At 70.9% G+C, this 114,474-nt stretch carries 96 protein-coding genes, 1 tRNA gene, 3 pseudogenes and 1 riboswitch (2 of these 101 running past the window's edge); of the genes and pseudogenes, 48 read left to right on the top strand and 52 right to left on the bottom strand.

The window, feature by feature from the left end; translation table 11 throughout:
* Positions 1–363: the 3' portion of an FG-GAP repeat domain-containing protein gene (locus OG746_RS04770; protein WP_266711842.1), read on the top strand. Its footprint begins 1,179 nt before the window's first position; the window shows 363 of its 1,542 coding nt (coding positions 1,180–1,542); the start codon falls outside the window, past its left edge; the stop codon is at positions 361–363.
* Between the two features lie 43 nt (positions 364–406).
* Here the strand turns inward: OG746_RS04770 and OG746_RS04765 are convergent, their stop codons facing one another.
* Both OG746_RS04765 and OG746_RS04760 read right to left on the bottom strand, forming a co-directional pair.
* Complete coding sequence (locus OG746_RS04765; RefSeq protein WP_266711840.1) at positions 407–1,264, bottom strand: YhjD/YihY/BrkB family envelope integrity protein; 858 nt, start codon at positions 1,262–1,264, stop codon at positions 407–409.
* A 61-nt stretch (positions 1,265–1,325) separates the two neighbouring features.
* A pseudogene (locus OG746_RS04760) lies at positions 1,326–2,338 on the bottom strand (GlxA family transcriptional regulator).
* Positions 2,339–2,390: 52 nt separating this feature from the next.
* Here OG746_RS04760 and OG746_RS04755 point away from each other — a divergent pair.
* The 3 genes from OG746_RS04755 (at position 2,391) to OG746_RS04745 (ending at position 5,968) form a co-directional block, all read left to right on the top strand.
* The gene (locus tag OG746_RS04755) at positions 2,391–2,795 is read left to right on the top strand and encodes a cupin domain-containing protein (RefSeq protein ID WP_266711839.1); all 405 of its coding nucleotides are present in this window, start codon (positions 2,391–2,393) and stop codon (positions 2,793–2,795) included.
* Between the two features lie 66 nt (positions 2,796–2,861).
* Positions 2,862–4,121: a recombinase family protein gene (locus OG746_RS04750; protein WP_266711837.1), complete on the top strand. Its 1,260-nt coding sequence runs from the start codon at positions 2,862–2,864 to the stop codon at positions 4,119–4,121.
* 29 nt (positions 4,122–4,150) lie between these two features.
* Complete coding sequence (locus OG746_RS04745) at positions 4,151–5,968, top strand: NHL domain-containing thioredoxin family protein (RefSeq protein WP_266711835.1); 1,818 nt, start codon at positions 4,151–4,153, stop codon at positions 5,966–5,968.
* A 4-nt stretch (positions 5,969–5,972) separates the two neighbouring features.
* On the opposite strand, the gene OG746_RS04740 is transcribed toward OG746_RS04745, so the two are convergent.
* The 3 genes from OG746_RS04740 to OG746_RS04730 all read right to left on the bottom strand — a co-directional run bounded on the left by OG746_RS04740 (position 5,973) and on the right by OG746_RS04730 (position 9,634).
* Complete coding sequence (locus OG746_RS04740) at positions 5,973–6,197, bottom strand: DUF6458 family protein (RefSeq protein WP_266711833.1); 225 nt, start codon at positions 6,195–6,197, stop codon at positions 5,973–5,975.
* A gap of 97 nt (positions 6,198–6,294) precedes the next feature.
* Positions 6,295–7,593 carry a M18 family aminopeptidase gene (locus OG746_RS04735; RefSeq protein WP_266711831.1) on the bottom strand — a complete coding sequence of 433 codons (1,299 nt, stop codon included), beginning with the start codon at positions 7,591–7,593 and terminating at the stop codon, positions 6,295–6,297.
* Positions 7,594–7,795: 202 nt separating this feature from the next.
* Positions 7,796–9,634 (bottom strand): acyl-CoA dehydrogenase, encoded by a 1,839-nt coding sequence (locus tag OG746_RS04730; protein WP_266711829.1) that lies wholly within the window; start codon positions 9,632–9,634, stop codon positions 7,796–7,798.
* A gap of 196 nt (positions 9,635–9,830) precedes the next feature.
* On the opposite strand from OG746_RS04730, the gene OG746_RS04725 reads away from it, so the two are divergent.
* From OG746_RS04725 to OG746_RS04715, 3 genes are all read left to right on the top strand, one after another.
* Positions 9,831–10,289 carry an SseB family protein gene (locus tag OG746_RS04725; protein ID WP_266711827.1) on the top strand — a complete coding sequence of 153 codons (459 nt, stop codon included), beginning with the start codon at positions 9,831–9,833 and terminating at the stop codon, positions 10,287–10,289.
* A gap of 153 nt (positions 10,290–10,442) precedes the next feature.
* The gene (locus OG746_RS04720; protein WP_266711825.1) at positions 10,443–11,408 is read left to right on the top strand and encodes a pirin family protein; all 966 of its coding nucleotides are present in this window, start codon (positions 10,443–10,445) and stop codon (positions 11,406–11,408) included.
* Positions 11,409–11,502: 94 nt separating this feature from the next.
* Complete coding sequence (locus tag OG746_RS04715) at positions 11,503–12,681, top strand: AI-2E family transporter (protein ID WP_266711823.1); 1,179 nt, start codon at positions 11,503–11,505, stop codon at positions 12,679–12,681.
* On the opposite strand, the pseudogene OG746_RS04710 reads toward OG746_RS04715, so the two are convergent.
* Positions 12,654–14,771 (bottom strand): annotated as a pseudogene (locus tag OG746_RS04710) (ATP-binding SpoIIE family protein phosphatase); the annotation flags it as partial. The gene OG746_RS04715 and the pseudogene OG746_RS04710 overlap by 28 nt on opposite strands.
* A 302-nt stretch (positions 14,772–15,073) precedes the next feature.
* On the opposite strand from OG746_RS04710, the gene aspS reads away from it, so the two are divergent.
* The gene (gene aspS / locus OG746_RS04705) at positions 15,074–16,840 is read left to right on the top strand and encodes an aspartate--tRNA ligase (protein WP_266711821.1); all 1,767 of its coding nucleotides are present in this window, start codon (positions 15,074–15,076) and stop codon (positions 16,838–16,840) included.
* A 162-nt stretch (positions 16,841–17,002) separates the two neighbouring features.
* Positions 17,003–17,956: an intradiol ring-cleavage dioxygenase gene (locus OG746_RS04700; protein WP_266711819.1), complete on the top strand. Its 954-nt coding sequence runs from the start codon at positions 17,003–17,005 to the stop codon at positions 17,954–17,956.
* A 3-nt stretch (positions 17,957–17,959) separates the two neighbouring features.
* Here OG746_RS04700 and OG746_RS04695 read toward each other — a convergent pair whose 3' ends face one another.
* Both OG746_RS04695 and OG746_RS04690 read right to left on the bottom strand, forming a co-directional pair.
* Positions 17,960–18,664, bottom strand: a complete 705-nt coding sequence (locus OG746_RS04695; RefSeq protein WP_266711817.1) for a response regulator — start codon at positions 18,662–18,664, stop codon at positions 17,960–17,962.
* Positions 18,661–19,821: a sensor histidine kinase gene (locus tag OG746_RS04690; RefSeq protein ID WP_266711815.1), complete on the bottom strand. Its 1,161-nt coding sequence runs from the start codon at positions 19,819–19,821 to the stop codon at positions 18,661–18,663. The genes OG746_RS04695 and OG746_RS04690 overlap by 4 nt, the downstream gene beginning before the upstream one ends.
* Before the next feature lie 121 nt (positions 19,822–19,942).
* On the opposite strand from OG746_RS04690, the gene OG746_RS04685 reads away from it, so the two are divergent.
* The 3 genes from OG746_RS04685 to OG746_RS04675 are packed head-to-tail and all read left to right on the top strand — an operon-like array spanning position 19,943 to position 23,111.
* Complete coding sequence (locus tag OG746_RS04685; RefSeq protein WP_524540374.1) at positions 19,943–20,884, top strand: ABC transporter ATP-binding protein; 942 nt, start codon at positions 19,943–19,945, stop codon at positions 20,882–20,884.
* Entirely contained in the window at positions 20,881–22,314 is a 1,434-nt protein-coding gene (locus OG746_RS04680; protein WP_266711813.1) for an ABC-2 membrane transporter-related protein, read from the top strand. Before OG746_RS04685 ends, OG746_RS04680 begins: the two co-directional genes overlap by 4 nt.
* Complete coding sequence (locus OG746_RS04675; protein ID WP_266711811.1) at positions 22,287–23,111, top strand: hypothetical protein; 825 nt, start codon at positions 22,287–22,289, stop codon at positions 23,109–23,111. The genes OG746_RS04680 and OG746_RS04675 overlap by 28 nt, the downstream gene beginning before the upstream one ends.
* Before the next feature lie 15 nt (positions 23,112–23,126).
* Here the strand turns inward: OG746_RS04675 and metG are convergent, their stop codons facing one another.
* The 3 genes from metG to OG746_RS04660 form a co-directional block, all read right to left on the bottom strand.
* Positions 23,127–24,857 carry a methionine--tRNA ligase gene (gene metG / locus OG746_RS04670; RefSeq protein WP_266711809.1) on the bottom strand — a complete coding sequence of 577 codons (1,731 nt, stop codon included), beginning with the start codon at positions 24,855–24,857 and terminating at the stop codon, positions 23,127–23,129.
* Between the two features lie 153 nt (positions 24,858–25,010).
* Positions 25,011–27,323: a VWA domain-containing protein gene (locus tag OG746_RS04665; RefSeq protein ID WP_266711807.1), complete on the bottom strand. Its 2,313-nt coding sequence runs from the start codon at positions 27,321–27,323 to the stop codon at positions 25,011–25,013.
* 154 nt (positions 27,324–27,477) lie between these two features.
* Positions 27,478–28,410, bottom strand: a complete 933-nt coding sequence (locus OG746_RS04660; protein WP_266711805.1) for a LysR family transcriptional regulator — start codon at positions 28,408–28,410, stop codon at positions 27,478–27,480.
* 128 nt (positions 28,411–28,538) lie between these two features.
* Here OG746_RS04660 and snpA point away from each other — a divergent pair, with 128 nt between their 5' ends.
* Entirely contained in the window at positions 28,539–29,222 is a 684-nt protein-coding gene (snpA, locus tag OG746_RS04655) for a snapalysin (protein ID WP_524540373.1), read from the top strand.
* 160 nt (positions 29,223–29,382) lie between these two features.
* Here the strand turns inward: snpA and OG746_RS04650 are convergent, their stop codons facing one another.
* The 5 genes from OG746_RS04650 to OG746_RS04630 all read right to left on the bottom strand — a co-directional run bounded on the left by OG746_RS04650 (position 29,383) and on the right by OG746_RS04630 (position 33,812).
* Positions 29,383–30,381, bottom strand: a complete 999-nt coding sequence (locus OG746_RS04650) for an endonuclease/exonuclease/phosphatase family protein (RefSeq protein ID WP_524540455.1) — start codon at positions 30,379–30,381, stop codon at positions 29,383–29,385.
* Between the two features lie 86 nt (positions 30,382–30,467).
* Complete coding sequence (locus OG746_RS04645) at positions 30,468–30,962, bottom strand: DUF7144 family membrane protein (RefSeq protein ID WP_266711803.1); 495 nt, start codon at positions 30,960–30,962, stop codon at positions 30,468–30,470.
* Entirely contained in the window at positions 30,892–31,848 is a 957-nt protein-coding gene (locus tag OG746_RS04640; RefSeq protein ID WP_266711801.1) for a hypothetical protein, read from the bottom strand. The genes OG746_RS04645 and OG746_RS04640 overlap by 71 nt, the downstream gene beginning before the upstream one ends.
* 69 nt (positions 31,849–31,917) lie before the next feature.
* Entirely contained in the window at positions 31,918–32,772 is an 855-nt protein-coding gene (locus OG746_RS04635) for an ABC transporter permease (protein WP_266711799.1), read from the bottom strand.
* Positions 32,769–33,812 (bottom strand): efflux ABC transporter ATPase subunit, DrrA-related, encoded by a 1,044-nt coding sequence (locus OG746_RS04630; protein WP_266711797.1) that lies wholly within the window; start codon positions 33,810–33,812, stop codon positions 32,769–32,771. The genes OG746_RS04635 and OG746_RS04630 overlap by 4 nt, the downstream gene beginning before the upstream one ends.
* Before the next feature lie 167 nt (positions 33,813–33,979).
* Between OG746_RS04630 and OG746_RS04625 the strand changes: the two genes are divergently transcribed.
* Entirely contained in the window at positions 33,980–34,411 is a 432-nt protein-coding gene (locus tag OG746_RS04625) for an SH3 domain-containing protein (protein WP_266711795.1), read from the top strand.
* Positions 34,412–34,447: 36 nt separating this feature from the next.
* On the opposite strand, the gene OG746_RS04620 is transcribed toward OG746_RS04625, so the two are convergent.
* Positions 34,448–34,900 (bottom strand): hypothetical protein, encoded by a 453-nt coding sequence (locus OG746_RS04620; RefSeq protein ID WP_266711793.1) that lies wholly within the window; start codon positions 34,898–34,900, stop codon positions 34,448–34,450.
* A 125-nt stretch (positions 34,901–35,025) separates the two neighbouring features.
* Between OG746_RS04620 and OG746_RS04615 the strand changes: the two genes are divergently transcribed.
* A complete protein-coding gene (locus tag OG746_RS04615; protein ID WP_266711791.1) occupies positions 35,026–35,661 on the top strand; it encodes an NAD(P)-dependent oxidoreductase in 636 nt (211 codons plus the stop codon).
* Here OG746_RS04615 and OG746_RS04610 read toward each other — a convergent pair.
* The 5 genes from OG746_RS04610 to OG746_RS04590 all read right to left on the bottom strand — a co-directional run bounded on the left by OG746_RS04610 (position 35,589) and on the right by OG746_RS04590 (position 41,423).
* Positions 35,589–36,911: a PP2C family protein-serine/threonine phosphatase gene (locus OG746_RS04610; protein ID WP_266711789.1), complete on the bottom strand. Its 1,323-nt coding sequence runs from the start codon at positions 36,909–36,911 to the stop codon at positions 35,589–35,591. The two genes, OG746_RS04615 and OG746_RS04610, sit on opposite strands and share 73 nt — an antisense overlap.
* Positions 36,912–36,983: 72 nt before the next feature.
* Positions 36,984–38,390 carry an IclR family transcriptional regulator domain-containing protein gene (locus tag OG746_RS04605; protein ID WP_266711787.1) on the bottom strand — a complete coding sequence of 469 codons (1,407 nt, stop codon included), beginning with the start codon at positions 38,388–38,390 and terminating at the stop codon, positions 36,984–36,986.
* Between the two features lie 47 nt (positions 38,391–38,437).
* A complete protein-coding gene (locus OG746_RS04600) occupies positions 38,438–39,262 on the bottom strand; it encodes a ParB/RepB/Spo0J family partition protein (protein WP_266711785.1) in 825 nt (274 codons plus the stop codon).
* A complete protein-coding gene (locus OG746_RS04595) occupies positions 39,262–40,125 on the bottom strand; it encodes a nucleotide-binding protein (protein ID WP_266711783.1) in 864 nt (287 codons plus the stop codon). Before OG746_RS04595 ends, OG746_RS04600 begins: the two co-directional genes overlap by 1 nt.
* Before the next feature lie 59 nt (positions 40,126–40,184).
* Positions 40,185–41,423, bottom strand: coding sequence for an MFS transporter (locus tag OG746_RS04590; RefSeq protein WP_266711781.1), 1,239 nt, complete (start codon positions 41,421–41,423; stop codon positions 40,185–40,187).
* A 135-nt stretch (positions 41,424–41,558) separates the two neighbouring features.
* On the opposite strand from OG746_RS04590, the gene OG746_RS04585 reads away from it, so the two are divergent.
* Positions 41,559–42,497 (top strand): LysR family transcriptional regulator, encoded by a 939-nt coding sequence (locus OG746_RS04585; protein ID WP_266718713.1) that lies wholly within the window; start codon positions 41,559–41,561, stop codon positions 42,495–42,497.
* Positions 42,498–42,605: 108 nt separating this feature from the next.
* On the top strand, positions 42,606–43,568 hold the full coding sequence (locus tag OG746_RS04580; RefSeq protein ID WP_266711779.1) for a S8 family peptidase: 963 nt from the start codon (positions 42,606–42,608) through the stop codon (positions 43,566–43,568).
* 26 nt (positions 43,569–43,594) lie between these two features.
* Here OG746_RS04580 and OG746_RS04575 read toward each other — a convergent pair whose 3' ends face one another.
* Positions 43,595–45,397, bottom strand: coding sequence for a DUF6049 family protein (locus OG746_RS04575; protein WP_266711777.1), 1,803 nt, complete (start codon positions 45,395–45,397; stop codon positions 43,595–43,597).
* Between the two features lie 98 nt (positions 45,398–45,495).
* Complete coding sequence (locus tag OG746_RS04570) at positions 45,496–45,906, bottom strand: bleomycin resistance protein (protein ID WP_266711775.1); 411 nt, start codon at positions 45,904–45,906, stop codon at positions 45,496–45,498.
* A gap of 120 nt (positions 45,907–46,026) precedes the next feature.
* Between OG746_RS04570 and cbiE the strand changes: the two genes are divergently transcribed.
* Both cbiE and cobM read left to right on the top strand, forming a co-directional pair.
* Positions 46,027–47,289, top strand: coding sequence for a precorrin-6y C5,15-methyltransferase (decarboxylating) subunit CbiE (gene cbiE / locus OG746_RS04565; protein WP_524540372.1), 1,263 nt, complete (start codon positions 46,027–46,029; stop codon positions 47,287–47,289).
* Positions 47,286–48,035: a precorrin-4 C(11)-methyltransferase gene (cobM, locus tag OG746_RS04560; protein WP_266711773.1), complete on the top strand. Its 750-nt coding sequence runs from the start codon at positions 47,286–47,288 to the stop codon at positions 48,033–48,035. The genes cbiE and cobM overlap by 4 nt, the downstream gene beginning before the upstream one ends.
* Positions 48,036–48,059: 24 nt before the next feature.
* Here the strand turns inward: cobM and OG746_RS04555 are convergent, their stop codons facing one another.
* From OG746_RS04555 to OG746_RS04540, 4 genes are all read right to left on the bottom strand, one after another.
* The gene (locus OG746_RS04555; protein WP_266711771.1) at positions 48,060–48,323 is read right to left on the bottom strand and encodes a type II toxin-antitoxin system RelE family toxin; all 264 of its coding nucleotides are present in this window, start codon (positions 48,321–48,323) and stop codon (positions 48,060–48,062) included.
* A complete protein-coding gene (locus OG746_RS04550) occupies positions 48,316–48,585 on the bottom strand; it encodes a type II toxin-antitoxin system Phd/YefM family antitoxin (protein WP_266711769.1) in 270 nt (89 codons plus the stop codon). The genes OG746_RS04555 and OG746_RS04550 overlap by 8 nt, the downstream gene beginning before the upstream one ends.
* 61 nt (positions 48,586–48,646) lie before the next feature.
* Positions 48,647–50,584 (bottom strand): SMI1/KNR4 family protein, encoded by a 1,938-nt coding sequence (locus OG746_RS04545; protein ID WP_266711767.1) that lies wholly within the window; start codon positions 50,582–50,584, stop codon positions 48,647–48,649.
* A 43-nt stretch (positions 50,585–50,627) separates the two neighbouring features.
* Positions 50,628–51,764, bottom strand: a complete 1,137-nt coding sequence (locus OG746_RS04540) for a cobalt-precorrin-5B (C(1))-methyltransferase (RefSeq protein WP_266711765.1) — start codon at positions 51,762–51,764, stop codon at positions 50,628–50,630.
* Positions 51,765–51,775: 11 nt separating this feature from the next.
* Here OG746_RS04540 and OG746_RS04535 point away from each other — a divergent pair, with 11 nt between their 5' ends.
* Complete coding sequence (locus OG746_RS04535; RefSeq protein WP_266711763.1) at positions 51,776–52,549, top strand: cobalt-precorrin-6A reductase; 774 nt, start codon at positions 51,776–51,778, stop codon at positions 52,547–52,549.
* On the opposite strand, the gene cobJ is transcribed toward OG746_RS04535, so the two are convergent.
* The 3 genes from cobJ to OG746_RS04520 are packed head-to-tail and all read right to left on the bottom strand — an operon-like array spanning position 52,546 to position 55,993.
* Positions 52,546–54,060: a precorrin-3B C(17)-methyltransferase gene (cobJ, locus tag OG746_RS04530; RefSeq protein WP_266711761.1), complete on the bottom strand. Its 1,515-nt coding sequence runs from the start codon at positions 54,058–54,060 to the stop codon at positions 52,546–52,548. The two genes, OG746_RS04535 and cobJ, sit on opposite strands and share 4 nt — an antisense overlap.
* Positions 54,057–54,707: a precorrin-8X methylmutase gene (locus OG746_RS04525; protein ID WP_266711759.1), complete on the bottom strand. Its 651-nt coding sequence runs from the start codon at positions 54,705–54,707 to the stop codon at positions 54,057–54,059. Before OG746_RS04525 ends, cobJ begins: the two co-directional genes overlap by 4 nt.
* A gap of 8 nt (positions 54,708–54,715) precedes the next feature.
* The gene (locus OG746_RS04520) at positions 54,716–55,993 is read right to left on the bottom strand and encodes a ferredoxin-like domain-containing protein (RefSeq protein WP_266711757.1); all 1,278 of its coding nucleotides are present in this window, start codon (positions 55,991–55,993) and stop codon (positions 54,716–54,718) included.
* 190 nt (positions 55,994–56,183) lie between these two features.
* Positions 56,184–56,277, top strand: a riboswitch (cobalamin riboswitch).
* Positions 56,278–56,330: 53 nt separating this feature from the next.
* On the opposite strand from OG746_RS04520, the gene cobN reads away from it, so the two are divergent.
* A complete protein-coding gene (gene cobN / locus OG746_RS04515; RefSeq protein ID WP_266711755.1) occupies positions 56,331–60,080 on the top strand; it encodes a cobaltochelatase subunit CobN in 3,750 nt (1,249 codons plus the stop codon).
* Positions 60,081–60,101: 21 nt separating this feature from the next.
* On the opposite strand, the gene OG746_RS04510 is transcribed toward cobN, so the two are convergent.
* The 4 genes from OG746_RS04510 to OG746_RS04495 all read right to left on the bottom strand — a co-directional run bounded on the left by OG746_RS04510 (position 60,102) and on the right by OG746_RS04495 (position 63,596).
* Positions 60,102–62,597 (bottom strand): polysaccharide lyase family 8 super-sandwich domain-containing protein, encoded by a 2,496-nt coding sequence (locus tag OG746_RS04510; RefSeq protein WP_266711753.1) that lies wholly within the window; start codon positions 62,595–62,597, stop codon positions 60,102–60,104.
* Between the two features lie 90 nt (positions 62,598–62,687).
* On the bottom strand, positions 62,688–63,215 hold the full coding sequence (locus OG746_RS04505; protein WP_266711751.1) for a PDDEXK family nuclease: 528 nt from the start codon (positions 63,213–63,215) through the stop codon (positions 62,688–62,690).
* Positions 63,216–63,243: 28 nt separating this feature from the next.
* Positions 63,244–63,426: a hypothetical protein gene (locus OG746_RS04500; protein ID WP_266711749.1), complete on the bottom strand. Its 183-nt coding sequence runs from the start codon at positions 63,424–63,426 to the stop codon at positions 63,244–63,246.
* Positions 63,423–63,596: a hypothetical protein gene (locus OG746_RS04495; RefSeq protein ID WP_266711747.1), complete on the bottom strand. Its 174-nt coding sequence runs from the start codon at positions 63,594–63,596 to the stop codon at positions 63,423–63,425. Before OG746_RS04495 ends, OG746_RS04500 begins: the two co-directional genes overlap by 4 nt.
* A 167-nt stretch (positions 63,597–63,763) precedes the next feature.
* Between OG746_RS04495 and OG746_RS04490 the strand changes: the two genes are divergently transcribed.
* Positions 63,764–64,030, top strand: coding sequence for a GntR family transcriptional regulator (locus tag OG746_RS04490; RefSeq protein WP_266711745.1), 267 nt, complete (start codon positions 63,764–63,766; stop codon positions 64,028–64,030).
* A gap of 15 nt (positions 64,031–64,045) precedes the next feature.
* On the opposite strand, the gene OG746_RS04485 is transcribed toward OG746_RS04490, so the two are convergent.
* From OG746_RS04485 to OG746_RS04475, 3 genes are read right to left on the bottom strand one after another with little or no spacing between them, the layout of a single operon-like run.
* On the bottom strand, positions 64,046–65,101 hold the full coding sequence (locus OG746_RS04485; RefSeq protein ID WP_266718709.1) for an acyltransferase family protein: 1,056 nt from the start codon (positions 65,099–65,101) through the stop codon (positions 64,046–64,048).
* Positions 65,102–65,133: 32 nt separating this feature from the next.
* Positions 65,134–67,455, bottom strand: coding sequence for a bifunctional polysaccharide deacetylase/glycosyltransferase family 2 protein (locus OG746_RS04480; protein ID WP_266711743.1), 2,322 nt, complete (start codon positions 67,453–67,455; stop codon positions 65,134–65,136).
* Positions 67,456–67,474: 19 nt separating this feature from the next.
* Positions 67,475–67,786, bottom strand: coding sequence for a hypothetical protein (locus tag OG746_RS04475; RefSeq protein WP_266711741.1), 312 nt, complete (start codon positions 67,784–67,786; stop codon positions 67,475–67,477).
* Positions 67,787–67,974: 188 nt separating this feature from the next.
* Here OG746_RS04475 and OG746_RS04470 point away from each other — a divergent pair, with 188 nt between their 5' ends.
* Both OG746_RS04470 and OG746_RS04465 read left to right on the top strand, forming a co-directional pair.
* Positions 67,975–68,970, top strand: coding sequence for a chitinase (locus OG746_RS04470; protein WP_266711739.1), 996 nt, complete (start codon positions 67,975–67,977; stop codon positions 68,968–68,970).
* Positions 68,971–69,168: 198 nt separating this feature from the next.
* Entirely contained in the window at positions 69,169–74,217 is a 5,049-nt protein-coding gene (locus OG746_RS04465; protein ID WP_266711737.1) for a DUF5979 domain-containing protein, read from the top strand.
* A gap of 234 nt (positions 74,218–74,451) precedes the next feature.
* Here OG746_RS04465 and OG746_RS04460 read toward each other — a convergent pair.
* Positions 74,452–74,525 (bottom strand) — tRNA-Gly (locus tag OG746_RS04460).
* 509 nt (positions 74,526–75,034) lie between these two features.
* Here OG746_RS04460 and dcd point away from each other — a divergent pair.
* Together dcd and OG746_RS04450 are read left to right on the top strand one after the other, a co-directional pair.
* Positions 75,035–75,610, top strand: a complete 576-nt coding sequence (dcd, locus tag OG746_RS04455) for a dCTP deaminase (RefSeq protein WP_266711735.1) — start codon at positions 75,035–75,037, stop codon at positions 75,608–75,610.
* 11 nt (positions 75,611–75,621) lie between these two features.
* Positions 75,622–76,128, top strand: a complete 507-nt coding sequence (locus OG746_RS04450; RefSeq protein WP_266711733.1) for a phosphoribosyltransferase — start codon at positions 75,622–75,624, stop codon at positions 76,126–76,128.
* Between the two features lie 78 nt (positions 76,129–76,206).
* Here the strand turns inward: OG746_RS04450 and OG746_RS04445 are convergent, their stop codons facing one another.
* The 5 genes from OG746_RS04445 to OG746_RS04425 all read right to left on the bottom strand — a co-directional run bounded on the left by OG746_RS04445 (position 76,207) and on the right by OG746_RS04425 (position 84,094).
* Positions 76,207–77,070, bottom strand: coding sequence for a Yip1 family protein (locus OG746_RS04445; RefSeq protein ID WP_266711731.1), 864 nt, complete (start codon positions 77,068–77,070; stop codon positions 76,207–76,209).
* 160 nt (positions 77,071–77,230) lie between these two features.
* Positions 77,231–78,712 carry an autotransporter outer membrane beta-barrel domain-containing protein gene (locus OG746_RS04440; RefSeq protein WP_266711729.1) on the bottom strand — a complete coding sequence of 494 codons (1,482 nt, stop codon included), beginning with the start codon at positions 78,710–78,712 and terminating at the stop codon, positions 77,231–77,233.
* A 173-nt stretch (positions 78,713–78,885) separates the two neighbouring features.
* Positions 78,886–80,115: an FG-GAP repeat domain-containing protein gene (locus OG746_RS04435; RefSeq protein WP_266711727.1), complete on the bottom strand. Its 1,230-nt coding sequence runs from the start codon at positions 80,113–80,115 to the stop codon at positions 78,886–78,888.
* 116 nt (positions 80,116–80,231) lie between these two features.
* The gene (locus tag OG746_RS04430) at positions 80,232–81,626 is read right to left on the bottom strand and encodes an FG-GAP-like repeat-containing protein (RefSeq protein WP_266711725.1); all 1,395 of its coding nucleotides are present in this window, start codon (positions 81,624–81,626) and stop codon (positions 80,232–80,234) included.
* A gap of 185 nt (positions 81,627–81,811) precedes the next feature.
* Complete coding sequence (locus OG746_RS04425) at positions 81,812–84,094, bottom strand: (Fe-S)-binding protein (RefSeq protein WP_266711723.1); 2,283 nt, start codon at positions 84,092–84,094, stop codon at positions 81,812–81,814.
* Between the two features lie 197 nt (positions 84,095–84,291).
* Here OG746_RS04425 and OG746_RS04420 point away from each other — a divergent pair, with 197 nt between their 5' ends.
* From OG746_RS04420 to OG746_RS04385, 8 genes are all read left to right on the top strand, one after another.
* Positions 84,292–85,137: an NAD-dependent epimerase/dehydratase family protein gene (locus tag OG746_RS04420; protein WP_266711721.1), complete on the top strand. Its 846-nt coding sequence runs from the start codon at positions 84,292–84,294 to the stop codon at positions 85,135–85,137.
* Between the two features lie 2 nt (positions 85,138–85,139).
* Positions 85,140–86,177 (top strand): glycosyltransferase, encoded by a 1,038-nt coding sequence (locus tag OG746_RS04415; RefSeq protein WP_323179547.1) that lies wholly within the window; start codon positions 85,140–85,142, stop codon positions 86,175–86,177.
* 181 nt (positions 86,178–86,358) lie between these two features.
* Positions 86,359–88,218, top strand: a complete 1,860-nt coding sequence (dnaK, locus tag OG746_RS04410) for a molecular chaperone DnaK (RefSeq protein ID WP_266711717.1) — start codon at positions 86,359–86,361, stop codon at positions 88,216–88,218.
* A complete protein-coding gene (gene grpE, locus OG746_RS04405; RefSeq protein ID WP_266711715.1) occupies positions 88,215–88,889 on the top strand; it encodes a nucleotide exchange factor GrpE in 675 nt (224 codons plus the stop codon). The genes dnaK and grpE overlap by 4 nt, the downstream gene beginning before the upstream one ends.
* A gap of 48 nt (positions 88,890–88,937) precedes the next feature.
* Entirely contained in the window at positions 88,938–90,125 is a 1,188-nt protein-coding gene (dnaJ, locus tag OG746_RS04400) for a molecular chaperone DnaJ (protein WP_266711713.1), read from the top strand.
* Positions 90,126–90,130: 5 nt separating this feature from the next.
* Positions 90,131–90,592: a heat shock protein transcriptional repressor HspR gene (locus OG746_RS04395; protein ID WP_266711711.1), complete on the top strand. Its 462-nt coding sequence runs from the start codon at positions 90,131–90,133 to the stop codon at positions 90,590–90,592.
* 71 nt (positions 90,593–90,663) lie between these two features.
* Positions 90,664–91,185 (top strand): GNAT family N-acetyltransferase, encoded by a 522-nt coding sequence (locus OG746_RS04390; protein WP_266711709.1) that lies wholly within the window; start codon positions 90,664–90,666, stop codon positions 91,183–91,185.
* A gap of 237 nt (positions 91,186–91,422) precedes the next feature.
* Entirely contained in the window at positions 91,423–92,547 is a 1,125-nt protein-coding gene (locus OG746_RS04385) for a sugar ABC transporter substrate-binding protein (RefSeq protein ID WP_266711707.1), read from the top strand.
* 17 nt (positions 92,548–92,564) lie between these two features.
* Here OG746_RS04385 and OG746_RS04380 read toward each other — a convergent pair whose 3' ends face one another.
* Together OG746_RS04380 and OG746_RS04375 are read right to left on the bottom strand one after the other, a co-directional pair.
* Positions 92,565–93,542: a helix-turn-helix domain-containing protein gene (locus tag OG746_RS04380; RefSeq protein ID WP_266711705.1), complete on the bottom strand. Its 978-nt coding sequence runs from the start codon at positions 93,540–93,542 to the stop codon at positions 92,565–92,567.
* Entirely contained in the window at positions 93,539–94,510 is a 972-nt protein-coding gene (locus OG746_RS04375) for a helix-turn-helix transcriptional regulator (RefSeq protein ID WP_266711703.1), read from the bottom strand. The genes OG746_RS04380 and OG746_RS04375 overlap by 4 nt, the downstream gene beginning before the upstream one ends.
* 170 nt (positions 94,511–94,680) lie before the next feature.
* On the opposite strand from OG746_RS04375, the gene OG746_RS04370 reads away from it, so the two are divergent.
* Together OG746_RS04370 and OG746_RS04365 are read left to right on the top strand one after the other, a co-directional pair.
* Complete coding sequence (locus OG746_RS04370) at positions 94,681–94,884, top strand: hypothetical protein (protein ID WP_266711701.1); 204 nt, start codon at positions 94,681–94,683, stop codon at positions 94,882–94,884.
* Positions 94,881–95,225: a Rieske (2Fe-2S) protein gene (locus OG746_RS04365; RefSeq protein ID WP_266711699.1), complete on the top strand. Its 345-nt coding sequence runs from the start codon at positions 94,881–94,883 to the stop codon at positions 95,223–95,225. Before OG746_RS04370 ends, OG746_RS04365 begins: the two co-directional genes overlap by 4 nt.
* Before the next feature lie 125 nt (positions 95,226–95,350).
* Here the strand turns inward: OG746_RS04365 and OG746_RS04360 are convergent, their stop codons facing one another.
* A complete protein-coding gene (locus OG746_RS04360) occupies positions 95,351–95,770 on the bottom strand; it encodes a pyridoxamine 5'-phosphate oxidase family protein (RefSeq protein ID WP_266711697.1) in 420 nt (139 codons plus the stop codon).
* A gap of 127 nt (positions 95,771–95,897) precedes the next feature.
* On the opposite strand from OG746_RS04360, the gene clpB reads away from it, so the two are divergent.
* The gene (gene clpB, locus OG746_RS04355) at positions 95,898–98,495 is read left to right on the top strand and encodes an ATP-dependent chaperone ClpB (protein WP_266711695.1); all 2,598 of its coding nucleotides are present in this window, start codon (positions 95,898–95,900) and stop codon (positions 98,493–98,495) included.
* 105 nt (positions 98,496–98,600) lie between these two features.
* Complete coding sequence (locus OG746_RS04350) at positions 98,601–99,140, top strand: YbjN domain-containing protein (RefSeq protein ID WP_266711693.1); 540 nt, start codon at positions 98,601–98,603, stop codon at positions 99,138–99,140.
* Between the two features lie 89 nt (positions 99,141–99,229).
* Here the strand turns inward: OG746_RS04350 and OG746_RS04345 are convergent, their stop codons facing one another.
* From OG746_RS04345 to OG746_RS04335, 3 genes are all read right to left on the bottom strand, one after another.
* Positions 99,230–100,606, bottom strand: coding sequence for a BamB-related PQQ repeat family beta-propellar protein (locus tag OG746_RS04345; RefSeq protein WP_266711691.1), 1,377 nt, complete (start codon positions 100,604–100,606; stop codon positions 99,230–99,232).
* Positions 100,603–101,175: a SigE family RNA polymerase sigma factor gene (locus OG746_RS04340; RefSeq protein WP_266711689.1), complete on the bottom strand. Its 573-nt coding sequence runs from the start codon at positions 101,173–101,175 to the stop codon at positions 100,603–100,605. Before OG746_RS04340 ends, OG746_RS04345 begins: the two co-directional genes overlap by 4 nt.
* Positions 101,176–101,272: 97 nt before the next feature.
* Complete coding sequence (locus tag OG746_RS04335) at positions 101,273–102,466, bottom strand: pyridoxal phosphate-dependent aminotransferase (RefSeq protein WP_266711687.1); 1,194 nt, start codon at positions 102,464–102,466, stop codon at positions 101,273–101,275.
* A 125-nt stretch (positions 102,467–102,591) separates the two neighbouring features.
* Between OG746_RS04335 and OG746_RS04330 the strand changes: the two genes are divergently transcribed.
* From OG746_RS04330 to OG746_RS04295, 8 genes and pseudogenes are all read left to right on the top strand, one after another.
* A complete protein-coding gene (locus tag OG746_RS04330) occupies positions 102,592–102,897 on the top strand; it encodes a hypothetical protein (protein ID WP_266711685.1) in 306 nt (101 codons plus the stop codon).
* A 335-nt stretch (positions 102,898–103,232) separates the two neighbouring features.
* Positions 103,233–103,757 carry a DUF2617 family protein gene (locus tag OG746_RS04325; RefSeq protein WP_266711683.1) on the top strand — a complete coding sequence of 175 codons (525 nt, stop codon included), beginning with the start codon at positions 103,233–103,235 and terminating at the stop codon, positions 103,755–103,757.
* 184 nt (positions 103,758–103,941) lie between these two features.
* Positions 103,942–105,465 (top strand): polyamine aminopropyltransferase, encoded by a 1,524-nt coding sequence (locus OG746_RS04320; protein ID WP_524540371.1) that lies wholly within the window; start codon positions 103,942–103,944, stop codon positions 105,463–105,465.
* Between the two features lie 793 nt (positions 105,466–106,258).
* Entirely contained in the window at positions 106,259–107,215 is a 957-nt protein-coding gene (locus tag OG746_RS04315; RefSeq protein WP_266711681.1) for an SRPBCC family protein, read from the top strand.
* 70 nt (positions 107,216–107,285) lie between these two features.
* Complete coding sequence (locus OG746_RS04310) at positions 107,286–108,080, top strand: aldose epimerase family protein (RefSeq protein ID WP_266711679.1); 795 nt, start codon at positions 107,286–107,288, stop codon at positions 108,078–108,080.
* Between the two features lie 76 nt (positions 108,081–108,156).
* The gene (gene pyrE / locus OG746_RS04305) at positions 108,157–108,717 is read left to right on the top strand and encodes an orotate phosphoribosyltransferase (RefSeq protein WP_266711677.1); all 561 of its coding nucleotides are present in this window, start codon (positions 108,157–108,159) and stop codon (positions 108,715–108,717) included.
* Positions 108,718–108,875: 158 nt separating this feature from the next.
* Entirely contained in the window at positions 108,876–109,907 is a 1,032-nt protein-coding gene (gene fbaA, locus OG746_RS04300; protein WP_266711675.1) for a class II fructose-bisphosphate aldolase, read from the top strand.
* Between the two features lie 125 nt (positions 109,908–110,032).
* Positions 110,033–110,308 (top strand): annotated as a pseudogene (locus OG746_RS04295) (DUF3151 family protein); the annotation flags it as partial.
* A 100-nt stretch (positions 110,309–110,408) separates the two neighbouring features.
* On the opposite strand, the gene OG746_RS04290 reads toward OG746_RS04295, so the two are convergent.
* On the bottom strand, positions 110,409–110,828 hold the full coding sequence (locus OG746_RS04290; protein WP_266711673.1) for a DUF3151 domain-containing protein: 420 nt from the start codon (positions 110,826–110,828) through the stop codon (positions 110,409–110,411).
* 122 nt (positions 110,829–110,950) lie between these two features.
* Here OG746_RS04290 and OG746_RS04285 point away from each other — a divergent pair, with 122 nt between their 5' ends.
* Entirely contained in the window at positions 110,951–112,399 is a 1,449-nt protein-coding gene (locus OG746_RS04285; RefSeq protein ID WP_266711671.1) for a recombinase family protein, read from the top strand.
* A 438-nt stretch (positions 112,400–112,837) separates the two neighbouring features.
* Here OG746_RS04285 and OG746_RS04280 read toward each other — a convergent pair whose 3' ends face one another.
* Complete coding sequence (locus tag OG746_RS04280; protein ID WP_266711669.1) at positions 112,838–113,353, bottom strand: helix-turn-helix domain-containing protein; 516 nt, start codon at positions 113,351–113,353, stop codon at positions 112,838–112,840.
* 280 nt (positions 113,354–113,633) lie between these two features.
* Here OG746_RS04280 and OG746_RS04275 point away from each other — a divergent pair, with 280 nt between their 5' ends.
* Positions 113,634–114,474, top strand: partial view of a DnaB-like helicase N-terminal domain-containing protein gene (locus tag OG746_RS04275; RefSeq protein ID WP_266711667.1) — the 5' portion only. It continues 665 nt past the right edge of the window; only the first 841 of its 1,506 coding nucleotides appear in the window; the start codon lies at positions 113,634–113,636; the stop codon falls past the right edge of the window.

Genomic DNA, 114,474 nt, shown 5'->3' with positions numbered 1-114,474 from the left:
CTCGGCATCGCGGGCGAGGACTTCAGCGGCCTGACGGACGCCGGCGCCGTCGCACTGCTGCACGGCACCGCGGACGGCGTGACCGGTGAGGGCTCCCAGGTCCTCAACCAGAACACGGCGGACGTGCCCGGCGTCGCCGAGTCGGACGACGCGTTCGGCTCGGGCTGCCAGCTGCTCGACACGAACGGCGACGGCAAGCGCGACCTCGCGGTCTCCGCGACCGGCGAGAACGCGTCGGCCGGAGCGACCTGGTCCTTCCCCGGCACGGCCACCGGCATCACGGCGACCGGCTCGACCGCCATCAACCCGAAGGACCTCGGCGCCCCTGACGCCAAGGCCCTCTTCGGCAACCCGCTGCGCTGACCACGCACGGACTGACGGGCCGCACCCTCGCGGGGGTGCGGCCCTACGCCGTTTCAGGCGTCCGCAACACCCGCGCCACCGGCCGCTCCCGCGCGACGACATAGCCCACCGAGATCCCCGCGCACACCACCGTGAACAGCACGATCAGCCACGACAACAGCGTGAACACGAGCCCGAACGGGCCGAACTGGGCGAGCGAACGGTTCAGCACGCGCGGCATGTAGAGGTGCGAGGCCCACGACAGCGTGACCACGCCGACCCCGGTGAGCACGGCTCCCGGCAGCAGCGGCAGCCACGCCACCCGGCTCCCCAGCAGCAGGTGCTGCGTCCACCACCACAGCAGCACGCTCGTCACGTACGACAGCGGAATCCCCAGCCACGCGCCCACGCCGAACCCGTCGCGCAGCACGCCTTGCGCGAGGACCGCGGTCAGCCACACACCCAGCCACACCGCCCACCGCCAGGCCACGACCCGCAGCCCGGCGGGCGGCAGCTGCCACGACCGCTCGCACACCCGTTGCAGCGCCCGACTGCACGCCGTCGCGGACACCAGCGTGACCAGCACACCGACCGCGCCCGAAGTGTCGCGCGTGGTCGAGTCGTTCACGCCGTACACCTGCCGGACCTCGGCCAGCGAACCGTCGCTGAGCCCGATGGCGGTGCGCGAGGAGTCGAGCAGCTGCTCCCGCACGGCCGACGGCGCGAACGCGGCGATGACGAACAGCACCGGGATCGCCGTGAGGAACGCCTGCGCGGCGAGCCGCGTCGACGAGTCCAGCAGCCGCACGGAAACGATCTGCCGCGCCGTGCGGGTGACGAAGGGAATCCGCTCCCGCACGGACTCGACGTGCCCGGTGGCCCACTGGACGGTACGGGTGACGCGTCCGCTGCTGTCGCTCATAGCTGCCCAGCGTCGTTCACACCCCCGCCCGACGCCCACTTGCCACACCGGGTTCCGGCCCCTACCCCCCGAACCTCTTCCGGTACGCCGACGGGCTCAGCCCCGTCGTCCGCTTCAGGTGCGTCCGCAGATTGGCGGCGCTGCCCAGGCCGCTCCCGGCCGCCACGACGTCGATCCGCTGCTCGCCGCGCTCGAGGATCCGGCAGGCCAGGGCGACGCGTTCACCCAGCAGCCAGGCCAGCGGCGTCGTACCGAGTTCGGCGCGGAAGCGGCGGTGCAGGGTGGCCGGGCTGACGGCGGCGCGGGCGGCCAGGCCGGCGACGGTGAGCGGTTCGTCGAGCCGCTCCTGCGCCCAGCTGAGAACCGGCGCGAGCGAGACGTCCGGCACCACGGGCACGGGCCGCTCGATGAACGCCGCTGCCCTTCCCCAAGCTCTCGAACAAACTCGAGCAGGGGAGACCCCATGTCCCGATGGGCCGCGAAGACGAGCCGCCGGGACACCGAGGCCGCGACCTCCGCGCCGTGATCGCGCCGCACGAGGTACAGCCCCAGATCGAGCGCGGCCGCACTCCCCGCCGCGGTCAGGACGTCACCCTCGTCGACGAACAGCACGTCCGGCTCCAGGAGCACCTTCGGATGCAGCGCACGGAACTCCTCGGCCCACCGCCAGTGCGTCGTGGCCCGCCGCTCGTCGAGCAGCCCGGCCTCGGCGAGCGCGAAGGCCCCGGTGCAGAAGGCGGCGATCCTGGCACCGCGCGCGTGCGTCCGCCGGATGGCCTCCAGGACGGCCCCGGTGCGCGGCACGACGTTGTCGGGGCGCCCCGGCACGATCAGGGTGTCGGCGCGGTCGACGGCCTCGAGCCCTGCGGCCCCCGCCATCGTGAAGAACCCGTGGTTCATCCGGATGTCGGGCTCCGGCGCGCACAACGTCAGCGTGTACAGCGGGCCCCGTGCACCGAGTTCGGGCCGCGGCAGCCCGAACACCTCGGTGGCGACGCCGACTTCGAAGGGGTTGACGCCCTCGTCGACGAGGACGACCACGTGCGGGACACGGTGCGAGGATCCTTGCGCCATACGCGATTTCTAGCACTCGCCCGCCCGCGGCGGCAGGCCCAGGATGAGCCGCATGGCATCCGCACCCGTATCCCTCACCCAGGCCCTGACCACCTTCGACGAGACCTGGAGCCCCCGCATCGTCACGTCGGTCAACGACTACGACGTCCGCCTCGCGAAGGCCGAGGGCGAGCACGTCTGGCACGTCCACGAGGACACGGACGAGTTCTTCCTGGTCGTCGAGGGCGAGCTCACCATCGGCCTTCGCGAGAAGGACGGGGAGCGGGCCGTGGTCCTCCCCCGCGGCTCGGTCTTCACCGTCCCCCGCGGCACCTGGCACAAGCCGCACGCGGCCCCCGGCACCGCGATCCTCCTCCTGGAACCCACCGGCACCCCCACGACGGGCGACGCCCACGACCCCGTACCGGACCACGTCGACTCGACGACGGGACACAACTTGGGGGTGACTGGGCGCTGAACGGCCTGAGTTGGTGACCCTTGACCGTGCTGTTCGTTCATAGAGTAAGCAACTCTGGGAGGGGACATGCGGCAGGGTGACAACCAAGCGGATCTGTACTTGAGACTCTCGCTCGACCGGGACGGCAAGACCGCGATTGAGCGGCAAGAGATGGATTGCCGCCGTTGGGCCGCCGATCAAGGGCTCGCGGTCCGGATGGTTCACGTCGACAGAGGAAGGTCCGGGTACAAGGACGTTGTACGTGAAGGCTTCGACAAGGCGAGAGCAGGGGTCGTCTCGGGGGCCGTTCGCACACTGATCGTCTGGAAGCTGGACAGGCTCAGTCGCAAGGGAATCAGCGAGATCGGCCCACTGCTGGACGAGTTTGATCAGGTCGGAGGGCGCCTGATCTCGGTGATGGACGGTCTCGACTCGACTTCGCCGGGCGCTCGGCTGGCCATCTCCTCCTTGTCGGAGTGGGCGCGTCAGGAAGCGGAGACGCAAGGGCAGCGCATCCAGCACGCCAAGCAGTTTCTCCGCCGCCAGGGACGCTGGATCGGGGGACAGCCTCCCTACGGACTGCGCATCGACTCGGAGACGGGGCGACTCGCACCGGATTCCGAGACATCCGTGTATGCGCGGCTGATCGCCGACGAAGCCCTGTCCGGCACGCCATTGGTGCGGATCGCGAGGATGCTCAACGAGCACGGCGTGCCTGCTCCGAGAGGCGGTCTGTGGCAGGTTGGGACCCTGTCCCAGTTACTGAGGGCTCCTGCGTTCGCAGGGCTGTTGCCTCAGACCCAGATGGTCTGGGACGAGGCCAGAAGCCGCCTCAAGTACACGTCTGTGGTGAGGCCGTACCGCGATGCGGAGACCGGGGCTCCGGTGAACGTGGGGGAAGGCATCGTCACCGTGCAAGAGCAGGACGTGATCGTGGCTGCTTTCGCGTCGAGGACGCGTACAAGGGCGGACGGGGTGAAATTCCCGGTCCGGGAACCGGCCCATCTGCTGACCGGGCTGCTGTACTGCGCCGTCGAAGGGTGCGGTACACGGATGAGCATGAGCGGCCATTCCTACGTGTGTCACGGCGTGCGTCTCGGCCATGTGTGCCCAGGGGCGCGCGCCATGGCGACGCCGGTCGAGAGGGCTGTTGTCGATGCGTTTCTCGGCCGGGCACCGAAGGCGATCGTCAATCAGTGGGATCGCATCGATGTGCCAGGGCGCAGGAGTCTGCTCAGCACGGAGGTCGACCGGATCTGGGTGACGAAGGCGGACGGCCGCGGTCGACGGTTCGACCCCGCAAAGAGGCTTCGCATCGAATGGGCTGAGAAGTGCGGCGCGGAATGAGACACAGGGTGCCGTGGTTGTCTTGAGACATGTCGAAGCGCGCACGTGTCCGGGCCCCTGAGCTGGTGGGCAAGGGTGGATGGATCAACACTGACGGCAAGCTGAGTGGCCTGGCGGACCTGCGGGGCCGCATCGTAATTGTTGATTTCTGGACATTTTGTTGTGTGAATTGCCTGCACGTCCTCGACGAGCTGCGTGAGCTGGAGGAGAAGCACCGCGACACCGTCGTGATCATCGGGGTGCACTCGCCGAAGTTCGTGCACGAGGCCGAGCACGCGGCGGTCGTCGACGCCGTCGAGCGGTACGGAGTCGAGCACCCGGTCCTCGACGACCCGGAGCTCGCCACCTGGAAGCAGTACGCGGTCCGCGCCTGGCCCACGCTCGTCGTGATCGACCCCGAGGGGTACGTCGTCGCGCAGCACGCCGGTGAGGGGCACGCGCACGCGATCGGGACGCTGGTCGAGGAGTTGGAGGCGGAGCACGCGGCGAAGGGCACGCTGCGGCGTGGCGAGGGGCCGTACGTGGCGCCCGAACCGGTCGCGACCGACCTGCGCTTCCCCGGCAAGGCGATCGCGCTCCCCTCGGGGAACTTCCTGGTCAGCGACACGACGCGGCATCAGCTGGTGGAGCTGGAGGGCGACGGGGAGAGCGTCGTCAGGCGGCTCGGCAGCGGGGAGCGCGGCTTCGGGGCCGACTCCTTCAACGAGCCGCAGGGGCTCGCCCTCCTCGACGAGAACACCGTCGTCGTCGCCGACACCGTGAACCACGCGCTGCGCGCCCTGGACCTCGGGACCGGCTCCGTCACGACCCTCGCCGGCACCGGAAAGCAGTGGTGGCAGGGCTCACCGACCAGCGGCCCCGCCCTCGACGTCGACCTCTCCTCCCCGTGGGACGTCGCCGTTTTCGGGGGCAAGGTGTGGATCGCCATGGCGGGCGTGCACCAGCTGTGGACGTACGACCCCGAGACGCGGACGGTCGCGGTCGCGGCCGGGACCACGAACGAGGGACTGGTGGACGGCCCCGGCGACGAGGCCTGGTTCGCCCAGCCCTCGGGCCTCGCCGTCTCCCCGGACGGGGCGCGGCTGTGGGTCGCCGACTCCGAGACCAGCGCGTTGCGGTACGTGGACGGGGACGGGGCTGTGCACACCGCCGTCGGCACCGGGCTCTTCGACTTCGGGCACCGCGACGGTGACGCCGAACAGGCCCTGCTCCAGCACCCGTTGGGCGTCACCGCGCTGCCCGACGGCTCGGTCGCGGTCTCGGACACGTACAACCACGCCCTGCGGCGCTACGACCCGGCGACGGGTCAAGTCACCACGTTGGCAATGGACTTGAGGGAACCGAGCGACGCGCTCGTCGTCGACGGGGACGTGGTCGTCGTCGAGTCCGCGCGGCACCGGCTGACCCGGCTGCGCCTCCCCGAGGAGGCCGTGCGCGTCGAGTCCGTCGCGCATCGCACGCAGCGCGCGGCGACCGAAGTCGCGGGCGGGTCACTTCAGTTGGACGTCGTCTTCCAGGCGCCGGCCGGGCAGAAGCTCGACACCCGGTACGGTCCCTCCACCCGGCTGCTCGTCTCGTCGACGCCGCCCGAGCTGCTGGCGGCGGGGGCAGGCGCGGGCACGGATCTGGCCCGCGGGCTGACGCTGAACCCCGCCGTCACCGAGGGCGTGCTGCACGTATCGGCGATGGCGGCGTCCTGTGACGACGACCCGGAGAACGAGTACCCCGCCTGCCACGTCCACCAGCAGGACTGGGGCGTACCCGTCGTGGTGGTGGACGTGGGCGGGGCGGAGCGGCTGCCGCTGGTGCTGGCCGGCATGGACGACCGGGACGCCCAAGGCGCCTAGGGCGCTAGATGTGACGGTCCCGTTCGTCCTCGATCACGGTCGTGTGGCCGGCCGGTGGGACCAGGCCCCGGCGTTTGCCGATGCTGCGGAACACGAAGACCCCGATCAGGCCGACGATCATCAGGATCCATCCGACCAGGTCGAGGTTGACGCTCTCCATGTGCCAGTCGGTCGCGAACGCGAGGATCGCGCCGACGGCGATCAGGACGATGGAACCCCCAAGGTTCATCAGGCCCGCCTCCTGTTGTGTGTACGGAAATGCTTGAGGGGCCCGGGTACCCCCGAACCCCTCGTCCTCACACCGCTGTTGGCGCGGGCGGTCCCGTTCAGCCCTCCAGGAACGCCGTCAGCGCGTTCGCCAGCAGGTACGGGTCGTCGGCGCCGCACAGTTCGCGCACGCTGTGCATGGAGAGGATCGCCGCGCCGATGTCGACGGTCTTGATGCCGTGCCGGGCCGCGGTGATCGGGCCGATCGTGGTGCCGCACGGCATCGCGTTGTTGGACACGAACGACTGGAACGGCACGCCGGCCTTGTCGCACGCCGCCGCGAACACGGACCGGCCCGAACCGTCCGTCGCGTAGCGGTTGTTGACGTTCACCTTGAGGATCGGGCCGCCGTTGGCGCGCGGGTGGTGCGTGGGGTCGTGGCGCTCGCCGTAGTTGGGGTGCACGGCGTGACCGGTGTCGGAGGAGAGGCAGATCGTGCCGGCGAAGGCGCGCGCCCTGTCCTCGTACGAGCCTCCGCGCGCGAACACCGAACGCTCCAGGACGTTCCCGAGCAGCGGGCCGTCGGCGCCGGTGTCGGACTGCGAGCCGTTCTCCTCGTGGTCGAACGCGGCGAACACGGGGATGTACGGGAGGTCCTCCTGCTTGCCGACCTCGGCGAGCGCGGCGGTGCAGGCGTGCACGGACAGCAGGTTGTCCATGCGGGGGCCCGCGAGGAGTTCCTTGTCGCGGCCCAGGTAGGACGGGGCCTCGATCGCGTACGTCATGAGGTCCCAGCCGGTGATGTCGCCGCGGCCGAGCCCGTTCTCGTCCTCCAGGAAGGCCATGAGGTCGCCCTCGTGGACGTCGCCGCCGAGGCCCCAGATGGGCTGCATGTGGCGCTGCTTGTCGAGCTTCAGGCCGTCCGTCGTGACGGAGCGGTCCAGGTGCACGGCGAGCTGCGGGACGCGCAGCAGGGCGCGGTCGACGTTCACGAGGCGTTCGGTGCCGTCGCGCAGCGAGACGCGGCCCGCGAGGCCGAGGTCGCGGTCGAGCCAGGAGTTGAGCAGCGGTCCGCCGTAGATCTCCACGGCGACCTGCCGCCAGCCGTTGCTCGCCATGTCGGGCTGCGGCTTCACGCGCAGGTTCGGGGAGTCGGTGTGCGCGCCGACGATCCGGAACGGCGTGTGGGCCTGCGCCCCCTCCGGCACGTACCAGGCGATCACGGCGCCGCCGCGGGTGACGAACTTGCCTCCGCTGGTGCCGTCCCAGGCGTCGGTCTCGGCGACCTGCTGGAAGCCCGCCTTCTCCAGGCGTGCGGCCACGTTGGCCACGGCGTGGTACGGCGTGGGGCTCGCCGCGAGGAAGGACATCAGGTCGTCGGTGTGCCCGCGATCGAAGGGGCGGGAGGCGGTGTTCATGCGGCAAGGGTAGGCCAGTGCCTCTGGTCGGGCGCGGCCCCATCGGCCTGCCTCCGGCGGCCCTGAAAGGGGCGCGGGGAACTGTGCGCGCAACTACGGGTGGCCGTGGCTGCCGACGACGGCACGCTCTGTGGCCATGGGCAAGGCCCGCCGTCCGCGAAAGGGACGACGGGCCTTGGCCACATACCGGTTCAGCGGAGCGTCAGAACGCCGACTCGTCCAGGTCCATGATGTCCACGCCGGACTCGCTCGTGGTCTGGGCGAGCTTGCGCGCACCCGTCACACCCGGCAGGACGTTCGCCGCGAAGAACTTCGCAGCGGCGATCTTGCCCTGGTAGAACGGCACGTCCTTGGCGGAGGCACCCGCTGCGAGCTTCTCCGCCGCGACGGCCGCACCCTTGAGGAGCAGGTAGCCGACGACCACGTCGCCGGAGGCCATCAGCAGGCGGGTCGTGTTGAGGCCGACCTTGTAGATCGACTTCACGTCCTGCTCGGTGGCGACCAGGTCGTTGATCATGAGGCCGACGATGGCCTCCAGCTCGCCGGCGGCCTTCGCGAGCGTCTCGCGGGCCGCGGTCAGCTCCTCGCCGCCGGTCTCCACGGCGAGGAACTTCTTGATCTCCTCGGAGAGCGCGTTCAGCGCGGCACCCTGGTTGCGGACGATCTTCCGGAAGAAGAAGTCCTGGCCCTGGATCGCGGTCGTGCCCTCGTAGAGCGTGTCGATCTTCGAGTCACGGATGTACTGCTCGATCGGGTACTCCTGCAGGAAGCCGGAGCCGCCGAACGTCTGCAGCGACTGGGCCAGCTGCTCGTAGCCCTTCTCGGAGCCGTAGCCCTTCACGATCGGCAGGAGCAGGTCGTTGAGCGCGTGCTCGGCCGAAGCGTCCTCGCCCGCGGCCTCCTTGACCTGGATCGCGTCCTGCACGGAGGCCGTGTAGAGGACGAGCGTGCGCATGCCCTCCGCGTACGCCTTCTGCGTCATCAGGGCGCGGCGCACGTCCGGGTGGTGCGTGATGGTGACCTTCGGCGCGGTCTTGTCCGTGCTGCGGGCCAGGTCGGAGCCCTGGACGCGCTCCTTGGCGTACTCGAGGGCGTTGAGGTAACCCGTCGACAGCGTGGAGATCGCCTTCGTGCCGACCATCATGCGGGCGAACTCGATGATGCGGAACATCTGGCGGATGCCCTCGTGCTTGTCGCCGATCAGCCAGCCCTTGGCGGGGTGCTGGTCGCCGAAGGTCATCTCGCACGTGTTGGAGGCCTTGAGGCCCATCTTGTGCTCGACGTTGGTGGCGTAGACGCCGTTGCGCTCGCCCAGCTCGCCGGTCTCCCAGTCGAACTCGAACTTCGGGACGAGGAAGAGGGAGAGGCCCTTGGTGCCGGGGCCGTGGCCCTCGGGGCGGGCGAGGACGTAGTGGAGGATGTTCTCCGACATGTCGTGCTCACCGGACGTGATGAACCGCTTCACGCCCTCGATGTGCCAGGAGCCGTCCGCCTGCTCGACGGCCTTCGCACGGCCGGCGCCCACGTCCGAGCCGGCGTCCGGCTCGGTCAGCACCATCGTCGAGCCCCACTGCTTCTCGACGGCGATCTCGGCAGCCTTCTTCTGCTGCTCGTTGCCCTCCTCGAAGAGGATGCCGGCGAACGCGGGACCGGACGAGTACATCCAGACCGCCGGGTTGGCGCCGAGGATCAGCTCCGCGTGGGCCCAGATGAGCGAGCGCGGGGCGGTGGTGCCGCCGATCTCCTCGGGCAGGCCGAGACGCCAGTACTCGGCGTCCATGAAGGCCTGGTAGGACTTTTTGAAGGAGGCCGGGACCGGCGCCGTGTTGGTCTCCGGGTCGAAGACCGGCGGGTTGCGGTCGGCGTCCGCGAAGGACTCCGCAAGGTCGTTCTCGGAGAGGCGGGTGACCTCTTCGAGGATGCTCTTGGCGGTGTCGACGTCCATCTCCGCGAACGGTCCGGTGCCGTACAGCTTGTCGCGGTCGAGTACCTCGAAGAGGTTGAACTCGATGTCGCGGAGATTCGACTTGTAATGCCCCATGGCGACGGCTCCGTAAAGATCGGGGAGGCGGGTCGTCCGGGGTCGCCCGGACCGTCCTCGTACGCATACCAACTAGTAACCAACACAATGCTACCCGTGGGTAATAAGAATCAACCCCCAGTGGGCATCTGTGACGAACTAGGCGCCTTGGCGCTCTCGTCCCGCCGCCCCCTCGGGCGTCGGTAGTCTTTCCCTCATGTACGGCTACGACCAGAGCCCGGGCGCCGGGCAGCAGCAGTACGCGCCGCCGCAGGGCGGGTACGGGCAGCAGGCTCCGCCGCTGTATCCGGAGCCGTCGCCGCCCTCGCTCACGGACGCGGTCCGCGCGTTCACCACGGGCTCGATGTCCGCCGAGGACTTCCAGCAGATCTTCGCCTCGTCGAAGGTCTACTGCCCGCGTGGTGACAACCCGGGCTTCCTCGCGCTGCACAACACGCAGCAGCCGGTGATCCCGATGTTCAGCACGCTCAAGGAGCTGCGCAGGTACGCGGGCAAGGAGTCCAAGTACTTCGTCATCACCGGCGCGGAGGTGATCGACCTGCTGCCCACCGGATACGGCTTCGTCCTCGACATGGAGGGCGAGCACCGGATGGTCTTCGACGCGAAGGCGGTCGAGGAGATGGTCGACTTCGCGATGCGCCGCATGTACGGATAACCGCACCCCCCGCCACTTCCTACGGGCCCGGACGCTCACGCGTCCGGGTCTTTTGCGTGTCCGGACCCGGCCCCGGCGCGGCCGGGAATACCGCACGACTTGCTAGATGTTCACCGTTCAACTAAATTGAAATCAGACCTTGAGGAGGCCGCCATGCCCGCTGTGACCGTCGAGAACCCGCTGACCCTGCCCCGTGTGGCCGCGCCGGCGGACGCCGTGGCGCGCCCCGTGCTCGCTGTGACGACCGCGCCCAGCGGTTTCGAAGGGGAGGGATTCCCGGTGCGCCGCGCGTTCGCCGGGATCAACTACAAGCACCTCGACCCGTTCATCATGATGGACCAGATGGGTGAGGTGGAGTACGAGGCCGGTGAGCCCAAGGGCACGCCCTGGCACCCGCACCGCGGCTTCGAGACCGTCACGTACATCATCGACGGCACCTTCATCCACCAGGACTCGCACGGCGGTGGCGGCACCATCACCAACGGCGACACCCAGTGGATGACGGCGGGCAGCGGCCTCCTGCACATCGAGACGCCGCCCGAGTCGCTCGTCATGTCCGGCGGTCTGTTCCACGGCCTCCAGCTGTGGGTCAACCTGCCCGCCAAGGACAAGATGCAGAACCCGCGCTACCAGGACATCCGCGGTGGCCAGGTCAAGCTGCTCACCACCGAAGACGGCGGCGCGCTGCTCCGCGTCATCGCCGGTGAGCTGGACGGCAACGAGGGTCCCGGCATCACGCACACCCCGATCACGATGGTGCACGCCACCGTCCGCCCGGGCGCCGAGGCGACGCTGCCGTGGCGTGAGGACTACAACGGGCTCGTGTACGTGCTCGCGGGCCGCGGCTCCGTCGGCGCCGACCGGCGTCCCGTGCACACGGGACAGACCGCCGTGTTCGGCGCGGGCTCGTCCCTGACCGTGCGCGCCGACGAGGCCCAGGACGCGAACACCCCCGACCTCGAAGTGGTCATCCTGGGCGGGCAGCCGATCCGTGAGCCCATGGCGCACTACGGCCCGTTCGTGATGAACAACAAGGCCGAACTGCAGCAGGCCTTCGACGACTTCCAGGCCGGACGCCTGGGCGTCATCCCCAGCAAGGAGCGCCTGCCGCACACGTAAGGCATCGCGTGAGGTGATGCGTGATGTGACGCCCCGTCACTCGGCCGGACCCGGCCGGGAGGCGGGGCGTTCGCGTGCATGATCGTCTGGCGGGGTGCAGACCGGTAAGCCACTCCTCCCCGACCCCGCCCGCCGCCTCGCCGCCTGGTGCGCAGTCATGCTGCTCGTCACCGCGGTCGCGGGCGTCGGGATCGCGCTGGTCATCATCTTCCATTCGGCCGTCACGCCCGTGCTGCTCGCGCTGCTAGGCACCGCGCTCCTCGGCCCGGTCTTCGAATGGCTCACCAAGCTGAAGCTGCCGCGCGCGCTGGCCGCCATCCTCACCTGCGTCGCGCTCATCGCCGTGGTCGGCGGCGCCGGCTACATCGTGGTCACCGCGCTGATCGACACCGGGCAGCAGATCGTCGACTCGGTGCGGCAGGCCGGGGACTGGCTCAGGGACCACGTCGGCCTCACCGGCGCCGATGATCTCGGCGATGTCGCCGACAAGGCCAAGGACCAGGTCGGCAAGTGGGGCTCCAACCTGGCAGGCGGGGTGATCGCCGGGCTCTCCGCGCTGGGCTCGCTGCTCGCCACCAGCGTGCTCGCGCTGTTGCTCACCTTCTTCTTCCTGAAGGACTCCAACCGGGCCGCAGGGCTCGCGCGCGCGATCGCCCCGCACCACGGCGAGGTCCTGGAGGCCATGGGGCGGCGGGCCTTCGAGGCGATCTCGGGGTTCATGCGCGGCACCACGTTCATCGCGCTCATCGACGGCATCTGCATCACCGTCGGACTGCTGATCCTTCAGGTGCCGGGTGCGGTGGGCCTGGGCGCGCTGGTCTTCGTCGGCGCGTACATCCCCTACCTCGGCGCGACGCTTTCCGGGGCCGTCGCCGTGCTCGTCGCGCTCGCCGACCGGGGGCTGATCATCGCCCTGTGGACGCTCGGGGTGATCCTCGCCGTGCAGCAGCTGGAGGGGCACATCCTGCAGCCGATGATCCAGTCGCGCACCGTCCAGATGCACCCCGCGATGGTGATGCTGGCGATCACGGCGGGCGCGGCGGTCGCGGGCATTCTCGGGATGCTGCTCGCGGTGCCGCTGGTGGCCGCCGCGTTCGGCGTCCTCGGGGAGCTGAGGAGGCGTTACGCGCCCGATGACATGGGCGAAGGACCACCTTCTGTTTCACGTGAAACGGGTGACGGGTCCTCTGGGGCCACCGGGTCCACCGGGTCCACCGAGGCTTCCGGGACCTCCGGTGCTGCCGGGGCCGCCGGGGCCTCCGAGGGTTCGTAGAGCTCGAACCAGATGCTCTTGCCCTCGCCCCGAGGGTCCACGCCCCACCGGTCGGCCAGCAGCTCCATGAGCACCAGACCCCGCCCCGACGACGCCAGTTCACCGGGGCGGCGCTTGTGCGGCAGGTCGTCGGAGGCGTCCGCGACCTCCACGCGCAGCCGGCGCGGTTCGGCGCCGTGCCGGGTCATCTCGGCGACCAGGAGCGCGTCGCCGTCGGTGTGCACCAGGACGTTGGTGACCATCTCGGAGACGAGCAGCACCGCCGAGTCCATCTGATCCGTGTCGGCCCAGTCGTGCAGCAGCTCCCGCAGCTGCTGGCGGGCGGCCGCGATCCGCTCGGGCTCGGCCTGGGCGATGGTCATCGCGGTGCGCCGGGCCACGGTGGCACCGGCCGACTGGGTGGTGCGGCGCAGCAGCAACAGCGCGATGTCGTCCTCGCGGCGGTCCGCGAGCGGCCCCGTGGTGTGGTGCGAGGAGGGGCCGTGCACCGCCTGCACCAGGGCGTCGGCCAGCTCTTCCAGGCGCTCGTCGGGGCCGGCCTCCAGGGCCGCGCGGATCCGCGACCAGCCGGTGTCCAGGTCGTGCCCGCCCGTCTCGATCAGGCCGTCCGTGCAGATGAGCAGCGTCTCTGCGGGTTCGAGGACGAGACGGGTCGTCGGGTAGTCCGCGTCGGGGTCGACGCCGAGCGGCAGGCCGCCCGCGGTGGGGCGGACGAGGACGGTGCCGTCGGCCATCCGGATCGCGGGGTCCGGGTGCCCGGCGCGGGCGATCTCCAGGACGCCGGTTGCGGGGTCGGCCTGGACGTACAGACAGGTCGCGAACCGCGGGTCGGCCCCCGGTTCGTCGGTGTCGCCGATGCCGTGCAGGAAGCGGGAGGCGCGGGAGAGCACGGCGTCGGGCCGGTGCCCCTCGGAGGCGTACGCGCGCAGGGCGACCCGGAGCTGCCCCATCAGGCCCGCCGCGCGCACGTCGTGGCCCTGTACGTCGCCGATGACCAGGGCGATGCCACCGCCCGGCAGCGGGATCATGTCGTACCAGTCGCCGCCGACCTGGAGGCCGCCGCCGGTCGGCACATAGCGGGCGGCGACGCTCATCCCCGGGATCTCCGGGCCGAGCGTCGGCAGCATCGACTTCTGCAGGCCGTCGGTCAGCTCCCGCTCCGACTCGGCGACCCCGGCCCTGGAGAGGGCCTGCGCCAGCATCCGCGCGACCGTGGTGAGGACCGAGCGCTCGTCGGGCGTGAACGACACCGGGTAGGTGAAGCCCGCCATCCACGCGCCGAGCGTGCGGCCCGCGACGATCAGCGGCAGGAACGCCCACGACTTGCGCTCGAAGCGGGCGGCCAGCGGCCAGGCGGCCGGATAGCGGGCGCGGTACTCGTCCGGCGACGACAGGTAGACCGCGCGCCCGGTGCGGACGACCTCGGCGCCCGGGTAGTCCGTGGCCAGGTCCATGTCGGTGAACGGGGACTCGTCGCCGTCCTCCTGGCCGTGGTGCCCGATGACGGTGAGCCGGTCGCCCGCGACGCCGAACACCGCGAGGCCGTCCGGCGAGAACCCCGGCATGGAGAGCCCGGCGGCGACCCGCAGCACCTCCTCCGTGGACCCGGCCTCCGCGAGCGCCCGCCCCGCGTCCAGCAGGAAGGCCTCGCGCGAGCGCCGCCAGTCGCCGGTCACGGGGGTGCGGGAGGCGGCCCCGGGCGGCGGCTCGGTCACTTCCTGGATCGTGCCGATCAGCTCGTACGAGTCCGGGGAGTCGCCGTGCGCGACCGGCTTGGAGCGGCTGCGTACGGTGCGCAGCACCCGGCCCTGGTCGTCCATGACGCGCAGCCGGGCCTCGGCGAGGGTGCCCTCGGCGACGGCGAGCTGCACGATCCCGTCTATCTCGTTCCAGTCGACCGGGTGGAAACGGGCGCGGGCCGCGGACTCCGTCAAGGTGACCGGCTCGCCAGGGGCGGCGGTGGGCAGGCCGACGAGCCGGGCGGCCTCGGCGTCGAAGGTGACGAGCCCGGCCCGGTTGTCCCATCGCCACAGCCCGGTGGCCAGAGCGGCGAGGACGTCCTCCACGGGAGGGAGGTCACCGGTGCGCATTGCCCCACTCTAGGAAGAGGTGATCGATTACGGCCACCAGAGGCTTCGCCGGGGCGGGTGGGGGTGTTGCGGTGGGACGGGGCTGCGGTGCGGCTGCGGCGGGGCTGACGGCGGGCCGCGACGGGGTGGGGGCCGACCGGAGGCGCTGCCCGCGCCGGGGTGCCGCCTTGCCCACCCTGCCGCCCTTGGCGGCAGATTGCCCAAGGCGGCGGAGGCGGAGGGCCCAAGGCGGGGCCGGTAGGCTTGGGGGGATCCCGGTTGTCTCCCGGGGAACCCCAAGCGCAAAGGCTGGATGAACGACGATGCATCGGTACAGGTCCCACACCTGCGGCGAGCTCCGCGCCTCTGACGTCGGCTCCGACGTCCGGCTGAGCGGCTGGCTGCACAATCGCCGAGACCTGGGCGGCATCCTCTTCATCGATCTGCGCGACCACTACGGCATCACGCAGCTCGTCGCCCGTCCCGGCACCGAGGCCGCCGAGGTTCTCGACAAGCTGACCAAGGAGACCGTCGTCCGTATCGACGGCAAGGTCGTCTCCCGCGGCGCGGACAACGTCAACCCGGAGCTGCCCACCGGCGAGGTCGAGATCGAGGCCTCCACGGTCGAGGTGCTCGGCGCGGCGCAGCAGCTGCCGTTCCAGATCAACCAGGACGACGGGGTGGGCGAGGAGCGCCGCCTGGAGTACCGCTTCCTGGACCTGCGCCGCGAGCGCATGCACCGCAACATCATGCTGCGCAGCGAGGTCATCGCCTCGATCCGCTCGAAGATGGTCAACCTCGGGTTCAACGAGATGGCGACGCCGATCCTCGCCGCGACCTCCCCCGAGGGTGCCCGCGACTTCGTCGTCCCGTCCCGCCTGAACCCGGGCAAGTTCTACGCCCTCCCCCAGGCGCCGCAGCAGTTCAAGCAGCTGCTGATGATCTCGGGCTTCGACCGCTACTTCCAGATCGCGCCGTGCTTCCGCGACGAGGACGCGCGCGCGGACCGCTCGCCGGGCGAGTTCTACCAGCTCGACATCGAGATGAGCTTCGTGGAGCAGGAAGACGTCTTCCGCCCCATCGAGAAGCTCATGACGGAGATCTTCACGGAGTTCGGCGGCGGCCGCGAGGTCACGTCCCCGTTCCCGCGCATCCCGTTCCGCGAGTCGATGCTGAAGTACGGCAACGACAAGCCGGACCTGCGCGCCAAGCTCGAACTCGTCGACATCACCGACGTGTTCGAGGGCTCGGAGTTCAAGGCGTTCGCCGGCAAGCACGTCCGTGCGCTGCCCGTCCCGGACACCGCGTCGCAGTCCCGCAAGTTCTTCGACGGCCTCGGTGACTACGCGGTCGAGCAGGGCGCGAAGGGCCTCGCCTGGATCCGCGTCGGCGAGGACGGCACGTTCGCCGGTCCGATCGCCAAGTTCCTCACCGAGGAGAACGTCAAGGTCCTCACCGAGCGCCTCGGCCTCAAGGCCGGCCACGCCGTGTTCTTCGGCGCGGGCGAGTTCGACGAGGTCTCGAAGATCATGAGCGCCGTCCGCGTCGAGGCCGCCAAGCGCGCCGGCCACTTCGAGGAGGGCGTGTTCCGCTTCTGCTGGATCGTCGACTTCCCGATGTACGAGAAGGACGAGGAGACCGGCAAGATCGACTTCTCCCACAACCCGTTCTCCATGCCGCAGGGCGGTATGCAGGACCTGGAGGAGAAGGACCCGCTGGACATCCTGGCCTGGCAGTACGACATCGTCTGCAACGGCATCGAGCTGTCCTCCGGCGCCATCCGTAACCACGAGCCCGACATCATGATCAAGGCGTTCGAGATCGCGGGCTACGACGCCGAGACCGTGGAGGCCGAGTTCGCGGGCATGCTCCGCGCGTTCCGCTTCGGCGCCCCGCCGCACGGCGGGATCGCCCCGGGCGTCGACCGCATCGTCATGCTCCTCGCCGACGAGCCGAACATCCGGGAGACCATCTCCTTCCCGCTGAACGGCAACGCGCAGGACCTGATGATGGGCGCGCCCACCGAGCTGGACGAGTCGCGCCTGCGCGAGCTCAACATCCAGCTGCGCAAGCCGGTCGAGAAGAAGTAACCAAGTCACCGGCTCCGTACGGCAGTTCACGTCAGGGCCCCCGCTCCGCACACCGGAGCGGGGGCCCTGACGTTTCCGGGTGATGCGCAGTCCTGATGCGCAGTCTTGATTCACAGTCGACACCCATGTCCCTGACAGGTTCGGCCCCTAGCGTCCACGCCCATGACCGAGCCGACTGAGCAACCTGAGACCCAAGTAGCGTCACACAGACGAGAGTTGACCCGCCGTAGGGCCATCCTGGCGGGTGGCGCGGCCGTCGCGGCCGTGGGCATCGCCGGCACCCTCACGGAGGGCGGAGCGTTCGCCGACGAAACGGCGTCGGACACGGAGGCCTGCTACCAGCTCACCACGGAGACCACCGAGGGCCCGTACTACATCGACGCCGACAAGCTCCGCCGTGACATCACCGAGGACCAGGAGGGCATCCCGCTCCTGCTGAGCCTCAAGGTGATCGACGCGGACACGTGCAAGCCGCTGAAGGACGCCGCCGTCGACATCTGGCACTGCAATGCCGTCGGCATCTACTCCGGCTACGAGGACATGAGCTCCGGAGGCGGCGGCACGCCTCCCACCGGCGCCCCCACGGACATGCCCACGGGCACGCCCACCGGTGAGCCCCCGACGGGCGGCCCCGGTGGCGGCGGTGGCGGGCACCAGGAACCCACCGACGACGAGCGCTACCTGCGCGGCACATGGAAGACCGACAAGCACGGCCGCGTCGCGTTCAAGACGGTCTTCCCGGGCTGGTACCAGGGCCGCTGCGTGCACATCCACGTCAAGGTGCACGTCGACGGCGAGTGGACCGACGCGGGCTACGAGGGCGGACACACCTGCCACACCGGCCAGCTCTTCTTCTCCGAGGAATCGGTCCTCGCCTCGGCAGAGGTCGAGCCGTACTCGACGAACACCACGACCCGTACGACGCTCGACGAGGACACGATCTACCCGGACAACGGCACCGAGGGCGGCCTGCTGCACCTCAAGTACCTCAAGAAGCACATCGACAAGGGCGTCGTGGCGTCACTGACGATGGGGGTGGCGCCGGACGAGACGCACGACAGTACGGACACGATGCCGGGGGCTCCTTCGGCTTCTGCGTCGTCCACTGCCTCGTAGGTCTCAGCCCGAGCGCGGCACCACGAGTCCCGACTCGTACGCCGCCACCACCGCCTGCGCCCGGTCGCGGACGCCGAGCTTGGCGAGGACCCGGCTGACGTGGGTCTTCACGGTCTCGCCGCCGACCACGAGGCGTCCGGCGATCTCCTGGTTGGACAGGCCCTCGGCGATCAGTCGCAGCACCTCGCGCTCGCGCGGGGTCAACGCGTCGACGGCGAGGGCCTGTTCGGGCACCGCGCGCGGGCGGAGCCGGGTGAACTCGGCGATCAGGCGGCGGGTGACGGTCGGCGCGAGCAGCGCCTCGCCCGCGGCGACCACCCGCACCGCCTCGAAGAGCCGCTCGGCCTGCATGTCCTTGAGCAGGAAGCCGCTGGCCCCTGCGGCGAGCGCGTCGTACACGTACTCGTCGAGGTCGAAGGTCGTCAGCATCACGACGCGGGTCGCGGGCAGGTCGCGCGCGATGCGGCGAGTGGCCTCGATGCCGTCCATTCCGGGCATGCGGACGTCCATCAGGACCAGGTCGGGATGGACCTCGCGGCAGACGCGGACCGCTTCGACGCCGCCGGGCGCGCTGCCCACGACCGTGAAGTCGTCCTGGCTGTCGAGAAGCGCGCCGAAACCGGCCCGTACGACGTCCTGGTCGTCGGCGACGACGATCCGGATGGCGTTCAGGGGGGCGTTCAGGGGGGCGTTCAGGGGGGCGTTCATACGGCGGGGCCCTTGACCGGCAGGGACGCCTCGACCAGGAAGCCGCCTGCCGGGGCCGGGCCCGCGTGCAGGGTGCCGCCCGCCATCGCCGTGCGTTCGCGCATGCCGAGCAGGCCGTGGCCCGGCTCGCCGAGGCCCGTGCCCGGACCGCAGTCCCGTACGCGTATCGCCAACTGGCTCTCCCTGTAGTGCAGTTCGACGTCCACGGCGACGCCCGGCGCGTGCCGGCGGGCGTTGGTCAGGGCTTCCTGGACGATGCGGTACGCGGTGAGTTCCAGGCCGGGGTCGAGGGCGGTGACGTGGCCGCGGACGATGAGGCGGACGGCGGTGCCGGTCGCCGCGCGGGCCTCGTCGACGAGGGTGACGAGCTGGTCGAGGCCCGGCTGCGGCGAGCGGGGCGCGGCCTGCGCGGGTTCGGCGGGGGCGTCCTCGCGCAGGACGCCGAGCAGCCGGCGCATCTCGGTGAGGGCGAGCCGGGCGGTGTCGCCGATCGCCAGGAAACGCTCGGCGCCCTCCGGCGGCAGACCGGGCGTCGTGTATCTGGCCGTCTCCGCCTGCACCGAGATCGTCGAGATGTGGTGGGCCACGATGTCGTGCAACTCCCTTGCGATACGGGCCCGTTCACCGAGCGCCGCATGGGCGAGGGCCGTGTCCGCGTACGCCCAGTCGGCGGCGGAACGGCGGGCCGCCTCGGCCTGCGCGCGCCGGGCGCCGCCCGCGGTGAGCGCGGCCGCCGCGCCCGCGAGGAGGACGACGCCGTAGGGGCCGCTGTCGTCCGTGAGCGCGTACGCGGTGAAGGGCACGGCGAACAGGACGGCGGTGCGGCCGGGACCGCGCCGCCCCACCAGGTACAGGGCGGCGGCGAGCGCCGGGAGGCCCGCGTACAGCGTCTGGCCGTACGTGAGTGGGGCGAGCAGCGCGGCCGCGGTGAGGGCCGTGGCGGTGAGCAGGAGCTGGGAGCGGACGAAGGCGAGGGGGGCCGTCGCGCCCAGCGCCAGGGCGAGCAGGCCGGGGAGTTCGGGGGCCGGGTCGCGGCTCTGCCCGGTGACCTCGGCGAGGGCCGCGAGGGCCAGGACCGTGGCGGCGAGCAGCGGCAGGTCACGTGCGGTGGCCGCGCGCTGGGCCCGTGCCCGTGCCGTGGTCCAGGTCCCCGTCATGGCGGTCATTATCGGCGGGCCGGGCCGCGGGCGGCGTCCCCCTGCGGGGGGAGCGGGTCCCCCGGGAGACCACGCCCGGGCGGGACGCCGCCGCGCCGCCCGGTACCTAACGTCAACTGGCATGACCGATATGACGATCGAGGCCCGCGGGCTGTGCAAGCGGTACGGGTCCACCGTGGCCGTGGACGGGCTCAGCTTCACCGTCGAGGCGGGCCGGGTGACCGGGTTCGTCGGGCCCAACGGGGCCGGGAAGTCGACGACGCTGCGGATGATGCTCGGGCTCGACCGGCCCGACAGCGGGGCCGCGCTCATCGGCGGGCGGGACTACACGCGGCTCGCCGACCCGCTGTCCACCGTCGGCGCGCTGCTCGACTGCGAGGCGCTGCACCCGGGCCGCCGGGCCCGGGACCATCTGCTGTGGCTCGCCCACTACAACGGTCTTCCGAGCCGCCGCGTCGACCTCGTCCTCGACCAGGTCGGTCTCGCCTCCGCCGCGAAGAAGCGCGCGGGCGGCTTCTCTCTCGGGATGCGCCAGCGGCTCGGCATCGCGGCCGCGCTGCTGGGCGATCCGCCCGTGCTGATCCTCGACGAGCCGGTCAACGGGCTCGACCCCGAGGGCATCCAGTGGATCAGGCACTTCCTCAAGTCCCTTGCAGCGGAAGGGCGTACGGTTCTCGTCTCCTCGCACCTGATGAGCGAACTCCAGGACACCGCGGACCACGTCATCGTGATCGGCCGGGGGCGGCTGCTCGCCGACACCGACGTCGCCTCGCTGCTCGACGAGGCGTCCGGCGAACGCGTCGCCCTGCGCACCAGCAGGCGCGGCGAGGCCCTGGCGGTGCTCGCGGGCGCCGACGCCACCGTCGCCGTGACCGGGCCCGACGCGCTCACCGTCACCGGTCTGGCCGCCGAGGAGGTCGTCGCCCGACTCGGCGCGCACAACATCCCGTTCTCCGAACTGTCCCGGCACCGGGCCACGTTGGAGGAGGCGTACATGGAACTCACCGGTGCGGCAACGGAGTTCGCCGCTACCGGACTGAGCGCACAGGAGGCGTCCTCATGAGGTCGCCGATGGTCCGTGCCGTGCGCGCCGAGTGGACCAAGCTGCGCAGCGTCCGCAGCACCCCCCTCGCCCTGATCGCGCTGCTCGCCCTCAGCCTGCTGCTGACCGTCGCGTCGGCGAACGGCAGCCAGTTCGGCTACGGCGGCCCGAAGAAGTACGACGCCTCGTCCTTCGTGCACCGGACGGCCGCGGGCGACGGCACCTTCACCGTGCGCGTCGCCGCGCAGAAGAGCAGTGCCGGTTGGGCGAAGGCGGGGCTGCTCCTGAAGGACGGCACCGCGAGCGGATCCTCGTACGCCGCCCTGATGGTGACGCCGGAGCACGGCGTGCGGATGATGGCAGACGGGAAGCACGAACTGACCGGCTCGGGCGGCGCGGACGCACCGCGCTGGCTGCGGCTCGTACGGTCCGGGGACCGGGTCACTGGCTACGAGTCCGCCGACGGCCGGGCCTGGACCAAGGTCGGCACGCTCACCGTCGCCGGGCTGCCGGCCACCGCCGAGGCGGGCCTCTTCGTCACGTCGCCGATGGACGGCAAGGAGGAGCGCAGCGGCCCCGGCGACCTGCGCATGCACCCCGAGGCCACGCTCGGCAGGGCGGTCTTCGACCATGTCGCCTTCCCCGCGCAGGGCAAGGGCGACTGGCGGCAGACGGACATCAAGCAGACCGTGAAGAAGGGCGAGATGGCCGACCCCGTCGCCGACCCGAAGCCCTTCCGTGAGCAGGCCGGCACCTTCACGATCACCGGCAGCGGTGACCTGGGCGGCCTCGGCATGGGCGGCGTCGGACAGCTCGGCGGACAGCCCGACCTGGTCAAGATGGCGCTCGACGACGGCATCCAGATCGCGACGATCGCGGTGATCGCCCTCGGCGTCCTGTTCATCACGTCCGAGTACAAGACCGGGACCGTGCGCACCACGTTCACCGCGAGCCCGCGGCGCGGCCGGGTGCTCGCCGCGAAGGCGCTCGTCCTCGGCGCGACGGTCTTCGTCGTGGGCCTGGTCGCGAGCGTGGCGGAGTTCCTCGTCGCCCGCCCCGCCCTGCGCGACAACGGATTCGCCCCGCCCCTCTTCCCCGAGCTCTCCCTCACCGACCCGGCGACGATGCGGGCGATCGTCGGCAGCGCCGCGTTCCTGGCGCTGGCCGCCGTGCTGAGCCTGGGGGCCGGGGCGCTGCTGCGGCGCGCCGTCCCGGCCGTGGTCCTGATGATCGTCACGTTCGTGGTGCTGCCGATCGTCGCGCAGACCACATCCATCGGCTTCAGCGACTTCGTCGGCCGGGCCACTCCGACGGCCGGCCTCGCGGTCCAGCAGACCCACCGGCTCCTCGACACCGTCATCACACCGTGGGCGGGCTTCGGGGTGCTGTGCCTGTACGTGGTGGTGGTGCTCGGGGCGGCGCGGTGGCGGCTGACCGGGCGGGACGTATGACGGCGGCGGGCGCGGCGCGCGCCGTTCACGGGGAATGGACCAAACTCCGTACCGTTCCCGGGCAGTTGTGGACGGTGGTGTCCCTGACCGGGGCGATGATCGCGTTCACCGCGCTGATCGCGGCGAGCGCCGAGGAGGGGCAGTCGGGGGTCCTCGCGCCGACCGCGCTGTCCCTGTCCGGGGTGTACCTGGCGCAGACGGCGGCCGCGCTCGTCGCGATCGCCGTGGTCTGCGGCGAGTACCCGCGCATGATCCGTACGACCCTCGCGGCGAACCCGCGGCGCACCACGGTGTTCCTGGCGAAGGCGGCGGTGACGGCGGCGGCGGTCCTGGCGGCGGCGCTCCCCGCGGTCCTCGGCTCCCTGGCGGCGGGCCGCGCCGTCCTGTCGGGATCATCGGGACCATCGGACTCGCCGGGATCGTCAGGATTCCCCCAACTCCCGCTCTCCTCACCGGAGTTGTGGCGGGCGACGCTCGGCACGGTCGTCTATCTGCTGCTCGTCGCGCTGCTGAGCGTGGGGGTGGCGCTGGTGGTGCGGCACGCGGCGGCGGCCGTCGGCGCGGTGATGGCGCTGCTGTACGGGCCCTACCTGGCCACGCTGATCATCACGATGCCGGAGCACGTGCTGCACCGGGTCCAGAAGCTCTCCCCGATGACGGCGGGCCTCGCCGTCCAGACGACGACCGGCCCCGGCACGGCCCCACTCGCCCCCTGGAACGGCATCGCCGTCCTCGCCGCCTACGCGGGCGGGGCGCTGGTGGTGGGGTGGGCGGTGCTCAGGCGCCGGGACGCCTGAGCCCGCCGACAGGCCCTAGGCGGCGGGCTCGCCGCCGAAGCGCTCCTTGTAGGACTCCAGGTCCTCGTCGGTGATCTTCGCGAAGAGGACCGGGGGGACGGTGAAGGGGGTGCCGGCCGGGACCGAGGTCAGGGACGTGGCCTCCTCCGGGGTGACCCACGAGGCGTCGTCGCCGGGAAGGTCGAACGCCGCGCGCATGGCGGCTGCCGACGCCGGGATGAAGGGCTCGGAGACCACCGCGTAGAGGCGGATGAGGTTCATCGCCGTACGCAGGGTCAGCGCCGCCGCGTCCTTGTCGGTCTTGATCTCCAGCCAGGGGGCCTTCTCCTCCAGGTAGGAGTTGCCCGCCGACCACAGGGCGCGCAGCGCCGCCGCGGCCTTGCGGAACTGGAGGGCCTCCATCTGGGTCTCGTACTCGGCGAGGAGCGTGGAGATCTCCTGGCCGAGCCTCGTCTCCGCCTCGCCCGGCTCGCCGCCCGCCGGGACGTCGTCGCCGAAGCGCTTGCGGGAGAAGGACAGCACGCGGTTGACGAAGTTGCCGAGGGTGTCGGCCAGGTCCTTGTTCACCGTCGCCGTGAAGTGCTCCCAGGTGAAGGAGGAGTCGTCCGACTCCGGCGCGTTCGCGATGAGGAAGTAGCGCCAGTAGTCGGCCGGGAGGATCTCCAGGGCCTGGTCGGTGAAGACACCGCGCTTCTGCGACGTGGAGAACTTCCCGCCGTAGTACGTCAGCCAGTTGAAGGCCTTGAGGTAGTCGACCTTCTTCCACGGCTCACGGATGCCCATCTCCGTCGCCGGGAACATGACGCTGTGGAACGGGACGTTGTCCTTCGCCATGAACTCCGTGTACCGGACGTCGGTGGCGCCGGCCGGCTCGTACCACCACGACTTCCAGTCGCGCGTCTCACCGTCGGGGGCCTGGTCGGCCCACTCCTTCGTCGCGCCGATGTACTCGATCGGGGCGTCGAACCATACGTAGAAGACCTTGCCGTCGGCCGCAAGCTCCGGCCACGTGTCCGCCGGGACCGGGACGCCCCAGTCCAGGTCGCGGGTGATCGAGCGGTCGTTGAGACCCTCGGTCAGCCACTTGCGGGCGATGGAGGACGCGAGCTGCGGCCACTCGTCGGCGACCTCGTCGATCCACGCCTCGACCTCGACCTGCAGCTTCGACTGGAGCAGGAAGAGGTGCTTGGTCTCGCGGACCTCGAGCTCCGTGGAGCCGGAGATCGCGGAGCGCGGCTCGATCAGGTCGGTGGGGTCGAGGACGCGGGTGCAGTTCTCGCACTGGTCGCCGCGGGCCTTGTCGTAGCCGCAGTGCGGGCAGGTGCCCTCGACGTAACGGTCGGGCAGGAAGCGGCCGTCGGCGGGCGAGTACACCTGCCGGATCGAGCGCTCCTCGATGAACCCGTTCTCGTTCAGCTTGCGGGCGAAGTGCTGGGTGATCTCCGCGTTCTGCTGCGACGAGCTGCGGCCGAAGTGGTCGAAGGCGAGACCGAACCCGTCGTAGACCGCCTTCTGCGCGTCGTGCGCCTGCGCGCAGAACTCGGCGACCGGGATGCCGCGCTCCTTGGCCGCCAGCTCGGCGGGCGTGCCGTGCTCGTCCGTCGCGCAGATGTACAGCACGTCGTGGCCGCGCAGGCGCAGGTAACGGGAGTACACGTCGGCCGGGAGCATGGACCCCACCATGTTGCCCAGGTGCTTGATCCCGTTGATGTACGGAAGGGCGCTGGTGATGAGGTGTCGAGCCATCGGGGGCTGCTCCCGGGTTGTGACGTGAATGGAATTGACGTGAGTGGAATCTAGAAATCGTAGCCGACATGGGGTGGCCGCCCGCGCGGTGTTTTACTGCGCGGACGGCCATGGGGTATCGGGGCCCTGCTGAGCGGGGTTACGGGGCGGGGGTTACGGGCGCCAGGCCTCCAGGAGGCCCTTGTAGAGCTCCGCGTCCGTGAGTTCCAGCGGGGTCTCGCCCGCGTGGAAGACCGCGGCGTTCTCCGCCTTCAGCTTGCGGAGGTAGTCGAAGTTCTTCGAGTCCGGGTCGCCGAACGTCACGAACTGGAAGAAGAGGGGGCGCTCGGCCGCCTTCGCGAGGGCCTCGTTCGCCGGGCGCTGGACGTCCGGGGGGCCGTCCGTCTGGAAGATCACCAGGGCCGGGGCCTTCGGGTCGTCCGACTTCTCGTGGTGCGCGACGATCTCCTCGATGGCGCGGTGGTAGCTGGTGCGGCCCATCCGGCCCGCCTCCGCGTGCCACGCGTCGACCTTGCCCTCGTACGCGTCCAGGGTGAGGTCGCCGGAGGCGTCGATGTCCGTCGAGAAGATCACCGTGTGGACGGTGGGGGTCTCGCGGGTGTCGAGGTGGGCGGCCAGCGCGACGGTCTGCTCCGCGAGGGCGGTGGTCGAGCCGTTCTTGTAGTACGAGCGCATGGAGCCGGAGCGGTCCAGGACGAGGTAGACCGTGGCGCGGGTGCCGGTGAGGCCGCGGGTCTTGAGGGCGGTGCCGGCGGCGGTGTGGGCGGCCGCCAGGCCGGGAGCGCGGGTCTTGATTTCGGCCGGGGTGGGGTCGACGTCCTCGGTGGCTTCGGCCTGAGCCGGGGTCTTCGCCGCGACGGGGTCGACTTTTTCGGTCTTGTCGGCCTGGGCCGGGGTCTTTACCGGGGTGGGGTCGACGTCCTTGGTCTCTTCGGCCTGAGCCGGGGTCTTCGCCGCGACAGGGTCGACCTTTTCCGTCTCTTCGGCCTGGGCCGGGGTGGGCTCCTCGGTCTTGTCGGCCTGAGCCGGGGTGGGCTCCTCCGCCGTGACGGGGTCGGCCCCCTTGTCCTCTTCGGCCTGCACCGGGGGCTGTGCCCACCCGTCCCGCCCTGCGGGACGCTTGCCCACAGCGGGGGCCGCCGCATCCTCGGCCTCGACCTTGGCCTCGGCCTTGGTCTCGCTCTTGGCGGGGGCGGCAGCCTTGGCCTCGGCGGGGGCCAGGGCCTCAGTGTCGGCCTTGGACTTGCCCTTGGCGGGCTTCGCAGCCTTGGCCTTGGCGGGGGCCGCAGCCTCGGCGTCGACCTTGGTCTCGGCCTCGGCGGGGGTGGCGTCCTCGGTCTTGGCCTTGCCCACAGCGGAGGCCGCGTCTTCGGTGTCGACCTTGGTCTCGCTCGCGGCGGGAGCCGCAGCCTTGGCCTTGCCCTTGGCGGGGGCTGCCTTCTTGGCCTTGGTCTTGCTCGCGGCGGGGGCGGCGGCCTTGGTCTTGGCCTCGGCGGGGGCCGGGGCTTCGGCCTCGACCTTGGCCTCGCCCTTGGTCGCGACCTTGGCGGGGGCCGGGGCTTCGGCGTTGGCCTTGGTCTCGGCCGCGGCGACGGTCGCGCCCTCGGCGTTGTCCTTGGCCTCGGTCCCGATCTCGGGCTCCGCCGGCGCCGAGGTCGCAGCCTCTGCCTTGGCCGGAGCCGCAGCCTCTGCCTTGTCCTTGGCCGGAGCCGCCGCGTTCGCCGCCTCTGCCTTCTCCTTGGCCGCAGTCGGAGCCGCCGCCGCATCCTCAGACTTGGGCTCGGCCTTCTCCTCGGCCGCGGCCGGAGCCGCTGCCGTGACCTCGGCCGACGCCGCAGCTTCCGCCTCGGCCGCATCCTCCGACGGAGTCTCAGCAGCGGCCGTCTCGGCCTCCGCCGGTGCCGCAGCCTCCGTCTTCGGCTCGGCCGAAGGCGTCTCCTCGGCCGCAGCCTCCGTCTTCCGCTCGGTCGAAGTCGACTCCTCGGTCGGAGCCGCAGCCTCCGCCTTGGCGGGGGCCGCTGCCTCTTCCTCGGCCAGAGCCGCGGTCTTCTCCTCGGCGGGAGCCGCAGCCTCCGCCTCGGCGGGAGCCGCAGCCTCCGCCTTGGCCGGAGCCGCAGCCTCCGCCTTGGCCGGAGCCGCAGCCTCCGCCTCGGCCGGAGCCGCTGCCTCTTCCTCGGCCGGCGCCGCAGCCTCGGACTTCTCCCCGGTCGGCGCCTCCGCCTCGCCCCGCTCCGCCGCAGGCTCCCGCGGCAGCCGCTCGCCGCCCACCGGGCTCGACGGTTTCGGGACCGAGATGTTGTCGAAGGCGGCCGAGACCAGGTCGTCGGCTTCGCCCTTGGACGGAGCGGGGACCGTTGGCGCCTGGTCGGAAGCGGCAGCGGCAGGCGCTGGGTCCGCGGCGGCAGCGGTCTCGTCTTTTTTGCGCGATCGCCCGAATGCGTTCCGCAGCAGATCCAGAATGCCCATGTGCGCAACCTTCCGCATGAGTTGTCCCCGACGTCCCTGCTCCCTGGAACCCCTGGCCAGGGCGGACACGTAAGGTTAGCCGCCACGGACCGTGATCTTGGGCAGGGTCGGGTCGTTCGACCGAGCGGACAACTGCCGCCCTTTCTGTATGGATTCAGTCGATCACGCCCGACTCCGTGAGACGTGTCCGATACGCCGGTGACTGGTGTGCCGACTCCCAATAGGCCTCCCGCAGGGCCGGCAGAACCGCGTCCAGGACGGGTGCGGAGCGGGCCGCGAGGAGGAGGCGTACGGCGACCGGGTCGCCCTCAAGAGGGCGGATCGCCATGTCGGGGCGGGCGAGCGACGTCGGCTGGCAGAGCGTCACCACCTCGCCGGTCGCGACGAGGTTGGACGCGGTCAGGTAATCGCCGTGCAGGACACGGGGGTTGAGGCCCGCGGAGCGGAACGCCCGGAGCAGGCCGTCCCATTCGCCGTCCACCGTCGGGTCGATCATCCACCGGTCCTCCGCCAGGTCCGTCAGACGCACGACCGGGCTGCCGGCCGCCGGGTGGTCCGCCGGCAGGGAGACGTACTGGGGTTCGCGGGCCAGGAGGACCTTGCAGGTCAGGGACTCCGGTATGCGCAGGGGGCTGCCCTCCACCTCGTGGACGAACGCCACGTCGAGGCCGCCCTCGGCCACCAGGCGGAGCAGCGCGTGCGCCGAGACGTCCATGCGCAGCGACGGCTCGTGCGGCGAACTCGCGCGCAGGCGGCGCAGCCAGCCCGGTATCGCGCGGCTGGCCGTGGAGCCGATGCGCAGGAGGCCACCGGCCGAGTCCTGTGCCATCGCGCGCGTCTCGTCGACCAGCGCGCGCAGGTCGTCCACCAGCGGGCGGGCCCGCGTGAGCAGGGTGCGGCCGAGCGGCGTAGCGCGGCAGCCGGTGCGTTCGCGGGTGAACAGGCGGCCGCCGAGGTGGTCCTCGATGCGGCGCAGCTGGGTGCTGAGGGCGGGCTGGGTCATGCCCAGGTGACGGGCCGCCTTGTGCAGGCTGCCGGTGTCCTCGATCGCGCACAGGACGCGCAGGTGCCGCACTTCCAGCTCCATGGGCGTCGAGCGTAGGCCGGTCCCGTACGTCGCACCAGAGTCACCAGCGTCAACTGTGTGGGGATAACGCGGAGTTATCGCGCAGTGGCATCTACCTCGTGCGTCCCGTCCGCCCCAGACTCTCACGCATGAACATGACACCCCCCACATCTGTTCGTCTGCTCGCCTGCGCCCTCGGCGCCGGGCTCACCGTCGCCGCCCTCGCCGCGGCCCCCGCGTCCGCCTCCTCCTCCGGGTCCACCGAGCGGGTCGCGCACTACGTCGGCTCGCACTACGCCGGCTCCGCCGAGGAGGCCGCCGCCAACAAGGCCTTCTTCCAGGCCGTCCTGAAGTCCGTCGCCGAGAAGCGGGCCGCGAACCCGGGCGCCGCGTCCGTCACCGTCACGTACGACGCCTCACAAGCGCCCACCTTCCAGCAGCAGATAGCGAGCAGCGCGTCGATCTGGAACTCGTCCGTGTCGAACGTGAAGCTCCAGGCCTCGTCCGGCGGGGGCGACTTCTCGTACCGCGAGGGGAACGACTCGCGCGGTTCGTACGCGTCGACGGACGGCCACGGCAGCGGCTACGTCTTCCTGGACTACGCGCAGAACCAGGAGTACGACTCCACGCGCGTGACCACGCACGAGACGGGACATGTGCTCGGCCTCCCCGATCACTACGAGGGGCCGTGCAGCGAGCTGATGTCGGGCGGCGGTCCTGGCCCCTCGTGCACCAACTCGAACCCGGACGCGAACGAGAAGGCACAGGTGGAATCCCTGTGGGCCAACGGGTTCGCCAAGGCCCTGCACAAGGCCGAGGCCGAGCTGCGCTAGGGCCCCAGGGCCTGTCTTCGAACTCCCGTCAGGCCCTGGCGGATCCGACGGACGAGGCGCGCGGCCCGGCCCCCACCTGCGAACTGACCGCAGCGGGCCGCCGTCTCTCTTCCCTCACCCGGCCGCCGCCCGTCTCCCCACGGGCGGCGGCCCGGTGCGCTCAGCCGTGCAGCGTCAGGTCCACCAGGAGCGCCCGGTGGTCCGTGTCCGCGAGGTCGATGAAGCGGGCCTTGTCCGCCGAGAAGTCGTCGGTCACCAGTACGTGGTCGATCTGCGTGCCCAGCGGGCCGGGCGCGGTCGACGGCCAGCTCGGGGTGCGGGCGTGGCCGGTGAGGCGGGCCGCGTCGTGCAGCGGCCCCGCGTCGAGGATCCGGCGGAACGCCGCGTGCTCCTGCGTCGCGTTGAAGTCCCCCGCCATGATCCCGGGCCCCTCGGTGGCCCGCGCCGCGTCCGCGAGGCGGCCCAGCTCCGTCTTCCACAGGCCCACCTGGTCGGGCAACGGCGGCATGGGGTGCACGAGTTGGAGGCGCACCGCGTGACCGCGTACGTCGGCGGTGGCGGCCGGCATGCCCATCGTCCCTGCCACCGTCGGCGCCGCCTTCAGCGGGAACCTGCTGAGGATCATCGAGCCTTCCGAGCCGTCCGCCGCCACGGCCTGCCGGTGCGGGTAGCGGGTGCGCAGCGACTCGCGGTCCAGCGCGTCCCGGCAGGGCCGCCCGCACTCCTCGACGAAGACGATGTCGGGGCGGTGTCGGGCGACCGTGTCGATCAGCGCGTTGGTGCCGCGGCTGAACTGCACGTTGGACGCCAGCACGCGGACGCCGGAGACGGGGGCGCCGTCCGGCTCGCCGTCCGTCCCGTACGGCTCCATGTACCAGGCGAGCGCGCCGAGTACGGCGAGGCCCCAGACCAGCCCCGTACGCCAGCGCGACAGCAGCGCGAGAAGCAGGGCGGCGGCCGTGGGCGCGATCAGCCAAGGGAGGAACGCGAGGAGCTGGGGGACGGGGGTCACCGCGTCGCGGTCCGCGGCCCGGCAGCCGACCACCACGCTCACCCCGACGAGCAGCAGCGCCGCCGCCCACGCCCCCGTCCTGTTCACACGGCGGCGCCCGGCGCCCCGCGGCTCGTACCGCGGGGCGCCGGGCGCTTCGTCCGTGATGTGCTGCTGTCGCTGGTCCAAGACCCGGCCCCCGTCTCCGTACCGGTCCGTTCGGAGTCCTCCAGGTTAGCCGGGGTGCCCCGCCGTCAGGCCGGTTTGGCGGCCCCGGGGTTGGGGGCGCGGCCGTGGTCCGTGGCGAGGGCCCAGATGACGAAGACGCCGATGGCGATGGAGATGAGCGACCACACGGGCGCGTACGGCAGGAACAGGAAGTACTCGACGACGTAGAGCGCGCCGAGGGCGATGCCCGCGCCGCGCGCCCAGTCCTGGCCCTTGAGCACGCCCCAGCCGGTGACCGCGACGAGCGCGCCGATCACCAGGTGGATCCAGCCCCACGTGGTGAGGTCGAAGGCGTAGACGTAGTCGCCGATCCGGCTGTAGACGTCGTCCTTGGCGATGGCGGCGATCCCGTTGAGGACGCCGAGGCAGCCGCTGACCAGCATCAGGACGCCGGCGAACAGGGTGCCGCCGGCCGCCCAGGCGCCGCGCGGGCTCTCGCCGAGCGTGGGGTCAGGGTCGGGCGTGCGGTGGTCCTGGGACCAGGTGGTCGTCTTCTCGGTTTCCGGCGGTGTTTGTGTCATGCGGGCGCCTCCTCGTGTCACTGGAATGCTCGCGCCGGAGCAGGGAGGCGGCATTCCGCGCGCGGCTGAACGGGTGCCGGCCGAGCCACACCGCGAGCGCCACCACCACGCCCACCGCGAGGATCACCCACGACGCGGTCCGCATCGGCGAGGTCAGGGCGTCGTAGACCGAGCCGGTCGCCGCCTTGTTCGCCGCGTCGGAGATGTCTTCGAGCGTCAACGCTCGGGCGAGCGGCAGCGCGATGAGCAGCGCCGCCGCGCCCAGGGCGGCGCCGAGGGCGGTCAGGGAGAGCGCGGGACGGCGCCGCCGGGCGAGCGCGAGGCCCGCGACGGCGCACACGACGGCGGCCAACGGCAGCCAGTGGCCCGCGAGTTGGAAGGCGTGGAAGCCCTTCCGCAGCCCGGCCAGGTCGCCGGCGGACAGCAGGGTGACCTCGGTGTGGGCGACCGGGATCCGCTCGGCGAACGGCACCCCGTTCTCCTCCAGCTGCTGCTTGACCTGCCGGGTGACGGGGGCCAGGTCGAGCGTGACGGGCCCCGTGGTGCCCTCGTCGAGGGCCTGTTGCACGGCGTCGTGGGCGGCGCGGTTCGCGGTGTTCCAGGCGCCGCGGAAGGCGTCGGTGTCCGTGAACGAGACGACCGCGTCGTGCAGATAGTCCTCGACGACCGATGCGAGCGCGCCCACGTCGAGGTTCTTCATGACTCCGGTGGTCACCGCGTCGGCGACCGCGTTCTGCACGTCCGGGTCGCCGGCCGGCGGCGCCATCGCGGACACGTACCGGTCGCTGTCCCCGATCTCGTACTTCGCCCAGGTGGAGAGCGTGCCGAGCGGGACGAGGAGGCAGGCGAGGACGAGCAGAACGGCGGAGGCGGTTCTTCGGATCACCGTTCCAGGCAAGGCCCCGGCCGCGCCGTGCGCGACCGGGGTGCCTGCATACGGACTACCGCCCAGGGCCTACTTCCGGTTGTAGAGGCGCATCGTGATCGGCCCGAACACGGCGATCAGCAGCGCCGCCCAGCCCAGCGACCACAGCACCTCGGCCGTCGGCCAGTCGCCGTCCATGAGGCCGCGCACGGCGGACGCGACGTGCGTGACGGGGTTGTTGTTGACGAAGGCCTGGAGCCAGCCCGGCATCGTCTCGGGCTTCACGAAGATGTCGCTGAGGAACGTCAGCGGGAAGATCACCATCATGCTGACGCCCATCACCGACTTCTCGGTGCGCAGCAGCAGCCCGAACATCGTCCAGATCCACGAGAACGCGAAGGAGAAGACCAGCAGCACCGCGATGGCCGCGATGACGCCGAGCACCCCGCCGTCCGGCCGGAACCCCATGATCAGGCCGACCGCGAGCATCACGACGGACGCGATCGTGTAGCGCAGGGCGTCGCCGAGGAGGTACCCGACCATCACGGACGGGCGCCAGATCGGGAGCGTACGGAAGCGGTCGAAGACGCCCTTCTCGATGTCGGTGTTGACCGAGATGCCCGTGTACATCGTGATCATCACGACCGACATCACGAGGATGCCGGGCAGCAGGTACTGGATGTACTCGCTCGGGGAGCCGGCCAGGGCGCCGCCGAACAGGTACGTGTACATCAGCACCATCATCACGGGGAACGCCGTGACGTCGAAGAGCTGCTCCGGCACGTGCTTGATCTTGAGGATCGCGCGCCAGCCGAAGGTGAGCGACGCGGACACGGCGCTGGGCCGGGGCGGGCGCTCCTTGGCGATGAGCAGCTCGGCGAGGGACTCGGCGCTGACCGGGGCGAGCTCCTGCGCTTCGGTACTGGGGGTGGTCGTGATGCTCATGCCGTCGCCTCCTCGGACTTCTGGTCCTGTCCGGACTTCGGGTCCTGTACAGGGTTCTGGTCCTGCACGGGCTGGTCGGTGAGGGCCAGGAACACCTCGTCGAGGCTGGGCTGGCCGAGGGCGAAGGTGTCCACGGTGATGCGGGCGGCGGCCAGTTCGGCGAGCGCGCGGGAGGCCTGCTCGGCCGCGCCCCGGCCGTTGTCGGTGCCGCCGACGCGGGCGGTGAGCGCCACGGGGTCGGGCTCCAGGACCACCTGGGCGTCGAGCACGGTGTTCAACAGCCGCTCGGCGTCCGGGCGTTGGTCCGCGTCGCGCAGGCGTACGTGGACGGATCCGGAGCCGACCGACGACTTCAGCTCGCCCTTGGTGCCCTCGGCGATCACGCGGCCCTTGTCGATGACGGCGATCCGGGCCGCCAGCTGGTCGGCCTCGTCGAGGTACTGGGTGGTCAGCAGGACCGTCGTGCCCTGCGCGACGACCGCGCGGACGATCTCCCACACCTGGTTGCGGCTGCGCGGGTCGAGTCCGGTGGTCGGCTCGTCCAGGAACAGCAGGTCGGGGGTGTTGAGGATGGACGCGGCGATGTCGATACGGCGCCGCATGCCGCCCGAGTAGTTCTTCACCTGGCGGCTTGCGGCATCCAACAGGCCGAAGGCGTCGAGGAGTTGGTCGGCGCGCGCGGCCGCCGGCTTCTTGCCGTGGCCGGTCAGGCGGGCGAGCAGCACGAGGTTCTCGTGGCCCGTCAGGTCCTCGTCGACCGACGCGTACTGTCCGGTGAGGCTGACGCGGGAACGCACCGCGTCGGCCTCGCGCACCACGTCGTGGCCGAAGACATGGGCCTCGCCCGCGTCGGGCCGCAGCAGCGTGGCGAGCATCTTCACGGCGGTGGTCTTGCCCGCGCCGTTCGGCCCGAGCACTCCGTAGACCGTGCCGGCCGGGACGGTCAGGTCGATGCCGTCGACGGCGCGGTTGTCGCCGAAGGTCTTGACGAGGCCCGCGGTCTCGATGGCCAGGCCGGTCGTGGTGGCGGTGGTGCTCATGTCGGGTGCCCCTCTCGGTCACGTCACAGAGGAAGACCGGTGCTGCGACGGGAACTCATCGGCCGCCCGCCCGGCGCCACCGGGCCTCCGGTGGAGCACTGGGCCGAACGGGTGTTTCCTGGACGTGGGGGCGTGGGGATCTTGGGCTCACCTTTGGGAGGCCGATCATGCGCCGAACCACTCCGGCCCTGGCTGCCGCCGGGCTTCTGGCGGGCGGACTGCTCGCCGTGACCGCCGCGGCACCGGCCAGTGCGAACAGCGGGGACGTCGTCTGGGGGACGGTCGTCTCGCAGTCCGATCTCAACCTGCGCTCGGGGCCGAGCACCTCGGCATCCGTCGTGTACCGGCTCGCGCCGGGCAGCCAGGACCGTATCGAGTGCGCCACCGACGGCTCGTCCGTGCACGGCACCTCGACCTGGTACTGGTTCACCGGCGCCCGCGGCTGGGCCAGCGCCGCGTACGTCGACACCGGCGGCCACGGCGTGCCGAGCTGTACGTCCGGGGCACCGTCCGACGGGCCGCGGCACGATCATGACCACGGCCCGAGCGGCTGGTACTACCGGGAGACCGAGACCCGGGAGTTCGGCGTCACGTACTAGTTCGGCATCATGCGTCGGAACGATAGAACGTACGTTCTATACGGGTGCGTACTCGCTCGCCGAGTAGTACCGGTAGTACGTGCCCACGAACGTGGACGCCCCGACGATCAGGCCGAGCATGATCGACCACAGGATCGCGGGATCCGAGAGGCTGTGCAGGAAGCCGACCGCGATGCCGGCGAACGCGCCCCAGGCCGAGGCCCGCGCGAGGAAGTGCCGGCCCGCCTGTTGCTTCGACCAGTGGTGGATGCCGAAGCAGAGCGCCGCCACGATGATGCCCGTGACGAAGCCGAGCGCGATGTTGCCTCCGGTGACCTCGCCGCCGAAACGGTCGATGCTCGCCGCCCAGAAGCCGTACGCGATGCCGGTCACGACGGGAACGACGACGGCCGCGCTCGTCGGGGAGAGCGCCGCACCACTGGTGCCGCGTCCGGCGGTGCTGCGTCCGGTGGTGCCACGTCCGGGTGCGGGTGCCGCATGCTGAGCCATGACGGGCTCCTTTCTGCCAGGCCCCCTCGGATGCCCCGAGTTCCGCTTTCTTCGCCTTCCATTGACCTCTCGTGGCACGCCCTTCGCAACATGCGCGCGGTGGCGCTCCGTGTTTCGCTGAGCGCATGAACATCCTGCTCCTGGGCGCCACCGGCATGGTCGGCAGCCGTATCGCCGCAGAGGCCCTGGGCCGCGGCCACAGCGTGACCGCCGTCAGCCGCTCGGGCGACGTTCCCGTCGCCGGTGTCACGGCCGTCGCGGCGGACGTCTCCGACGTGCAGCGGCTGTCGGAACTCGCGGGCGGGCACGACGCCGTGGCCTCCGCCCTCGCGCCGCCCCGTGACGGATCCGACCCGCAGAAGCCGTTCCTCGCGCTCAACCAGTCCGTGGTCGCCGGGGTGCGCGGGTCCGGGGTCGCGCGGCTCGTGGTGGTCGGCGGGGCGGGCAGCCTGGAGGTCGCGCCGGGCGAGGCGCTGGCGGACCAGCCGGACTTCCCCGACGCGTACCGCGGCGAGGCGCTCGCGCACCGGGACGTGCTCGCGTATCTGCGCACGGTCGACGACCTCGACTGGACGTACATCTCGCCGGCCGCGGAGATCGGCCCGGGGGAGCGCACCGAGGAGTTCCGGGTCGGCGGCGACCGGCTGATGCAGGACGCGAACGGCGAGAGCCGGATCAGCGCGGAGGACTACGCGCTGGCCTTCGTCGACGAGATCGAGCGCGACGCGCACTCCAGGAAGCGCATGTCGGTGGCGTACTGAGCCACGGCCCCCTGAACGGCCGAGTCCGCGGTCTCCTCCTTCGGCCGGTACGCGTACAGCTCGGCGTCCGCCTCGTTCTGGTACGGCGCGTGCTCCGCGGTCCTGCGGAGCACGGTGATCGCGGCGTCGTCGCTCGGCGGGCCGTACCGGTGCTCGCGCAGGTCCTCCGCCAGGCGGCGCAGCAGCGCCTCGGGCGGCTCCTGCGCGCCGCGCGGGGACACCAGTCGCGGCAGCCGCTCGCGTACGGGGTAGAAGGTGCCGTCCTCGTCACGGCACTCGGTCACGCCGTCGGTGAAGAGGATCAGCGTGTCCCCGACCCCGAAGGGCAGCCGGGCCACGCCGGGCCCCGCGGCGCTCAGCGTGCCCATGCCGAGGGGGAGTCCGGCCGGGAGGTCGGGGGTGTGCACGCGGCCGTCCGCGGTGACGACCAGCGGCGGCTCGTGCCCGAAGTTGACGACGTCGACCACATCGGGGGACGTCGGCGGGAAGTGCAGCAGCAGTCCGGTGGAGAACGCGTCCGTGAGGCCCTCGTCGTTCGTGAGCCGGGTCCAGGCGCTGTAGCGCTGCATGGCGATCTCCAGGCGCCGGGCCACCTCGTCGATCCGCTCCTCGTGGTACGCCGCCTCCCGGAACGCGCCGAGCAGCCACGCCGACGCGGACACCGCGGGCAGGCCCTTGCCACTGACGTCGCCGAGGACGGCGCGTACCCCGTACGGCGAGGGCTGGAAGTCGTACCAGTCGCCGCCGACGCGGGCCGCGCGGGCGGCGGGCTGGTAGAAGTCGGCGATGCGCAGGTCCTCGAAGCGCTCGGGCAGTCCGCGCATCACCGCGCGCTGCGTGGCCTCGGCGATGTCCGTGAGGGCCTGGAGGCGGGCCCGCTGCTCCTCCCTGCGACGGGCGATGAGCACGCCGAGCAGGCCACCGGTGCCGATCATCAGCGGGCCGAGCACGGCCCAGCCGCCGCTCGGCAGCGGCGCCACGGCCTGCAGCCCCAGGTAGGCGATGATCAGCAGCCCGGTGACGACGGCGGTGACGATCACGGGGGCGAGCAGCGCCACGACGATCGGCACGAGGCCGAGCAGGGCGCGCGCCCGGAAGTCCGCGGGCGTCGCCACGTCGAGCGTCGTGATGATGAGCGCCATCACCGCGACGAGCAGCACCACGGCACGCCAGCCGCCCGTGGGGCGGGAGGCGGAGGGAGCCGCGCCACGGATCGAGGAGTAGAAGCTGCTGGAGCTGCGGGATGTCATCACATATGAGAATGCGGGGCATTCGTCGCGAGGAGTAGGGACCAAGGTCCGTACGCCGGTGAGATCCGGGTCTCAGTGCACCGGGACGCTCACGAAGCGTGAGGTCACGTGGAGGTCCGCCGCGATCAGCGCCGCGGTGTCCCGCAGCGCCTCGGTCCACGCGTCGTCGTCCCCGCGGCCCTGGTGGGCGGTGACGTCGAGCGCGGACACGACCCGGCCCGCCCGGTCCCGCACCGGCACGGCGACGGACCGCAGCCCTGCCTCGGGCCCGTCGGCCACGGCCGACTCCCCGTCGCCCCGGAGCAGCAGCCCGGCGGCCGTGTCCTTCGCGGGCAGCCGGGAGCCGACGCCGATGTCGACGCTCATGACCCGGCGCGGCGTCACTCGCGCGGTGCACCGCACACGGTTGCCGTCCGGCACGGACAGGCCGACGGATTCACCGAGCCGCTTCGACAGGGCCGCGAGGTGCGGGGCGGCGATGCGGGGGAGCGTGGTGCGGGAGAGCGGGGCGCAGCCGAGGGTGAGGACGCGGGGGGTGAGGCGGAAGGCGCGGTCCTCGTGGGTCACGTAGCCGAGGTGCTCGTAGGTGATGAGGGCGCGGCGGGCCGTCGCACGGGCGAGCCCGGTGGCCTCGGCGATCTCGGTGAGCGTCAGGGTGGGGTGGGCGCCGTCGAACGCGGTGAGCACGCGGAGGCCTCTGGCGAGTGACTGGATTGTTGCGGGAGCTTCATCCTCGGTTGCGGGGCTCTGCCCCGAGCCCCGCTGGCTCTCGTCCAAGAGCGGGGCTTGATTCAGCTCCGCTTCCATCTTGCGTACACACGTCTCCAACGGCCCCCGCACCGCCCCCGCCAGCTCCCCGGCGGCATGCCGGCTCGTATGGCTGACCACGCTCACCGCGCACACCACCGACCCGTCAGGACCCCTCACCGGCACCGCCACCGCGACAAGCCCCCGCTCCACCAGCTGATCGTCGACCGCGAGGGAAAGGCCGTCCCGGAACACAAGACCCGGCGCACACCCACCCCCCGGCAGCGCGTCGCCCACCCGGAAGCTGATGGACAGGGCGCGCCTGCGCAGCACCTGGTGGACGAAGCGGATGCCGTCGCCGTCGGGGACCGCGAGGGAGACGGATTCGTCGAGCTCGTCGGCCAGTTCGTCGGCGAGCGGGCCGAGGACCCCCGGCACCCGCAGCGCGTCCAGGCAGGCGTTGGCGACGGTCATCAGGGGCGGGGCGAGCGAGGCGTCACGCCCGTCGAGGCGTACGAAGCCCAGGTGGGCGAGGGTCGCGCAGATCCGGTCGACCGTGGAGCGGGCCAGGCCCGTGGTGCGGGCGAGGTCGGCGAGGGCGAGCGTGCCGTCCCCGCTCTCTGCGGCCGTGAGGCTCCGCAGCACGTCGAGGCCGCGCATCAGCGGGGCGACGGCCTCGGCGGGCGGCTGCGGGGTCACGGACGGGGACGGCACGGTCGGCACTTCGAGCACGGGGCCACGGTAAGCGACCACGGAGACCGCGTGGACGACACAGTCGACTATCGGCCGAGCAGTTCGATGATCCGGTCGAGGGTGGCAGGGGCCAGATGCCGGCGCAGCGCCTCGACCACATCGTCCGGGGTCCCCCGGCTGTCGATCTTGATTACGCCGTAATCGCGGCCGCGCTTCTCCTTGCGGGCGGCCGGGACGGTCGCGGCGGCATCCGGCTCGCCGGGGAGCACCTGTTCGTCCTTCGGGAGGCGGGCGATGCGGCGGGCGTCCTCGATGGAGACGCGGCCGTCGGCGAGCGCCTCCTGGATGTCCTCGCGCAGCTTCATCAGCGACAGGCGCTGGGAGATGAAGCCCTGCGTCTTGCCGATCCGGGCGGCGACCTGGCGCTGCGAGTAGCCGTAGGAGGTGATGAGGCCCTGGATGGCCTGGGCCTGCTCCAGTTCCGTGAGGTCGTCGCGCTGTACGTTCTCGATCAGCGCGTCCTCGTCGGAACGCGTCGCATCGTCCCTGACCAGGACCGGAACCTCGTCCAGGCCCGCCATCCGGGCCGCCGCGAGCCGCCGGTGGCCGTGCAGGACGACGTACGGGGCGTTGCCCACGGCCTCCTTGTGGTGCGGGCGCGCGGCGAGGAAGACGGCGGCGGAGACGACGCCGAGGGCCTGGAGGACGCCGCGTTCGCGGACCGTCTCGGCGAGCCCGTCGAGGTCGCGCAGCTCGTGCCGCGGGTTGTCCGGGTTCTCGGTGAGGTCGCCGATCGCGACGGTGAGCGGCTTGGTGTCGGGGCGTCTGCGCTGGGCGGGCGCCGCGGCCTGCTCCTCGGCGGCCGCCTTCTCGGAGGACAGGAGCGAGGACAGGTCGGTACGACGCCCCATCAGACGGTCACCTTCTTGCTGCGGGAGGACTTGGCGGCGGGCTTCGTGGCGGTCTTGGTGGCGGTCTTCGCGGCAGCCGGAGTGGCGGTCGTCTTGGTGGTCTTCGCGTCGGCCTTCTTGGCCGTCTTCTTGGTGCTCCGGGCCGGGGCCGGGATCGCCGCGAGGCCCACCTCAAGCGCGAGCCGGAAGAAGTCCTCGCGGGCCTGGAGCGCGACCCGGTTGGCGCCGTACTGCGTGACGACGAGGCCGTCCGCGCTGGCCCGCGTGTGCAGCTTGTAGTGGCGCACTACGGTGCGCGCGAGCGGCCAGTCCTGCGCCTCGACGAACGCGCGGGTCTGCGCCAGATCGGCCTTGCCGTCGCGCGGGTCCCAGTTGTTGATGACCACGCGGAAGGGCAGGCCACGGGGCTTCACGACCCGCTCCACCGTGCGCTGCGTGGGCTGGAAGCCGAGCGGCTCCGGCTCGATGGGGACGATGACGTCGGTGGCGTTGGAGAGCACCGCGCGCAGGGCGTCCGCGGCCGCGCCCTTGCCGAGGGGGTCGGTGCCGTCGTCGTCGGCGAGGTCGAGCCAGCCCGGGGTGTCGACGAAGACGTGCTGGGCGGACGGGATACGGGAGAGCGCCGCGAGCCCCGAGAGGTCGTCGTGGGCCTGCACGAAGTCGAAGGGGAGGCCCTCGCCGACCCGCTCCGACCACCACACGGCCGAGCCCTGCGGGTCGATGGAGACGGCGACGACGGGCGGCCGCTCGGCGTCGGGGGCGCCCGCGCCGAGCACGTCGGCGGTGACGGCCGCGAGGTTCACGGCGAGCGTGGACTTGCCCACGCCGCCCTTCTGATTGAGGATCACGTGTACGTTTGCCACGAAAGCTCCCTAACTCAATGAACCGGGAAATCCGGTGCATTTGGGGCGGTTGTCCGTGGTCACTCTGGCAGCGTGGGCGCCGCGGGGCGGGGTGTACACGCCGGGGAGCGCAGGCCGCGCAGCAGCAGGGGCGTCGCGAGCAGCAGCACTCCGGCGAGCGCGAGCGCCCCGCGCGTCCCGATCAGCGCCGCGAAGACGCCCCACATCAGCGTGAGCGCGGCGGTGACGGCCCGCTGGGTGACGGTCCAGGCGGACAGCACCCGCGCCACCCGGTCGTCGTCCGTCAGCCGCAGCCGCTCGGCCGCCATGACGGGGTTGAAGACGGCGCAGCACGTGATGAGGCCGAACTCCACGACGACCACCACGAGCATCCCCGCGACCCCGGGCCCCACGAACGCGAGCCCGATCGGCCAGCACGCCCGGACCGACCCGCTCACCAGGAGCACCCGCCGCTCCCCGTACCGCCTCACCAGCGGCCCGGTGAGCCGGGAGCCGGCGAGCCCGCCCAGGCACGGGATTCCGAAGACCAGGCCGTACTGCCAGGGGGCGAGGCCCAGGTCGTCGAGGAGCAGCACCGCCATGAGCGGGGCGCCCACCATGATCAGGGCGTTCACCAGGCTGTTGTTGAGGAACAGGGCGCGCAGCCGGGGCTGCCGCCACAGATGGCGCCAGCCCTCCGCGATGTCGGCGGCGCTGAACCGGCCGCCGTTCGCGCTGCGCGCGGGCTTCGGCTCGGGTGTGCGGATGGCGCGTACGCCCACCGCCGACAGGACGTAGCTCACCGCGTCCAGGAGGACCGTCGTCAGCGGCCCGAACGCGCCGATGAGCGCGCCGCCGAGCGGCGGTCCGACGGCCGTGGCGGTCCACTGCGTCGACTCGAACCGGGCGTTGGCCGCCAGCAGGCCCTCGTCCGGGACGAGCGCCTTGAGGTGGGCGCCGCTCGCCGCGCGGAACACGATGTCGGCGGCGGCCACGACCACGGAGACCAGGACGAGTTGAGTGAAGGTCAGCGCGTCGAGGGCGTACGCGAGGGGCAGCGTGAGCAGGGCCGCGCAGCGCACCAGGTCCGCGAGGACCAGCACGGGCCGCTTGCGCCGGAACTCGATCCACGGCCCGAGCGGCACCGCGAGCAGCGCGCCCACCGCGAGCCCGGCGGCCGACAGGAACGACACCTGCGCGGCGCCGCTGTGCAGCACCAGGACGGCGATCAGCTGGAACGCGTCGAGCGCGAGCCACGAACCGGCGGTGCTCACCGCGAAGGCGGCCCACAGCCACCCGAAATCCCGCCCGAGCCGCATGCCCCGACCTCTCGTCCCCGCCACTGGTTCCCGCCCCTGATTCCCGTCTCCGACCGGGAGATACAAGCTCCGAACGGCGCGCCGCGGCAAACAACCGGCACCCATATCCGTACAACCAATGGTTGTATGGAGAGCGTGGACCCGGAAACCGTACGCACCTTCGTCGCCGTCGCCGACGAGGGGCAGATCCAGATCGCCGCCGCCGAGCTCGGCATCACCCAGCAGGCCGCCTCCAAGCGCGTCGCCGCCCTGGAGCGGGAGCTCGGCGTGCGCCTCTTCACGCGCGCCCCGCGCGGCGCCCGGCTCACCCTCGACGGCGAGACCTTCCTGCCGCACGCGCGGGAGCTGCTCGCGGTCGCCGAGCGGGCCGCCGACTCCGTGCGCGGCGGCGGGCGCCCGCTGCGCGTGGACGTGCTCGGCTCCAACGTGATCACCAACGGGGTCGTGCAGGACTTCCACCAGGCCCACCCGCACCTCCCGCTCGACGTCGTCGCCCTCGGCCACGGTGGGCGGGCCGCGCTCGCGTCCGTACGGGAGGGGCGCATCGACGCCGCGTTCTGGACGCGCGCCGTGCCCGAGGACCGGCTGCCGCGCGAGGTGCGCAGCGCCCGCGTCATCGACGAGCCGGCCATCATCGTCACCGGCGCGGCGCACCCCCTGGCGGACCGCCCCGAGGTCACGCCCGCCGAGCTGGCCGGGCACCGGATCTGGATGCCCGGCATGGTCAAGGGCAGCGAATGGGCCGCGTATTACGAGGAGTTGGAGCGCGCCTTCGGTCTCACCATCGACGTCGGCGGCACCACCTTCGGCGGCGGCCACCTGCTGCGGACGGTCGCGGCGGCGGACGACGTGGCCACCATCATGGGCACCCGCACGCCCCTCACCCGCCCCGCCGACATCGAGCTCCGGTTCATCCCCGTACGCCGTCCGACGCCGCTCTACCCGCTGTCGCTGCTGTGGCGGGACGACAACCGGCACCCCGGTCTCGCGGCGCTCCGTGCGTATCTGACGGACCGGTACGAGCGGCAGGAGGACGGCTCGGGCGACTTCTGGACGCCGGGCTGGGCGCGTTGAGGCCGGGCTCGGCGCGCTGAATGTCGGGTTGGGCGCGTTGACGCCGGCGGTAGCCCACACGGCTGGCCACCACATGCGTGAGGCGGCGGGGGCCCGCAGGCTCGGAACATGCGCATCCGTACACCGCTCGTCGCCGCCACCGTCGCCAGCCTCCTGCTCCTGACCGCTTGCGGGGACGACAGCAAGCCGGACCCCATGCGGAAGGACCAGTGGGCCCTCGACGCGATGAAGCTGCCGGCCGCCTGGGACACGTCGAAGGGCGACGACACGACCATCGCCGTCGTCGACTCCGGCGTCGCCACCGACCACCCAGACCTCAAGGGCCGGCTCGTCGACGGCCACGACTTCGTCGACGGCGACGACGACCCCAAGGACCTCAACGGCCACGGCACCCACGTCTCCGGCATCGCCGCCGCCCACACCGACAACGGCGTCGGCGTCGCGGGCGGCGCGCCCGGCGCCAAGATCATGCCGGTGCGGGTGCTCGGCGCGAACGGCTCCGGGTCCAACGGCAACATCACCAGGGGCATCGTCTGGGCCGCCGACCACGGCGCCGACGTCATCAACCTCTCGCTCGGCGAGGGCGTCCTCATGACGAAGCTGCTCCAGGGCGGCATCCTCAACCAGGCCATCCAGCACGCCCACGACAAGGGCGCGGTGGTCGTCGCCGCGGCAGGCAACGACGGCGCGGACACCCAGCCGTACAAGGTGGACACGCCGGTCCTGGTGGTCGGCGCGAGCACCGAGAAGGGCACGGCGGCCGACTTCTCCAACTTCGGTGCGGAGCAGGCTGTTTCGGCCCCCGGCGAGGACATCCTCTCCACGCTGCCGACGTACACGACGAAGGAGACCCTGAAGGACACGTCCGGCTACGGGAAGCTCTCCGGCACGTCGATGGCGGCGCCCTACGTCTCCGCGCTCGCGGCGCTCCTGCACCACCAGGGGCTCGACCCCGACGAGATCATCTCCACGATCCGGGAGACGGCCACCAACCCGAAGCACAACGACAAGCTGGGCCTCGGCATCGTGGACGCGGAGGCGGCGGTGAAGAAGGCGGACAAGGACTCGTAATCAGTCGTCGTGATCAGTCGTTGTGATCAGTCGTCGTGGGTCTCGGGCTCGTCGTTGCGGCTGTTCCGCCTGCGCACCCGGCGCATCCGGAACACCGCGGCCAGGACGATGAGCCCGACGCCCGCCGCCACCACGGCGATCGCCCCGGACGACACCGACGTCACGTCGACCTCGAAGGTCATCTCGTCGCCCCACGGCTTGCCGTCGCTCGTCGTGTAGAGCTGGGCCGTCAGATGCGCCTTGCCGTTGGCCTTCGCGGTGACGTCGATCTGGGAGGTGTGGCTCGCCGAGCCCTCGGCCGACACGGAGATCACGCCGTCGTTGACCTTGAGGCGCTCGGAGTCGCTCGACGTGACGCGCAGTTCGAGCCCGGAGACCTCCTGCTGGAGCGCGTTGTCGACCGTGACCGGGATCGAGGCGTCGCCCGACGTGACCGTGACGGTCGTCTTCGGCACCAGCCGCAGCGACTTCACCGACGCCGACAGGAAGTCCGTCGTACGGTCCTGGAACGTCCGCTGCGCCGAGTCCTCCTCGATCCGCCAGGCGGTGGCCAGGGCGCGGGCCATCGCCGCGTGCACGGACGCCGTGGTGTCCTTCGGGTCGGCGAGCACCTTGCTGAGGGTCGCGAGCCGGTCCAAGTTGCCTGCCGCATCGGTCAGTTGGTCCTTGTCCAGCTCGTCGGCGCGCAGCCGCGCCGGGTACGCGGACGGGGACGCGGCCGTCCCCTTCACCGGGTCGTCGTCGGCCGCGCGGAGGTCCTGGAGGTCGAGCCAGCCGTCGTCGGTGCCGGAGTCGATGGCGGCGCCGAGCGCGTCCGCCGCCGTTCCCGACATATTGCGGGGCGGTACGAGGACCGGGCGGGCGTTCGCCTTCACGAGAGCGGTGATGTGGTCGACGGTGTCCTTGTCGGCGGTGTCGGGGCTCGCGGAGGCGTTCGCGCTCGGGGACGACGTGGAGTCGCCGGACGACGGCGACGGTGACGGTGACGGTGACGGGGATGTCGCGGAGGGTGTGGGGTCGGGCGCCCGGTCCTTGACGCGGCCGAGCGCGGTCGTGAGGTCGGCCTCGTAGGGCAGCGCCGTCATCGCGTCGTCGCCGCTGCCCACGGTCACCGGGTCTGCGCCCGCGGGCGTGAGCCCCTGGCCCGAGGCGAGCACCCGCGTCACGCCCAGCTTGGCGCCGAGCGCGGTCACGTCGGAGTCGAGCGCCCCGTCGGCGGGCCAGCCGAGCCCCGCGCGGGTGCCGATGCCGAGGATCCGGTCGACCCGCTTCTTCGTGTCGGCCGCGAGCCCGGACACGACCTCCGTGAGGTCGTCGGTGTCGGTGCCGGGGTGATGGGCCAGCGAGGCGAGGTCCGTGTCGGCGTACGGGAGGAGCCAGACCTCGCGGCCCTCGACGGCGTCCCGCAGCGCGCTGAGCCAGGAGCGGGCCGCGCTCTGTCCCGTGCCCTCGGTGGTGTCCTGAGGGCTGGCGGAGTCGGAGTTCTTCGCGACGCGGTAGCCGGTGGACATCTCCTGCGCGGCGATCACCACATCCGGGTCGAGCACCCAGCTGACGTCGCGGCCCTTGCCCGCCTCGACGACCTCGCGCAGCCGGCCGCCGGGCGCGAACAGGCCGGCGAGCGAGTCGTCGTCGAAGACCGGCTTCGCGTCCGCCCCCGAGCCGAGGGCGGCCGCCGTCATGTGCGGGGTCGCGGTCACCGGCCAGACGACGGCGGCCTGCGTGGGGTCGTCCGCCGCGGTCGCCTCCGGCGTCGTACCGGGGAGGGCCGTGGCCCCGAGCACCATGGCGCACACGACCCAGGCCCGTGCCGTCCCGTTCCTCGCCATGCCGCCTCGTTCCCCTCTGCCGCCGGTCCCTGAGGTCTTGAGGTAACACCGTGGAGGGGGCCGGTACGAGGACCGGACGGCCGGGCGGCGCGTCGGCGTCAGCCCTCCCGCTCCTCCAGTTCGGAGCCGATCCGCAGCAGGTTTCCGTCCGGGTCGACGAGCGCGAACTCCCGCATCCCGTACACCGTGTCGTCCGGCTCGACGAGCCGCGGCGTCGCGTCGGGAGCCTGGCTCAGGCCGACGCCCCGCCACTCCTCGTACAGCGCGTCCGCGATGTGCGCGCCACCGTCGAGCCGCAGGTACGCGGCGTGCGCGGTGCTCAGCGGGTCGGTGTCGGGGGCGTGGAAGAAGTGCAGTTCGACGGTGTCGCGGACGAGGATCAGATAGCCGTCGTCCGGATAGTGGGCGTCGGCGGTGAAGCCGAGGTCGGCGTAGAAGGCGACGGTCGCCTCCAGGTCGCGGCCGGGCATGACCGGGGCGACGCGGCCGGTCGTCGGGGTGCGGGACATCGGGCCTCCAGGGGCGCTCGGCCGGGGCGCCGATGTCGCCCGATAGAGTGCGGCTCCCGACGTCGACGGCCTTGACGTGACCTTCCTGAGCATGACGTACGACCTACGAGGTACCTGGCAGTGACTCCCGCGACACCCGCGTCTCCCGCGCACCCCGCAGGACCCGTGGCGACCGTCGTCGGGATCGGGGCCGACGGCTGGCCCGGCCTCCCGGACACCGCGCGCACCGCGCTCCTCGCCGCCGACGCCGTCCTCGGCGGACCGCGCCAACTCGCCCTGCTGCCCGCCGAGTGCGCCGCCGAACGCGTCCCGTGGCCCTCGCCCCTGCGCCCCGCCGTCCCTGCTCTCCTCGACCGGTACGCGGGCCGCCGCCTCGCGGTCCTGGCCAGCGGCGACCCGATGTTCTACGGGATCGGCCGGACCCTCACCGAGATCGCGGGCCCCGACGCCGTCCACGTCCTCCCGCACCCGTCCTCCCTCTCCTACGCGTGCGCCCGGCTCGGCTGGCCCGTCGAGGACACCGAGGTCGTGACGCTGGTCGGCCGTCCGGCGGACCGCCTCACCGCCGCACTGCACGACGGCCGCCGCGTCCTGGTCCTCTCGGCGGGCGCGGACACCCCCGCCGAGGTGGCGGCGCTGCTCACCGCGCGCGGCTTCGGCCCCAGCCGCCTCACCGTCCTGGAACAGCTCGGCACCGAGCAGGAGTCGGCGTACGAGGGCGTGGCCGAGGTGTGGCCGTACGCCCCCGGCGACCCGCTCAACGTCATCGCCGTCGACTGCCGCCGCGGCCCCGACGCCCTGCGTCTCGGCGCGGTACCGGGCCTGCCCGACGCCGCGTACGACAGCGACGGCCAGCTCACCAAGCGCCACGTGCGCGCCGCGACGCTGGCCGCGCTCGCCCCCGCGCCGGGTGAGCTGCTGTGGGACATCGGCGGCGGCTCGGGCTCGATCGCGATCGAGTGGATGCGCACGCACCCCTCCTGCGCGGCGTACACGGTGGAGAAGGACCCGGTACGGGCGGAGCGCATCGCGGGCAACGCGTCCCGCCTCGGCGTCCCGACGCTGCACGTGGTGACGGGCCCGGCCCCCGCCGCGCTGGCCGAACTCCCTTCTCCCGACGCGGTGTTCGTCGGCGGCGGCCTCACGGCACCGGGCCTGCTCGACGCCTGCTGGGCGGCGCTCGCGCCCGGGGGCCGCCTGGTGGCGAACACGGTCACCCTCGAATCCGAGGCCCTCCTGGCGGACTGGTACCGCCGCCACGGAGGCGAGTTGGTGAAGCTCTCCGTCGCGCACGCGGTGCCGGTCGGCGGTTTCACGGGGTGGCGGCAGGCGATGCCGGTCACGCAATGGTCAGTAACGAAAACAGGGGTTGAGGATCGATGACCGTCTACTTCATCGGGGCGGGCCCCGGAGCCGCGGACCTGATCACCCTGCGCGGCGCGCGCACGCTGGCGGCGTGCCAGGTGTGCCTGTACGCGGGTTCACTGGTCCCGGAGGAGCTCCTCTCCGAGTGCCCACAGGACGCACGCCTCATCGACACGGCGAACCTCGACCTGGACGCCATAGAACGCGAATACGTGGCCGCACACGAGGCGGGCCACGACGTCGCCCGCCTCCACTCCGGCGACCCGTCGGTGTTCTCCGCGGTGGCGGAACAGATGCGCCGCCTGGACGCACTCGGCATCCCGTACGAAGTGGTGCCCGGCGTCCCGGCGTTCGCGGCGGCGGCAGCGGCCCTGAAGCGCGAACTGACGGTGCCGACGGTCGGCCAGACGGTCATCCTCACCCGCATCGCCCAGCAGGCCACGCCGATGCCTCCCGGCGAGGACCTGGCGACGCTGGGCGCGAGCGGCGCACTTCTGGTCCTGCACCTGGGCGCCCGCTACGTGGACCGGATCGTCGCGGAGCTCGTCCCCCACTATGGCGAGGACTGCCCGGCGGCGGTGGTCGCCTACGCCAGCCGCGCCGACGAACTGGTCCTGCGCGGCACGCTCGCCGACATCGCGGACCAGGTGAAGGGTGCGGGTGTGCTGCGCACGGCGGTCATCCTGGTGGGCCGCACGCTCGGCGCCTCCCAGTTCCGCGACAGCCACCTGTACTCGACGGAACGCGACCGTCACGTGTGCTGAGTCGGGGAACTCAGATCTCGTAACTCAGGTCTCGTGAACGGTGGACCGGCGCCCGATATGCACGACCCACGCCACCAGCTCGCCGTTGTCGATCGTGTAGATCACGCGGTAGTCGCCCACTCGGAGGCGGCGCCTGTCGGGCTGGGAAACCAGCGCGGTGGTGTTGAAGCCGAGCGGATCGCTCTCCAGCTCGGTCAGTTTGGCCAGGATGCGGAGTGCCATGGCGCGCGGGATCTTGCGCAGTTCGGCCTGTGCCTCGGGGTGGAAGACGGTGCGGTACTCACTCACCGCGCGCCAACGTCTCCCGCATGACGTCCTCGATCGGGACGCCGGCCGAGGGCTTCGCCATGCGCTCGTCGATGATGCGGTTGATCTCGCGCTCTTCCCATTCCTGGTACTTCCGCAGCACCTCGATGGACACAACCGCGGCGACCTCTTTGCCGCGGCGCGTGATCACCGTGGGCACGTCGTCCCGGTCGGCCCGCTCCACCACTTCGGCCAGGTGCGCGCGGACATCGCGGATGGACTCTATGGGCAGCGGCTGCGTCATACGCTCAAATGTACCTAGTGTGCCATGTGTACACATGGTGGCCGATGGCCGTTGAACCGGCTCACCGGGCCCTCCTGCGCGTGAACGTGAGCCTCGCGCCCGCCTGCGCGGCTTCCGGTGGTCTGCTCCTGAGCCACGGCCGGGTCGGGAGGACGGGCAGCCTGCCGGTGTTCAGGGCGAACTGCGGGAGCGAGACGTCGAACGTCGCCGCTATCGCGTCCAGCGCGCGGTTCTCGTCCGAGAGGTCGGCGGCGGGTCCTGAGGGGTCGGGGAACAGCAGGGCGGGGGAGAGCGCGGCGGGGATCGCGCCCGTTTCCTGGCGCTCGTTCTCGTGGACCGTGAAGGCGTACCGCTGCTCACCGTCCTCGGCGCACGCGAAGTGGAACAGGCCGGGCTCCCACCAGACCGTGAGGGCGCGCGTGCCGCGGGACAGGGTGGTGCCCGGGTGCGTCAGACGGTCCGGGTCGAAGGCCGGCAGGCGCCCCGGATCTGCGTCCGGCCAGGGGCCGCCCGAATCGAAGGCGAAGCTCCAGCCGTCCCGGGCGCCGATCCTGGCCAGAGGGGTGCGGGGGCCCTGCCGTCGCGGCTGCGCGAAGGGAAGGTTCCGCAGGTCGGACTCGGCCGCCACGGGCTCCAGCGGTCCCGCACCGAACCGCTCCACCAGTTCCTCGGGGCGGATGTCCTCCACAAGAACGAACCGGTAGGCGTCCCGGCGCAGTTCGGCCCTCGGGTGCCACTGGGTCAGCCATCCGAGCCCGTCGCGCACCACCACCGGCTTCGGCTCATTCCGGTCGGCGGGCGCGGCTGCCGCCTGACCGGCGCGGGGCGTGGTGAGCAGTTCCCGGCCGCGTTCCGGCGTGACGACCGGGCCCAGCAGCGGGTCGCCGAGCAGGCCGAACGGTGCCACGTGGTCGTCCCGGTACGGCTCCCAGCGCGGGATCGCCGCCGCGAGCACCCGCCAGGCGCCGTCCGTGTCGCCCCAGCGCGCCAGCTCCCTGGCCTCGACGACCGCGCGCCCGAAGGGCCCCGGCGACGCGTACTCGTACGTACGCTCCCTGATCCGCGCCAGCACGGCCGCGGCCCGCTCCCGGTCCGTCGCGTAGTCCTCGGTCACAGGGCCGAGCACGAGGTCGTCGCGCTGCCCGCCCTCACGCACGTGGTGGAGCGCCTTCAAGGGCAGCACCTCGCCCGCGTACAGCGGATCGTCCATGCGCGGGTCGACCGGCACCCAGCCGCCGCCGTCGCCGAGCAGTGTCCGCAGCTGTGCGGCCAGCAGGCCGGCCCGGGGTCTGCCGAGCTCCCCCGCCTCGCGGAAGACGTCGAGCGCGTCGTCCAACTCGCCTCTCAGGCAGGCGAGTCGGGCCTCCTCCACCCGGGCGTCGAGGTCCCGCGTCACTCTGTTCTCGAAGCCGGAGTGGTCGCCGCCCAGTCGGTAGAACTCCTGGTACATGTCCTCCATGAACGCGCGGAACGACGCGTACCGGCCCGGCCGTTCACCACCCCACCCGTGGTAGACGTACACCGCCCACTCCCCGTCGTCGCCCACGTTGCCCGGGTCGAGCAGCACATCCGTCATGTCCGAGTCGAGCGACAGCTGTAGCGCCCGCCCCCACATGCCGGCCAGGAGTACCTCGTCGTCGGGTGCGTCCTCGTCCAGATACTCCTCGTACAGCGCCTGCTGCCCGTACGGATCCCCGTACGGCCCGATGTCCGCCGCCCCCGCCAGCAGATAGACCCAGCCGCCGGCGTGCCGCCACCCGTCCGTCGTCTCGAGGAACCCGCGCAACGACGGCGGCAGCGGCATTTCTATCCCGAGCCCCCGGATCCGCTCCTCCAACGCCGAGACGGCCTCCGCCCCAGCCGGTTCGAAGCCCAGCCAGCGGTCCCGCACGACGTCCTCGTCCAGGTCCTCGAACACGTCCGAGTCCTCGGCGCGCCGCGCCTCCAGCCATTCCTCACTCCACCGCTTGAGCAGCGGCCCCCACCCCGAGTTCCCCATGAACGCCAGGATGGCACCCGCCACTGACAACGGCCGTGACGTGTCAGCGCGGTCCCTGTGCCCCGCTCCGGCCGACGACCGTTCCCGCCCGGTCGATGCAGATGACGTCGACCGCGACAGGTGCGCCGCGGAGGACCGAGAGGGCCTCGTCGCGGGCCGTGTTCGCCACCAGGTCGCCCAGGGGGACGCCTGCCGCTGTGCAGAGTTGGAGGGCGGCGAGGCCGGTGTTGGCTTCGGTGACCTCCTGGGCCAGTGCCTCCGACGCGCCGCCCCTGCGGGCCAGTTCCGCGAGGAAGGTCTTGTCGACCTGGGAGCGGCCCGAGTGGAGGTCCAAGTGGCCCGCCGCCAGTTTGGAGAGTTTCGCGAAGCCGCCGCAGATGGTGAGGCGGTCGACCGGGTGGCGGCGGATGTACTTCAGGACCGCGCCCGCGAAGTCGCCCATGTCGAGCAACGCGTCCTCGGGCAGGTCGTGTTCACGGACGACCGTCTTCTCGGACGTCGAGCCGGTGCAGCCCGCCACGTGTGTGCGGCCCGCCGCCCGCGCCACGTCCACGCCGCGGCGGATCGAGTCGATCCACGCCGAGCACGAGTAGGGGACGACGATCCCTGTCGTGCCGAGGACCGACAGACCGCCGAGGATTCCGAGGCGCGGGTTCCAGGTCGAGCGGGCGATCTCCTCGCCGTGGTCGATGGAGATCGTGACCTCTACGTCGCCGGGGGCTCCCTGCGCCGCAGCCACCCGGTCGATGTGCGTGCGGATCATCTCGCGGGGCACGGGGTTGACGGCCGGTTCGCCGACGGGCAGCGGGAGTCCGGGGCGGGTGACCGTGCCGACGCCGGGGCCCGCCTTGAAGACCACTCCCGAGCCGGGCGGGAGGCGTCGCACCGTGGACCGTACGAGCGCGCCGTGCGTGACGTCCGGGTCGTCGCCGGCGTCCTTCACCACCCCGGCCGTGGCCGACTCCCCGTCCTCGTACGACTCGACCGCGAGGGCGAACGACGGCGTCTGGCCCTTCGGGAGGGTGATCGTCACCGGGTCGGGGAAGTCGCCGGTCAGGAGCGCCGTGTACGCGGCCGTGGTCGCCGCCGTCGCGCAGGCGCCGGTCGTCCAGCCGGGGCGCAGACCGGTGTGCTTGAGTTGGGCGCCGCGTCCACCCTTCGCTTCTGTCTCACCACTCATGGAGTTCCCCGATGCCGCACGTGCTGATTCTCGGCGGGACGACCGAGGCCCGGCGCCTGGCCGAGGCCCTGCACCCGCACGTCCGTGTGACCAGCTCGCTCGCGGGGCGCGTCGCGGCGCCCCGGCTGCCGGTCGGTGAGGTGCGGATCGGTGGGTTCGGCGGTGCCGAGGGGATGGCGGAGTGGGTGTGCGAGCACGCGGTGAGCGCGGTCATCGATGCGACCCATCCCTTCGCCGAGACGATCAGTTTCAATGCGGCGCGGGCCGCCGCCACCGCCCATGTTCCCCTGCTCGCGCTGCGGCGGCCCGGGTGGGTGCCGGGTGTGGGGGACGACTGGCGGGAGGTCGCGTCGCTGGAGGAGGCGGCGGAGGCGGTGCGTGGGGCGGGGCGGGTCTTTCTCACCACGGGGCGGATGGGTCTCGCCGCGTTCGCCCATGTCGACGACGCGCACTTCCTCGTACGGTCCGTGGACGCGCCCGAGCCGCCGTTTCCGCCGCGGATGGAGGTGTTGCTGGACCGTGGCCCGTTCACGCTGGACGCCGAACGCGCGGTCCTCGCGGACCACGCCATCGACGTCCTGGTGACGAAGGACAGCGGCGGTGCGGCGACGTCCCCGAAACTGACCGCCGCCCGCGAGGCCGGGGTGCCGGTGGTCGTGGTCCGCCGTCCCCCGGTACCCGACGGGGTCCCGGTGGCCACGACCGTCGAGGAAGCGGCCGAGTGGCTCAACGCCTCGGGGCTCTGCCCCGGCCCCCGCGGCCTCTCGTCCACAAGCGGGGCTTAAAAGTCGGGGTAGCGGCGTGGGGTCCACGTCACCGTACGGCCGTCCGCACGGGCCACCGCCTGGGTCTGGGACGAGCCGACGATCAGCAACGTACGCATGTCGACGACCTCCGGGTCCAGGTCCGCGAGGCGGATGACGCGGACGCTCTCCTCGGGGCCGCCGACATCGCGCGCGAGCACCACCGGGGTGTCCGGCAGCCGCAGCTCGAGGAGCAGCTCACGCGCCTTGCCCACCTGCCAGGTCCGGCTGCGCGAACCGGGGTTGTAGAGGGCCAGGACGAGATCCGCGGCCGCCGCCGTACGGAGGCGTTCCGCGATGACCTCCCACGGCTTGAGCCGGTCCGACAACGAAATCGTCGCGTAGTCGTGGCCGAGGGGCGCGCCCGCCTTCGCCGCCGCCGCGTTGGCCGCCGTCACGCCGGGCAGCACCCGCACCGGTATCCCCGAGTAGCGGTCCTCCGAAGCGACTTCGAGCACCGCCGTCGCCATCGCGAAGACGCCGGGGTCGCCCCCGGAGACGACCGCGACGCGATGCCCGCGACGGGCCAGGTCGAGGGCGAACTCGGCGCGCTCGGACTCGACCTTGTTGTCCGAGCCGTGCCGCACCTGCCCCGGCCGTTCGGGGACGCGCGCGATGTACGTGGTGTAGCCGACCAGGTCGTCCGCGTTCGCGAGGGCGCCGCGCGACTCAGGGGTCAGCCAGGGCGCGCCCGCGGGACCCGTGCCGACGACCACGACCTCGCCGCGAGCCGGGTCCGGGTCCGCCACCGGTTCCGCGTCGACCCGCGAGGGCAGCACGGCGACGGAGAAGTACGGCACGGATGCCGGGTCGATGTCGGCGAGCGCACCCGTGCGCTCGCCGTCCATGAAGGCGCGCTCGACGTAGCGCGCGTCGTCGAGTCGCCCCGAACTCTCAAGCGCCGCACGCACCTTGGTGAACGTACGCCCCAGCTTCATGACGACCGCGGAGTCCGCCGCGGCGATCCGCGCGGACAGCTCGTCCTCCGGGAGCGTGCCGGGGATGACGGTCAGCGTCTCCTTGTCCTCGCACAGCGGCTGCCCGAGCCGTGCGGCCGCCGCGCTGATGGACGTGACACCCGGGATGACGGTCGTCTCGTAACGGTCGGCGAGCCGCTTGTGCATGTGCTGGTACGAGCCGTAGAACATCGGGTCGCCCTCGGCGAGCACGGCGACCGTGCGCCCGGCGTCGAGGTGGGCCGCGAGCGTCGCGGCGGCCTCGGCGTAGAAGTCGTCGAGCGCGCCCCGGTAGCCGCCGGGGTGGTCCGTGGTCTCGACCGTGAGCGGGTACATCAGCCGCTCCTCGATCTGCTCCTCGCGGATGTGCTCCGCGGCGATCGAGCGCGCGATGGAACGTCCGTGGCGTGCGCAGTGGTACGCGATGACGTCGGCGGAGGCGATCGCCTTCACCGCGGCCACCGTCATCAACTCCGGGTCGCCGGGCCCGAGCCCGACGCCGTACAGCTTGCCCTGCTGGGAAGGCGCGTTGCTCATGCCCGGTCCTCCATGATCTCCGCCTCGGTCGCGATCGCGTTCAGTGCGGCGGCGGTGATGGCGCTGCCGCCCCTGCGTCCCCGTACGACGAGGTGTTCGAGGCCCAGTTCGTTCGCGGCGAGCGCGTCCTTCGACTCGGCGGCGCCGACGAAGCCGACGGGTATGCCGAGCACGGCGGCGGGCTTCGGCGCGCCCTTCGCGATCATCTCCATGAGGTGGAAGAGCGCGGTGGGCGCGTTGCCGATGGCGACGACGGCGCCGTCGAGGCGGTCGCGCCAGAGTTCGAGTGCGGCGGCGCTGCGGGTGGTCCCCAACTCGGCTGCCAGGTCCGGCACTTGGGGGTCACGGAGAGTGCAGACGACCTCGTTGTCGGCGGGGAGCCGCTTGCGGGTGACGCCGCTGGCGACCATGTGGGCGTCGCAGAGGATGGGCGCTCCGGCGCGCAGGGCGGCCCGCGCGTTCGCCACGACGCCGGTCGAGTGGCCGATGTCCTGTACGAGATCCACCTGGCCGCAGGCGTGGATCATGCGGACGGCCACCTGGGCGACGTCGGCGGGCAGCGCCGCGAGTCCGCCCGCGGCTTCCGCGCGGATCGTGGCAAAGGACTCGCGGTAGATCGCCGCGCCGTCCTTCTCGTAGTCGAACACGGTTGGTCTCAGCTCTCGGTGTGGTGGGGGACGGAGGGAACGGTGGTGGTGTGGCTGCCGTCGGGCTGCGCCACGATGTCGACGTACGGCTCGGCGGGGTGCCCGCAGCGGCGTTCGCAGCCGGACCAGTAGGTGGGGAGGGTCGGGTGGGCTTCGTCGAGGTGGACGGTGGCGTCGTGCCGTACGTCGGCGTGGGACTTGGCGCACCCGGGCCGCCCGATACATGCCGCTACGCGGGTCCAGGGGGAGGTGGGGTCGGCCACGAGCCCGGTCTCGGCGAGCCGCTCGATCTGCTCGGGTGTGGCCCCGGGCACGACGACGCTGCGCCAGGGCGTCAGCCGAAGCTCCTGCGGCGGAAGCTGCCCGGCCAACTCGGTGAGCGCGTCCCATTGGCGAGGCCCGATGGCCCCGAGCGGCACGGTGACCACCGGCCGGGCACCGGGGCCGGGCCCAACGTCCTTGTTGCGCGGCACCGGGGGCCGCCTTGCCCACCCTGCCGCCCAAGGCGGCAGATTGCCCAAGGCGGTGGCGGCCGAATTAAGCCCCTGCGGCGATTGAGCAGCGGGGTCCGGGGCGGAGCCCCGAGGCGTCAACGCCGGTTCGGCCGAATTAAGCCCCTGCGGCGATTGAGCAGCGGGGTCCGGGGCGGAGCCCCGTGGCGTCAACGCCGGGTGGGCGGACAGGCGACGGGTCAACTCCTCGGCGGGAAGCCCAAGTTCAGCGACACGCCACACCCGCCCCCCAACCTCCCGCGCAGCCGCCGCGAACACCTCCGCCGCGGCGACCGCGACCTCCGCCGCGCGAGCGTACGGAACCCGCACCCCCACCTCCCCGAGGAACACCTCCGCCTCGCCGGACGGCAAGCCCCGCACCAACACGTCGGGCCGCAGCGCCGCCACGTCCCCCCGACCGTCGTCCAACCCGAACAGAAACCGCCCGGACAACTCCGGCGTGACGGAACTCGCACACAGCCCCGCGTCGAGCCCGGTCAACCACTCCCGCACGTCCACGAACCCGCACCCGTCGAGCCCGGACATCGGCGAAGCCACCACGTTGCGGACCCGCTCGTGCGCGGCGGACGGCAGCAGCCCGGCCGCCCCGAGCACCCCCGCCAACTCCGCCCCGCACCCGTCCTGCAAACCCCGCAACTGCACATTCCCCCGCGAGGTGAGATGCAGCATCCCGTCCCCGAGCCGCCCCGCCGCCCCGGCGAGCGCCCGCGCCTGGTCCACGCCCAGCACCCCGCCAGGGATCCGCACCCGCGCGAGAAACCCGTCGTCGGCCATATGCAGACGCAAAGCACCCGGGCAGGCGTCACCGGAGCCCGTCGAGGCTGCACCCGGCTCAGGGGGCGGGACGGATATGGGGGAGGGGGACATGCCGGGGAGCATACCTATGGGCTCTTTCCACCACCCCGTACCAGGTCGTCGCCCGGCACCGTACGATGCTCGGTGGCTGCCCGGACCCGGTCGGCCATCGCCGGCGACGGCGACAGGGGAGGAAGCCCGGTGTGATTCCGGCGCGGTCCCGCCACTGTGAACTCTCCACACGGAGAGCGAGCCAGGAACTCCCTTACACACGACCACCCGGGGCGCGGACACCCCGAGGAAGGCCAGACGACGCATGCCCCAGCAGCTCCTGCTCCTGTCGACGTCGGACACCGACCTGCTCAGCGCCCGTGCGGCCAACGCCGCCGACGCCCCGGTCACGTACCGCTTCGACAACCCCTCCCGCATCGACGTGGAGACGGACCTGCCGGGTCTCCTCGACGGCGTGGACCTGGTGGTCGTACGCCTCCTCGGCGGCGTCCGCGCCTGGCAGGACGGCATCGACCGGCTGACCGCCGCCGGGATCCCGCTGGTCGTCCTCACCGGTGAACAGGCCCCCGACGCCCAGCTGATGGCGACGTCCACGGTGCCGGTCGGCATCGCGGCCGAGGCCCACAAGTACCTGGCGCACGGCGGCCCGGAGAACCTGGACCACCTGGCCCGCTTCCTCTCGGACACGGTGCTGCTGACCGGCCACGGCTTCGAGCCGCCGGTCGCCGCGCCGGCCTGGGGCCCGCTGGACCGCGAGCCCTCCACGCAGCACGAAGACACGCAGCACGACGACGCCCCCACGGTCGCCGTGCTCTACTACCGCGCCCACCACATGAGCGGCAACACGGCGTTCGTGCACGGCCTCTGCGACGAGATCGAGCGCGCGGGCGCCCGCCCCCTCCCGCTGTACGTGGCGTCGCTGCGCGCCCCCGAGCCGGAGCTGATCGACGCCCTGCGCCCCGTCGACGCGATCGTCACGACGGTCCTCGCCGCGGGCGGCACCCGCCCGGCGCAGGCGAGCGCCGGTGGTGACGACGAGTCGTGGGACGCGGGCGCGCTCACGCAGCTCGACGTCCCGATCCTCCAGGCCCTGTGCCTGACGTCCTCCCGGGCCGACTGGGAGGAGAACGACGAGGGTGTCTCGCCGCTGGACGCCGCGAGCCAGATCGCGGTGCCGGAGTTCGACGGCCGCCTCATCACCGTCCCGTTCTCCTTCAAGGAGATCGACGAGGACGGGCTCCCGGCGTACGTCGCCGACCCCGAGCGCGCGGCCCGCGTCGCCGGGATCGCCGTACGCCACGCGCGACTTCGGCACATCCCGGCGGCGGACAAGAAGCTCGCGCTCGTCCTGTCCGCGTACCCGACGAAGCACTCGCGCATCGGCAACGCGGTGGGCCTCGACACCCCGGCGTCGGCCGTGTCGCTGCTGCGCCGGCTCCTCGACGAGGGCTACGACTTCGGGGACCGGGCCGAGATCCCCGGTCTCGCCTCCGGCGACGGCGACGAGCTGATCCGCGCGCTCATCGACGCGGGCGGCCACGACCAGGAGTGGCTCACCGAGGAGCAGCTCGCGAAGAACCCGGTCCGCATCCCGGCCGCCGACTACAAGCGCTGGTACGCGACGCTGCCGCAGGAGCTGCGGGAGAGCGTCGAGCGGCACTGGGGGCCGCCGCCCGGCGAGATGTTCGTGGACCGGTCGCGCAATCCGGAGGGCGACATCGTCCTCGCGGCCCTGCGTCGCGGCAATCTGCTCATCCTCATCCAGCCGCCGCGCGGCTTCGGCGAGAACCCGATCGCGATCTACCACGACCCCGATCTCCCGCCGTCCCACCACTACTTGGCGGCGTACCGCTGGATCGCGGCGTCGTCCGGCGACGGCGGTTTCGGCGCGGACGCGATGATCCACCTCGGCAAGCACGGCAACCTGGAGTGGCTGCCGGGCAAGAACGCGGGGCTTTCGGCGGCGTGCGGGCCGGACGCGGCGCTCGGCGACCTGCCGCTGATCTACCCGTTCCTCGTGAACGACCCGGGCGAGGGCACGCAGGCCAAGCGCCGCGTGCACGCCACGCTCATCGACCACCTGGTGCCGCCGATGGCCCGTGCGGACTCCTACGGCGACATCGCCCGGCTTGAGCAACTCCTCGACGAGCACGCCCAGATCGCGTCCATGGACCCGGCGAAGCTGCCGGCGATCCGGGCCCAGATCTGGACGCTCATCCAGGCCGCGAAGCTCGACCACGACCTGGGGATCGAGAACCGGCCCGAGGACGAGGGCTTCGACGACTTCATCATGCATCTCGACGGCTGGCTCTGCGAGATCAAGGACGTCCAGATCCGCGACGGTCTGCACGTTCTCGGCGCGGCGCCCTCCGGGGCGGGCCGGGTCAACCTGGTTCTGGCGATTCTGCGTGCGCGGCAGATCTGGGGCGGCAACCAGGCCCTGCCGGGGTTGCGGGAGGCGCTGGGTCTGGATGAATCCGCGGCGACCCTTACGTCTGCCGACGAGGCGGAGGCGCTGGCGCGGACCTTGGTCGAGGCGATGGAGGCGGCGGATTGGGACCCGGAGGCGGTGCCGCAAGCCCTCGCCGCGTCCGGGCTCACGTCTCGGGGCTCTGCCCCGGACCCCGCGGGCTCTCGTCCACAAGCGGGGCTGGAAGATCGGGGCTCTGCCCCGGACCCCGCTGCTCAAACGCCGCAGGGGCTGGATGGTGTTGCCGCCATCCTCGACTTCGCGGCTCGCGAGGTCGTGCCTCGGCTGAGCGCAACCACCGACGAGCTGGACAACGCCATCCGCGCCCTGGAAGGCCGCTTCGTGCCCGCCGGGCCGTCCGGCTCACCGCTCCGCGGGCTCGTCAACGTGCTGCCGACCGGGCGGAACTTCTACTCCGTCGACCCGAAGGCCGTCCCGAGCCGCCTCGCCTGGGAGACGGGACAGGCCCTCGCCGAGAGCCTGCTCACCCGGTACAAGGACGACAACGGCGAGTACCCCACCTCCGTGGGCCTGTCCCTCTGGGGCACGAGCGCCATGCGCACCGCCGGCGACGACATCGCGGAGGCCCTCGCCCTCCTCGGTATCCGCCCGGTCTGGGACGACGCCTCGCGCCGCGTCACCGGCCTGGAGCCGATCCCGTACGAGGAGCTGAACCGCCCCCGCATCGACGTCACCCTCCGGATCTCCGGCTTCTTCCGTGACGCGTTCCCGCACACCATCGGCCTCCTGGACGACGCGGTGCGCCTCGCCGCGTCGCTCGACGAACCGGCCGAGATCAACTACGTGCGGGCCCACACCCAGGCCGACCTGGCCGAGCACGGCGACGAGCGGCGCGCGACGACCCGGATCTTCGGCTCCCGCCCGGGGACGTACGGCGCCGGTCTGCTCCAGCTCATCGACTCCAAGGACTGGCGCACGGACGCCGACCTCGCCGAGGTCTACACGGTGTGGGGCGGATACGCGTACGGCCGCGGCCTGGAGGGACGCTCCGCCCGTACGGAGATGGAGACGGCCTACAAGCGGATCGCGGTCGCGGCGAAGAACACCGACACCCGCGAGCACGACATCGCCGACTCGGACGACTACTTCCAGTACCACGGCGGCATGGTCGCCACCGTGCGCGCGCTGCGCGGGTCCGCCCCCGAGGCGTACATCGGCGACTCCACCCGTCCCGAGACGGTCAAGACCCGCACGCTCGTCGAGGAGACGTCCCGCGTCTTCCGGGCCCGCGTCGTGAACCCGAAGTGGATCGAGGCGATGCGCCGCCACGGTTACAAGGGTGCCTTCGAACTCGCCGCGACGGTGGACTACTTGTTCGGCTACGACGCCACGACCGGCGTCATCGCCGACTGGATGTACGACAAGTTGACCGAGACGTACGTCCTCGACGAGACGAACCGCCAGTTCCTCAGCGAGAACAACCCGTGGGCCCTGCACGGCATCGCGGAGCGGCTGCTCGAAGCCGAGTCGCGCGGCATGTGGGAGAAGCCGGACCCGCAGACGCTGGAGGCCCTCCGCCAGGTGTACCTGGAGACGGAGGGCGACCTGGAGGCGGACGAGTAGGCCTCACCGCCTCACACCGCCTTATCGCTTCAGCGTCACCGCGAAGCTCCGTCCGTACGCGTGGTGCGTGTCGACGTCGAGCCGGGTTCCGCCCGGCACGGCGGTGACGCGCACCGCGTCGTCGCCGTCGGCCTTGCGCAGGCGGTGACCGCGCAGCACCAGCGTCACCGTGTCGCGTTCGGTCGTCGGGTCGGACACCGCCACCGTGACCTCGCCGCCTCGGCGCCGCACGAGGACGGACGCCGGACCCTCGACGTCGAGTCCCGCCGTGTGGTGGGCGCCGGACGTGAAGGTGTTCGCCCCTGTGAGCCCGAGCCCGTCGTGGGCCACGGCCTGCATCCGTGACGTGTTCGCGAGCACGCGCGCACCCTCGTACGCCCGCACCGCGGACTCGGACGCGTTCGGCAGCAGCGCGTACGCGAAGGAGACCGGTTTCGCCCCGGCCGCCTGCTCGACCGTCAGCGAGAACACCTGCCGGGTCACCGCCGTGTCCGGGTTCGTGGTCCGTACGACGCGGCGGTTGCGCGTCACCGTGTCGAGCCGCGCCTTCGCCTTCGGCCCTGCAAGGCGTACGTATCCCACCGCCGCGCCCTGCGTCCCGTCCGCCCAGCGCACCCAGCCGTCGCCCTCGGCCACGGTCACCGCGTCGCCCGCCGGCGCCACGCGCGCGTCGACGGTCGTCGTCACCGCTCGCCCGCCGCCGGGAGCGTCCCCGACCCCGGCCGCGAGCACCACGATCTCGTCGTCGAGCAGGAACCACGACTTGGTGGCCCGCGCGCTCCGGTACGCCACGAAGTCCTCGGGCAGCAGTCCCGCCCGCTTGTCCCGCCACGGCACGTCGTCCGACGCCACCCACCCGACAGCTCCGTACGTGTCGTCGAGCACGGCGCCGCCCGAGTACGCCTGCGTGGCCGTCGGGAAGTACACGTACTTGTTCTGCGACTCGGACGACGCGGTGAAGTTCAGGGGGTGGGAAGGGTTGTCGTAGAAGAGCTTCCCTCCGTACAACTCCGGTACGGATCCCCGGTGTTCGACGGGTGCCGTCACGCCCGCGAGTCCGTACGGCGAGACGGTGGTGAAGTAGTCGACGCCGAAAGACTGGGTCTGGTCCTGGCCCGCCAGGTACAGATAGTGGGCGCCGTCGCCCTGGAACCAGGGCAGCAGGTTCTCGCCGCTCATGTACTCGTACTTGCTGATCCGGCGCGAGCTGCGGGAGAGCGTGAAGGCGTAGCCGGGGCGGCGGTGGACCGTGCGGTCCATGGCGTTGAAGGCGACGGAGCGGGCGGGCGGGTTGAGGTCGGCGGCCGGGACGGAGGAGTCCGCGAGGATGTCGGCGTACCGGACGATGCTGAGCGGCGAGACGAACGTCGCCGGGTCGAGCGACGCCTTCGACGTGCCGCGGATGTGCTTCACGTACGACGCGAGCGCGGTCGCAGCGTCTCCGCTCGACAGGGACGCGAGGTCGACGACTGCCTCGACGATGACGGCGGAGTCGGTGTACCCGCTGGCCGTCCGCGACACCGCCCGCCCCTTCACCGCCTCCATCATCCAGCCCTCGAAGATCAGCGGCGCGAACCCGTCGCGCACCCACTTCTGCACCGTGGGGATCAGCTCGTCGCCGTACGCGAACCCGGTCCCGTCGAGCAGTTTCAGCGTCTGGATGACGCGCGTGAGCAGGCCCTTTCCGTACGAGCCCGTGTACGCGACGGAGGAGTGCTGGATGAAGGAGCCGTCGGCGTAGTGCCCGTCCGTGACGCCGTGCTGAAGGTCGTACGGGTCGATCGTCGCGAAGACCGTCAGCTGGTCGGTGAGGGCCTTGCGGATGCGGGCCTCGTCGCCGGTGAGGGCGCCCTGGAGGATGCGGTTGGTGGTGATGTCGGCGAGGTTGGCGCCGGTGTGGAAGCGCGAGTCGAGGTCGACGTCGCCGTTCTTGCCGCTGCGCAGATACGCGTCCATGGAGGCGATGTACGTGGTGGCCAGCTCGGCGGACGCCGCGTCGCCCAGCAGCACCAGCGTCCGGCTGACGTGCTGCGAGACGCCTATCTCCCAGGTGAACCAGTTGCCGTAATAGCCCTTGGACTGGTCGCCGTAGTACTTCTCGTGCAGCCACGTCAGCGCGTCGACGACCCGGCCGCGCACGGCTGAACTCCCGTACAGATCAGGGGAGATGCCCGGGGTGCGGGTCGCGAGCGCGATCTCGTACACCCGCTGGTACGTGGTGTTGAGGTTCGGGTCGCTGCTGCCGAGCGGCACGCCCTTGAACAGCTCGCCGTCGCCGGACGCCGCGTCCATCGCCGCGAGGTTCGTCCGTGCGGTCTTCTCGATCGCGGCGAGCTTGTCGGCCGTCTCCTTGCGCGCATTGGACTCGGTGGTGCCCGCGAACATCTCGGTCGCGTTGGCGAGCAACCGCGCGGCCCCGTCCGCGAGTTGAGCCGCGCCCGCCCACTGGGTGGGCACGGCGGCAAGCACCCCGCTCGCGGCCAGGACACTCAGCAGACGTCTACGGGTGATCTCCATCGGTCGTCCGTCCCTCCGTCGTTCGCCCACGATCGGCACGCGCGCGCCGGAGTCAAGCAGACGGGGTGATCCCCGACAAGAGCTGTCGGCTCAGAACGCGAGGTCCTCCCAGCTGACGCTCATCGCGAAGGGCTCGGGGAACTCGATACCGGGGCCGCCGGGCTCCCATTCGCCAACGGGGACGTACGCCGTGGGATGCAGCGATTTCACGGCGAGCCCGGCCTGGATGATGGGGGCCAGTACGTACGCCCGCACCGACGTGACGTCCCACGTCCGGCCGGAGTCGAGCTCGACCTCCCAGTACCAGGGGATGCCTGCCTCCGCGTAGCGGTCCGTCTTCCACAGCCTGCGCTTGTGGTTGTACGGGCCGGAGACCACCTCGCCGACCAGGACGGTGTCGTCGGCGAAGGCGTCGGCTCCGGGCAGGCCGCGGCGGACCAGGAAGTCGGGGGTGAGGAAGCTGGACTTGTCGGGCTTGAAGAAGACGTTGGTCTCCACTTCGACCTGCAACGCGTCCCGCGTGGCACGGCGGGCGTCGGCCTCGAGCGCGTCGCGCATTCGCACGGCGAACTGCTGGTGTTCCAGCGGATCCGACCGTTCTGCATTGCTTGCCGGCATACCGCCTCCACGGTTCGCGTTCCGTGCCTCACGGTAGCCGCCTCGGAAGGTCGACTTCGTGCGGCTGAGTCCACTCGGCGCACTGCGGGCACGCGTACACGTTGAACCCGGGGCCCGTGCCCTGGTGCACCTCGGCGACGAGCACGGGCTCGTGCGTCATCACCTCGCACCAGACGCACATGCGGACGGGGCGGTGGGGGTGTTCGTTCATGCGACTGCTCCTCGTACGTGTCGGTCGAGATCGATCCCGCAATCGGCGGCGAGCACGAGGGCGAGGCGCCTCCGCGCGAGGGGGTAGGGGTTTCCGGCGCGGTGGCGGCCGGTCCCCGGAAGTACGAGATGCAGCACCCAGGTCAGGGCGAGGCGGATAAGGTCGGACATCGTCAGCGCTCCTAGCAAGCGTTGGCCGTGCCCCCGGACGTTCCAGCGTCGCGGGGGTCTTCTATGTCCGGAACGCTAGCCGATGTCTAAAGCGGTAGAACTCGGTTGAACGCTAGTGACAGATACTGGCAGTGCATGACTTCGGTCGGTCGATTACGGTCGCAGTCGTGAGTGAAAAGATCGACCCGACCGCCGCCGAGTACCACTACGTCCAGCTCGCGGAGATCCTGGAACGGCGCATCCGCGGAGGCGAGTTCGCCCTGGGCACACGGATTCCGGGCGAGATGGTGCTGGCGCAGGAGTACGGCATCGGTAACCAGACGGTGCGCCGCGCCCTCGTGATCCTGCGCGACAAGGGCCTCGTGGTCACGGTTCACGCCCGCGGCACCTTCGTGGTCCGCGAGCTGCCGACGGAAGAGGCCCCCGCCGAATAGCAGGGGCCTCAGGGCTCACGGCAACAGTCGTGGCGCGCGTTTCGCCGCGACGTCCTCGACCCACCCCCACATCGGCACCGCCACCGCGATCAGCACCCACCCGATGCCGAACAAAAACCACTGGCTCTCCAGCGGCAGCCACCTCTCGAACGCCGGAACGTTCCAGAACGTGTCGACCAGCGGCACCGCGAGGATCAGCGCGATCTCGTGCCAGAGGTAGATCGTGACGGCACGCGCGTTGAACACGGTGACGACGCGGTCGAGCCTCCGCCACCGCGCCAGCCACGCGAAGTCGATACGCCACCGCGCCTTCGCGTAGAAGAGAAGCGTGACGAACCCGGCCGACCAGAACGCCTGCGCGAGCGGCACGTCGTCCAGGTCGTACGTCCCGTACTCGCCCTGGTGGCTGAGCGCGTACCAGAGCCCGAACGCGAGCGCGGCGCCGGAGAGCACGACGACGACCGACGCCTTCCACCGCTCCAACAACCCGTCCCGATGGGCGAATCCGAGCAGCCAGCAGAAGACGAAGATGCAGAAGTCGGTGGCGTCTCCGGTGTCGAACAGCGCGATCGGCACGAGCGACAGCAGCAGCACCGGCACCGGCGCCCACCGGAAGACCCGCAGCAGCAGCGGGGACAGCAGCACGAACCACAGGTAGCAGCGCAGGTACCAGAGGATCTCCCAGGCCTGCTCACCCCAGGCGTTGCCCGGCGGATCACCGATGGGGACCACCCAGTAGACGATCCGCCAGCCCGGCATCCAGCCATGGACCAGCATCGCCGCGACGACGACCGCGCCCCACGCCCAGAACGGCACGAGCAGCCGCCGCATCCGGCTGCGGATGACGGAGAGCGCGGGCCGTTGCAGCGACCGGGCCATCAGCGACCCCGCCAGCGCGAACATCACGCCCATCGACGGGAACACAAGCCCCGCCCAGGCCCAGCCGAAGCAGTGGTACGCGACGACCCGGACCAGCGCGACCGCCCGCAGCGCGTCGAAGTACCGGTCGCGCCCCGGCGGCGCGGACGGCGCGGGAGCCGGATCGCGTACGGGAGCCGGCTGCACGCCCACCGCCCGCAGCTCCCGCGTCGGAGCGTCCTCGATCACCGACCCGCCCCCGTACCGGCCGTCGGCGTCCCGACCTCGCCCGTGCGCTTGAGCTTCTGCCAGCGCAGCCGGCCGCCCGTGAGGGCGGTGACGCAGGAGTGGATCAGGACGAGATACATCATCTGCCGGTACGCGAGTTGTTGCAGCGGCAGCATCAGCAGGTAGCGGTACTTCTCCTTGTCGAGCCTGAACGCGTAGGCGGCGCACGCGAGTTGAACCCCGAGTACGGCCAGCCACGCCAGCAGCGACGCCTTGAAGTCCACGAAAATCATCGAGTAGACGGTGAACACGTCGATGAGCGGCGCGAAGACCGGCGTGACGATCTGGAAGAGGACGACGAGCGGCATGCCGACCCGCCCGAAGCGTCCCGAAGGCCCCTTGTCCGTAAGGGACTTGCGATGCTTCCAGAGCGCCTGCATCGTGCCGTACGACCAGCGGTAGCGCTGGCTCCACAGCTGCTTGAACGAGCCCGGCGCTTCCGTCCACGCCCGCGCGTGCTCCTCGTAGACGACGCGCCAGCCCGCCCGGTGCATGGCGATGGTGATGTCGGTGTCCTCTGCGAGGGTGTCCTCGCTCATGCCGCCCGCGGCGAGCACCGCGTCCCGGCGGAACGCGCCGATGGCGCCCGGGATGGTGGGCATGCAGCGCAGCGTGTCGTACATGCGGCGGTCCAGGTTGAAGCCCATCACGTACTCGATGTGCTGCCAGGCTCCGATGAGGGTCTTGCGGTTGCCGACCTTGGCGTTGCCGGAGACGGCGCCCACCTCGGGGTCGGCGAAGGGCTGCACGAGCTTGGCGACGGTGTCCGGCTCGAAGACCGTGTCGCCGTCCATCATCACGACGATGTCGTAACGGGCGTGTCGTACACCGTTGTTGAGGGCGGACGACTTGCCCGCGTTCTCCTGACGGACGACGCGGACGTTCGGGTGGCCGAGGGACTCGACGATCTCCGCCGTGCCGTCCGACGAACCGTCGTCGACGACGATGACCTCGATCGGATGCGTGCCGGACATCAGCGAGTTCACCGTGTTCGCTATGCACTCCTTCTCGTTGTACGCGGGCACGATCACGCTCACCGGGCGGGTGACGGGAGGCCCCCAGGAGAACGAGGGACGGTTGCGCTGCCGGTAGTGGCGGCGCGCCACGATCAGCATCAGCAGGAACCTCGCCATGACGGCGACGCCGACGACGGCGAGGAACCCGGAGAGCACCGGCATCGTCCACTCGGCGATCGCGGTGGCCACGATGAGGGACTTGCCGACGTAGAGCGTGGAGCCGGTGGCCTTGTGGAGGGAGGCCTGCTCGGCGGCCGTGGAGGTGGGATCGAGATCCTGCTCACGGGCGCCGGGCAGCGCCTGCGGCCGACCGGCTTGGGCCCCCGCCTTGGCCCCCGTCTTGGCCGCGGCCTTGGCCTTGGCCTTCTGGTTCATCGCCTGGGCGCCGCTCACCGTGGTGAAGGTGTAGCCCTTGGCCTTCATCTTCTTGATGTACTTCGGCAGCGCCTTCAGCGTCTGGTCCCGGTCGCCGCCCGCGTCGTGGAAGAGCACCGAGGCGCCCTTGCCGGACTTCGGCGTGGCCGTGTCGATGATGCTCTTGACGCCCGGCTGCTTCCAGTCGTCGCTGTCGGTGTCGATGAACACGCTGGTGTAGCCGAGCTTCGCGACCTTCTTGTAGACGCCCAGGCTGTAGTTGTCGATGGCGTCGGTCTCCGAGGAGTACGGCGCCCGGAACAGCGTCGTGGTGACGCCCGCCGCGCCCGCGATCGCCAGCTGCGTCTGCTTCAGCTCCCGCTTCAGGCGGCCGTACGACTGGTACGAGAGGTCCACGTGCGAGAACGAGTGGATGCCGACCTCATTGCCCTGGTCGACGGTCTGCTTCACGAGGTCCGGGTAGCGCGCGGCCATCGAGCCGACGAGGAAGAACGTGCCGGGCACGTCGTTCTCGTCGAGGATGTCGAGGACCTTCGACGTGTACTCGGCGTTCGGGCCGTCGTCGAAGGTGAGCACGATGGTCTTCTTCGGTACGGACTCGTCCTGGACCTTCCCGTTGCGGGACGTCCAGATCGGGCCGGAATCCAGGACGGAGTCCGACACCTGGTCGTACGCGGCCCCGTCCCGGACCCGCTTGTCGTTGAACACCTCGCCGCGTACGTAGCCGTCGAGCAGCAGCGCGCAGCTCAGGGCCAGCAGGAGCAGCAACGCGAGGAGTGTGCGCGGGCGTTGGAGCGTCGCGGCGCGGCGGCCCATGCGGGCGATACGGCTCGGGTTGGCGTGCCGGCGTCCGCCGCGAGGCGTGGGCGGCTTCGTCTCTTGGGACATAACTGGGCTCGTCCTCCGCTCAGTTGGCGCCGAGAGCGCCGGGAGTACCGGGCGCGCCGTTGGCGGGAGCGGAAGGGGGCGCCGGCCGGGCGTCACCGAAGGGCAGCAGGTCCGAAGAGGTCAGCGGAATGCCCACGCCCATGAACGCGAGAACCAGCAACACCACGTAGCCCGCGCAGCCCACGCACACGGCGATCCCCAGGCGGCGCAGCAGTCGGGCTCTGCGGCCGGAGGAGTCGACGAACACGGGGCCCTCGCCAGGGGCACTGCGGGGTTTACGGCGGCGGCCGCGACCTGCGGCAGGGGTTTCGAGAACGGCATCGGAGCGCATTCCGCGCAGAGTATGCAGCCTTTTGTGGCCCATGCTGAGCGCTGCTTGTCAGCCCGCCCTGAAATGCGGCGAAGGCTGTCAGCGGCCTGGGCAGGTGGGGGAGTATCGGCCGGTCTGCCCCGGTTCTCCTGTGCAATTCTTGAGCGAAAACGGCCGGCTGACACAGTTTCGGGTGCGAGGTTCTCCGTATGCCGATTCCGCTGAAGTCCGCCGCCGGAATGCTGGGCCTGGCCGTGCTCGCGTGCGCGGGCTGCGCCACGTCGTCCGACACCAGTTCCGACACCCGGTCCAAGGCCGACTCCTCCGCCGCCACCGGGTACGCCCCGTACGTCAGCGCCTCCACGGCCTACGCCACCGACTCGGCCGGCTCCCCGGACGCGTACAACCTCGCTTTCGTCGTATCCAACAGCTCCAGCTGCACGCCGAGTTGGGGTGGCCACACGAAAATCGCCGACGCCGGGGTCGCCTCCCGCCTCAAGAAACTCGCCGCCTCCGGCGCCACACTCCGCGTCTCCTTCGGCGGCGCCGACGGCAACGAGCTCGCCACCACCTGCGACACCGCGTCCGACCTGGCCGCCGCCTACGCCAAGGCGCTGGACGCGGCGGGCGACGCCACCCACGTCGACTTCGACATCGAGGGCGACACCCTCAAGGACTCCGCAGCGAACACCAAGCGCGCCAAGGCGATAGCCCTGTTGCAGAAACAGCGCGACGTGGACGTCACCTTCACGCTCCCCGTGATGCCGTCCGGCCTGGACGAGGACAGCGTCGACCTCCTCGAAGCCGCCAACAACCAGTCCGTCCAGGTCTCCACGGTCAACGTCATGACCATGAACTACGGCGAGTCCTACCAGGGCGACATGAGCGACTACGCCCGCACCTCGGCCCGCGCCACCCACACCCAGCTGAAGAAGGTCTTCGGCCTCTCCGACGCGAAGGCCTGGCGCGGCATGGCACTCACCTCGATGCTCGGCGCGAACGACATCGACGGCGAGACCTTCACCCTCGCGGACGCGGCGCAGCTGCGGTCCTTCGCCGAGAAGAAGGGCATCGCGTGGGTCTCGACGTGGGCGACGTTCCGCGATGTGCCGTGCGAGTCCGGCACGGACACGGACGACGCGGCCACCAATTGCAGCGGGGTGCGGCAGAGCGAGGGGGCGTACGGGAGGGCGCTGTCCGGCTGAGCGCCCTCGCGGCGCCTCCCGTGCCGCCGATCGGGCGAATTAACTGATAGGCCGTCAATCCACCGGCATGCCGTAACAGTCAGATAAGTCACCACCTCCTACCGTCGCGATCACGCCCAAGTTTTCGGCCCGGGAGTTGACGTGATGCGCATGCGGAACCGGTTTGTGCCAAGAGGCAGGCCAACGCGACTACGAGCGATGGTCGTGCTGGCCGCGGTGCTCAGCCTGTTGTTCGGCTCCCAGGCATTGACCGCTCCGCTCGCGGCCGCCGACGACCCGATGAGCGCGGTCGGCATCACGAAGACCAACGACGCCGACGGGCCGCTGGAGCCCGGCGACGAGTTCATCTACACCCTCAACGGCCAGTGCTCCGGCCTGGACGTGGACTGCGTGAACTTCACGGTCACCGACACCCTGCCGGAGGGCCTGGAGGTGACCGACCTCCCGCAGTCGAACAGCACCCGCGACGTCACCTACGACGAGGCGACGCGGCAGCTGACGATCGTCTACAAGCAGCCGCTGCAGAATCCCGAGGGCGAGACCGGCCTGCGCGCGGGCCAGGCGGGCTCGGTGGAGATCGGGATGCGGGTGCCGGCCGACACGGAGTTGGAGGACGGCACCACCATCACCAACACCGCGCAGGCCGACGCCGACAACGCGGACCCGAAGACCTCCGACTCCGACATCACCATCAACATCCCGCGCGTGGTCAAGCCGGTGACGACCAAGGAGTGGGAGGACGGCTCGGCGGTCGCGATGAGCGGCGAAGAGTCCACGATCAAGCTGAACGTGCGCAACAACTCCTCGTCCTCGGCCGAGGTCACCGAGCTGTCGGTGTCCGACGACACCGAGGAGACGTTCGAGTACTTCGACTTCACCGGGGCCACCGTCACCGCGTTCCCCAAGGGCGCCGACCAGGCACACCTGGTGGTCACCACGGCCGACGGGCAGACGCACACCGGCGACGACATCACCTCTCCCGGCAAGCTTCCGCTGCCGGACGGGGTGGAACCGGGTGACGTGGTCGGCTTTGAAGTCGTCTTCACCAACAGCAACGGCGACCCGCTGCCGTACGACGAGAACGGCGGCAGCGTCGATGTCGGCATGAAGCTGCGGGACACCAAGCGCTCGGACGGCTCGGACCTGAAGCCCACCGACAAGATCACGGTCAACAACTGCGCGACCCCGTCCGCGAAGGAGACCACGGACGGCGACGTCGACGGCGACCAGGCCTGCGACACGTACGACATCCTGCCGGACATCCTGGTCCTCGACTCGACGAAGAAGTACTACGCCGACACCAACGGCGACTTCTCCCACGGTTCCAACGAGCACGCGGTCATCGGCGAGAACTCGCCGGTCAGCACCGGGGTCGACGTCACGAACAAGTCGCCGTTCAAGGTGAAGTCGATGACGATCACCGAGCCGGACGCGAACGCGACCAGCGAGTTCGACAAGCTCGACGTCGACAAGGTGCGGCTGCGCTTCCCCGAGGGCGCGACCGAGGCGAAGCTCACCGTCACCTGCGAGGACGGGACCACCCGCGAAGAGACCTACACGGAGAACGCGACCTACGACGTCCCCGCGGACTGCAAGCAGGTCAAGAAGGTCGAGGTCACCTACACCGGCGTCGACGCGGACGGCAATCCGTCCATCGCGGAGGGCGCCGACGCGGGGCTCGACCTGCACGGCACCCTGACCGACGACGTCGACGCGGGAGACGTGGCCGACGGCGTCAGCAACTGCGCGGGCACCAAGGGCGACGCCGGCCGCAGCGACGGCAGCGGCACCGCCTCCGGCAGCGCCTGCCAGAACCTCATCGTCGAGGACCCGTCCGGCGCCGGCGACGGCGTCAAGACCGTCAGCCAGACGGACGTGCCGCCGGGTCAGCCCATCGACATGGACCTGAAGTTCACGAACACCGGCAACCTGCCGCTGAGCGATGTGGTCATCACCGACCCGTCCGCCGACGCGGACGGCAAGCCCGGCAGCGAAAGCCCCTTCGACAAGTTGGAGATCACGTCCGTCTCCGTCTCGCCGTCCGACGCACCGGTGACCATTCAGGTGTGGGACCCGCAGGAAGAGGAGTGGGTCGACTACGACGGTGTGGACCCGGCCGTGCTCGCGCGGGCCACCGGCGTGCGCGGGGTCTACGACGGCAAGATGGCGCCGGGCGACAGCGTCACCATCAAGGTCACCGGCGAGCGCCGCGAGGGTGTCGAGAACGGCGAGACGTTCCAGAACTGCTTCTCCGTCACGGCGAAGGACAGCCAGGGCGGTGACGTCGACGGCAGCGACTGCAAGTCCATGGAGACCGGGCCCGCCGCCGACGGCGCCTCCCTGAACAAGACCATCGCGCCCGGCCAGCTCCCCGAGTACGTCGCCGGACTGCCCCGCCAGCACGCGGACATGACGCTCACCGTCCGCAACACCGGCAACATGTCGGCCAAGTACCTGAAGATCATCGACCAGGACGACGACTTCTTCGACGCCGTCGACCTCGTGTCCATCAAGTCGAACCAGATGCCGGCCGGCGCCAACCGCGTACAGATCGACGCGTACGTGAACGGGGAGTGGGTCAACGGCACCCCGTCCGCCGACGCCGCCCTGCCGTCCGGCGTCAACGCCGCCGACGTCACCGGCATCCGCGCCACGTACTCCTCGACGAGCACCAGCAACGACGGCTACGTGATCAAGCCGGAGTGCGCCGACAACACCTGCTCCGGCATCCTCACCCTCGACGTCAGCCCGCGCCCCACCCTGCGCAGCAGCGGCGGCCCGGTCCCCAGCCACCTGGAGGACACGGCCAGCGGCCAGTTCCTCACCAAGGTCGAGGACGAGGACAAGCCCCGGGACATCGACCCGGTCAACGCCACCCTCGACCTGGTCAAGGGCGACCCCAAGCTCGACGTCGACAAGACCCCGGACACCGTTCTCTCCCCCGGCGAGGACGCCCCCTTCTATCTGAAGGTCACCAACACCGGTACGGCGAACGTCCCGAACCTCGTCGTCAAGGACGACCTCCCCGAGGGCATCGCGTTCGACGACACCTTCGCGGGTGACAACGGCGAGCCGTACAAGATCATCGACAAGAAGGAGCCGGACGGCACCGTCGCCATCCCGACGCCCGTCTTCTCGCAGACCACCGACGGCGACCGGACCTCCGGGCTCACCTGGGACTTCTCCAAGGACGACGACGGCAAGGCGTGGAACTTCCCGCCCGGCGGCAGCTTCACCATCGAGATCCACGTGAAGCTGGAAGCCGGCATCCGCGCCGACGAGTCCGTCACCAACACCATGGGTGCCACCTCGTCCGACCCGGACCTGGCCTGCGAGGACGCGAGCGAGGCGGAGGAGAACGGCGCCATGTTCGGCTCCGGCCTGTACTGCGTCGACGACGCGAAGCTGACGGCCAAGACCGGCGCCGCGTTCACCGCCCGCAAGTGGGTCTCGGGCAACGACTCCCTCGGCTGGTACAACACCAAGACCAACAAGACCGTCGACGTGGGCGACGACTCCTGCCTGATGACGACCGACTCCACCGGCCGCAAGTACACCGCCAACCCGTGCGTCGCCCTGGTCAACCCCGGTGACCAGTACCACTACTTGATGCGCCTGCGGAACGCCGGCACCGAGGACGGCACGAACATGCGCGTCATCGACCGGTTCCCGGTCGCCGGTGACGAGGGCGTCATCCTCGACCAGGACCGCGCCACCGCCTGGGACAAGCGGCCCACGCTCGCCTCCGAGCCGCAGCTCGACGGCGACAGCCCCGGCCAGATGACCACCAAGTACGAGAACGACGAGCCGCTGTGCACCGACGACCTGAACATGGGCGGCGCCGGTTCGAGCGCGGACCAGTGCCCGTCGGACACGTGGGACGACACCTACAGCAACAAGGCCGTCGGCGCCGAGATGAACCTGGAATTCCCCCAGCCGCTGGAGCCCGGCGGCACGGTCGACGTCACGTACGCGATGGACACCCCGCTCGACGTCGCCCACAACGGCGACCCGACCATCGCCTGGAACTCCTACGCCCACAACGAGACCACCGACCGCGCCGGCTCCCCGCGGGTGCTCCAGGCCAATGAGCCGATCAAGGTCGGCGTCGCCCTCTCCTACGGCGAGCTGCGGCTGGTGAAGCGGCTCGGCAAGCACCCCGACGCGGCGACCGACCTGCTGCGCAGGATCCCGTACCCGTACCACGTGACCTGCACGATTCACCCGCAGGGCAGACTGCCGCGCGTGGTCCTCGACGAGGACTACCGGGTCTCCGCGGACAAGCCCGTGAACGTCAAGGGCATCCCGGCGGGCGCCGAGTGCAAGATCTGGGAGACCTCGGCCAGAGGCGGCGCGTCCGACCACACCAAGGACAACCCGGTCGAGGTCACCATCAAGCCGAACACCGGCACGGAGACCCCGCAGTACGCGCGGATCACCAACACGTACGAGTTCGGTGCGCTGACGCTGAACAAGGCGATCGACGGCGACGCCGCGGGCTACGCCGACGACGGCCGCACCTACAGCGTCGACGTCTCCTGCACCCTGCCGGACGCCTCCGGCGCCCCGAGCGACCGCATCCTGCACAAGACGTACGAGGTGAAGAACGGTGAGCCCGTCACCATCAAGCCGCTGCCGGTGAACACCCGTTGCTGGGCGGAGGAGGTGGACACCGGGGGCGCCGCCAAGGCGACCGTCGACCACGGATCCGCCGACAACCCGACGGTGATCACGGCGGGCGACTCCGACGAGCAGGCAGCCATCAAGGTCACGAACACCTTCCCGGCGGCCGACCTGACCGTCAGCAAGCACGTGGTCAACGGAGGAGCCGGCCCGTACGACTTCTCGCTCGCCTGCACGACCGACCAGGGCGACGTGGCCCTGTCCTCGGACGACAGCTCCTTCGAGCTGAAGGACGGCGAGGACCGCACGATCAGCGTCCCGGAGGGCTCGACCTGCACGGTGCAGGAGACGAACGTGCCCACCGGTGACACGGTGACGTACGAGGCCTCCGACGACGGCTCCGACGGCACGGTCCAGGTGAACGACGCGGCCACGGTCGACGTCACCAACACCTTCCCGGAGTCCGGCGGCACCAACGGCGGAGGCACCGGCGGCCACGACGGCGGCGGCCACCTCGCCGACACCGGCTTCCGCGACTGGACGATCCTGGGCGCCCTGCTCACCGTCCTCGCCCTCGCGGCCGGCCTCACGATCCGCGCGATGTCCCGCAGGGGCCGCGGCTGATCCTCGGCGGTAACAGGACGGTGGCCCCCGGCGATACGAACTCGCCGGGGGCCACCGTCTGTTCATGTGTGGAAGTGGCCGACCGCGGCGGGGACTTCGGGGGCTCGGGCCGTGAGGACCTTGCGGCCCGGAACAGGCTCGTAGATCCACGGCTTCTGGCACCCATGTGGCACGCGACGACTGAGCGAGTCCGCACAGCAAAAAGGCCCGGGTCGATGACCTGGGCCTTGGCTGTGGAGCGGGTGACGAGAATCGAACTCGCGCTCTAAGCTTGGGAAGCTTATGTTCTACCATTAAACTACACCCGCGCGGTACGGCCGTTGAGGCGATCCGTACTGGCGACACTGTACCCCATGCCGGGCCCCGGGCGCTGAAGCCCCGGGGCCCGGCTGCGTTGTGCGGGGTGGAAGTGACTGCGGGTGAAGGGAGTTGAAGCGTACGGTGGGGATTCCGGCCGAGGACGATTCACCGCGGGGTGCCGCCTGGATTGGCGTCCCTTTCATCCCGTAATGTTGCTTTTCGTCGTCGGTCAGGAAACTGGCCCAATGGCTCCGTGGGGAAGGGACTCCGGGACTTGATGGACTCGATGGATCGCACCGTCGTCCGATGTGCCGAAGGGCACGTGTTCAGCACCGCTTCGTTCCCGATGCAGCAGGCGGACCGTCTCGGTCCAAGCCGGCTGATTCGGTGTCCGCGGTGCGCGCGACTTCGGCACGCCGTTCCTGTGGGACCGGACGAGCGGTAAGCGGCACCAGTGACAGTGGGCGCGGGCCCCGCCGATTGTGGCGGGCCCGCGCCCACTGCGTATCCTCGCTACGTGCTTCTCTCAGACAAGGACATCCGGGCCGAGATCGACGCCGGCCGGGTCCGGATCGATCCTTACGACGAATCCATGGTGCAGCCGTCGAGCATCGATGTGCGGCTCGACCGCTACTTCAGGGTGTTCGAGAACCACAAGTACCCGCACATCGACCCGAGCGTCGAGCAGGCGGAGCTGACGCGGATGGTGGTGCCGGAGGGCGACGAGCCCTTCATCCTGCACCCCGGTGAGTTCGTGCTCGCGTCGACGTACGAGGTCATCTCCCTGCCCGAGGACATCGCCTCGCGGCTGGAGGGCAAGAGCTCGCTCGGGCGGCTCGGGCTCGTCACGCACTCGACGGCCGGGTTCATCGACCCCGGCTTCAGCGGTCACGTGACCCTTGAGCTGTCGAACCTCGCGACGCTGCCCATCAAGCTGTGGCCGGGCATGAAGATCGGCCAGCTGTGCATGTTCCGGCTGTCGTCACCCGCCGAGTTCCCGTACGGCAGCGAGCGCTACGGTTCGCGTTACCAGGGACAGCGCGGCCCGACCGCCTCCCGTTCCTTCCTCAATTTCCATCGGACCCAGGTGTGAGCAGCAGCAACATGAGTGATGTGGCGCCCGTGCGCGAGAACCTTACGTACGAGAAGTTCGGTGTCGCCATGCGCGAGCTCGCGCAGACCGTCGCCGACGACGGGTACCAGCCCGACATCATCCTCAGCATCGCGCGCGGCGGCGTCTTCGTCGCCGGCGGGCTCGGGTACGCGCTGGACGTGAAGAACATCCATCTTGTGAACGTGGAGTTCTACACCGGTGTGGGCACGACCCTGGAAATGCCGGTCATGCTCGCGCCCGTGCCGAACGCGATCGACTTCAGCGACAAGAAGGTGCTGATCACCGACGACGTCGCGGACACCGGCAAGACGCTGAAGCTCGTGCACGACTTCTGCCTCGACACCGTGGCCGAGGTGCGCTCCGCCGTCGTCTATGAGAAGTCCCACTCGCTCGTGAAGTGCGAGTACGTGTGGAAGCGGACCGATGAGTGGATCAACTTCCCGTGGAGTGTTGAACCGCCGGTCGTGAAGCGGGACGGGCAGGTTCTCGACGCCTGAGCGTGCGTCGGATGTACGAAATGAGGGGCCCCGTGGGGCCCCTCATTTCGTGTGCCGGAAGGCGCTGGCCGGGGACGTCTAGAACGTGCCGAGCTTGATGATCGAGAGCAGTGCGATCAGTTGGATCGCCGACGCCGCGAGCGCCTTCGGCCAAGGGAGGTCGTGGGACTTGGAGACCATCGTGGTCAGCAGGGCGCCCGCCGCGACCCAGGTCGCCCAGCCGATGAGCTGGACGAACATCGCGTCGCCGCCGAGGAACATGCCGAAGAGCAGGCGCGGGGTGTCGGTGAGGGAGGCGATCAGCATGGACAGGCCGACCGTGGGCTGCCACGCGCCCTCGCCGCCGAGCTGGCGGGCCAGCGTGTGGGTGACCACGCCGAGCACGAAGAAGCTGAGCGTGATCGCGATGCCGGTCGTCAGGACGTAGGGGATCGCCGAGGACATCGTGGCGTTGATGACGTCCTCGCGGGCGCCGTCGAAGCCGAAGATCGCCAGGAGCCCGTAGAGGAACGTGACGATCAGGGCCGGGCCCCACATCGCGTAGTCGCGCATCTGGAGATACGTCGGCGCGGGGCGCAGGATGATCCCGGACAGCAGCGGCTTCCAGTGCAGGCGGGGGCCGACCGGTCCGGCCGGGGCGGCCGCGCCCGCCTGGTAGGTGGAGCCCTGGCCGTACGCGTACGGGTCGTCGCCGGGGTTCACCGAGAACGCCTGGGTGTGACCGGGGTTGTTCGCCGCGTACGGGTCGTGGGTACGGGGCGCGTTCGGATCGCCGAAGTACTCCGGCTCGCCGTGCCCGCCGTTCGGCTGCGGCCACTGCTGCCGTTGTTGCTGCTGTTGTTGCCCGTACCCGTGTTGCTGCTGCTGAGGGGGCCCGTACGGAGGGTGCCCCTGCGGCGCTTCGCGGTTGTCCCGGCCGCGTCCGTTCCTGAATCCAGCCACGTACTCGAACGTACCTGGTTTCCGTGAACGGAATGCCGGGCCCGGGGTTCGGGCCCGGCATTGCGGCTGAGCTGTGACATCCCGTAGGGGACCCCCGACGGGGACCCTTAGGGCCTGTCGTTTGGGTCAGGCCCTAAGGGCGCCGCGCAGGCAGGGTGCGTCAGTCGGCGAAGTTGGCGCCGAGCAGCGGGGTGCCGGAGCCGGAGATGCCGAGCGTCGAGACGTAGGTGCCGGCGGAGCCGGAAAGGGTGCCGTCGGCCTGGGAGTTCAGGGCGTAGACCGCGCCGTTGCCGCCGTTCTCGCCCAGGGCGCCCACGATCACGTCGCCGCGGCCGTCGTCGTTGAGGTCGTCGATGTGGACGTCGGAGCCGAAGTTGTCGTCCTTCTCATCGGAGTTGGGGACGCCCGGGGTGTTCTGGCTGTAGAGCTCGGCGCCCGCGCCGGTGATGCCGGAGCCGTCGGCCGCGCCGTACAGGACGGTGATCGCGCCGGCGTCCGCGACGCCGCCCAGGTTCTCGCCGACGGAGCCGACGACGAGGTCGAGGTGGCCGTCGCCGTTGATGTCGCCGAGGTCGAGCTCGCCGCCGAAGTCGTCGCCGGTCTCACCGCCGCCGGGGACGCCGGAGGTGTCCTGGTCGATGGTCTGGATCGCGGAGGCGACCGGGCCGTTCGCGGAGCCGTGGGCGATCTTGACGGCGCCGCCCAGCTGGGCGCCGGGGACGCCGGAGTCGGTGTCCCACTCCAGGCCGATGACGACGTCGCCGTAGCCGTCGCTGTCGACGTCGCCGACGTCCGTGATCACGCCGGCGGGCAGCTTGACGGCGTCTGCGCCGGTCCTGAAGCCGCTGCCGCCCGGCAGGTAGTAGTTGGCGTTCCAGCCCATGTCGGAGTCGGCCTCGTACCCGTTGACGAGCAAGTCGTCCAGGCCGTCGCCGTTGACGTCGCCGGTGTGCAGGTTGTGGACGCCGACGCCGTCGGAGCCGCTCTGCACGGGTGCGCTCAGGGTGGACCAGCTCTGGTCGCCGCCCATCGCGATCCGGTCCATGGTGGACGAGTTCGGTGTGGCCACGATGATGTCGTCCGTGCCGGCGCCGAAGTAGTCGCCGGCCGTCAGGCGGGCGCCGAAGGCGTCGTGCTTCGAGGGGCGCGGGTCGGTGAGCGTCTTGCCGCTCTTGCCGCCGGACAGGCCGTTCGCGGAGCCCCACAGGATGGCCGCGGTGCCGCCGTCCTTGTCGGTGCCGACGTCCTCGCCGGGGGCGCCGACGACCAGGTCGTCGAAGCCGTCGCTGTTGAAGTCGCCGTAGGCGGTGGCGGAGCCGAACGCGTCGTTCGTCTCGGCCGTGCCGGGCACGCCGGTGGAGTCCTGGCTGATGGTGGTGTGCTTGCCGCCGCCGTACAGGACGCTGACCTGTCCGGCGCCGGAGTGCCCGCCCACGTACGCGAGCGGCGCGGACGTGGCGACGTCGGCCATGCCGTCGCCGTTGAAGTCGGCGTCGGAGGCGGCGACGCCGGGGGTGGCCGCGGTCGCGGTCCCCGCCGTGGCGACGAAGATCCCGCCGGTCAGGGCGGCCGCCGTGGCGGTGGCCATGGCGAGCCGGAGGCGGGCCGGGGACGGGGCGGGGTTACGTCTGTGCTTGGCCATTCGGTTGGCTCCTGCGGCAAGGGGAACGCCTGGCGGGCGTCCCGTCAACGGGGTGCCGTTCGCGGGTCGTTGGCCGGGAATTACCCCGGCTGTGACCTTGCGGTCGGCGAACAGGAGACCGTTGGTGGGGCGGGAGGGTTGTACGTGGCGACGGAGTTTCTGCTGGACAGAAGCTAGTTGCTGAACTCTGTGGTGGAGAACGTGAGCTGTGGGGTGCCCGATACGAGCGTGGCGGCGGTGCGGTTTCCGGTCAGCACGGTCACCGTGTCCGTGGCGCCCGTGGTGCCCTTGGTGTGTTGCAGGGCGAGGTCGTCGCGGCCGTCCCCGTCGTAGTCCGCGACCGCGATCACGTGGCCCTTCGCCGGGGCCCTGCGGGGCTTGCCCGAACCGATGAGGTGGACGCCGTCCGAGGCGTCCGACACGGCCAGTTCGTCGCGGCCGTCGCCGTTCAGGTCCGCCGCGGCGAGCCGGTCGCCGGTGACCCGGACCGTGCGGGTGGCCCGGCCCCCGGGCGCGTACAGCTTGAGGCCGGCCTCGCCGAGGACCGCCGCCCCGAAGCGGCCGAAGACCGCGTCCGTGCCCGCCGGGTACGTGGCGCCCTTGGTGAAGCCGTTCGGGCCGCCGAGGGCGACGGCGGAGCGTGCCGTGCCGGTGTGGGCGCGGACCAGGACGTCGTCGGTGCCGTCGCCGTTCAGGTCGGCGGCGGGGCCCGTCGGCACGTTCCCGGAGGCCTGCGCGATGCCGGTGGTGCCGCGCGGGGCGCCGGCGCGGGTGAAGGGGCCCGGCAGCACGCTGAGCCGTCCCCCGCTGGCGTGCACGACCAGGTCGTTCCTGCCGTCGCCGTCGAAGTCCCCGCACACCGGCTGGTCCGGCCACTCGTTGCCGAACCTGGCCCGCGCGGGGATCTTCAGCGTGACGCCCTTGCCGGAGATCCCGGTGGGCGAGCCGAAGAGGATCTGGAGCGGTACCGGCGGCATGCCCTGACCGTCGTACGGCGGGTCCGTCGACACCACGAGGTCGGCGTAGCCGTCCCGGTCGAGGTCGCAGCTCGCCTCCGAGGCGAACGTGGCCGGGGCCTGCCCCTTGATCCGGGCCGCGTACTTCGCCGGGGTCAGCAACTGCCGGGTCCCGGCGACGAGTCCGTGGCCCTTCCTCCCGTAGACGACGCCGATGCCGGGGTCGTCGCCGAGCCCGTCGTGCGCGAGGTCGTCGAGGACGAGGTCGGGGGCGCCGTCCCCGTTGAAGTCGCTCGGGAGCTTGCTGCCCTTGCCGCGCGGGACCGGCAGCGGCGCGCTCCGCTGCTGCTCGCCCGCCACGGTCGCGGGGCGGTGGGTGCCCGCGCTGTCGCTGTCGTGGCCGCCGCACGCCGTGAGCGCGGCGGCCAGCAGTGCGGCGCACAACACAGCCCCGCTGCCTCTTCGTACGCCGGCTCTTTGTATGTACCCGGGTATCAACAACGCCCCCGCCCCTCCCATGAGTTCACAACTTCCACATGATGGCAGGGGCAAGGACGGGAACGTCAGCGCAGGGACGTGCCGAACGCGATGCCCGCGCCGGGAAGGCCGAAGTCCGCGCCGTTGAACGAGGTCGCGCCCGTCGTCGTCGGGTACGGCGACGAGCCCTTCAGCACCGTGACGGCGCCCGCGTCCGCGGCCGAGCCGATGTCCTCGCCGGACGCGGCGACGGACAGGTCCGCGCGGCCGCCCCCGTTGATGTCCTTGAGGCGGACCGTGGAGCCGAAGTGGTCGCCGGTCTCGGCGACGCCCGGCACCCCGCTGGTCTCCTGGTGGTAGGAGCGGCCCTCGCCGATGTAGCGCGCGGAGCCCTTGAGGACGACGGCCGATCCGGTGCCCCGCACGCCGTCGACGGTCTCGCCGGGCGCGCCGACCGCGACGTCGTCGCAGCCGTCGCCGTCCACGTCACCGACGGAGACGGAGGCGCCGAAGCGGTCCTCGGCCTCCGTCGCTCCCGGGATGCCGTCGCTGTCCTGGGTGACCTTGTGCATGCCCTCCATCTCGTCGGTGAAGATGGTGGATCCGCCGGAGAACACCCAGACCGAGTTGTCGGCGGCCTGGCCGGTGACGAGGTCGGGGTAGCCGTCGCAGTTCACGTCGCCGGTGGCGGCGGCCTCGGTGGTGGATCCTGCGAACTGACCGTCGATCCGCCCGGAGTGGTAGCCGATGTCGCCGGGACCGCCGTCGACCCACCCCGTGTAGGGGCTGCCGTCGGCGTTCTTGCCGTAGAGGACGTACGTGTACGTCTTCCCGACGCCCTTGCCGTGGAACTGGTCGGCGGTGAGGCCCTCCAGCGTCACGCCCTCGGGCACGAACTCGACCTCGGGCGCGTAGGCGTCCTCGGGGGCGTTGCTGTCCGAGTACCACCAGTACTTCTTGGCGCTGACGACGGCGAGCTGCGCGTGGTCGTCCCCGTCGAGGTCGACGAAGACGGCGCCCTCGCCGAAGCGTTCGTCGTCGGCGGAGGGCGCGTGGTAGACGGTGGCGCCCTTGGTGAAGCCGTTCGCGCCGCCCCACACCACGTTCAGCGAGCCGCTCGCCCAGTCGGTGACCCGCTCGCCGGGGGCGCCGACGATCAGGTCGGCGTACCCGTCGCCGTTGACGTCGCCGCTGGTGACGTTCTCCCCGAACTCGTCCTCCTTCTCGGTGACCCCGGGCACGCCGGAGGTCTCCTGGGTGACGGTCACGGACTTGGCGCTGCCCACCCCGGAGGCCGAACCGAACGTCACCGTCACGGCGTTGGCCTTCGGCGTGCCGATGGCGAGGTCGCGGTAGCCGTCGCCGTTGAAGTCGTCCTTCAGCGTGCTCGCCGCGGAGGCGGTCCCCGCGAGGGGGAGGGTGAGGCCGCCCGCGGTCAGGGCGGCCACCCCGGCGACCATGGCGATTTTCTTGAGGCGCACGTCAACTCCAGCGTTGGGTCGGGCAGTTGTTCTCGATGGTCCGCTGGTGTGACGGCTGGGGACCGGTGAATGGTTGTACGGGACAGAACAAGTGAACGGGACGGAACAAGCGAAGAGGGCACCCCGTCGTGAACGGGGTGCCCTCTTCGGTCGTACGCAGGTGACTACTTCACCGGCTCAGGTGGTTACTTCACCGGCTCGGGCTCCGGCGCGTCCTCGGTCTCCGCCTCGCCCGCCGGGTCGACCGGCGTCCTGACGGAGTCGAGCAGGAGCTGGGCCACGTCGACGACCGTGACGGACTCCTTGGCCTTGCCATCGTTCTTCTTGCCGTTGACCGAGTCGGTCAGCATGACGAGGCAGAACGGGCAGGCGGTGGAGACGATGTCCGGGTTCAGCGAAAGCGCTTCGTCAACACGCTCGTTGTTGATGCGCTTGCCGATCCGCTCCTCCATCCACATCCGCGCACCACCGGCGCCGCAGCAGAAGCCGCGCTCCTTGTGGCGGTGCATCTCTTCGTTGCGGATGCCCGGGACGCTGGCGATGATCTCGCGCGGCGGGGAGTAGATCTTGTTGTGGCGGCCCAGGTAGCACGGGTCGTGGTACGTGATGATGCCCTCGACCGGCGTGACCGGCGTCAGCTTGCCCTCGTCGACCAGGTGCTGGAGCAGCTGCGTGTGGTGGATCACCTCGTAATCCCCACCGATCTGCGGGTACTCCTTGCCGATCGTGTTGAGGCAGTGCGGGCAGGTCGCGACGATCTTCTTCGCCGTCCGGGGCTTCTTGGACTCCTCGGTGACCTTGCCGTCGTCGTCGTACTCCTCGCCGAACGCCATGTTGAGGGACATGACGTTCTCCTGGCCGAGCTGCTGGAACAGCGGCTCGTTGCCGAGGCGGCGGGCGGAGTCACCGGTGCACTTCTCGTCGCCGCCCATGATCGCGAACTTGACGCCCGCGATGTTGAGCAGCTCGGCGAAGGCCTTGGTGGTCTTCTTCGCCCGGTCCTCCAGGGCGCCGGCGCAGCCGACCCAGTAGAGGTACTCGACCTCGGTGAGGTCCTCGATGTCCTTGCCGACGACCGGCACCTCGAAGTCGAGCTCCTTGAGCCACTCCAGGCGCTGCTTCTTCGCCAGGCCCCAGGGGTTGCCCTTCTTCTCCAGGTTCTTGAGCATCGTGCCCGCCTCGGACGGGAACGCGCTCTCGATCATCACCTGGTAGCGGCGCATGTCGACGATGTGGTCGACATGCTCGATGTCGACCGGGCACTGCTCGACACAGGCGCCGCAGGTGGTGCAGGACCACAGGACGTCCGGGTCGATGACGCCGTTCTCCTCGTGCGTGCCGATCAGCGGGCGCTCGGCCTCCGCGAGGGCGGCGGCCGGCACGTTCGCCAGCTGCTCCTCGGTGGCCCGCTCGTTGCCCTCCATGTCCTTGCCGCCACCGGCGAGCAGGTAGGGGGCCTTGGCGTGCGCGTGGTCGCGCAGCGACATGATCAGCAGCTTCGGGGAGAGCGGCTTGCCCGTGTTCCAGGCGGGGCACTGCGACTGGCAGCGGCCGCACTCGGTGCAGGTGGAGAAGTCGAGCAGGCCCTTCCAGGAGAAGTGCTCGACCTGGGAGACGCCGTAGACGTCGTCCTCGCCCGGGTCCTCGAAGTCGATCGGCTCGCCCTTGGAGGTCATCGGCTGAAGCCCGCCGAGCGCGACGTCGCCGTCCGCCTCGCGCTTGAACCAGATGTTGGGGAAGGCCAGGAAGCGGTGCCAGGCGACACCCATGTCGGTCTTCAGGGCGACCGTGATCATCCAGATGAACGAGGTCGCGATCTTCACCATGGCGGTGAAGTACACGATGTTCTGCAGCGTGCCGAGGCTCAGCCCCTTGAAGGCCAGGACCAGCGGGTACGTGACGAAGAACGACGCCTCGTAGTGGTCGAGCCCGTGCATCGTCGCCTCAAGGGCGTGCAGCGCCAGGATGCAGACGCCGATGATCAGGATGACGGCCTCGACGAAGTACGCCTGGCCGAAGTTCGAGCCGGCGAAGCGGGACTTGCGGCCCGCCTTGTTCGGCTTCGACAGCTGGCGGATCACGATCAGCGTGAGGATGCCCAGCGACGTCATCAGGCCGATGAACTCGACGAAGATGTTGTACGGCGCCCACTCGCCGATGATCGGCAGCAGCCAGTCGGCCTGGAACAGCTGGCCGATGGCGTTCACGATCGTCAGGATGAGCGAGAAGAAGCCGACGGCGACGAACCAGTGCGCGAAGCCGACGATGCCCCACTTGTTCATGCGGGTGTGGCCGAGGAACTCCTTGGCCACGGTGACGGTGCGCTGCACGGGTTCGTCGGTACGCGTCCCCGCGGGGACGTTCTGGCCGAGCCGCACGTAGCGGTAGATCTGCGCGATGGCTCGGACGAACAGAGCCACGCCGACGACGATCAGGGCCAGCGACACGATGATCGCGGCGAGTTGCATTTGGGGGCTCCTCGGGCCTGCGTTACTAAGCGGTAACTTAGGTTGTCCGTCTGAGACTACCCACTTACCTGTGCGCAATGTAGTCGCCAGGCTGGTGATCTGTGTCGCGCAGGTCCCCCTGTGTGGATCATTGCGGGCCCCCAAAGCGGATCGTGTTATTCACCCCATATTTGGACATTACGGAATAACTTATGGGGATGAGCGCACCGTTGACGACCGCACCCTCCATGACCGCACCTTTGACATACCTGGTCACCGGTGGCGCGGGCTTCGTCGGCTCGCACCTCACCGATGCGCTGCTTGCCGAAGGACACACCGTCGTCGTCCTCGACGACCTCTCCACGGGCGACCGCGCCAACCTCGCCGCCGCCTGGCCCAATTCCCGGCTCCGCTTCGTGCGCGGCTCGGCCCTCGACGCCCGGCTCGTCGCCGAACTCGCGGGCCGCTGCGATGCGGTGGTCCACCTGGCGACCGAGGGGGATCGTCCCGTCGCCGAGGCCGCCCGGCAGCACGGCCGCCGCCTGCTCCTCGCCTCCACGGAGTCCGCGGGGGAGGCCCCCGACGGGGACGTGACCGTGGTCCATCTGTACGACACCGTCGGGCCCCGCCAGTCGCCCGCGCGTGGCGCCGTCGTCCCGCGCCTCGCCGAACGGGCGGTCGCGGGCCTGCCGCTCACCATCCACGGCGACGGCACCCGGCGCCTGCGCTGCACCCACGTCGCCGACACCGTCGACGCACTGCTGCGGCTGCTCGCCGAGCCCGCCGCGGCCGGCCGCGCCTTCGACGTCTGCGGCACGCAGGAGACGGCCGTCGCCGACCTGGCGGGCGTCATCGTCGAACGCTCCGGCTCCCCCTCCCCGCTCCGCTTCGTTCCCTGCGAGGTGGCGTACGAGGAGGTGGAGTCGCACCGTCCGGACGCCGGGCCGCTGCGCGAACTCACCGGATGGGAGCCCGCGTTGGGGCTGCTCGACATCGTGGACGCGGCCCTCGTCGACGCGGGCGGCGCGTTCGGCGTGGTCACGACCGCCGAGGCCAGGGTCTGACCATGAGGATCGCCGTCGTCCACGGTTTCGGCGCCCCGGGCGGCGAGGACGAGGCCGTCCTCGACCAGGTCGCCGCGCTCACCCGCGCAGGACACGAGGTGCGCCTCGTCGCGGCGAACGGCCGTGGCCGCGGCCCCCTCGCCACCCTGCGGGCGTTCGGCCCGGACGTCGTGCACGTCCACAACCTGTACCCCGCCTTCGGCCGTGCCTGGGTCACCGAGTGGACGGGCCCGGTGGTCGCCACCCTGCGGCACGGGCCCCACCGCGGCTCCCGGTTCGCCGCGCTGCAGTTCCCGTGGGCGGCGCGCGGCGGGCTGCGGCAGGATCCGCTGCTGCGGCGGGCCGACCGCCTCGTGGTCCTCTCGGAGGCGAGCCGGGACGCGTGCGCGCGCGCCGGGCTGCCCCGGGAACGTCTCGACGTGGTGCCCGACTTCGTACCCACGGTCGCGGAACCAGAGGTCTGGGCGGGCGAGGCCGATGGGGGCAGCGGTGCAGGCGGGGTCGGTGGGGCAGACGGGGGCGATGGGTCCGGTGCCGCCTGGGTGTGCGTCGGGCCGCTCGCGCCGGAGCGGGGCGTGCTCGAACTGCTGCGCCGCTGGCCCGCGGGTGAGCGTCTCGATGTGATCGGGGCCGGGCCGCTGGAGGGGCGGTGCCGGGCGGCGGCGCCCGCGTCGGTGCGGATGTGCGGGGCCGTGGGGCGGGGGGAGCTCAGGCGGGCGCTTCCGGGATATCGGGGGATCGTGCTGCCGGGGCGGGGGACGCGCAGGGCGGTGCCGCTCGTGTACGCGGAGGCGCTCGCCGCGGGGCTGCCGGTGCTGGCCTTCGAGGGGGCCGGGGCGTCTGCGGTGCCGCGTGCCGTGCGGTCCGAGGGCACGGGTACGGTCACCACCCTGGACGCCCACCTTCCCGGCGCGCTCGACGTGGCCGCCAAGATCTTCCCGACGCTGCGGGAGCACTGCCGCGCGGTGTACGCGAAGCGGTACGGGGAAGCCGCCTGGACCGAGCGCACCGAGTGCCTCTACGCCTCGCTCGTAGCGTAATCATCTCCGTACGAGCTCACGACACTTCACAAAAGCCCAGGTCAGAGCCGCGTCTCCAGCGGTCTGCCGATAAGGGCAGGATAAAACTTGAGTGGGTGGGACTCAGGTCTGTTGACGCCGAGGGGGAGGGTGTTGCAGTCTTGAGCCAGTTCCACTCAAGTAGGTAGCTGGAGGAATCGAAATGGCACGTGCGGTCGGCATCGACCTGGGCACGACTAACTCCGTCGTCAGCGTTCTGGAGGGCGGTGAGCCCACCGTCATCGCGAACGCCGAGGGCGCCAGGACCACGCCGTCCGTCGTCGCTTTCGCGAAGAACGGCGAAGTGCTGGTCGGCGAGGTTGCGAAGCGCCAGGCGGTCACGAACGTGGACCGGACCATCCGCTCGGTGAAGCGCCACATGGGCACCGACTGGAAGATCGACCTGGACGGGAAGGACTTCAACCCGCAGCAGATCTCCGCGTTCATCCTGCAGAAGCTGAAGCGCGACGCGGAGTCCTACCTCGGCGAGAAGGTCACGGACGCGGTCATCACCGTCCCGGCCTACTTCAACGACTCCGAGCGACAGGCGACGAAGGAAGCCGGCGAGATCGCGGGCATGAACGTCCTGCGCATCGTCAACGAGCCGACGTCCGCGGCCCTGGCCTACGGCCTGGACAAGGACGACCAGACCATCCTGGTCTTCGACCTCGGTGGCGGCACCTTCGACGTCTCGCTCCTGGAGATCGGCGACGGCGTCGTCGAGGTGAAGGCCACGAACGGCGACAACCAGCTCGGCGGTGACGACTGGGACCAGCGCGTCGTCGACTACCTGGTCAAGCAGTTCAACAACGGCCACGGCGTGGACCTGGGCAAGGACAAGATGGCGCTTCAGCGCCTGCGCGAGGCCGCCGAGAAGGCGAAGATCGAGCTGTCCTCCTCCACGGAGACCACGATCAACCTGCCGTACATCACGGCGTCCGCCGAGGGCCCGCTGCACCTGGACGAGAAGCTCACGCGCGCCCAGTTCCAGCAGCTCACGTCGGACCTTCTGGAGCGCTGCAAGACGCCGTTCCACAACGTCATCAAGGACGCGGGCATCAACCTGTCCGAGATCGACCACGTCGTTCTCGTCGGTGGTTCGACCCGTATGCCGGCCGTCGCCGAGCTGGTCAAGGAACTGACCGCGGGCAACGAGGCCAACAAGGGCGTCAACCCGGACGAGGTCGTCGCCATCGGCGCCGCCCTGCAGGCCGGTGTCCTCAAGGGTGAGGTCAAGGACGTCCTGCTCCTCGACGTGACCCCGCTGTCCCTGGGTATTGAGACCAAGGGCGGCATCATGACCAAGCTGATCGAGCGCAACACGACGATCCCGACGAAGCGTTCGGAGATCTTCACGACGGCCGAGGACAACCAGCCGTCGGTGCAGATCCAGGTCTACCAGGGCGAGCGCGAGATCGCGGCGTACAACAAGAAGCTCGGTATGTTCGAGCTGACCGGTCTGCCGCCGGCCCCGCGTGGTGTCCCGCAGGTCGAGGTCGCCTTCGACATCGACGCCAACGGCATCATGCACGTCACGGCCAAGGACCTCGGCACGGGCAAGGAGCAGAAGATGACCGTCACCGGTGGCTCCTCGCTGCCGAAGGACGAGGTCAACCGGATGCGCGAAGAGGCCGAGAAGTACGCGGACGAGGACCACGCCCGCCGCGAGGCCGCCGAGTCCCGCAACCAGGGCGAGCAGCTCGTCTACCAGACGGAGAAGTTCCTCAAGGACAACGAGGAGAAGGTCCCCGGCGAGGTCAAGACCGAGGTCGAGGAAGCCCTCACCGAGCTGAAGGAAAAGCTCAAGGGCGAGGACTCGGCCGAGATCCGCACCGCCACCGAGAAGGTCGCCGCCGTCTCGCAGAAGCTGGGCCAGGCCATGTACGCCGACGCCCAGGGTGCGCAGGCCGCCGGTGACGCCCCGCAGGGTGACGCTCCTCAGGGTGACGCCAAGGCCGACGACGACGTCGTCGACGCCGAGATCGTCGACGAGGACAAGGACCGCAAGGACGGTGCCGCGTGACGGAGGAGACCCCGGGCTTCGAGGAGAACGAGAAGCCTGACGTCCCCTCCGGCGCCACCCCCGACGACGCCGAGCCGCAGGCCGCTCCCTCCGACACGGAGGGGGCGGCCCCGGCCGGGGACTCAGCTTCTGCTCAGGATGTTGCCCTGACGGCACAGCTGGACCAGGTGCGTACCGCGCTCAACGAGCGCACCGCGGACCTCCAGCGCCTGCAGGCCGAGTACCAGAACTACCGGCGCCGTGTGGAGCGGGACCGCGTCACGGTCAAGGAGATCGCCGTCGCGAACCTCCTGACCGAGCTGCTTCCCGTTCTCGACGACATCGGCCGTGCCCGTGAGCACGGCGAGCTCGTCGGCGGCTTCAAGTCGGTGGCCGAATCCACGGAGACGGTCGCCGCGAAGATGGGCCTTCAGCAGTTCGGCAAGGAGGGCGAGCCCTTCGACCCGACCGTGCACGAGGCCCTGATGCACTCCTACGCGCCGGACGTCACCGAGACGACCTGCGTGGCGATCCTGCAGCCGGGTTACCGGATCGGCGAGCGCACCATCCGCCCCGCGCGGGTGGCCGTGGCCGAGCCGCAGCCGGGTACGCAGGGCAAGTCCGAGGACGCTGCCGAGTCGGCCGAGACCAAGGGCGACGAGAAGGACAACGGTGGCCCGGAAGAGGGCTGACGTCGTACGCGTACTGATTGATGTGAGTGAGGAGGGACGTCGAGGCCGATGAGCACCAAGGACTTCATCGAGAAGGACTACTACAAGGTCCTCGGCGTCCCGAAGGACGCCACCGACGCCGAGATCAAGAAGGCGTACCGCAAGCTCGCCCGCGAGAACCACCCCGACGCCAACAAGGGCAACGACAAGGCGGAGGAGCGCTTCAAGGAGATCTCCGAGGCGAACGACATCCTCGGTGACCCCAAGAAGCGCAAGGAGTACGACGAGGCGCGCGCCCTGTTCGGCAGCGGCGGGTTCCGTCCGGGACCCGGCGGTGCGGGGGCGGGAGGCTCGTTCAACTTCGACCTGGGCGACCTCTTCGGAGGCGGCGCCCAGGGCCAGGGCGGTCCGGGCGGCTTCGGCGGCGGCATCGGCGATGTGTTCGGTGGCCTGTTCAACCGGGGCGGCGCGGGTACGGGTACCCGTACTCAGCCGCGCCGTGGCCAGGACATCGAGTCCGAGGTGACGCTGAGCTTCACCGAGGCCGTGGACGGCGCGACGGTACCCCTCCGTATGTCGTCCCAGGCCCCCTGCAAGGCGTGCTCCGGCACCGGCGACGCGAACGGCACACCGCGCGTGTGCCCGACCTGCGTCGGCACCGGACAGGTCTCGCGGGGCGGCGGTGGCGGCTTCTCCCTCACCGACCCGTGCGTGGACTGCAAGGGCCGCGGCCTGATCGCCGAGACGCCGTGCGACGCCTGCAAGGGCAGTGGGCGGGCCAAGTCCTCCCGCACCATGCAGGTCAGGATCCCCGCGGGGGTCTCGGACGGCCAGCGCATCAGGCTCCGCGGCAAGGGCGCTCCCGGTGAACGGGGCGGCCCCGGGGGCGATCTGTACGTCGTCGTGCACGTCGACGCGCACCCGGTCTTCGGCCGCAAGGGCGACAACCTCACCGTCACCGTCCCGGTGACGTTCACCGAGGCGACGCTCGGCGCCGAGGTCAAGGTGCCCACGCTCGGCGGCCCGCCGGTCACCCTGAAACTGCCCCCGGGCACGCCGAACGGGCGGACGATGCGGGCCCGCGGCAAGGGCGCCGTCCGCAAGGACGGCACGCGCGGGGATCTGCTGGTGACGGTCGAGGTGGCCGTCCCCAAGGACCTTTCGGAGGACGCCCGCAGCGCCCTCGAGTCGTACCGCAAGGCGACTGAGGACACCGACGTGCGGGCAGAACTGTTCAAGGCCGCGAAGGGAGCGTGAATGTGATGGACGGGCAGCCCGGCCGTCGGCGCCACAACCCGTACGAACTGACCGACGAAACGCCGGTGTACGTCATTTCGGTGGCGGCACAGCTGTCCGGCCTGCATCCACAGACCCTGCGCCAGTACGACCGCCTCGGCCTGGTCTCGCCCGACCGCACGGCCGGGCGCGGCCGGCGCTACTCGGCCCGCGACATCGAACTGCTCCGTGCGGTGCAGCAGTTGTCGCAGGCCGAGGGCATCAACCTGGCCGGCATCAAGCGCATCATCGAGCTGGAGAACCAGGTCGCCGCGCTGCAGTCCCGGGTCGCCGAACTCTCCTCGGCAGTGGAGAGCGCGGCCTCCGCGATCCAGCAGCGCGAGGCGGCGGTGCACGCCTCCTACCGGCGGGACCTGGTCCCGTACCAGGAGGTCCAGCAGACGAGCGCGCTGGTGGTGTGGCGGCCGAAGCGGTCGTCCGAGCAGTAGTCCGCACTCATGCGTGAAGGGCCCCGGAGGCGTTGTCACCGGGGCCCTTTCGTATGCCGCAGGATGGAGCCATGACCGAGATCCGCACCCCCCGCCTCCTCCTGCGCCGCTGGCAGCCGGACGACGACCTCGCCCCGCTCGCCGAGATCCAGGCCGACCCTGCCGTGATGAGCCGCGTCGGCGACGGCTCCCCCCGCTCCCTCGACGAGACCGCCGAGGACATCGAGCGCTGGGAGGAGGAGTGGGACGACGAGGGCTTCGGGGTCTTCGCCGTGGAACTCCTCGGCCCCGGCGAGCTTGCGGGTGCCGTCGGCCTGTACGTGCCGGACGCCCCGGAACAGGTGGCGGGCCAGATCGGCATCCAGTGGCGGCTCGCGCGACAGTTCTGGGGCCAGGGGTACGCCTCGGAGGCGGCGCAGGCGACGCTGGAGTTCGCGCTTCAGGACCGGGGCATCGACCGGGTCGTCGCGGTCACCGCGGAGGGCGACACCTCCTCGGAGAAGGTTCTCCACAAGCTGGGGATGGCGCCGCTGCCCGGCCGGGTGGAGGGCTGCATGCTGTACGCGATCGACCTGACGGAGTTCGAGGGCTGAGATTCGAGGCCTGAGGATCGAGGCCTGAGATTCGAGAGTCGCCTTTGAGTTTCCTGTGAAGGTCTTGGACACCTTGCGAAGGTGTCCGGTATTCGCCGTCTTCGGCTTCATGTGAAGAAGTAATGGACCCGTTTTCGTTGCGGTGTGGCTTCACCTCTTGACGGTCAGTGGGCGGGCGAGTTGGCTTCGAGCCACCTCGGCCGCACCGTCGCGGCCACGTCAGGGAGGTATCCGCACATGAACACGCGTATGCGTTGCGCCGCCATGGCCGGCGCCGCATCCGTCCTGGTCGCCTCGCTCTCGGCCTGCGGCGGCGTGCTGCCGGGCGGCGACAGCGGGCCCAGCGCGTCCACCACCAAGGGCAACGACGTCAAGATCGGTCTGCTGCTTCCGGAGAAGGAGACCGCTCGCTACGAGAAGTTCGACCACCCCATATTCGAGCGTCAGGTGGCGAAGCTGACGTCCGGCAAGGGGGAGCTGGTCTACGCCAATGCCAAGCAGAACGCGGCCCTCCAGCGCAAGCAGCTGCAGGAGATGATCGCCGCGAAGGTCGACACGATCGTCGTCGACGCCGTGGACGCCAAGGACATCGCCCCGGCCGTGCGCAAGGCCAAGGACGCGGGCATCCACGTCATCGCGTACGACCGGCTCGCGGAGGGGCCCGTGGACGCCTACGTCGGCTTCGACAACGAGCTCGTCGGACAGACCCAGGGCAAGGCGCTGATCTCCGCACTCGGCGGGACCAAGGCCACCAAGCGCGACAAGGTCGTGATGATCAACGGCTCGCCCAGCGACCCCAACGCCGCGCAGTTCAAGGCCGCCGCCCGCGTGGAACTCGGCAACGCCGTGACCGTCGCGAAGTCGTACGACACCGCGGGCTGGAAGCCGTCCAACGCCAAGGCCAACATGGAGCAGGCCGTCAACGCGCTCGGCGCGGACAACATCGCGGGCGTGTACGTCGCCAACGACGGGATGGCCGGCGGCGTGATCCAGGCCCTGAAGGAGGTCGGCGTCCGCGACATGCCGCCGATCACCGGCCAGGACGCCGAACTCGCCGCCGTGCAGCGGATCCTGGACGGCGAGCAGTACATGAGCGTCTACAAGCCGTACCCGGACGAGGCGGAGACCGCCGCCGAGATGGCCGTGCGGATCTCGCAGGGGCGCGACATCGAGTTCGAGGCGCTGGCGATGGACCGCACCGACAGCCCGACCACCAAGCAGATCAGGACGGCGAGCGTCAGCGTCGTCGCGCTCACCAAGGACAACATCAAGAGCACCGTCGTCAAGGACAAGATCTTCAAGGTGTCGCAGATCTGCACGGCGAAGTACGCACAGGCTTGCGCGGAGGCGGGGTTGAAGTAGCCGGTGGGGGTGGCTGGCTAGTCCGCGTCCTCCAGGATGCCCGACTGGCCGATCAGATAGCCCAGTTGGGCCCTGCTGTCGCTGCCCAGCGTCGCCGCGAGCTTCGCGATGTGCACGCGGACGGTGCGGACGTTCATGCCGAGCCGCTCCGCGATCACCGCGTCGGTGTGGCCCTCGATGAGCAGCGTCGCGATGGTGCGCTGACGCGTCGTGACGCCGTCCGAGGCCGGCTCCTCGACCGCCGCCTGCGGGTACATCGGCGTGGCCAGCCGCCACAGACGCTCGAACGTGGTCGCCAGGTAGGCGATCAGCGCCGGGTGCCGGAGCTCCAGGGCCACCGTGCGGTCGTGGTTCGCAGGGATGAACGCGACGGTGCGGTCCAGCATGATGAGGCGCTCGGTCACTTCGTCGAGGGTGCGGACCTGGACGTCACCGGTCAGCTGCTCGAAGTGGGCGAGCACGGCCTGCGAGTGGCGTGACGTGTGCTGGTAGAGGGTCCGCATCCGACAGCCACGGGCCAGCAGTTCCTGCTCCTTGGGCAGGGCCGAGGCGAGCAGGGGGGCCGGGCGGTGACCGCCCGGCTGGATGGTGAGCAGCTCGGTCGACGATGTGGACATGGCCTCGGCGATCGCGTCGTTGATGCGCTGGAAGCCGAGCAGGACGGTGATCATGGGGGCGTCCGGGACGGCCGCCCGCTCGGCGTCCAGGGCCATGAGCGGGGCGAAGGTCTCGGCCAGCTTCGCCTCCTGGCTGCGGCGCAGGGCGATGTTCTCCTCGACGGCCCGCAACAGTCGGGGCAGCGCGATCGCGGGGGGAACCGGTCGCAGCCATCCGGGGTCCCCGGTGTCCGGGCGGAGCAGCGCGTGCGCTTCGAGACAGGGAGTCGGATCGGAGTCCGCGCGCGGTACGCGGCCTTCGCGCAGGGCGCGGGTATAGAGCCGCATGCCGGCCTCGCACACCTCGCCGACGTCGTGCGAATGAGTCCTGAGGGTCACGACTCGCTCCCTCTGCTCGGTGCGGGGGTGTCTGGGTCGAGCATTCCGGACTGCGCGATGAGAAAGCCGAGTTGGGCCCGGCTTCCACTGCCCAGTGCGGCCGCGAGTTTGGCGATGTGGGCGCGGCAGGTGCGTACGTTCATCCCGAGCCGGCGTGCTATCGCCTCGTCGACGTGGCCTTCGACGAGGAGTTTGGCTATGGAGCGCTGGACGCCCGTGATGCCGTCGGTCGGTGGTCCGTAGGGCGTTTCGTCGAGCAGCGGGACCGCACGCTGCCAGAGCTGCTCGAAGACGTTGGCCAGGTATTCGACCAGACCTGGGTGGCGCAACTCCAGGGCGGACTGCCGGTCTTCGCGCGCGGGAATGAACGCGACCGAACGGTCGAAGATGATCAGCCGCTCGATGAGCTCTTCGAGGGTGCGTATGTCGACGTTTCCCTGGGCCAGGGCTTCCGCGTAGGCGAGGGTCCCGTGACTGTGCCGTGCCGTGTGCTGGTAGAGCGTGCGCATCGTGATGCCGCGATCGGTGATCTCCCTGCCCATCTGCAGGGCCTTGGTGAGAGTGTGCTCGTCCCTGCCTCCTCCGGGCTGGACGGTGAGCATCTCGGACTTGCACTCGGCGAGGGCCAGTTCGATGGCGGCGTTGATCCGCTCCTTGCCCTCGAGCACCGTGATGGAGTGGGTGGTCGGTTGTCGCTGGGCACTGATGGCCAGAAATGGCTCGAAGGCATCGGTGAGTTCGATCGCGAGAGCCCTTCTTTCCTGTATCTCGCGTTCGAGCGGATGCAGTCGTTGCGAGAGCGCCGCTGTCGGCGGAACCGGCCGGAGCCAGGCGGAGTCATCAGGATCGGGATGCAGGAGAGCGAAGTCCAGTAGGCAGGGAGCCGAGGAGATTTCGCTGCGCGCGATGCGTCCTGAGCGCAGGGCTGTCGCGTACAAGTGCCTCCCGGCGTCGCACAGCTCGGTCATGGCGTGTGGATGTGCCTGATTTGAGCTGGTATTTGGCATAGCTCCACCCCCCAGGGTCCTGAACGTGCAGGAACATGATGCATCGACCCTGTGGTGTTTGCGTGGCCGAATGAGCCATCGTCGTGGAGAGCCGGGGGAGAGAAACCATGAAAGTGAGGACGAGACCCGCTATGCGTAAGGGAATACTTCGCGCCGTTGTTGCCGGCGCTTTCTCCGCCGGGCTGGTCCTCGGCGCGCTCGGGCCGATGGACGCCATCTGGAACACCGCACCCGCGGCCCAGGCGGACGCGATCTGGAACGTGGCGCCCACGACCGTCAAGGCACTCCCCAGTGACGCGATCTGGAACTCCGCGCCCACGGACGCAGGCGCATGATCACCCCGCCCGACGACCGGTCGTTACGCCGGGAGATGGCGATCGCCTACCGCTCCGGTTGGCACACCATCGACCTCGTGACCGCGATTCCGAGCGACGGTGACTCCCTCATGGTCACCCTGTTCGGAGAGCCCATCATCGTGGTCCGCGAGGGCGACGACATCCGGGCCTACCGGTGCCTGCGCCGACCGCGCGGGGCCCCACAGCCGGTACGTACGGTCGTCCGGTACGGAATGATCTTTGTGAACCTCGACCAGCGGGACCATGAACTGGTCGGCGAGGCAGGACCCGAGCCCTCGCAGTCCCACCCACGCTCCACAGCCACCCCCCGCAGTGCCTGACGCGATGCCCCCGTCGTTGTAATCGCGCAGGTGCTTCCCCCCTGCAGCGGCGCCACCGTGAACCTGACACGGTGGCGCCGCTGTAGTTGTGTACGGGGACGTACGGGGTCGTACAGGGCCGGGGGCTACGCGGGTTCGGGAGCGGGGACGTTCGCCGTGGCCCGGCCCACCGCTATCTCGATGACCACCCGGTCCGGGTTCGGACGAGGCGCGCGCGAGTAGCGCTCGGCATAGCGGCGCTCGGCGTCCGCGACGCGCTCCGGGTCGGTGTGCACCGTCGCCCGCCCCTCCAGCGTGGCCCACCACCGGCCGTCGACCTGGCACACCGCGGCGAACCCCGACCCCTCGACGACATGGGCGGCCTTCCTCGTGGACTTGCCCGTGATGATGCGGGCGACCCGCGCCTCGGCGTCGTACGTCACCCCGACCGGGACCACATGGGGCGTGCCGTTCGCGCGCAGCGTCGTCAGGGTGCACAGGTGCCGTTCGCGCCAGAAGTCGAGGAAGGCGGATCCGGGGGCGTCGAGGTCGATGCGCTTGGCCATGAACGGGAACCTATCCCAGAGGGGCCCGGGCCCTTTCCCTGGACGCCCTTGAGTGGAATAGACTCAACTTTGTGCACGTTCGATGAGTCAGAGTGAGTTTCCCTAGCGCATGGAGGAGAGCAGGCACGTGGACGCCGAGCTGACGAACCGGAGCCGCGACGCGATCAACGCGGCAAGCAGCCGGGCCGTGTCCGGGGGCCACCCGGATCTGACCCCGGCCCACCTGCTCCTGGCCCTGCTGGAGGGCCAGGACAACGAGAACATCACCGACCTCCTCGCCGCGGTCGACGCCGACCAGGCGCAGGTGCGGGCGGGCGCCGAGCGGGTACTGGCCTCGCTGCCCAGCGTGACGGGATCCACCGTCGCGCCGCCCCAGCCCAACCGCGACCTGCTCGCCGTCATCGCCGACGCGTCCGAGCGCGCCAAGGACCTCGGCGACGAGTACCTCTCCACGGAACACCTGCTCATCGGCATCGCGGCCAAGGGCGGCGCCGCCGCCGACGTACTGACACAGAACGGGGCCGGCGCGAAGAAGCTGGTCGACGCATTCACCAAGAGCAGGGGAGGGCGCCGGGTGACCACACCCGACCCCGAAGGGTCCTACAAGGCGCTGGAGAAGTTCGGTACGGACTTCACGGCGGCGGCCCGCGAGGGCAAGCTCGACCCGGTCATCGGCCGCGACCAGGAGATCCGCCGCGTCGTCCAGGTCCTGTCCCGCCGCACCAAGAACAACCCGGTGCTCATCGGCGAACCCGGCGTCGGCAAGACGGCCGTCGTCGAAGGCCTCGCCCAGCGCATCATCAAGGGCGACGTACCGGAGTCCCTCAAGGACAAGCGGCTCGTCTCGCTCGACCTCGGCGCGATGGTCGCGGGCGCCAAGTACCGCGGCGAGTTCGAGGAGCGCCTCAAGACCGTCCTCTCCGAGATCAAGGAGAGCGACGGCCAGATCATCACGTTCATCGACGAGCTGCACACCGTCGTCGGCGCGGGCGCCGGCGGCGACTCCGCCATGGACGCGGGCAACATGCTCAAGCCGATGCTCGCCCGCGGTGAACTGCGCATGGTCGGCGCGACCACGCTCGACGAGTACCGCGAGCGCATCGAGAAGGACCCGGCCCTGGAGCGCCGCTTCCAGCAGGTCCTGGTGGCGGAGCCCTCCGTGGAGGACTCCATCGCGATCCTCCGTGGCCTCAAGGGCCGCTACGAGGCCCACCACAAGGTCCAGATCAACGACAGCGCCCTCGTCGCGGCCTCGACGCTCTCCGACCGCTACATCACCTCCCGCTTCCTCCCCGACAAGGCCATCGACCTCGTCGACGAGGCGGCCTCCCGGCTCCGCATGGAGATCGACTCCTCACCCCTGGAGATCGACGAACTCCAGCGCTCGGTCGACCGGTTGAAGATGGAGGAGATGGCCCTCTCCAAGGAGACCGACCCGGCCTCCCGCGACCGCCTGGACAAGCTCCGCCGCGACCTCGCCGACAAGGAGGAGGAGCTGCGCGGACTCACCGCACGCTGGGAGAAGGAGAAGCAGTCCCTCAACCGCGTCGGTGAACTGAAGGAGAAGCTCGACGAACTGCGCGGCCAGGCCGAACGGGCCCAGCGCGACGGCGACTTCGACACCGCGAGCAAGCTCCTCTACGGCGAGATCCCGACGCTCGAACGCGACCTGGAGGAAGCCTCCGAGGCCGAGGAGGAGGTCTCCAAGGACACCATGGTCAAGGACGAGGTCGGCCCCGACGACATCGCCGACGTCGTCGCCTCCTGGACCGGCATCCCGGCAGGACGCCTCCTGGAGGGCGAGACGCAGAAGCTCCTGCGCATGGAGGACGAGCTCGGCAAGCGCCTCATCGGCCAGACCGAAGCGGTCCGCGCGGTCTCCGACGCGGTCCGCCGCACCCGCGCCGGCATCGCCGACCCCGACCGCCCCACCGGCTCCTTCCTCTTCCTCGGCCCGACGGGCGTCGGCAAGACCGAACTCGCCAAGGCCCTCGCCGACTTCCTCTTCGACGACGAGCGGGCCATGATCCGCATCGACATGTCGGAGTACGGCGAGAAGCACAGCGTCGCCCGCCTGGTCGGCGCCCCGCCCGGCTACGTCGGCTACGAGGAGGGCGGCCAGCTCACCGAGGCGGTCCGCCGCCGCCCGTACTCCGTCGTCCTCCTGGACGAGGTCGAGAAGGCCCACCCCGAGGTCTTCGACATCCTCCTCCAGGTCCTCGACGACGGCCGCCTCACCGACGGCCAGGGCCACACGGTCGACTTCCGCAACACGATCCTGGTCCTGACGTCGAACCTGGGCAGCCAGTACCTGGTGGAGCCGCTGACGTCGGCGGAGGAAAAGAAGCAACAGGTCCTCGAAGTGGTCCGGGCCTCTTTCAAGCCCGAATTCCTCAACCGCCTCGACGACCTGGTGGTCTTCTCGGCCCTGGACAAGGACGAGCTCTCCCGCATCGCCCGCCTCCAGCTGAACCGCCTCGCGAAGCGCCTCGCCGACCGCCGCCTCACCCTGGACGTCTCCGACGAGGCCCTGGCCTGGCTCGCCGACGAGGGCAACGACCCGGCCTACGGCGCCCGCCCCCTGCGCCGCCTGATCCAAACCGCCATCGGCGACCGCCTCGCCAAGGAGATCCTCTCCGGCGAGGTCAAGGACGGCGACACGGTCCGCGTCGACGCGTTCGGCGACGGGTTGATCGTGGGTCCGGCGACGGGGAAGACGCTGTAGTCCGCCCGCCGCGAAACGCCCGCGCCCCTGCGAAGGGGCGCGGGCTTGCCCATGGGGGGCCTCGGTGGGAGAGGATGGCGGCATCCATACGAAGGGACCAAGCAAGTGAGCATCGACCCGTCCTCGATTCCCAATTTCGGGGGACAGCCCGACCCGCAAGAGGGAGCGGGACCGGCCGGTCCCGTCGTTCCCGACCAGGACCTGGTCAAGCAGCTTCTGGAGCAGATGGAGCTCAAGTACGTCACCGACGAGGAGGGTGACCTCGCGGCGCCGTGGGAGGAGTTCCGTACGTACTTCATGTTCCGCGGCGAGGACGACCAGCAGGTCTTCTCGGTGCGGACGTTCTACGACCGGCCGCACGGCATCGAGATCAAGCCGCAGCTGCTCGAGTCGATCGACGACTGGAACCGCCGCACCCTGTGGCCGAAGGTCTACAGCCACACCCACGACGACGGCACCGTCCGCCTCATCGGCGAGGCGCAGATGCTGATCGGCACCGGGGTCGCGCTCGAGCACTTCGTGTCGTCGACGGTCAGCTGGGTGCGCGCCGCGATCGAGTTCGACCGGTGGCTGGTGGAGCAGCTCGGCCTGGAGGCCGACGTCGACTCCGCGGAGAAGCCGGAGGACGGCGACGACTCCCAGTGAGTCCGAGTGCGTCCGCGTGAGTTTTGCGTGAGAGCCCGGCCGGTGTGTCTGCCCCATGAGGGCGGCTGCCGGCCGGGCTCTTGTCGTGGCTACGACTCTGTGCGCGCCGGCTTCGGGTCGATGCGGAACAGTTCGCCGTCGACCTGGCCGATGAGGCCGTGGCGTCCCTCGGTCATCAGCTCGGGGGCGACGCCGGCCCGCACCGGGCGCTCGGACAGCTTCACCTTGCCGCGCCAGCGCACCGCGCCGTTGTCGAGGTCGAGGCCCACCATGTTCCCGGTCGGGTCGAGGAAGTAGGCGACCCGGTCGGTGAGGTTCACGGCCGCGGCGGAGGCCAGTTCGTACATGCCGGGGCCGCTGGGGTCCTTGCGGAGCCGGAGGCCGGACGCGCTCGCCCACAGCTGTTTCCCGTCGGCGGCCGACCACGCGAGGGCCGTGCCGTCCTTGCGGACCGTGAGCATGACGCCGTCCGCGATCACGCCGCCGCGCGGTCCGTCGGCGCGGTGCCGCGTCACCTTCCCGGTGCCCGTGTCGACGCGGATCAGGTCGGTGGGGCCGGGTTCGCCGATGAACTTCTGCTTTCCGACCGGGGCCGCGAGGAGCACGGTGTCCCCGTCCCTGCCGATGTAGCTCGTCATGCCCTTGACCGTCGCGACCGTGTGCGGGCGGCCGGTCGCGGGGTCGAGGCGGACGACGGTGCTGCGCTGCGGCGCCTTCTCGCTGTCCGGTGAGCACATCAGGTGCGGGACGCCGCCGATCGCGGCGGCGGTGCAGTCGGCCTGCTTCCACTTGTGCGTCCACAGCGTGCGGCCGGTCCTGGGGTCGAGGGCGGCCGCGCTCTTGAACGTCGGGGTGTTGGCGAGGATGCCGCCGTCGAAGAGCACGGCGGAGTCCGCGTCGCGGCTGTCGTCGGCCAGCTTGTGCTTCCAGAGCACCTTGCGGCTGTCGATGTCGACGGCGACGACGTCGGTGCCGGGGTTCGAGGTGCCGGGCGCGTGGTCGGCGTAGGTGAAGAGGATCCCGTCGCGGACCCCGGCCATCGCTCCCGCCGGGGTGCCGCCGCCGTCGTCGTTCGCGGACGGGCGCTGCCAGACGACCTTTCCGGTACGGGTGTCGACGCCGAGGCCGTCGTACCCGGCTCCCCTGCAGTACACGGCTCCGGAGCCGTTCATGCAGGCGTCCCATGTGGTCTTGCCGGGGAGCGTGGTCTGCCAGCGCAGCTTGCCCTCGCGGCTGACGTGGTTGGTCGGGGTCGGTGGCCGGTCGTCGCCGCTTGTGCCGGTGACGAGGACCGTGCCGAAGGCGACGGCGGTGAGGCCGAGTGCGGCGCCGGTGACGCGCAGCGTGGTGCGGCGCCTGCGGCGGCGTACGAGACGGTCGGCGAGGTCCGTGGGGGCGGCGGCGGTGTCGGGGGTCCACGCGTGCAGGACGTCCCGGAGCGCCCGGTCGAGCTGGTCGGCGTTCATGCGTGGGCTCCCTTCGGCGCGGTGCCGTTCGCGGGGCGGTCGGGATCGGTGGCCGCGGCGGGGTGCCGGGCGTCGAGTTCCGGGGCGAGCGTGCGCAGCCGGGCCAGGGAGCGGTGGGTGGTGCTGCGTACGGTGCCGACCGAGCAGCCCAGGGCGGCCGCCACCTCGGTCTCGGACAGGTCCTCGAAGTAGCGCAGGACGAGCATCGTGCGCTGGCGCGGGGTGAGCCGGGCCAGCGCGCCGGCCATGGTGATCCGCAGGTCGGCGTCGGCGGTGCCGTCGGCCGTGCCCTCTTCGCGCCATACGGTGCGCGACGCGTCGAACGTCGGTTCGCGGTGCGGTCGGCGCAGCCGCCAGCGGCTGACCTGGTGCCGGTACATCACCTTGCGGACGTACCCCTCGGGGTCGTCGATGTGCCGCCAGCGCCCGAGCGCCTTCATCAGCGCGGTCTGCACGAGGTCTTCGGCCTCGTGCCGGTCGCCGCCGGTGAGCAGGTTCGCCAGGCGGAGCAGGGTGCCCCACCTGGCGTCGACGAAGTCCCGGAATCTGAGCTGATCCTGCGGGTCCATGGGCCCTCCCGTTCTCTGACGCCCACAAGGACGCGCGGAGCACGGGACATCTATGCCTGCCGCACAGGCTTTCTTCAATGGGCCGCCGTGAACCGCCCTACCGCGTACGCACCTTGGCGAGCCGCGCCGCCGCCTCGCTCAGGACCTCGTCCTGCTTGCAGAAGGCGAAGCGGACGAAGGGGGCTCCCGCGGCGCGGTCGTCGTAGAAGACGGCGTTGGGGACGGCGACGACGCCGCAGCGTTCGGGGAGGGCGCGGCAGAATTCGAAGCCGTCGTCGAAGCCGAGGGGGCGGATGTCGGTGGTGATGAAGTAGGTGCCCTGAGGGCGGAAGACGGTGAAGCCCGCGTCCTCGAGACCGGTCGCGAGCAGTTCGCGCTTCGCGGTCATGGTGGCGCGGAAGTCGGAGAAGTACGTGTCGGGGAGGGCGAGGGCCTCGGCGACCGCGTACTGGAAGGGGCCCGCGGAGACGTACGTCAGGAACTGCTTCGCGGAGCGGACCGCCGTGACGAGCTCCGGCGTGGACGTCACCCAGCCGACCTTCCAGCCGGTGAACGAGAACGTCTTGCCCGCGGAGCCGATGGTGACCGTGCGCTCGCGCATGCCGGGGAGCGTGGCGAGCGGGATGTGTTCGGCGTCGCCGTAGGTGAGGTGCTCGTAGACCTCGTCGGTGACGACCAGGAGGTCGCGTTCGACGGCGAGTTCGGCGATGGCGGTCAGTTCGGCGCGGCTGAGGACGGTGCCGGTGGGGTTGTGCGGGGTGTTGATGAGCAGGAGGCGGGTGCGGTCGGTGACCGCGTCGCGCAGCTCGTCGAGGTCGAGGCGGAAGGAACCTTCGTGCGGGCGGAGCGTCACCGGGACGCGGGTGCCGCCGGCGAGGGCGATGCTGGCCGCGTACGAGTCGTAGTAGGGCTCGAAGGCGATGACCTCGTCGCCGGGTTCGACGAGGGCGAGGAGGGAGGCGGCGATGGCCTCCGTGGCGCCCGCCGTGACCAGGACCTCGCGGTCGGGGTCGAACTCCATGCCGTAGCGGCGCTGCTGGTGGTCGGCGATCGCGGTGCGCAGCTCGGGGATGCCGGGGCCCGGCGGGTACTGGTTGCCGTGTCCCGCGCGCAGCGCCCGTACGGCGGCCTCGCGCACCTGCTCGGGGCCGTCGGTGTCGGGGAAGCCCTGGCCGAGGTTGATGGCGCCGGTCCGCACGGCGAGCGCGGACATCTCGGCGAAGATCGTCGTTCCGAACTCGGCGAGGCGGCGGTTGAGCAGGGGGCGTGCGCTGGAGGTCATGCCGGCCATCCTGCGCCGAACCTCTGGACTTCCTCAACTCCTGCTTGGCGTGCTCCGGGCACGGGCATTCCCCTGTCACGCCCGCACGGGGCGGCCCCTCGGGGGATACGGGGGAAGAGAGAGGAGGGCCGGTGATGAACGTGTTCTTCATCGTGGTCTTCGTGATGGTGGTGCTCGCCATCGTGCTCGGAACGGCCAGGGCGGGCGGCAGTGGCCGCTCACCCAGTACGTCGTTGAAGAAGAACCGTGCCGGCAGGAGCAGCTGGTGGGCCGGTGGCGGTGCCGCGAGCGGTGGCGGCGGCTACGGGTGTTCCTCGTCCGGTGACTCCGGCGGCGGTCATCACGGCCACTCGTGCGGCGGCGGCTCCTCCTGTGGCGGAGGTGGCTCGTCGTGCGGTGGTGGCGGTGGCGGTGGTGGATGCGGGGGCGGCGGAAGCTGACACACCGCTGTCGGGGCGTGCGGCCCGCGCGGAGGCGACTGACACGGGGCAGTCGGTCCGCGTGGGCCGCACGCTTGTCCGGTTGTGCCCTCGGAGGTTGTGCGCCGGGCGCGAAAGGTGCTCGTGGAAGTTGAACAGTTGAGCTGTGCTGCCCTCGGGGGGATGGAAACCCTCCGAAGTTGGGTAAAAATGCTGTGATGGCGTCGCCCACCATGATTCCCTTTAACCGTCAACGCAGCCCTCGTACTACGTAGTTATCGCGTTCACGTGGGCACGAGCCGGCTCCTTCGACGCAGCCGGCCCCACCTCCCTTTGCGTGCTAGCGGAGCCGACCCATGCTCACGACCCTGAACACCGCCTATACCGATACGAGTGCGGCCGATCTGGCCTGGGCCCTCGGCCGGGAGCCCTTGCCCGCGCTCGCCACGCTCGACCTCGACATCGACGATGCCAGGCTTCAGTTGAGGCTGCTCGGCGCCTCTCACCAGGTGCTGCTCGAGGAGGAGAACGGGAGCTGTTCGGAGACTGTGGCGTGCATTCCCGGCAGCAGTACGCCGCTCCCGCTGGGCGTCGCGAAGCGCCTCGGCGACTGGGAGTACGAATTCGCGGCCCGCGTCGAACATTTGACTGCGGGTCAATTCGCGGGCCGCGCACAGGAATTGCTCGCGCTCGTCGCCGACCATCCGAACGGTCTGGCGGGCGTCTTTCCCGGCAGCCCGCACGCCTTCACCGCGATGCTCGCCCAGCGGCACGAGGGTCAGGTGCACTGGCGCACCTGGCACGCCTACCCGCAGGACGGCCAGTTGGTCGCCACTCGTACGCGGGTGGGGGCGCGGATGCCGGTGGCCGCCGCGCTGTAGCGGCGCGGGCGGTGGTGCGGGCGGAGGCGCGTGGGCGGAGGCCCGGGCGGCGGAGTGAGCGGCCGCGTGAGCCCGGCTCGCGGTGGTCGCGCAGGTCGCGCGGATCACGGGTATGCCTGCGGTACATCGGTTCCACACTTGTGGGTGACCGGACGGAGTCGAACGGTGACGTAGCGTTCCAGGCGTGATCGAACCGCACCCACCCGTGACGACCCGAGACCCCAGGTCCCTGGGCGGCCCGGTCCGGTCCCCGCTCCCGGTGAAGCCGGGCACCGGGCGCCTCCTCGTCCTCGCAGGCGTCTTCGTCTGCGCGGCCTGCGGACTGGTCTACGAACTCGAACTGGTCGCGCTCGCCTCGTACTTGATGGGCGACTCGGTCACCCAGGCCTCCGTCGTGCTCTCCGTCATGGTCTTCGCGATGGGCCTCGGCTCGCTCGCCGCCAAGCGGCTGCGGCTGCGCGCCGCGGTCGGCTTCGGAATGATCGAGGCGCTGCTCGCGCTCGTCGGCGGCTGCAGCGCCATGGCGCTGTACGCGGTGTTCGCGTGGACCGGGGCCTGGGGCGGGGCCTGGGCGGACGGGCCGCGCTGGCTGCTCGTCGGGTTCTCGCTGGCCATCGGGGTGCTGATCGGGGCGGAAGTGCCGCTCCTCATGGTGCTGATCCAGCGAATCCGGCGGCAGGACGCGGGCGGGGCCGTGGCCGACCTGTTCGCGGCGGACTACGTGGGCGCGCTGGTCGGCGGCCTCGCGTTCCCTTTCCTGCTGCTGCCGCTGCTGGGGCAGTTGACGGGGGCGCTCCTCACCGGGGCGGTCAACGCGGTGGCGGGGACAGTGCTCGTCCTCGGCCTGTTCCGGCGGGACCTTAGCCGTCGGGCCTGCTGGCTGCTGATCGTCGCGAACGTCACGGTGCTCGGCGTGCTCGCCACGTCCTGGGTCCTCGTCGACGACTTCGAACGGGCGGCGCGGCACGCCCTGTTCGGGGCGGATGTGCGGGTCGCCGTGCAGACCGGGGCGCAGGAAGTCGTGCTCACGGGCGGTGGGCGGCGCCCCACGTCGCTCTTTCTCGACGGGCAGCTGCGGGCCGACGGGCGCGAACGGGGCCGTCCCTACCGGCAGTTCGTCGCCCCCGCGCTGCACGGCGGTCCGCGCGCGCGGGTCCTGATCCTCGGCGGGGGTGACGGCCTCGCCGCGCGCGAGGCGCTGCGGGCCCGCGGGGTGCGGCGCGTGGACGTGGTCGACCCCGACCCGGCGGTGGTCCACCTGGCCCGGACCGACCCGGGGCTGCGCGAGCTGAACGGGCGGTCGCTCGGGGACCCGCGGGTGCGGGTGCTGACGGGAGACGTGTTCGCGTGGCTGCGGAGCGCTCCGCGGGCGCTGCCGTACGACGTGGTGGTGTGCGATCTGCCCGACCCCGGCAGCACGGCGAGCACGAAGCTGTACTCGCAGGAGTTCTACGGGTTGGTGGGGCGGGTTCTCACGGACCGGGGGCGAGTGGTGGCGCGGGTGAGGGGCGGGGCGGGGCCGCTGGGGACGGCTGCCGCGACGGTGCGCTCCGCGGGGTTGCGGGTGGTGGCGTATCGCGGTGACGGGGGTGTGGGGTTCGTCCTGGCGGGATGGACGCGACCTGGGCCTCCGGCGGGTTCGCGGGTGGTACGGGCCGGGGCGGGACACGCGCCGTCGACGTTGGTGCATCCGCGGTTCGGCGACTGACGACGCCTGGCCGGCGGGTTCGGGGGGCCGGGGTGCGGGGGCCGGGGCCCGGGGTGCGGGGTGCGGGGTGCGGGTCGGCGGGGCCGGGGGGCGTCGGGGGTGTTGCGCGGGGGCGGGGTTGTGGGGCGGTGCCGGGGGCGGCGCCTGTGGTGCCGGTTCGCGGCGCTGTGCCTTTCGGCTGCGCCGGGCTTTGGTCGTCTCCCACCCACCCGCCCCCTCCGGGGGCTTCGGCCCCGCGGGGTGGTGCCTGTGTCGGGGTGCCGAGGGTTGGTTCGTGGGCCGGGGTGGCGCCTGCCGTGGTCGAGGCGTGGGCCGGGGGTGGCGCCTGCGGTTCCGGTTCGCGGCGCCGTGCCTCCTGCGGCTGCGCCGGGCTTTGGTCGTCTCCCACCCGCCCGCCCCCTCCGGGGGCTCCGGCCCCGCGGGGTGGTGCCTGTGTCGGGGTGCCGAGGGTTGGTTCGTGGGCCAGGGTGGCGCCTGCCGTCGGCGATGCGTGGGGCCGGGGTTGTGGGGGTGGGCCGGGGCGGCGCCTGCCGTGGTCGATGCGTGGGGCCGAGGGCGGCGCCTGCCGTCGTCGATACGCGGGGCCGGGGCGGTGTGCGTCCATGCGTAAGGCCGGGGCGGCGCCTGCCGTCGTCGATGTGCGGCGCCGGGGTAGCGCCCGCCGTCGATGTGGTGCAGCCCCCGCGCCCACTCGCGGTCGCGGTAGCACAAGGGCACCCTGGGGCGTTGGAAAGTCGAAAGGCGGAGGGCGAAGGGGGGACACGTGAGCGATGAGGTCGCTAGGCTCGGCGGCATGGAGCATGAGGTGTTCGTTCCGGTTCCGGCGGAGTCACTGCGGGCGGTGCTCTGCGATTCCCAACGCGTCGACCGGGCCCTGCCCGGCTACCAGCGTGACGCCTCCGGTGGCGGAGGCCGGCTGAAGGTACGTATCGGCGGGCACACCATCACGTACCGCGGCGGCGTCACCGTGACGCAGTCGGCGGACGGATCCTTCGCCGTGACGGGTGAAGGCAGCGAGGCCCGCGGCACGGGAGGCGTGAAGTTCGCCCTGACCGCCCGGGTCGCGGCGGCGGCCGGCGGCTCCGCCGTCACCTTCTCCGGCACCGGTTCCGGCGACGGCCGGGTCGCGGAACTGCCGCGCGAGGCCGTGGCGTCGGCGGCCCATCGTCTGCTGAACCGTTTCGCGGAGAACCTGGGAGCGACCGGCCAGGAGCCGGGCTCGGACCCCGACGAGGACATGAGCGTGAGCGCGGACTCCGACGACGACGCGCGCACGGACGTGAGCACGGACCCGGGCGCGGGTACCGGCGCGGACACGGACGACGACGCGGGCGGTGGTCCGGCTGACGACACCGTCGAGGGCTCCGGCAGCAGCTCGGTCGGCGACCCCCGCGAGAGCGCCGCCCACAACGGTTCCGGCGAAGGCGGAGCCGAAGGGGGCGACGACCACTCCTCCGTCTTCGACACCGAGATTCCGCCGCCGTCCCTCGACCCCGACACGGATCTCGCGGCCGCCGACGGACCCGAATCCGACCTCCCGGCGGAGCCGGTCGCCGCGCACGCCCGGCGCACGATGATCGGCCGCAGCGCGGAAGAGGTCGACCACGCGCCGCCGCGCGGCCGGTACGCCCCCGTGCCCGCCCCCGAAGGCGTCACGACCAGCGCCACGCTGCGCTGGGCCGCCCCCGCGGCCGCCGTCGCACTCGCCTCGGCGATCGTCGTCGGCCGGGTCCTGCGCAGGCGCCGCTAGGCCCTCTCCGCACAATCGGCGGAGCCCTGCGCAGGCGCCGGTGGCCCCGCCCCGCATAGGCTCAGGACCCGTGACGACACAGGAGACGACGCTGACCGCGGGCGACGCGGAAGTGACCGTGGCGCCGGGCAACGGCTGCCGTATCAGCAGCCTGAAGATTTCCGGTACCGAGCTGCTGCGGCAGGGCGAGAAGTACGGCTGCTTCCCGATGGTGCCGTGGTGCGGGCGCATCAGGGACGGGCAGTTCCGGGACGGCGGCAAGGTCCATCAGATGCCGCTGAACTCCCCGCCGCACGCCATCCACGGCTTCGGCCGAAACGCCGAGTGGACCACCGCGCGCGCCACCCACACCGAGGCGGCCTTCACGTACGACCTCACCGACCCCTGGCCGTACAGCGGACGCGTCACGCAGCTCGTCTCGCTCACCGAGAACTCGCTGACCCTGTCGATGGGGATCGAGACGTACGGCGACTCGTTTCCCGCGCAGATCGGCTGGCACCCCTGGTTCAACCGGACGGTCACCGACGGCGGCAGCAGCGTGCAGATCGCCTTCGACCCGGCCTGGCAGGAGGAGCGCGGCGCCGACCACCTGCCGACCGGCAAGCGCATCGAGCCCACCCCCGGGCCCTGGGACGACTGCTTCGGGATGCCCGACGGCGTCGACGTCATGCTGTCCTGGCCGGGCGCCCTCCAGCTCGAGGTGAAGAGCCCCGAGCAGTGGGTCGTCGTCTACGACGAGCAGGACGCGGCTGTGTGCGTGGAGCCGCAGACCGGGCCTCCGAACGGGTTGAACACCGCGCCGCGCCTGGTCACGCCCGTGGAGCCGCTGGAGGCGAGCACGACCTGGACGTGGAGCCACCTGTAGAGACGTGGAGCCACCTGTAACGACGTGGAGCCACCTGTAAAACCGGCCCCCGCGCCGGGCCCTTAAGCTCATAGCCATGACTTCGAACGACGTGCGCGACGCGCTGCTCCAGCAGATCAAGGACAAGGCCGTGGTGCACGGCAAGGTGACGCTCTCCTCCGGGATCGAGGCCGACTACTACGTCGACCTGCGCCGCGTCACCCTCGACGGCGAGGCGGCCCCGCTGGTCGGCCAGGTGCTGCTCGACCTGACCGGCAAGCACGGGCTGGAGTTCGACGCGGTCGGCGGCCTCACCATGGGCGCCGACCCCGTCGCCGGCGCGATGCTGCACGCCGCCGCCGCCCGCGGCGAGCGCCTCGACGCGTTCGTCGTCCGCAAGGCCGCCAAGGCGCACGGCATGCAGAAGCGTGTGGAGGGCCCGGAGATCAAGGGCCGTCGCGTGGTCGTCGTCGAGGACACGTCCACCACAGGCGGTTCCCCGCTGGAGGCCGTCGAGGCGGTGCGCGAGGCCGGGGCCGAGGTCGTCGCCGTCGTGACCATCGTGGACCGGGCCACCGGCGCCGCCGAGAAGATCACCGAGGGCGCCGGGGTTCCGTACCTCTTCGCCTTCTCGAAGGACGAGCTCGGACTGGACTGACCCGGACTCACCCGGACCGACCCGGTCCACTTCGCAGGGCTGGAGCATTTGGCCGAGTCTGGAAGGATGGGGTCGACGATGATGTCACCCCCTTGGTGAGGGTCACCCAGAACGACAACCCGAACCCGCAACCCGCGCGCTTTACGAGGAGACGGCAGATGGCCATCGCAACCCCGGACCAGTACAACGAGATGCTCGACCGGGCCAAGGCGGGGAAGTTCGCCTACCCGGCCATCAACGTCTCGTCGACGCAGACGCTGAACGCGGCGCTTCAGGGCTTCGCCGAGGCCGAGTCCGACGGCATCATCCAGATCTCCACCGGTGGCGCCGAGTACCTCTCGGGCCAGGGCGTGAAGGACATGGTCGTCGGCGCCGAGGCGCTCGCCGAGTTCGCGCACGTCGCCGCCGCGCGCTACGGCAACAAGATCGCGCTGCACACCGACCACTGCCCCAAGGGCAAGCTGGACGGCTACGTGCGCCCGCTGCTCGACATCTCCGCCAAGCGCGTCGAGGCCGGCGGCCTGCCGCTCTTCCAGTCGCACATGTGGGACGGCTCGGCCGAGACCCTCGCCGACAACCTCACGATCGCGCAGGAGCTGCTCGCCAAGGCCAAGGCCGCGAACATCATCCTCGAGATCGAGATCACGCCGACCGGTGGCGAGGAGGACGGCGTCTCGCACGAGATCAACGACAACCTCTACACCACGGTCGACGACGCGCTGCGCACCGCCGAGGCCCTGGGCCTGGGCGAGAAGGGCCGCTACGTGCTGGCCGCGTCCTTCGGCAACGTGCACGGCGTGTACAAGCCGGGCAACGTCGTGCTCCGCCCCGACCTGCTCAAGGAGCTGAACGAGGGCGTCGCCGCGAAGTACGGCCAGCCGGCCGGCTCGAAGCCGTTCGACTTCGTCTTCCACGGCGGCTCCGGCTCCACGGTCGAGGAGATCACGACCGCGCTGGAGAACGGCGTCGTGAAGATGAACCTCGACACCGACACCCAGTACGCCTTCACGCGGCCCATCGCGGGCCACATGTTCGAGAACTACGACGGCGTCCTGAAGGTCGACGGCGAGGTCGGCAACAAGAAGACGTACGACCCGCGCGTGTGGGGCAAGAAGGCCGAGGCGAGCATGACCGCCCGCATCGTCCAGGCCTGCGAGAACCTGCGTTCGACGGGTACGCGCATCAAGTAGTCCTCCGTGGGGCCTCCCGCAGGCCCTTCTGTGCAAGGGCCCGGCATCCCCTCGGGGAGCCGGGCCCGTCGCATGTCACGAGGGCGCTCGACGGGTAACCGTCCGGGCGCGGCACACTTGACCCCATGAACCTTCACGAGAACCTCCTCGGCGGTCCGCCCCCGACCGAGCTCCCGGACGACCCGGAGCCCCGCGAGCTGCTCGCGTCCGGCACGGCCCCTGCGGACGTCGCCGCGAAGTACCCCACCTCCTCGCTCGCCTGGGCGCAGCTCGCCGACGACGCGTTCGAGCGTGGCAGCGTCGTCGAGTCCTACGCCTACGCCCGCACCGGCTACCACCGCGGCCTCGACTCGCTGCGCCGTGCCGGCTGGAAGGGCCACGGTCCGGTGCCGTGGGAGAATGGCGGAAGATGTAATCGTGCACTCGGTGCCGCCGCTTCGTAAGAAGCGGCGGCATTTTTTTGTGCTGCTACGGCGGCTGCAACGGCTAACGCCGCGCTGGTCAGCGCTTCAGCGTCGTGTACGCCTCTTCGCTGCTGTCCTTGAGGAACTGCCAGCACCGCTCGGTCTCGTCCTTCTCCTCGATCGCGCCGGCGGCGCGGGCGAGGGCGGCGAGGCAGCGCAGGAACCCGCGATTTGCCTGGTGGTCCCAAGGGACGGGGCCGTGCCCCTTCCACCCCGCCCGGCGCAGCGAGTCGAGCCCTCGGTGGTAACCGGTGCGCGCGTACGCGTACGACTCGACCACACGCCCCGCCTCGAAGGCGTCGTCGGCGAGCATGGCCCAGGCGAGCGAGAAGGTCGGGTACTTGGCCGCGACATCGGCCGGCGACTGGGACTCCTCGCCCAGGAGGCGGTACGCCTCTTCGTTCTCCGGAAGGTACGTCGGGTCCGGTCCACCCAGCAGGTTCTTGTGCGTCGTCATACCGCCAGTCTGCCACTTGCCGCCTGGTGTTCGGGATGGGTGCCGTGAAGCTCGGTCAGGGAGCGAATGGCAGCCAGAAGGGCGGTTGATGTATTCGCTCGCGGTGTGCGACGATCCCGCGCATGGCAGAACGACGGGGCCCCTCCGGTGGCATCCAGGTGGGCATCTACACCCGCATCAGCAAGGACGACGAGGCCGAGGGCCTTGGCGTCGTGCGGCAGGAGGAGGACTGCCGACTGCACTGTGCCGCGCGGGGGTGGGAGGTCGCCAAGGTCTATGAGGACAACGACCTGTCCGCGTACAAGCGCAGGACCGTGCGCCCGGAGTTCCGGAAGATGCTGGAGGACCTCAAGGCCGGGCGTATCGACGGCGTCGTCGCCTGGGACATCGACCGCTTCACACGGCAGCCGCGTGAACTCGAAGCGTGGATCGATGAGTACGAGGACGCCGAGCGCCGCAAGCGTCATCTCGTCTTCGACTCCGTGTCGGCGTCGGACATCGACCTGTCCACGGAGAACGGCCGGTTCATCGCGCGGATCAAGGTCACCATCGCCAATAAGTCGTCGGCGGACACCTCGCGGCGTACGAAGCGCAAGCACCTCGAACTGGCCACGCAGGGAAAGCTGCCGGGCGGCCGGGCTCCGTACGGATGGAACCGTGAGGATCGCAGGACCGTGGTGCCGGAGGAAGCCGAGAACCTCCGCAAGGCGGTGAGGGACTTCCTGGGCGGCATCCGCTGGGCGACGATCGCGCGCGAGTGGCGGGACAAGGGAATTCGGTCGCACAGCGGCGGATTCTTCGACGACTCCAAGATCAAGCGCATGCTGGTGAACCCCCGAATCTGCGGCTATCGCATGCACCAGGGGGAGTTGTTCCTCGATGAACACGGCGAGCCCGTGGTCGGCGACTGGGAACCGGTGGTCACGCCGGACGAGTGGCATCTCCTGATGGACAAGGTCCGGCAGGAGACGGAGGGGCGGGTCGTCCGGGATTACGCCACCAAGTACCTGCTCTCCGGTATCGCCCGGTGCGGTCGATGCGGCACGAAGATGCGCGCCTTCCCGTCGTACCGGAAGTCGAAGACGTCGTCGCAGTTCAGGTACGCCTGCCCCGGGAAGAACGACGGGGGATGCGGGGGAGTGGCCAGGTCGGGGGAGCCGGTCGACCGCCTCATCAGGAACGCCGTGTTCCTCAGCTCGGACAAGGCGCTGACGGATGTCCGGACGCGTGCGCCGGAGTGGACCAAGGAGGAGGAACTTGCCTCCTTGGAAAGGGACATGGCGGAGTTCAAGCAGGCATGGCAGGAGAAGCGGATGTCCGCTGCCCGCTACGTCGCTCTCACCGATGACCTTGAGAAGCAGATGGCGGAGCTCCAGAGGGAGCGTGCCCTGCACCGGGCCGAGGTGGCGACTTTTGCGGCCGGGCCCGTCGACGTACGGGAGCGGTGGGAGGACCTGACGATCGAGCAGCAACGGGCAGCCGTGCTCAAGGTCTTCCGCGCGGTGGTCATCAAGCCGGCGTCCAACGGGCCGGTCTTCGATCCGGCGGACATCGAACCGGTACTCAGGTAGCGGCAGCGTGGGGTGACGAACGGAAGCCGGGGCCCTGCCAGCTTGATTGCTGGCAGGGCCCCGGCTTCCGTTCGTTCACGCCCGTTCTATGCCGAAGATCCGGAGCAGGTCCTCGACCCATTCCTCGTCCCGGTCAGGGAGTTGAGCCTCTACGCGGCGCAGCCACTCGTCCTCGGTCAAAGGGCCGGGCCTCCCTCACCGTTCCCGCTGTGGCCGTCGCGTAGTTGGACGAGCGGCGGTGGGGCAGGGCGAGGGAGTTGGCGGCGTTCGTGCGGAGGCCGAGGTGCGGCGGGGAGGGGGTGACGCAAGAGCGAATCCTCTTCGGGGTCCGGCGGGCGGGGGTGCGGCAACACCGGCCCGCCGATTGATGGCTAGGGATGCGGTTGAGCTGCCCGTGCCGAGGGTTTGCGGGCTCGGCACGGTTGTGGGGTCTGGGGCCTACGCCTCGTCGGCGGGTGCGGCGGTGTCGTGTTCGCCGGGTGGCGGTCCGTATGCCTTCTGTAGGTGCTTGGAGGCTTCGGCTGCGATGGCGTTGGAGACCGCGACGTCGGCTTCCTCGCGGATGTCGGGGTGCCCGGTGAGGTAGGCATCAAGGGCGTCGCGCGCCTCGGTGAGGGTCGCGTTGGCGCGCTGTGTGGCGCGGAAGGCGTCGACGACCTCGTCGATGAGTTCCATGGCGCGGGCCTGGGCCGCGAGCTGCGGCGGGCCGACGAGATTGCGCAGGTCGATGCCGAAGACCTCGGCGAAGCCGATGGCCTCGTCGAGGTTGATGCGGCGTCTGCCGTTCTCGATGCGCCAGACCGCAGACGGGTTCATGTCGAAACCGGCCTCGTTCAGACGGTCGGACAGGGCATTGGTGCTCCAGCCGCGCGTTTCGCGCTCCAGCTTGATGCGCACGGCGACGTTGTTCTCGCCGCTGAGCAGGACGCCCTGTGCCGGGTCTGCATCAGCCACGGCTGATCCTTCCGTTTGTAGTAGTTCTCTGTCATCCGCAGGAACCCCTTAACGGTACCATCCATTCTGCGATACGCAGAGCTGTGCTGCGATCTGCAATTCATGTGGCATGGTGATAGCCCCACACCCCCGACGCGCAGGGGTGCCCGGGCACGAAAAAGCCCCCGGCAGTGCCGGGGGCTTCAAGCGCAAACCTCTCAACCGCCATCCCTAGCGATCAACACGCGAGGCCGGGATTGCCGTCCCGTATGGCCCGCGAGCAGAGGAGCTGCAGCCCAGTATGGCCGATCCCGAACCGAACCGCACCACCCTGCCGCCGATGGAGGCGTCGGAGCCGCCGTACAACGTGGACGCCGAACGCGCGGTGCTCGGTGCCTGCATGCACGACGCCGCCGTCATCGACGCGGTCCGCCCCGTCCTGGGCGACGACGCCTTCTACCGGCCCCCGCACGAGACCATCTGGCGCGCACTCCTCACCCAGCACCGCGAGGACAGGCCGACCGATCCGATCGTGCTGAGCGAGGTGCTCCAGCAGCAGGGCGACCTGCGGCGCGTCGGCGACCGCGTCTACCTGCACCAGCTCGCCGACGCCCTCTACGGCACCACCAGCGCGGAACACCACGCAGAGATCATCCGGCAGAAGGCCGACCTGCGCCGCCTCCTCGCCTCGGCCGTGCGCACCGTCCAACGTGCTCAGGAACCGGGCGCCGACCCCGAGGCGATCCGCAGCGAGGCCGAAACGGAAATGCGCGCCGAACGTGAGCGCGCCCTCTCCTCGGGGCAGGGGCGCCTGTCCCGCTTCGCGGTCGACGGCTGGTGTTTCGTGCGCGAGACCGGCGCGGACGCCGAGCCCCTGTGGGGCACCCGGGAACAGACCGTGTGGGCGCCCGGCGAGAGCCTGATGATCGTCGGTGCACCGGGGGTCGGGAAGACCACCCTGGCCCACCAGGTGATCTTCGCCCGGCTCGGTCTGCAGGAGACGGTCCTGGAGATGCCGGTCGCCCCCAGCAGGCGGGTGCTCTATCTGGCCATGGACCGGCCCAAGCAGATCGCGAAGGCCATGGCACGGCGCGTCTTCGACACCGACGAGACGATCCTCCGGGACCGGCTCGTCGTCTGGC

Source organism: Streptomyces sp. NBC_01016 (assembly GCF_026341035.1).
Classification (GTDB): Bacteria; Actinomycetota; Actinomycetes; order Streptomycetales; family Streptomycetaceae; genus Streptomyces.
The sequence above is the reverse complement of the archived record's forward strand: the minus strand, read 5'-3'. Positions and strand labels throughout refer to the sequence as shown.

What these genes read in the sequence shown, in the direction of transcription:
- OG746_RS04765 (WP_266711840.1), bottom strand. Translation starts at nt 1,264, where the DNA reads ATGAGCGACAGCAGCGGACGCGTCACCCGTACCGTCCAGTGGGCCACC.
- OG746_RS04755 (WP_266711839.1), top strand. Translation starts at nt 2,391, where the DNA reads ATGGCATCCGCACCCGTATCCCTCACCCAGGCCCTGACCACCTTCGAC.
- OG746_RS04750 (WP_266711837.1), top strand. Translation starts at nt 2,862, where the DNA reads ATGCGGCAGGGTGACAACCAAGCGGATCTGTACTTGAGACTCTCGCTC.
- OG746_RS04745 (WP_266711835.1), top strand. Translation starts at nt 4,151, where the DNA reads ATGTCGAAGCGCGCACGTGTCCGGGCCCCTGAGCTGGTGGGCAAGGGT.
- OG746_RS04740 (WP_266711833.1), bottom strand. Translation starts at nt 6,197, where the DNA reads ATGAACCTTGGGGGTTCCATCGTCCTGATCGCCGTCGGCGCGATCCTC.
- OG746_RS04735 (WP_266711831.1), bottom strand. Translation starts at nt 7,593, where the DNA reads ATGAACACCGCCTCCCGCCCCTTCGATCGCGGGCACACCGACGACCTG.
- OG746_RS04730 (WP_266711829.1), bottom strand. Translation starts at nt 9,634, where the DNA reads ATGGGGCATTACAAGTCGAATCTCCGCGACATCGAGTTCAACCTCTTC.
- OG746_RS04725 (WP_266711827.1), top strand. Translation starts at nt 9,831, where the DNA reads ATGTACGGCTACGACCAGAGCCCGGGCGCCGGGCAGCAGCAGTACGCG.
- OG746_RS04720 (WP_266711825.1), top strand. Translation starts at nt 10,443, where the DNA reads ATGCCCGCTGTGACCGTCGAGAACCCGCTGACCCTGCCCCGTGTGGCC.
- aspS (WP_266711821.1), top strand. Translation starts at nt 15,074, where the DNA reads ATGCATCGGTACAGGTCCCACACCTGCGGCGAGCTCCGCGCCTCTGAC.
- OG746_RS04700 (WP_266711819.1), top strand. Translation starts at nt 17,003, where the DNA reads ATGACCGAGCCGACTGAGCAACCTGAGACCCAAGTAGCGTCACACAGA.
- OG746_RS04695 (WP_266711817.1), bottom strand. Translation starts at nt 18,664, where the DNA reads ATGAACGCCCCCCTGAACGCCCCCCTGAACGCCCCCCTGAACGCCATC.
- OG746_RS04690 (WP_266711815.1), bottom strand. Translation starts at nt 19,821, where the DNA reads ATGACGGGGACCTGGACCACGGCACGGGCACGGGCCCAGCGCGCGGCC.
- OG746_RS04685 (WP_524540374.1), top strand. Translation starts at nt 19,943, where the DNA reads ATGACCGATATGACGATCGAGGCCCGCGGGCTGTGCAAGCGGTACGGG.
- OG746_RS04680 (WP_266711813.1), top strand. Translation starts at nt 20,881, where the DNA reads ATGAGGTCGCCGATGGTCCGTGCCGTGCGCGCCGAGTGGACCAAGCTG.
- metG (WP_266711809.1), bottom strand. Translation starts at nt 24,857, where the DNA reads ATGGCTCGACACCTCATCACCAGCGCCCTTCCGTACATCAACGGGATC.
- OG746_RS04665 (WP_266711807.1), bottom strand. Translation starts at nt 27,323, where the DNA reads ATGGGCATTCTGGATCTGCTGCGGAACGCATTCGGGCGATCGCGCAAA.
- OG746_RS04660 (WP_266711805.1), bottom strand. Translation starts at nt 28,410, where the DNA reads ATGGAGCTGGAAGTGCGGCACCTGCGCGTCCTGTGCGCGATCGAGGAC.
- snpA (WP_524540373.1), top strand. Translation starts at nt 28,539, where the DNA reads ATGAACATGACACCCCCCACATCTGTTCGTCTGCTCGCCTGCGCCCTC.
- OG746_RS04645 (WP_266711803.1), bottom strand. Translation starts at nt 30,962, where the DNA reads ATGACACAAACACCGCCGGAAACCGAGAAGACGACCACCTGGTCCCAG.
- OG746_RS04635 (WP_266711799.1), bottom strand. Translation starts at nt 32,772, where the DNA reads ATGAGCATCACGACCACCCCCAGTACCGAAGCGCAGGAGCTCGCCCCG.
- OG746_RS04630 (WP_266711797.1), bottom strand. Translation starts at nt 33,812, where the DNA reads ATGAGCACCACCGCCACCACGACCGGCCTGGCCATCGAGACCGCGGGC.
- OG746_RS04625 (WP_266711795.1), top strand. Translation starts at nt 33,980, where the DNA reads ATGCGCCGAACCACTCCGGCCCTGGCTGCCGCCGGGCTTCTGGCGGGC.
- OG746_RS04620 (WP_266711793.1), bottom strand. Translation starts at nt 34,900, where the DNA reads ATGGCTCAGCATGCGGCACCCGCACCCGGACGTGGCACCACCGGACGC.
- OG746_RS04615 (WP_266711791.1), top strand. Translation starts at nt 35,026, where the DNA reads ATGAACATCCTGCTCCTGGGCGCCACCGGCATGGTCGGCAGCCGTATC.
- OG746_RS04610 (WP_266711789.1), bottom strand. Translation starts at nt 36,911, where the DNA reads ATGACATCCCGCAGCTCCAGCAGCTTCTACTCCTCGATCCGTGGCGCG.
- OG746_RS04600 (WP_266711785.1), bottom strand. Translation starts at nt 39,262, where the DNA reads ATGGGGCGTCGTACCGACCTGTCCTCGCTCCTGTCCTCCGAGAAGGCG.
- OG746_RS04590 (WP_266711781.1), bottom strand. Translation starts at nt 41,423, where the DNA reads ATGCGGCTCGGGCGGGATTTCGGGTGGCTGTGGGCCGCCTTCGCGGTG.
- OG746_RS04580 (WP_266711779.1), top strand. Translation starts at nt 42,606, where the DNA reads ATGCGCATCCGTACACCGCTCGTCGCCGCCACCGTCGCCAGCCTCCTG.
- OG746_RS04575 (WP_266711777.1), bottom strand. Translation starts at nt 45,397, where the DNA reads ATGGCGAGGAACGGGACGGCACGGGCCTGGGTCGTGTGCGCCATGGTG.
- OG746_RS04570 (WP_266711775.1), bottom strand. Translation starts at nt 45,906, where the DNA reads ATGTCCCGCACCCCGACGACCGGCCGCGTCGCCCCGGTCATGCCCGGC.
- cobM (WP_266711773.1), top strand. Translation starts at nt 47,286, where the DNA reads ATGACCGTCTACTTCATCGGGGCGGGCCCCGGAGCCGCGGACCTGATC.
- OG746_RS04550 (WP_266711769.1), bottom strand. Translation starts at nt 48,585, where the DNA reads ATGACGCAGCCGCTGCCCATAGAGTCCATCCGCGATGTCCGCGCGCAC.
- OG746_RS04545 (WP_266711767.1), bottom strand. Translation starts at nt 50,584, where the DNA reads ATGGGGAACTCGGGGTGGGGGCCGCTGCTCAAGCGGTGGAGTGAGGAA.
- OG746_RS04540 (WP_266711765.1), bottom strand. Translation starts at nt 51,764, where the DNA reads ATGAGTGGTGAGACAGAAGCGAAGGGTGGACGCGGCGCCCAACTCAAG.
- OG746_RS04535 (WP_266711763.1), top strand. Translation starts at nt 51,776, where the DNA reads ATGCCGCACGTGCTGATTCTCGGCGGGACGACCGAGGCCCGGCGCCTG.
- cobJ (WP_266711761.1), bottom strand. Translation starts at nt 54,060, where the DNA reads ATGAGCAACGCGCCTTCCCAGCAGGGCAAGCTGTACGGCGTCGGGCTC.
- OG746_RS04520 (WP_266711757.1), bottom strand. Translation starts at nt 55,993, where the DNA reads ATGGCCGACGACGGGTTTCTCGCGCGGGTGCGGATCCCTGGCGGGGTG.
- cobN (WP_266711755.1), top strand. Translation starts at nt 56,331, where the DNA reads ATGCCCCAGCAGCTCCTGCTCCTGTCGACGTCGGACACCGACCTGCTC.
- OG746_RS04510 (WP_266711753.1), bottom strand. Translation starts at nt 62,597, where the DNA reads ATGGAGATCACCCGTAGACGTCTGCTGAGTGTCCTGGCCGCGAGCGGG.
- OG746_RS04505 (WP_266711751.1), bottom strand. Translation starts at nt 63,215, where the DNA reads ATGCCGGCAAGCAATGCAGAACGGTCGGATCCGCTGGAACACCAGCAG.
- OG746_RS04500 (WP_266711749.1), bottom strand. Translation starts at nt 63,426, where the DNA reads ATGAACGAACACCCCCACCGCCCCGTCCGCATGTGCGTCTGGTGCGAG.
- OG746_RS04495 (WP_266711747.1), bottom strand. Translation starts at nt 63,596, where the DNA reads ATGTCCGACCTTATCCGCCTCGCCCTGACCTGGGTGCTGCATCTCGTA.
- OG746_RS04480 (WP_266711743.1), bottom strand. Translation starts at nt 67,455, where the DNA reads ATGTCCCAAGAGACGAAGCCGCCCACGCCTCGCGGCGGACGCCGGCAC.
- OG746_RS04475 (WP_266711741.1), bottom strand. Translation starts at nt 67,786, where the DNA reads ATGCGCTCCGATGCCGTTCTCGAAACCCCTGCCGCAGGTCGCGGCCGC.
- OG746_RS04470 (WP_266711739.1), top strand. Translation starts at nt 67,975, where the DNA reads ATGCCGATTCCGCTGAAGTCCGCCGCCGGAATGCTGGGCCTGGCCGTG.
- OG746_RS04465 (WP_266711737.1), top strand. Translation starts at nt 69,169, where the DNA reads ATGGTCGTGCTGGCCGCGGTGCTCAGCCTGTTGTTCGGCTCCCAGGCA.
- OG746_RS04450 (WP_266711733.1), top strand. Translation starts at nt 75,622, where the DNA reads ATGAGTGATGTGGCGCCCGTGCGCGAGAACCTTACGTACGAGAAGTTC.
- OG746_RS04440 (WP_266711729.1), bottom strand. Translation starts at nt 78,712, where the DNA reads ATGGCCAAGCACAGACGTAACCCCGCCCCGTCCCCGGCCCGCCTCCGG.
- OG746_RS04425 (WP_266711723.1), bottom strand. Translation starts at nt 84,094, where the DNA reads ATGCAACTCGCCGCGATCATCGTGTCGCTGGCCCTGATCGTCGTCGGC.
- OG746_RS04420 (WP_266711721.1), top strand. Translation starts at nt 84,292, where the DNA reads ATGAGCGCACCGTTGACGACCGCACCCTCCATGACCGCACCTTTGACA.
- OG746_RS04415 (WP_323179547.1), top strand. Translation starts at nt 85,140, where the DNA reads ATGAGGATCGCCGTCGTCCACGGTTTCGGCGCCCCGGGCGGCGAGGAC.
- dnaK (WP_266711717.1), top strand. Translation starts at nt 86,359, where the DNA reads ATGGCACGTGCGGTCGGCATCGACCTGGGCACGACTAACTCCGTCGTC.
- dnaJ (WP_266711713.1), top strand. Translation starts at nt 88,938, where the DNA reads ATGAGCACCAAGGACTTCATCGAGAAGGACTACTACAAGGTCCTCGGC.
- OG746_RS04395 (WP_266711711.1), top strand. Translation starts at nt 90,131, where the DNA reads ATGGACGGGCAGCCCGGCCGTCGGCGCCACAACCCGTACGAACTGACC.
- OG746_RS04390 (WP_266711709.1), top strand. Translation starts at nt 90,664, where the DNA reads ATGACCGAGATCCGCACCCCCCGCCTCCTCCTGCGCCGCTGGCAGCCG.
- OG746_RS04385 (WP_266711707.1), top strand. Translation starts at nt 91,423, where the DNA reads ATGAACACGCGTATGCGTTGCGCCGCCATGGCCGGCGCCGCATCCGTC.
- OG746_RS04375 (WP_266711703.1), bottom strand. Translation starts at nt 94,510, where the DNA reads ATGACCGAGCTGTGCGACGCCGGGAGGCACTTGTACGCGACAGCCCTG.
- OG746_RS04370 (WP_266711701.1), top strand. Translation starts at nt 94,681, where the DNA reads ATGCGTAAGGGAATACTTCGCGCCGTTGTTGCCGGCGCTTTCTCCGCC.
- OG746_RS04365 (WP_266711699.1), top strand. Translation starts at nt 94,881, where the DNA reads ATGATCACCCCGCCCGACGACCGGTCGTTACGCCGGGAGATGGCGATC.
- OG746_RS04360 (WP_266711697.1), bottom strand. Translation starts at nt 95,770, where the DNA reads ATGGCCAAGCGCATCGACCTCGACGCCCCCGGATCCGCCTTCCTCGAC.
- OG746_RS04345 (WP_266711691.1), bottom strand. Translation starts at nt 100,606, where the DNA reads ATGAACGCCGACCAGCTCGACCGGGCGCTCCGGGACGTCCTGCACGCG.
- OG746_RS04340 (WP_266711689.1), bottom strand. Translation starts at nt 101,175, where the DNA reads ATGGACCCGCAGGATCAGCTCAGATTCCGGGACTTCGTCGACGCCAGG.
- OG746_RS04335 (WP_266711687.1), bottom strand. Translation starts at nt 102,466, where the DNA reads ATGGCCGGCATGACCTCCAGCGCACGCCCCCTGCTCAACCGCCGCCTC.
- OG746_RS04330 (WP_266711685.1), top strand. Translation starts at nt 102,592, where the DNA reads ATGAACGTGTTCTTCATCGTGGTCTTCGTGATGGTGGTGCTCGCCATC.
- OG746_RS04325 (WP_266711683.1), top strand. Translation starts at nt 103,233, where the DNA reads ATGCTCACGACCCTGAACACCGCCTATACCGATACGAGTGCGGCCGAT.
- OG746_RS04315 (WP_266711681.1), top strand. Translation starts at nt 106,259, where the DNA reads ATGGAGCATGAGGTGTTCGTTCCGGTTCCGGCGGAGTCACTGCGGGCG.
- pyrE (WP_266711677.1), top strand. Translation starts at nt 108,157, where the DNA reads ATGACTTCGAACGACGTGCGCGACGCGCTGCTCCAGCAGATCAAGGAC.
- fbaA (WP_266711675.1), top strand. Translation starts at nt 108,876, where the DNA reads ATGGCCATCGCAACCCCGGACCAGTACAACGAGATGCTCGACCGGGCC.
- OG746_RS04290 (WP_266711673.1), bottom strand. Translation starts at nt 110,828, where the DNA reads ATGACGACGCACAAGAACCTGCTGGGTGGACCGGACCCGACGTACCTT.
- OG746_RS04285 (WP_266711671.1), top strand. Translation starts at nt 110,951, where the DNA reads ATGGCAGAACGACGGGGCCCCTCCGGTGGCATCCAGGTGGGCATCTAC.